Annotated in this window: 88 protein-coding genes, 1 tRNA gene, 1 other RNA gene, 5 pseudogenes and 1 riboswitch (1 of these 96 only partly in view); of the genes and pseudogenes, 44 read left to right on the top strand and 51 right to left on the bottom strand. The window is 72.3% G+C overall.

Annotated features, from left to right (window positions below):
* The 4 genes in view from ACZ6JY_RS03735 to ACZ6JY_RS03720 are tightly spaced (at most 60 nt apart) and all read right to left on the bottom strand, a layout consistent with a single transcriptional unit that may run on beyond the window.
* Positions 1-4,296: the 5' portion of a DEAD/DEAH box helicase gene (locus ACZ6JY_RS03735; RefSeq protein ID WP_469191834.1), read on the bottom strand. 2,367 nt of this gene lie to the left of the window's left edge; only the first 4,296 of its 6,663 coding nucleotides appear in the window; it begins with the start codon at positions 4,294-4,296; the stop codon falls past the left edge of the window.
* A 60-nt stretch (positions 4,297-4,356) separates the two neighbouring features.
* Positions 4,357-5,433, bottom strand: coding sequence for an AAA family ATPase (locus tag ACZ6JY_RS03730; protein WP_469191832.1), 1,077 nt, complete (start codon positions 5,431-5,433; stop codon positions 4,357-4,359).
* Positions 5,430-7,301: a DrmB family protein gene (drmB, locus tag ACZ6JY_RS03725; protein ID WP_469191830.1), complete on the bottom strand. Its 1,872-nt coding sequence runs from the start codon at positions 7,299-7,301 to the stop codon at positions 5,430-5,432. The genes ACZ6JY_RS03730 and drmB overlap by 4 nt, the downstream gene beginning before the upstream one ends.
* Positions 7,298-10,429, bottom strand: a complete 3,132-nt coding sequence (locus ACZ6JY_RS03720; protein WP_469191828.1) for a helicase-related protein — start codon at positions 10,427-10,429, stop codon at positions 7,298-7,300. The genes drmB and ACZ6JY_RS03720 overlap by 4 nt, the downstream gene beginning before the upstream one ends.
* A 182-nt stretch (positions 10,430-10,611) precedes the next feature.
* On the opposite strand from ACZ6JY_RS03720, the gene ACZ6JY_RS03715 reads away from it, so the two are divergent.
* A complete protein-coding gene (locus ACZ6JY_RS03715) occupies positions 10,612-12,177 on the top strand; it encodes a sigma-70 family RNA polymerase sigma factor (protein WP_469191827.1) in 1,566 nt (521 codons plus the stop codon).
* Positions 12,178-12,181: 4 nt separating this feature from the next.
* Here ACZ6JY_RS03715 and ACZ6JY_RS03710 read toward each other — a convergent pair whose 3' ends face one another.
* Genes ACZ6JY_RS03710 through ACZ6JY_RS03690 form a run of 5 tightly spaced genes read right to left on the bottom strand, consistent with a single transcriptional unit; the run spans position 12,182 to position 17,250 of the window.
* Entirely contained in the window at positions 12,182-13,114 is a 933-nt protein-coding gene (locus tag ACZ6JY_RS03710; protein ID WP_469191825.1) for a hypothetical protein, read from the bottom strand.
* Between the two features lie 33 nt (positions 13,115-13,147).
* Positions 13,148-14,257, bottom strand: coding sequence for an AAA family ATPase (locus ACZ6JY_RS03705; protein ID WP_469191823.1), 1,110 nt, complete (start codon positions 14,255-14,257; stop codon positions 13,148-13,150).
* Complete coding sequence (locus ACZ6JY_RS03700; protein ID WP_469191821.1) at positions 14,254-15,549, bottom strand: GmrSD restriction endonuclease domain-containing protein; 1,296 nt, start codon at positions 15,547-15,549, stop codon at positions 14,254-14,256. The genes ACZ6JY_RS03705 and ACZ6JY_RS03700 overlap by 4 nt, the downstream gene beginning before the upstream one ends.
* 27 nt (positions 15,550-15,576) lie before the next feature.
* Positions 15,577-16,773, bottom strand: a complete 1,197-nt coding sequence (locus tag ACZ6JY_RS03695) for a hypothetical protein (RefSeq protein ID WP_469191819.1) — start codon at positions 16,771-16,773, stop codon at positions 15,577-15,579.
* 30 nt (positions 16,774-16,803) lie between these two features.
* A complete protein-coding gene (locus ACZ6JY_RS03690; RefSeq protein WP_469191817.1) occupies positions 16,804-17,250 on the bottom strand; it encodes an ATP-binding protein in 447 nt (148 codons plus the stop codon).
* Positions 17,251-17,449: 199 nt separating this feature from the next.
* Here ACZ6JY_RS03690 and ACZ6JY_RS03685 point away from each other — a divergent pair.
* Together ACZ6JY_RS03685 and ACZ6JY_RS03680 are read left to right on the top strand one after the other, a co-directional pair.
* Positions 17,450-18,278: pseudogene (locus ACZ6JY_RS03685) on the top strand (helix-turn-helix domain-containing protein).
* Complete coding sequence (locus ACZ6JY_RS03680; RefSeq protein ID WP_469191815.1) at positions 18,275-18,481, top strand: DUF397 domain-containing protein; 207 nt, start codon at positions 18,275-18,277, stop codon at positions 18,479-18,481. The pseudogene ACZ6JY_RS03685 and the gene ACZ6JY_RS03680 overlap by 4 nt, the downstream one beginning before the upstream one ends.
* Before the next feature lie 64 nt (positions 18,482-18,545).
* Here the strand turns inward: ACZ6JY_RS03680 and ACZ6JY_RS03675 are convergent, their stop codons facing one another.
* From ACZ6JY_RS03675 to ACZ6JY_RS03635, 9 genes and pseudogenes are all read right to left on the bottom strand, one after another.
* Positions 18,546-23,957 carry a DNA methyltransferase family protein gene (locus ACZ6JY_RS03675; protein WP_469191814.1) on the bottom strand — a complete coding sequence of 1,804 codons (5,412 nt, stop codon included), beginning with the start codon at positions 23,955-23,957 and terminating at the stop codon, positions 18,546-18,548.
* 50 nt (positions 23,958-24,007) lie between these two features.
* The gene (locus tag ACZ6JY_RS03670) at positions 24,008-26,929 is read right to left on the bottom strand and encodes an SNF2-related protein (RefSeq protein ID WP_469191812.1); all 2,922 of its coding nucleotides are present in this window, start codon (positions 26,927-26,929) and stop codon (positions 24,008-24,010) included.
* A 302-nt stretch (positions 26,930-27,231) separates the two neighbouring features.
* Positions 27,232-28,449, bottom strand: a complete 1,218-nt coding sequence (locus ACZ6JY_RS03665; RefSeq protein WP_469191810.1) for a serine/threonine-protein kinase — start codon at positions 28,447-28,449, stop codon at positions 27,232-27,234.
* 132 nt (positions 28,450-28,581) lie between these two features.
* An RNA gene (rnpB, locus tag ACZ6JY_RS03660) (RNase P RNA component class A) lies at positions 28,582-28,987 on the bottom strand.
* 118 nt (positions 28,988-29,105) lie between these two features.
* A pseudogene (locus tag ACZ6JY_RS03655) lies at positions 29,106-29,825 on the bottom strand (DMT family transporter); the annotation flags it as partial.
* Positions 29,800-30,888 carry a helix-turn-helix transcriptional regulator gene (locus ACZ6JY_RS03650; protein ID WP_469191808.1) on the bottom strand — a complete coding sequence of 363 codons (1,089 nt, stop codon included), beginning with the start codon at positions 30,886-30,888 and terminating at the stop codon, positions 29,800-29,802. The gene ACZ6JY_RS03650 and the pseudogene ACZ6JY_RS03655, both read right to left, overlap by 26 nt.
* Before the next feature lie 134 nt (positions 30,889-31,022).
* Positions 31,023-31,331, bottom strand: a pseudogene (locus ACZ6JY_RS03645) (TetR-like C-terminal domain-containing protein); the annotation flags it as partial.
* Between the two features lie 408 nt (positions 31,332-31,739).
* A pseudogene (locus tag ACZ6JY_RS03640) lies at positions 31,740-31,964 on the bottom strand (helix-turn-helix domain-containing protein); the annotation flags it as partial.
* On the bottom strand, positions 31,927-32,403 hold the full coding sequence (locus tag ACZ6JY_RS03635; protein ID WP_469191807.1) for a DUF4260 family protein: 477 nt from the start codon (positions 32,401-32,403) through the stop codon (positions 31,927-31,929). The gene ACZ6JY_RS03635 and the pseudogene ACZ6JY_RS03640, both read right to left, overlap by 38 nt.
* A gap of 221 nt (positions 32,404-32,624) precedes the next feature.
* Between ACZ6JY_RS03635 and ACZ6JY_RS03630 the strand changes: the two genes are divergently transcribed.
* Both ACZ6JY_RS03630 and ACZ6JY_RS03625 read left to right on the top strand, forming a co-directional pair.
* The gene (locus ACZ6JY_RS03630) at positions 32,625-33,479 is read left to right on the top strand and encodes a MerR family transcriptional regulator (protein WP_469191805.1); all 855 of its coding nucleotides are present in this window, start codon (positions 32,625-32,627) and stop codon (positions 33,477-33,479) included.
* Positions 33,476-34,333 (top strand): hypothetical protein, encoded by an 858-nt coding sequence (locus ACZ6JY_RS03625; RefSeq protein ID WP_469191803.1) that lies wholly within the window; start codon positions 33,476-33,478, stop codon positions 34,331-34,333. Before ACZ6JY_RS03630 ends, ACZ6JY_RS03625 begins: the two co-directional genes overlap by 4 nt.
* Here ACZ6JY_RS03625 and ACZ6JY_RS03620 read toward each other — a convergent pair.
* Positions 34,278-35,720 (bottom strand): RNB domain-containing ribonuclease, encoded by a 1,443-nt coding sequence (locus tag ACZ6JY_RS03620; RefSeq protein ID WP_469191801.1) that lies wholly within the window; start codon positions 35,718-35,720, stop codon positions 34,278-34,280. The genes ACZ6JY_RS03625 and ACZ6JY_RS03620 overlap by 56 nt on opposite strands.
* A gap of 751 nt (positions 35,721-36,471) precedes the next feature.
* Here ACZ6JY_RS03620 and yaaA point away from each other — a divergent pair.
* Together yaaA and eda are read left to right on the top strand one after the other, a co-directional pair.
* Positions 36,472-37,272, top strand: coding sequence for a peroxide stress protein YaaA (gene yaaA, locus ACZ6JY_RS03615; RefSeq protein ID WP_469191799.1), 801 nt, complete (start codon positions 36,472-36,474; stop codon positions 37,270-37,272).
* A 94-nt stretch (positions 37,273-37,366) separates the two neighbouring features.
* Positions 37,367-38,005: a bifunctional 4-hydroxy-2-oxoglutarate aldolase/2-dehydro-3-deoxy-phosphogluconate aldolase gene (gene eda, locus ACZ6JY_RS03610; RefSeq protein ID WP_469191797.1), complete on the top strand. Its 639-nt coding sequence runs from the start codon at positions 37,367-37,369 to the stop codon at positions 38,003-38,005.
* On the opposite strand, the gene ACZ6JY_RS03605 is transcribed toward eda, so the two are convergent.
* From ACZ6JY_RS03605 to ACZ6JY_RS03595, 3 genes are all read right to left on the bottom strand, one after another.
* Positions 37,991-39,301 (bottom strand): bifunctional RNase H/acid phosphatase, encoded by a 1,311-nt coding sequence (locus ACZ6JY_RS03605; protein ID WP_469191795.1) that lies wholly within the window; start codon positions 39,299-39,301, stop codon positions 37,991-37,993. The genes eda and ACZ6JY_RS03605 overlap by 15 nt on opposite strands.
* A 90-nt stretch (positions 39,302-39,391) precedes the next feature.
* Positions 39,392-40,135, bottom strand: a complete 744-nt coding sequence (locus ACZ6JY_RS03600; RefSeq protein WP_469191939.1) for a zinc ribbon domain-containing protein — start codon at positions 40,133-40,135, stop codon at positions 39,392-39,394.
* Entirely contained in the window at positions 40,132-41,034 is a 903-nt protein-coding gene (locus tag ACZ6JY_RS03595; protein ID WP_469191793.1) for a Nif3-like dinuclear metal center hexameric protein, read from the bottom strand. Before ACZ6JY_RS03595 ends, ACZ6JY_RS03600 begins: the two co-directional genes overlap by 4 nt.
* A 283-nt stretch (positions 41,035-41,317) precedes the next feature.
* On the opposite strand from ACZ6JY_RS03595, the gene ACZ6JY_RS03590 reads away from it, so the two are divergent.
* The gene (locus ACZ6JY_RS03590) at positions 41,318-42,376 is read left to right on the top strand and encodes a hypothetical protein (protein WP_469191791.1); all 1,059 of its coding nucleotides are present in this window, start codon (positions 41,318-41,320) and stop codon (positions 42,374-42,376) included.
* Positions 42,377-42,675: 299 nt separating this feature from the next.
* On the opposite strand, the gene ACZ6JY_RS03585 is transcribed toward ACZ6JY_RS03590, so the two are convergent.
* The 3 genes from ACZ6JY_RS03585 to ACZ6JY_RS03575 all read right to left on the bottom strand — a co-directional run bounded on the left by ACZ6JY_RS03585 (position 42,676) and on the right by ACZ6JY_RS03575 (position 45,672).
* Positions 42,676-43,617, bottom strand: a complete 942-nt coding sequence (locus ACZ6JY_RS03585) for a 3-oxoacyl-ACP reductase (RefSeq protein WP_469191789.1) — start codon at positions 43,615-43,617, stop codon at positions 42,676-42,678.
* A 60-nt stretch (positions 43,618-43,677) separates the two neighbouring features.
* Entirely contained in the window at positions 43,678-44,754 is a 1,077-nt protein-coding gene (locus tag ACZ6JY_RS03580) for a Zn-dependent alcohol dehydrogenase (protein WP_469191787.1), read from the bottom strand.
* Positions 44,755-44,817: 63 nt separating this feature from the next.
* Positions 44,818-45,672 (bottom strand): MaoC/PaaZ C-terminal domain-containing protein, encoded by an 855-nt coding sequence (locus ACZ6JY_RS03575; RefSeq protein ID WP_469191786.1) that lies wholly within the window; start codon positions 45,670-45,672, stop codon positions 44,818-44,820.
* Between the two features lie 305 nt (positions 45,673-45,977).
* Here ACZ6JY_RS03575 and ACZ6JY_RS03570 point away from each other — a divergent pair, with 305 nt between their 5' ends.
* Positions 45,978-47,189 (top strand): sensor histidine kinase, encoded by a 1,212-nt coding sequence (locus tag ACZ6JY_RS03570; RefSeq protein ID WP_469191785.1) that lies wholly within the window; start codon positions 45,978-45,980, stop codon positions 47,187-47,189.
* Positions 47,186-47,791 (top strand): response regulator, encoded by a 606-nt coding sequence (locus ACZ6JY_RS03565; RefSeq protein WP_469191783.1) that lies wholly within the window; start codon positions 47,186-47,188, stop codon positions 47,789-47,791. The genes ACZ6JY_RS03570 and ACZ6JY_RS03565 overlap by 4 nt, the downstream gene beginning before the upstream one ends.
* A 66-nt stretch (positions 47,792-47,857) precedes the next feature.
* On the opposite strand, the gene ACZ6JY_RS03560 is transcribed toward ACZ6JY_RS03565, so the two are convergent.
* The 3 genes from ACZ6JY_RS03560 to ACZ6JY_RS03550 all read right to left on the bottom strand — a co-directional run bounded on the left by ACZ6JY_RS03560 (position 47,858) and on the right by ACZ6JY_RS03550 (position 52,820).
* Entirely contained in the window at positions 47,858-49,303 is a 1,446-nt protein-coding gene (locus ACZ6JY_RS03560) for an MFS transporter (RefSeq protein WP_469191782.1), read from the bottom strand.
* Positions 49,304-49,430: 127 nt separating this feature from the next.
* Positions 49,431-50,618 (bottom strand): lipid-transfer protein, encoded by a 1,188-nt coding sequence (locus tag ACZ6JY_RS03555; RefSeq protein WP_469191780.1) that lies wholly within the window; start codon positions 50,616-50,618, stop codon positions 49,431-49,433.
* A gap of 15 nt (positions 50,619-50,633) precedes the next feature.
* The gene (locus ACZ6JY_RS03550) at positions 50,634-52,820 is read right to left on the bottom strand and encodes an acyl-CoA dehydrogenase (protein WP_469191778.1); all 2,187 of its coding nucleotides are present in this window, start codon (positions 52,818-52,820) and stop codon (positions 50,634-50,636) included.
* 255 nt (positions 52,821-53,075) lie between these two features.
* Here ACZ6JY_RS03550 and ACZ6JY_RS03545 point away from each other — a divergent pair, with 255 nt between their 5' ends.
* From ACZ6JY_RS03545 to ACZ6JY_RS03525, 5 genes are all read left to right on the top strand, one after another.
* Entirely contained in the window at positions 53,076-54,815 is a 1,740-nt protein-coding gene (locus tag ACZ6JY_RS03545; protein WP_469191776.1) for an MFS transporter, read from the top strand.
* A gap of 101 nt (positions 54,816-54,916) precedes the next feature.
* On the top strand, positions 54,917-55,576 hold the full coding sequence (locus ACZ6JY_RS03540) for a class I SAM-dependent methyltransferase (RefSeq protein ID WP_469191774.1): 660 nt from the start codon (positions 54,917-54,919) through the stop codon (positions 55,574-55,576).
* 22 nt (positions 55,577-55,598) lie between these two features.
* Positions 55,599-56,618 (top strand): N-acetylmuramoyl-L-alanine amidase, encoded by a 1,020-nt coding sequence (locus tag ACZ6JY_RS03535; protein ID WP_469191772.1) that lies wholly within the window; start codon positions 55,599-55,601, stop codon positions 56,616-56,618.
* Between the two features lie 181 nt (positions 56,619-56,799).
* Positions 56,800-57,669 (top strand): hypothetical protein, encoded by an 870-nt coding sequence (locus tag ACZ6JY_RS03530; protein WP_469191770.1) that lies wholly within the window; start codon positions 56,800-56,802, stop codon positions 57,667-57,669.
* Between the two features lie 115 nt (positions 57,670-57,784).
* Positions 57,785-58,795 (top strand): LLM class F420-dependent oxidoreductase, encoded by a 1,011-nt coding sequence (locus ACZ6JY_RS03525; RefSeq protein WP_469191768.1) that lies wholly within the window; start codon positions 57,785-57,787, stop codon positions 58,793-58,795.
* 12 nt (positions 58,796-58,807) lie between these two features.
* Here ACZ6JY_RS03525 and ACZ6JY_RS03520 read toward each other — a convergent pair whose 3' ends face one another.
* Positions 58,808-59,359 carry a hypothetical protein gene (locus ACZ6JY_RS03520; RefSeq protein WP_469191766.1) on the bottom strand — a complete coding sequence of 184 codons (552 nt, stop codon included), beginning with the start codon at positions 59,357-59,359 and terminating at the stop codon, positions 58,808-58,810.
* Between the two features lie 116 nt (positions 59,360-59,475).
* Between ACZ6JY_RS03520 and ACZ6JY_RS03515 the strand changes: the two genes are divergently transcribed.
* Positions 59,476-59,769, top strand: coding sequence for a hypothetical protein (locus ACZ6JY_RS03515; protein WP_469191764.1), 294 nt, complete (start codon positions 59,476-59,478; stop codon positions 59,767-59,769).
* Positions 59,770-59,802: 33 nt separating this feature from the next.
* On the opposite strand, the gene ACZ6JY_RS03510 is transcribed toward ACZ6JY_RS03515, so the two are convergent.
* Genes ACZ6JY_RS03510 through ACZ6JY_RS03500 form a run of 3 tightly spaced genes read right to left on the bottom strand, consistent with a single transcriptional unit; the run spans position 59,803 to position 63,010 of the window.
* Positions 59,803-60,885 carry a prenyltransferase/squalene oxidase repeat-containing protein gene (locus ACZ6JY_RS03510; RefSeq protein WP_469191762.1) on the bottom strand — a complete coding sequence of 361 codons (1,083 nt, stop codon included), beginning with the start codon at positions 60,883-60,885 and terminating at the stop codon, positions 59,803-59,805.
* Positions 60,882-61,646: a class I SAM-dependent methyltransferase gene (locus ACZ6JY_RS03505; RefSeq protein WP_469191760.1), complete on the bottom strand. Its 765-nt coding sequence runs from the start codon at positions 61,644-61,646 to the stop codon at positions 60,882-60,884. The genes ACZ6JY_RS03510 and ACZ6JY_RS03505 overlap by 4 nt, the downstream gene beginning before the upstream one ends.
* Entirely contained in the window at positions 61,646-63,010 is a 1,365-nt protein-coding gene (locus tag ACZ6JY_RS03500; protein WP_469191758.1) for a glycosyltransferase family 4 protein, read from the bottom strand. The genes ACZ6JY_RS03505 and ACZ6JY_RS03500 overlap by 1 nt, the downstream gene beginning before the upstream one ends.
* A gap of 229 nt (positions 63,011-63,239) precedes the next feature.
* On the opposite strand from ACZ6JY_RS03500, the gene ACZ6JY_RS03495 reads away from it, so the two are divergent.
* Complete coding sequence (locus ACZ6JY_RS03495; RefSeq protein ID WP_469191756.1) at positions 63,240-63,860, top strand: TetR family transcriptional regulator; 621 nt, start codon at positions 63,240-63,242, stop codon at positions 63,858-63,860.
* A gap of 150 nt (positions 63,861-64,010) precedes the next feature.
* Positions 64,011-64,619 carry a response regulator transcription factor gene (locus ACZ6JY_RS03490; RefSeq protein ID WP_469191754.1) on the top strand — a complete coding sequence of 203 codons (609 nt, stop codon included), beginning with the start codon at positions 64,011-64,013 and terminating at the stop codon, positions 64,617-64,619.
* A gap of 234 nt (positions 64,620-64,853) precedes the next feature.
* Here ACZ6JY_RS03490 and ACZ6JY_RS03485 read toward each other — a convergent pair.
* The 6 genes and pseudogenes from ACZ6JY_RS03485 to ACZ6JY_RS03460 form a co-directional block, all read right to left on the bottom strand.
* A pseudogene (locus ACZ6JY_RS03485) lies at positions 64,854-65,927 on the bottom strand (ATP-binding cassette domain-containing protein); the annotation flags it as partial.
* A gap of 395 nt (positions 65,928-66,322) precedes the next feature.
* Positions 66,323-68,053: an ABC transporter ATP-binding protein gene (locus ACZ6JY_RS03480; RefSeq protein ID WP_469191937.1), complete on the bottom strand. Its 1,731-nt coding sequence runs from the start codon at positions 68,051-68,053 to the stop codon at positions 66,323-66,325.
* A 185-nt stretch (positions 68,054-68,238) separates the two neighbouring features.
* Positions 68,239-68,361 carry a SapB/AmfS family lanthipeptide gene (locus ACZ6JY_RS03475; RefSeq protein WP_469191752.1) on the bottom strand — a complete coding sequence of 41 codons (123 nt, stop codon included), beginning with the start codon at positions 68,359-68,361 and terminating at the stop codon, positions 68,239-68,241.
* Between the two features lie 44 nt (positions 68,362-68,405).
* Complete coding sequence (gene lanKC / locus ACZ6JY_RS03470; protein WP_469191750.1) at positions 68,406-71,117, bottom strand: class III lanthionine synthetase LanKC; 2,712 nt, start codon at positions 71,115-71,117, stop codon at positions 68,406-68,408.
* 213 nt (positions 71,118-71,330) lie between these two features.
* Complete coding sequence (locus ACZ6JY_RS03465) at positions 71,331-71,564, bottom strand: ferredoxin (RefSeq protein ID WP_469191748.1); 234 nt, start codon at positions 71,562-71,564, stop codon at positions 71,331-71,333.
* Positions 71,564-73,030, bottom strand: coding sequence for an aldehyde dehydrogenase (locus tag ACZ6JY_RS03460; protein WP_469191746.1), 1,467 nt, complete (start codon positions 73,028-73,030; stop codon positions 71,564-71,566). Before ACZ6JY_RS03460 ends, ACZ6JY_RS03465 begins: the two co-directional genes overlap by 1 nt.
* 253 nt (positions 73,031-73,283) lie before the next feature.
* Between ACZ6JY_RS03460 and ACZ6JY_RS03455 the strand changes: the two genes are divergently transcribed.
* From ACZ6JY_RS03455 to ACZ6JY_RS03425, 7 genes are all read left to right on the top strand, one after another.
* A complete protein-coding gene (locus ACZ6JY_RS03455) occupies positions 73,284-74,348 on the top strand; it encodes an MBL fold metallo-hydrolase (RefSeq protein ID WP_469191744.1) in 1,065 nt (354 codons plus the stop codon).
* Between the two features lie 58 nt (positions 74,349-74,406).
* Positions 74,407-74,483: riboswitch (cobalamin riboswitch) on the top strand.
* A gap of 144 nt (positions 74,484-74,627) precedes the next feature.
* Entirely contained in the window at positions 74,628-75,863 is a 1,236-nt protein-coding gene (locus ACZ6JY_RS03450; RefSeq protein WP_469191742.1) for a prenyltransferase/squalene oxidase repeat-containing protein, read from the top strand.
* Positions 75,860-76,558 carry an SCO2322 family protein gene (locus tag ACZ6JY_RS03445; protein ID WP_469191740.1) on the top strand — a complete coding sequence of 233 codons (699 nt, stop codon included), beginning with the start codon at positions 75,860-75,862 and terminating at the stop codon, positions 76,556-76,558. The genes ACZ6JY_RS03450 and ACZ6JY_RS03445 overlap by 4 nt, the downstream gene beginning before the upstream one ends.
* Before the next feature lie 25 nt (positions 76,559-76,583).
* A complete protein-coding gene (locus ACZ6JY_RS03440; protein ID WP_469191738.1) occupies positions 76,584-77,804 on the top strand; it encodes an energy-coupling factor transporter transmembrane component T in 1,221 nt (406 codons plus the stop codon).
* Complete coding sequence (locus ACZ6JY_RS03435; protein ID WP_469191736.1) at positions 77,801-79,486, top strand: ABC transporter ATP-binding protein; 1,686 nt, start codon at positions 77,801-77,803, stop codon at positions 79,484-79,486. The genes ACZ6JY_RS03440 and ACZ6JY_RS03435 overlap by 4 nt, the downstream gene beginning before the upstream one ends.
* On the top strand, positions 79,483-80,322 hold the full coding sequence (locus tag ACZ6JY_RS03430) for an ECF transporter S component (protein ID WP_469191734.1): 840 nt from the start codon (positions 79,483-79,485) through the stop codon (positions 80,320-80,322). The genes ACZ6JY_RS03435 and ACZ6JY_RS03430 overlap by 4 nt, the downstream gene beginning before the upstream one ends.
* A gap of 334 nt (positions 80,323-80,656) precedes the next feature.
* Positions 80,657-81,130, top strand: a complete 474-nt coding sequence (locus tag ACZ6JY_RS03425; protein ID WP_469191732.1) for a lytic transglycosylase domain-containing protein — start codon at positions 80,657-80,659, stop codon at positions 81,128-81,130.
* Positions 81,131-81,341: 211 nt separating this feature from the next.
* Here the strand turns inward: ACZ6JY_RS03425 and ACZ6JY_RS03420 are convergent, their stop codons facing one another.
* Entirely contained in the window at positions 81,342-82,511 is a 1,170-nt protein-coding gene (locus ACZ6JY_RS03420) for a steroid 3-ketoacyl-CoA thiolase (protein ID WP_469191730.1), read from the bottom strand.
* A 272-nt stretch (positions 82,512-82,783) separates the two neighbouring features.
* Here ACZ6JY_RS03420 and ACZ6JY_RS03415 point away from each other — a divergent pair, with 272 nt between their 5' ends.
* The gene (locus ACZ6JY_RS03415) at positions 82,784-84,028 is read left to right on the top strand and encodes a cytochrome P450 (protein WP_469191728.1); all 1,245 of its coding nucleotides are present in this window, start codon (positions 82,784-82,786) and stop codon (positions 84,026-84,028) included.
* A 146-nt stretch (positions 84,029-84,174) separates the two neighbouring features.
* Entirely contained in the window at positions 84,175-85,806 is a 1,632-nt protein-coding gene (locus ACZ6JY_RS03410) for a hypothetical protein (protein ID WP_469191726.1), read from the top strand.
* Here ACZ6JY_RS03410 and ACZ6JY_RS03405 read toward each other — a convergent pair.
* Positions 85,757-87,799 (bottom strand): bifunctional glycosyltransferase 87/phosphatase PAP2 family protein, encoded by a 2,043-nt coding sequence (locus ACZ6JY_RS03405; protein WP_469191724.1) that lies wholly within the window; start codon positions 87,797-87,799, stop codon positions 85,757-85,759. The two genes, ACZ6JY_RS03410 and ACZ6JY_RS03405, sit on opposite strands and share 50 nt — an antisense overlap.
* 450 nt (positions 87,800-88,249) lie before the next feature.
* Here ACZ6JY_RS03405 and proP point away from each other — a divergent pair, with 450 nt between their 5' ends.
* Entirely contained in the window at positions 88,250-89,662 is a 1,413-nt protein-coding gene (proP, locus tag ACZ6JY_RS03400) for a glycine betaine/L-proline transporter ProP (protein WP_469191722.1), read from the top strand.
* Between the two features lie 113 nt (positions 89,663-89,775).
* Positions 89,776-90,444: an O-methyltransferase gene (locus ACZ6JY_RS03395; protein ID WP_469191720.1), complete on the top strand. Its 669-nt coding sequence runs from the start codon at positions 89,776-89,778 to the stop codon at positions 90,442-90,444.
* A 66-nt stretch (positions 90,445-90,510) separates the two neighbouring features.
* Here the strand turns inward: ACZ6JY_RS03395 and ACZ6JY_RS03390 are convergent, their stop codons facing one another.
* On the bottom strand, positions 90,511-90,909 hold the full coding sequence (locus ACZ6JY_RS03390) for an FHA domain-containing protein (protein WP_469191718.1): 399 nt from the start codon (positions 90,907-90,909) through the stop codon (positions 90,511-90,513).
* Positions 90,910-91,086: 177 nt separating this feature from the next.
* On the opposite strand from ACZ6JY_RS03390, the gene ACZ6JY_RS03385 reads away from it, so the two are divergent.
* The 4 genes from ACZ6JY_RS03385 to ACZ6JY_RS03370 all read left to right on the top strand — a co-directional run bounded on the left by ACZ6JY_RS03385 (position 91,087) and on the right by ACZ6JY_RS03370 (position 93,266).
* Positions 91,087-91,803, top strand: a complete 717-nt coding sequence (locus ACZ6JY_RS03385) for a hypothetical protein (protein ID WP_469191716.1) — start codon at positions 91,087-91,089, stop codon at positions 91,801-91,803.
* Positions 91,796-92,278: a hypothetical protein gene (locus ACZ6JY_RS03380; protein WP_469191714.1), complete on the top strand. Its 483-nt coding sequence runs from the start codon at positions 91,796-91,798 to the stop codon at positions 92,276-92,278. Before ACZ6JY_RS03385 ends, ACZ6JY_RS03380 begins: the two co-directional genes overlap by 8 nt.
* A gap of 65 nt (positions 92,279-92,343) precedes the next feature.
* On the top strand, positions 92,344-92,670 hold the full coding sequence (locus ACZ6JY_RS03375) for an antibiotic biosynthesis monooxygenase family protein (RefSeq protein WP_469191712.1): 327 nt from the start codon (positions 92,344-92,346) through the stop codon (positions 92,668-92,670).
* Between the two features lie 77 nt (positions 92,671-92,747).
* The gene (locus tag ACZ6JY_RS03370; protein WP_469191710.1) at positions 92,748-93,266 is read left to right on the top strand and encodes a GNAT family N-acetyltransferase; all 519 of its coding nucleotides are present in this window, start codon (positions 92,748-92,750) and stop codon (positions 93,264-93,266) included.
* Positions 93,267-93,315: 49 nt separating this feature from the next.
* Here the strand turns inward: ACZ6JY_RS03370 and ACZ6JY_RS03365 are convergent, their stop codons facing one another.
* Positions 93,316-95,382 (bottom strand): MFS transporter, encoded by a 2,067-nt coding sequence (locus tag ACZ6JY_RS03365; RefSeq protein WP_469191708.1) that lies wholly within the window; start codon positions 95,380-95,382, stop codon positions 93,316-93,318.
* A 286-nt stretch (positions 95,383-95,668) separates the two neighbouring features.
* On the opposite strand from ACZ6JY_RS03365, the gene ACZ6JY_RS03360 reads away from it, so the two are divergent.
* Positions 95,669-96,550, top strand: a complete 882-nt coding sequence (locus tag ACZ6JY_RS03360; protein ID WP_469191706.1) for a peptidoglycan-binding domain-containing protein — start codon at positions 95,669-95,671, stop codon at positions 96,548-96,550.
* 86 nt (positions 96,551-96,636) lie between these two features.
* Here the strand turns inward: ACZ6JY_RS03360 and ACZ6JY_RS03355 are convergent, their stop codons facing one another.
* Together ACZ6JY_RS03355 and ACZ6JY_RS03350 are read right to left on the bottom strand one after the other, a co-directional pair.
* Positions 96,637-97,329: an HAD family hydrolase gene (locus tag ACZ6JY_RS03355; RefSeq protein WP_469191704.1), complete on the bottom strand. Its 693-nt coding sequence runs from the start codon at positions 97,327-97,329 to the stop codon at positions 96,637-96,639.
* 350 nt (positions 97,330-97,679) lie between these two features.
* Complete coding sequence (locus ACZ6JY_RS03350) at positions 97,680-98,258, bottom strand: TMEM165/GDT1 family protein (RefSeq protein WP_469191702.1); 579 nt, start codon at positions 98,256-98,258, stop codon at positions 97,680-97,682.
* Positions 98,259-98,967: 709 nt separating this feature from the next.
* Here ACZ6JY_RS03350 and ACZ6JY_RS03345 point away from each other — a divergent pair.
* The 4 genes from ACZ6JY_RS03345 (at position 98,968) to ACZ6JY_RS03330 (ending at position 103,301) form a co-directional block, all read left to right on the top strand.
* On the top strand, positions 98,968-99,597 hold the full coding sequence (locus ACZ6JY_RS03345; RefSeq protein WP_469191935.1) for an HNH endonuclease family protein: 630 nt from the start codon (positions 98,968-98,970) through the stop codon (positions 99,595-99,597).
* 98 nt (positions 99,598-99,695) lie between these two features.
* On the top strand, positions 99,696-101,432 hold the full coding sequence (locus ACZ6JY_RS03340; RefSeq protein ID WP_469191700.1) for an alkaline phosphatase D family protein: 1,737 nt from the start codon (positions 99,696-99,698) through the stop codon (positions 101,430-101,432).
* A 562-nt stretch (positions 101,433-101,994) separates the two neighbouring features.
* Positions 101,995-102,447: a DoxX family protein gene (locus tag ACZ6JY_RS03335; protein WP_469191698.1), complete on the top strand. Its 453-nt coding sequence runs from the start codon at positions 101,995-101,997 to the stop codon at positions 102,445-102,447.
* 239 nt (positions 102,448-102,686) lie between these two features.
* Positions 102,687-103,301 carry a DedA family protein gene (locus ACZ6JY_RS03330; protein WP_469191696.1) on the top strand — a complete coding sequence of 205 codons (615 nt, stop codon included), beginning with the start codon at positions 102,687-102,689 and terminating at the stop codon, positions 103,299-103,301.
* 146 nt (positions 103,302-103,447) lie between these two features.
* Here the strand turns inward: ACZ6JY_RS03330 and ACZ6JY_RS03325 are convergent, their stop codons facing one another.
* Positions 103,448-103,669 (bottom strand): DUF2277 domain-containing protein, encoded by a 222-nt coding sequence (locus ACZ6JY_RS03325; RefSeq protein ID WP_127908514.1) that lies wholly within the window; start codon positions 103,667-103,669, stop codon positions 103,448-103,450.
* A 151-nt stretch (positions 103,670-103,820) separates the two neighbouring features.
* On the opposite strand from ACZ6JY_RS03325, the gene ACZ6JY_RS03320 reads away from it, so the two are divergent.
* Together ACZ6JY_RS03320 and ACZ6JY_RS03315 are read left to right on the top strand one after the other, a co-directional pair.
* Positions 103,821-104,180: a hypothetical protein gene (locus ACZ6JY_RS03320; protein ID WP_469191694.1), complete on the top strand. Its 360-nt coding sequence runs from the start codon at positions 103,821-103,823 to the stop codon at positions 104,178-104,180.
* Positions 104,181-104,250: 70 nt separating this feature from the next.
* Positions 104,251-104,541, top strand: coding sequence for a hypothetical protein (locus ACZ6JY_RS03315; protein ID WP_469191692.1), 291 nt, complete (start codon positions 104,251-104,253; stop codon positions 104,539-104,541).
* Positions 104,542-104,637: 96 nt separating this feature from the next.
* On the opposite strand, the gene ACZ6JY_RS03310 is transcribed toward ACZ6JY_RS03315, so the two are convergent.
* Positions 104,638-104,709, bottom strand: a tRNA-Val gene (locus ACZ6JY_RS03310).
* Positions 104,710-104,877: 168 nt separating this feature from the next.
* Here ACZ6JY_RS03310 and ACZ6JY_RS03305 point away from each other — a divergent pair.
* From ACZ6JY_RS03305 to ACZ6JY_RS03295, 3 genes are read left to right on the top strand one after another with little or no spacing between them, the layout of a single operon-like run.
* Entirely contained in the window at positions 104,878-106,347 is a 1,470-nt protein-coding gene (locus tag ACZ6JY_RS03305) for a hypothetical protein (protein WP_469191690.1), read from the top strand.
* 29 nt (positions 106,348-106,376) lie between these two features.
* Positions 106,377-107,027 carry a bifunctional 4-hydroxy-2-oxoglutarate aldolase/2-dehydro-3-deoxy-phosphogluconate aldolase gene (locus ACZ6JY_RS03300; protein WP_469191688.1) on the top strand — a complete coding sequence of 217 codons (651 nt, stop codon included), beginning with the start codon at positions 106,377-106,379 and terminating at the stop codon, positions 107,025-107,027.
* Positions 107,024-107,965, top strand: coding sequence for a sugar kinase (locus ACZ6JY_RS03295; protein ID WP_469191686.1), 942 nt, complete (start codon positions 107,024-107,026; stop codon positions 107,963-107,965). The genes ACZ6JY_RS03300 and ACZ6JY_RS03295 overlap by 4 nt, the downstream gene beginning before the upstream one ends.
* Before the next feature lie 30 nt (positions 107,966-107,995).
* Here the strand turns inward: ACZ6JY_RS03295 and ACZ6JY_RS03290 are convergent, their stop codons facing one another.
* The 4 genes from ACZ6JY_RS03290 to ACZ6JY_RS03275 form a co-directional block, all read right to left on the bottom strand.
* Positions 107,996-108,217: an FmdB family zinc ribbon protein gene (locus ACZ6JY_RS03290; RefSeq protein WP_469191684.1), complete on the bottom strand. Its 222-nt coding sequence runs from the start codon at positions 108,215-108,217 to the stop codon at positions 107,996-107,998.
* Positions 108,218-108,226: 9 nt separating this feature from the next.
* Entirely contained in the window at positions 108,227-108,967 is a 741-nt protein-coding gene (locus tag ACZ6JY_RS03285; RefSeq protein ID WP_469191933.1) for an HAD family hydrolase, read from the bottom strand.
* 65 nt (positions 108,968-109,032) lie between these two features.
* A complete protein-coding gene (locus ACZ6JY_RS03280; protein ID WP_469191682.1) occupies positions 109,033-111,513 on the bottom strand; it encodes a phosphoribosyltransferase in 2,481 nt (826 codons plus the stop codon).
* Positions 111,514-111,554: 41 nt separating this feature from the next.
* Positions 111,555-112,757, bottom strand: a complete 1,203-nt coding sequence (locus tag ACZ6JY_RS03275) for an HpcH/HpaI aldolase/citrate lyase family protein (protein WP_469191680.1) — start codon at positions 112,755-112,757, stop codon at positions 111,555-111,557.
* A 267-nt stretch (positions 112,758-113,024) separates the two neighbouring features.
* Here ACZ6JY_RS03275 and ACZ6JY_RS03270 point away from each other — a divergent pair, with 267 nt between their 5' ends.
* Positions 113,025-113,915: a TerD family protein gene (locus ACZ6JY_RS03270; protein ID WP_469191678.1), complete on the top strand. Its 891-nt coding sequence runs from the start codon at positions 113,025-113,027 to the stop codon at positions 113,913-113,915.
* A 3-nt stretch (positions 113,916-113,918) separates the two neighbouring features.
* Here the strand turns inward: ACZ6JY_RS03270 and ACZ6JY_RS03265 are convergent, their stop codons facing one another.
* Entirely contained in the window at positions 113,919-114,659 is a 741-nt protein-coding gene (locus ACZ6JY_RS03265; protein ID WP_469191676.1) for a TerD family protein, read from the bottom strand.
* Between the last annotated feature and the right edge of the window lie 153 nt (positions 114,660-114,812).

The raw sequence follows: 114,812 nt of genomic DNA, 5'->3' as shown, positions 1-114,812 counted from the left end.
GTCCTCGGCCCGGTGCGTGCGGACGTAGCCGCAGCTGGGGCACACCCGCCACACCAGCCACTTGGGGCGTTCGGCGCTGCCTATGTCCAAGCCGGAGATCCGGTGCTTGTACCCCTTGAAGTAGAAGTAATTTCCGGGCGCGTAGTCCGTGAGCGCCAGCCGGGCCGCCCGCTCATGGCTGACGACCTTGCTGTCGTAGGTGGTGTTCCCGTCCTCGCCCTCCCCGGTCCAGGTGAGGGTCGCCTCCAATTCCGTGCCACCGTCCACCAGGCTGTAGTTGGGCAGCAGGCCGAGATCGACGAGGGTGCCGTGGGCGCTCTCCCGGCCGATCTCGGCGAACCGGCGGGCGACAGCCGCCCGCTCGGCGCGCAGTTCGCGGTCCTGCCGGACGTGGTCGGGGTCGCCGGCGATGAGCTGGGAGCGGGCCTCGTCGATCGCGGTGAGGCGGGCGCGCAGGTCGGCCAGGCGCTCCCCCCAGGTGGTGGCGGCTCGTTCGACAGCCGGGCGCAGTCCTTCGGTGGCAAAGGAGCGCAGGGCCACGGCTGTCTCCTCGTCCACGGCGGCCACGTCGTCCTCGTCCGTGAAAAGGACCAGGAACTCCTCCACGAGGTGTGCCCCCCGGGCCAGGGCCGCGTCGGTGAAGTCGTGGAGCCATCCGGTGTCGCCGAACAGCGTGGAGGCCAGTCGGGGCAGCGGGAGAACCTCGGGAGCGCCATCCTCATCGGGGCCGCGCAGCAAGCCGCGGGCCGCGAGGTCGACGAGGCGGGCCACGTACTGGCGGCGCAGGATCTCGGCGGCCGACAGGTAGCAGCCCGGCGGGTGGATCTCACCCGCGATCATTTGCCGCGGCTCCTGGAGGTAGTAGAGGTCGCGCGGGCCACGGTCGACGAGGGTGAGGAGGTAGGCGTTGCCGCTTGAGCGTCCGGCACGGCCGACTCTCTGCACGTAGTTCGCGGGGCCCTTGGGCAGGGAGGCGAGCACCACGGCCGACAGGGCACCGATGTCGATGCCGAGTTCGAGCGTGGGGGTGCAGGACAACACATTGGGATCGGTGTAGTGGGTGCCGCGCCGGAACTCGGCCTCGACGGCCTCCCGTTCCTTCCGCGTCAGGGCGCCGGTGTGCTCGGCAGTCACCACGGTGTAGGCGCCGGTCTCCCGGTACAGGCGCCGGTAGTAGTCCTTGGTGTAGTCGCGCAGCCGGGCCACCGACTCGCTGCCGAGCTCGGCGGCGCCCGCGAGCAGTTCTCCCGGGCACTGGTAGCGCGGGCAGGGCTGACGGTGCCAGTCGTCCAACCGGTCGGGGTGGACCGTCTGCTGCCAGGAGCATACGGGGCAGCGCGCGTAGGCGTCGCCCACGATCTCGTCGGCGAGTTTACGGGCCCGGATGTGGCCGGGCTGGAGGCCGTAGACCCGGGTCGCGCCGTCCTTGGCGATGTGGGCGCAGAGGATGCCTGCCTCGACCAGGCGGGGCAGCAGGGTGCGGATGAACTCGGCGGCCGCGTCGCGGGGCAGACCCAGACAGCGCGTGGTCCAGTCCTGGTACCAGTTCTGCGCCGAGCCGAGGGTGTCGAACTGTGTCCTGTCCTTGGCCCGGTCGAGGAGGAAGGCGGGTGCCGAGATGCCGGGTGGGAAGGCGGGCATGCCCGACGGCCGTCCGCCCCATACCAGCCACCGTCGTACTCCGGCCTCGTCGAGCCAGGGATCGAGCCAGCGGTGGCGTACGGCGCCTCGGATGCGCAGCCGTTCCAGGATGCCGCGGATGTAGCCGCGGAAGCGTTCCTCGTCCGGGACGGTGCCGTCCGGCAGGGCCACCAGAGCCGGAGTCCGCTGGAGCAGGTCCCGGACGATGTCGGTGGCCTGCCCGGGATCGGGGAGGTCGACCTCGGCCGCGGCTGTGCGCGTCAGTTCCAGGGTGCGGCCCTGGCGGGAGCGCAGGCCGAATTCGAGGACGGCGGCGAACGACAGTCGCTCACCGACCAGCTCCCAGGTGGCGCGGCTGCCCTTGCTGCGGCCCGATAGCAAGAGGTCCACGCCGTGGATGTCGTGCAGGGCCGGGGGTGCTACGGCGGCGAGGACGTCACGGTCGACGACCTCGGCCAGGCAGTCCGCCACGATGTCGTTGAGCGGCCGCGCGGTCTCCTCGTCCAGCTGGGCCGCCAGCAGGGCGCGCAGGGAGAAGTCATAGGCCCGGTTGGCGACGAAGCCCGCGCGGTGGGCGGCGTCCTGCACGGAGTCGTTGAACAGCAGTGTGCGCCGCTCAAGGCCGGGCGCCAGCTCACCGCCGGTGAACAGCTGGGTGATGGAGGCGGCGGCGAGGGGGGCGAGTCCGCGGCCGAGGAAGCGGATGGCGTTGCCGGTGGCGCAGTTGGGGCAGCGGTCGTCGGCGGCGGCCTGGTCGTTCATCAGGTCGACACGGACGAACGCGGCGTCCCGGAGCCCCTTGGCGGCATGAACGCCGTAGGCGTCGGGGCGTTCGAAGTCCTTGTCGGGGTCGATGGGCCGGATGCGTCCCTGTTCTCCGTCGAGGACGAAGACCGAGCCGCGCCGTCCCGTGTCCTCGGCGGAGGCGAAGGCGGACCGGTGGGCCTCGGTGACCGTTGCGGCGATCAGCGTGCGCACCAGCCGCTTGTCCCTGCTGAGGGACGCCTGCCGGATCTTTGCCGGGCTCATCTCCAGTTCGGCGCGGTCGTGTTCACGGGATAGGGCGGCCCAGCCCGACCGTCCGCACTGGCGGCAGTGGACGGCGGGCAGGAAGACGTTCGCCGGCGGGACGGCGGAGTCGAGGGCCGCCGCTGCCTCGGGCTCATCGGCGACGGGGCCCTCGCCCGTGCCGGTGGAAGCCGCCTGTTCCTCCTGGGGCCGGTCTTCGTCCCAGCGGAACTCCGGCCTGGGCCCGATGCCGCGCAGCACGCGCGAGACCGACCGCACCCACTGGTGGACCTCCACTGTCAACAGCGGTCGCGGCCGTGCCGCCGTGCTGTCCGGGCCCTGCGCGACGGACAGGAGGGCGATGAAGCGGGACAGGGCCTGCGCGGCTTCCTCGGGCTGCTGCTGGACGGCCACGCCCCAGTGGTAGGCGTAGCGCGGCAGCGCGTCCATGATCTCAGTGCGGGTCTTGGGCCGTCCGTCGAGGATTTCGAGGACGGCCGCGGTGAGCCTGTGCGTACGCAGGATTCCGCCCAGTTCGACGGGGGTCGGCGGGCGGTCGCGGTGCTCGTCGGGCCGCCGGGTGAAGGCGTCCACGAGGCGGTCCATGGCGTCGGGGTCGCGCAGGGGGTCTCCGAGGGTGATGACGTCCTGCGGGCCCGGGAAGGGCAGGGTGAAGTCCGACTTCCCGGCGAACTGCTGGACGGTCATTCGGTCCTCGCCGACCACCGAGTCCGGGCCGAACGGCGTGCCGAAGACCTGGGCCGCCACGTCGAGGATGGTCCCGCCGCCTTCCGCCGCCGGCAGGTGCGGGGCCCCCGTCACGGCGGGAGCGCTTTCGCCGAGAGTCGCCGAGGTGGCGACGGGGCACACGTCGCCGAGCGGGCGGCCGGGCCGCGCCTTGCCGGTGGCGGCGCCGAGCCGTCGCATCAGCATGGCGACGTCCGTGCCCTGGGCACCGTCGTAGGTGTGGAATTCGTCGACCACGACGTAGGCGAGGGCCTCGCCCTGCCACAGCGGGACGTCCTCGGCGCGCTGAAGCAGCAGGTCCAGCATCTTGTAGTTGGTGATGAGGATGTCGGGCCGCCCGCCACGGATGCGCGCCCGGTCCGTCTGCACGCGCGCGTAGCCGGTGGCCGGCTCGTCGCCGATGTAAAGGGCGGCTGACACCTGGGCCAGACGCGGGTCCTTGAGCTGTTCGTTGAGACGTTGCGCCTGGTCGGTGGCGAGCGCGTTCATCGGGTACAGAAGGATCGCCTTCACACCGTCGCGACCGGCCGCGCGCTCGCGGCGGCAGTGGTCGAGCACGGGCACCAGGAAGGACTCAGTCTTGCCCGATCCCGTGCCGGTGGTGATCAGGGTCGGTAGAGCGGACCTGCGAAGAGTGGACAGGCGCTGCCAGGCCTGCGCCTGGTGCCGATAGGGCTCGAAGCCTTCGGGCACCCAGTCGAGGGCCGACTTCCAGGCGTTTCCAGCCGGTTTGAAAGGCGTGCGGATCCTCAGATACGGGCCGCGGAAGATGCCTTCCTGCTCATGCCGCAGAAAGTCCTCCAGCGCACGCCGTTCACCCTCGTCCGCGAGAGCGAACGTGGTGGTCAGGTACTGCGTGAGGCTGTCCCCGACCTGTTCGGCGGCGAGAGTGGGGCGCACCGGGTGGCTCCTTGTCCTGAATGACGGCTGGTACGAAGTGTCCTATAGGGCTGCGACATCTCATACGGCTCGAACCAGCAGGTCGGCCGGGATGCCGGCGACCGGCGGCGGCTCCCGATCCCCCTCGTACCCGAGGTGGAGCTCTTCCCGCGCGCGGGTGAGGAGTACGTAGTACGTCATCCGCAGCGCGGCCGCTCCCGGGTCGCCGCTGTCGGTGTGGATGTCGGGCACGAAGACGCTGTCGAACTCCAGGCCCTTGGCGCTGGCCCGGCTGATGACGCGGATCCCCGGCCGCTCCAGGTCGAGCGTGCGGTGGCGGCCCTCGGCGGCGGCACCGACGTACACCTGGGAGCGCAGCCGGGGCGCGACGCGCTCCAGGTGTTCGTGCAGGGCGAGTTGCTGTCGTGTCGAGCGCAGGACCACGCCGATGGTGCGCCGCGGGTACCGTTCGGCGTGCGCGACGAGCTGGGACACCAGGGCACGCTGGTCGGCGTACCGCCACAGCCGGGGGACGGGCCCGGTGCGGGACGGCAGGGGCGGCGGGGTGGCTCCGGTGTGGAAGCGGGCGGCGAGGGCCGCGACGGGCCGGGTCGAGCGGTGACCGGCCGTGAGCTGGTGACGGGCGCAGTCCCGCAACGTCGTGCTGATCTCGTCGAGGGTGGACTGGGTGTCGGTGATGCGCTGGCACTCGTCGGCGAAGACGGTGACGGGGACGCCGAGCAGTCGGCACAACCGGTAGAAGGGGCGAGGCAGGTCCTGGCCTTCGTCCACGACGACGGCGAACAGCTCGCCCGGCTCCTCCACCGCGGCGAGGGCGAACAGCTCGGACCAGTCGAACCAGTCCTCGGCCGTCTGCGGGGCTCCTTCGCCGGTACGGGCCCGGTGCCAGGCGTGGATCCACGCGTGCACGGTGGAGATCTCGACGTCCCCGCGGACCGCCAGCGTCTGGCGCAGCAGGTTGGACCGGGTGAGCAGGTGTACCCGCACGCCGGTGAGGGCGAGCAGGCCGGCGCGCTGGGCGGCGAGGACGCTCTTGCCGGAGCCCGGCGGCCCAGTGACCAGGTGGTGCCCTTCGAACGGCAGGTCGCGCAGCAGGTCCTGCTGTTCCTCGCTGAGGTCCAGATAGGTCAGGCTCACCGGTCGCCGTCCTCGATCTCCCGGACGGCGAGCTCCCGGGCCGCCGTGATGACGTCCTCGAAGTAACCGGGGACGCCCGCCCCACCGACGAGAAGCACCCGGTCGAGCAGGGCGTTGCCGGTCTCGCAGCTGGTCTCGGGCAGCAGACAACAGGCGTGGCAGGCCGCACGGTTGAGATTCGCGTAGCCCTGTCCGCTGTGTTCGGCGCACAGCGGGTCGGCCGAACACCAGGCGGCGGCCTCGGTCAGCCGCAGCAGGGTCTCGGCCAGCTGGGGCGGCTCGCCCTGGCGGACCAGGCCACCGAGGGTGCCCTCGGCATCCCCCGCCGCGGTGTAGACGAGGACGCCCGCCTGTGCGTTGCCGCCGGACCGGGCGTACACGCGTTCGCGCAGGGAGGCTGTGGAATACCCGGACTCGAAGGAGAGCTGCCGGACCAGGAGGTGTGCGAGGGTGTGCAACAGGACGAACCGGGGCAGCAGGTCGGGGCCGGTGAGGGCTTCGAGCCGGTCCTTCTGGAACGCCCGATCGAGGTCGTCCCGGAGCCCGCGCACCCGGTCGCGTACATTGCGGTCCCGCTCCCACTCGGCCAGTCGGCGCTCGTCGAGGGCCAGGAAGACTCCCTCGCCGAAGACCTCGACAGCGGGCAGCCAACGGGCCCGTCGGCCGGTGTCCACCGGCACGAACCTGGCGGTCGGGGTGACCCGGCTGAAGCCCTGGATGGCGCGCACCTCACGGAGCCGCTCGGCCACGACCACGCGGGCGATCTTGTCCCGCAGATCGACCCATGGCGCCTCGGTCTCGTCCGCGAGCCCGAGCCCGAGCCCGACGTCCCGGATGACGAAGTCCCGGGTGGGTTCCGGCGCGGGGGCGATGAAAGCGGCCCATTCCTCGCTGCTCAAGTCCGGATACACCACTTGGTGGGGGGGACCCCCCGGGTGTTCCCCCGGCCCGTCGGCCGGAGCGCCCGTCTCCTCCGCGAGCAGGGCGTCGAGAAGGACGTCATCGGCTCCCGTGTCCTCGGTGATCATCGATCGGATGAGCGGGGCGCGCGGGCCGTCGGGCGCCTTGCACAGGGCGAGCCACATGTCGTGGAGGTGTACCCGTTCGGCGAGGTCTCCGTCCGTGGCGGACTCTCCGTTTTCTGGGATGTCGAGGGCCGAGTGGACAACCGGGTAGTACAGGTTGCCGGCGGTGCGCTGGACGATCTGCACAGGCCCCGGGCAGTCCTTGGCCGCTTCGCTCCGCCGCTGCCACGGGTTGCGCCCCGTGCATCGCATTCGCTTGGCCCCGAGGACGTCGAGCAGGTCACGGGACGCGTCACGGCACCCGTCGGCCGTGCATGCCACCGATAGGGCTTCCAGGCCGGTCGCCCGCTCTTCGAACCGGAACCGCAAGTGGTCTCGGTCAGGACAGGTCTCCCGTTGCTCCGGCATGAGTTCGGAGTGCGCCCAGTACCACCAGTCGACGTCACCGAGATGCCCTGACGGGCAGATCTGGACGAACCGCATCGGAGTGAGCTGTCGCTGCGGTGAGCAGCTGCGGCAGCGCGGCGGCTGGCCGGGCCGCTCATCGGCGACCCTCCAGTGCGTCATACGCCGGCACGCCGGGCAGAACAGCCAGGCGGGAAAGCGGATGTACGGCGGTCCGGCGGCGTCCGGGATGTCCCAGGCGTCGTGCGGGGCGGGCGGCGCAGCTCGGAAGCCGCTGACGCCGAGGCGCGCGGCGAGCCGGGGCGAGGAGACCGCCTGGTGGGCGCGGGGCCAGTCGCCGACGCCCGCGGCGACGAAGGACTCGCCCTGGACGTCGAGGACGGCTCCTACTCCGAAGGGCACCACGGTCTGTGTCTGGCGCACCCGGCGGCGGCTCATGCGTCGGCTCCCTTCACCACGACCTGGCATTCCCGGTCGACGTTGCGCATGGAGTGCGGGGTCTCCCACAGACCTCCGCCGCGGTCGAAGTCGCGCAGCAGGTTGTGCTGCCCCTTGCCCTGGGTGCGGTAGTGCAGGCGCTTGCCGTCACTCCGCGCCTGCCGCGCCGCTTCCTGCCAGTCCTGGAACAGCCCGAAGAGGTCGTCGCGGACCCCGGCCGCCGCCGCCGGGTCGCTGCGCCTGACCCATTCCACGAGCCGTTCCGCCTGGGTGCTCACATCGGCGACCCGGTCGAGGACATCACCGGCCGCGTCCTCGGCGCTGAGCCCGAGGCCGTGCCGCACGAGCACCACGAGGGCCGCGTGCAGGGCGCGTCTGCGGGAGGGCACGGACCAGGGCGTCACGGTGGTCGGCTCGACGTGCCGGTAGAGGGCGGCGTGGTACGTGCCGAAGGTCTCGTAGTGCGAACGGTCGCGTGGTTTGGTGGCGTTGAGGAAGGTCACGACAAGTCCGGGCACGCCGTGCCGTCCGACCCGGCTGGTGGCCTGGATGTACTCGGCGGTGGCCTTGGGCTGGCCGAGCATCAGCATCAGGGCCAGGCGCTTCACGTCCACGCCCACGGAGAGCATGTTGGTGCAGGGCAGCAGGGAGATGGTCGCCGGATCGTCCCAGGGCTTCTCCAAACGGTCGAGGACAAGCGGCTGTTCGCTACGGTTCAGGCTGCTGGTGAGCTCCTGCACCTGCCCTTCGGTGAGCACCCGCCGTTCGGTGACCGGCCCGATACCACCGAGCTGGGCGGGGATGTCGTCGGACGCGGCGGTGACAGTGCGGCCGAGTTCGCGCAGGCTGTGGTGGTAGGCGACCAGGGTCCAGTAGTCGTCGCGGTGCTCCTCGGACAGCTGCAACGGCCCCTGGAGAAGAGTGGCAGCGGTGGCGACGGTGGCGCGGCCGGCGGTGTGTCCCTGTGCCATGACCCCGACGTACAGGCGGCCGGGCCGTTCGGTGTCGGGCTCGGCGAAGTAGGAGGAGCGCGCGTCCAGGCCGGCGGGCGGGAAGAGCTGCACGGGTCGCCCGTACAGTCTGCGGACCTGTTCGCCGGAGCGCCGGATGGTCGCCGTGGAGGCGACGATCTTCGGCCCCTGCTGGGCGGGCGAGCACAGTTGCAGGATGGCCGCCTCGTACAGCCCGACGGTGGTGCCGAGAGGGCCGGTGAGCAGGTGCAGCTCGTCCTGGATGACGAGATCGGGCGGCAGGGCGCCACCGCGGCCGAAGAGCCGTCCGGCGTCCCGTTCCCAGGCGAGCCGGGCGAACTTGTCGACCGTGCCGAGGACGAAGGTCGGGGGCTTGTCGTAGAGGTGTGCGTCGACGACGGCCACGGGCAGCTTGCCGTGGAAGGCGCAGTCGTCGCGGGGGCAGAAGAACCGGAAGGACGAGGCACGCGCGTCGATGCCGTAGTCGGAGCGGTCCGGGGACTTGCGTTCGGGCACGATACGGGTGCCGCACCAGGGGCACCGGTCGAGGATGAAGCGGTCGTCCGGGGTGGCGGCGGCACGCACGTCGTCGAAGGCTTCCACGGCCGACTGGTAGGAGTTCGGAGTCGTCGCCTCGCCGACCCACAGTCCGATGGAGAACGGTTCGCGTCCGAGTGCCGCCGGATCGGCCCGCCTGAGGCGTTCCAGGGCGCATACGGTGGTCGCGGCGCGCTGGAACTGTTGTGTGGTCAGCAGCGACAGCGTGTACCGGCTCAGCACGGCGGTCCCGCCGCCCGAGGTGCCGCGCGGCCGGAGTCTGCGCAGGACCATCACGAAGGCGGCGAGCAGCAGATACGCCTCCGTCTTGCCGCCGCCGGTCGGGAACCAGATCAGGTCGACCGTCTCCCGGTCGGGATGGTTCGGGTCGGCCGCGCCTTCCAGCGCCATGAGGAAGAAGGCGAGCTGGAAGGGCCTCCAGGAGGCTGCCGGGTCGGGGGCCGGTTCCAGCTGTACGGCCGCACCTCGGGCATGCCGCTGGCCGGCCTGGTCGGGTTCGCTGTGCCGCATCTGGAGCGCCATGGCGGCGTTCGCGGCACGGAAGGCCCGCCGCAGGTCCTCGTTCTCCTCGGCGCACAGGGCCTGTACGCCGGTTTCCATGCGTTGTACGGCGGTGCTGATCCGCCCCAGGATGCGCCGGGCAGCGGGCCGGGCCGAGGAGGGCACGTCCGTGGCCCACTGGCTGTCGCTCCAGCTGCGATAGCCATCCACGAAATCGGTGAGTTCTCGGCGCAATTGAGTTACGGGGAGCGTGTCGTCGGCGAGCCGCTCCAGCAGCAGCACGGGGGCTTTCGGTCCCGCCGCCCGCACCCGGGGCACCTCGGTCTGCGGCATCACCTCGGCGTGGACACACGTCACCCGGCCGTCGCCCGTACGCTCTTCCCGAGCGCCGCAGCCATGGCCGATCGCGTAAGTCTCGACGTGCCGGTACTGAAGGCGGAGTTCCTGCTCCTCCTCGTCACGGCTGGCGAGCCGGACACCGGGGTACGGAAGAACCTCTCCGTCGACCGGCTCGACGTCGAGCCCCACCTGGAACAGCATGCTGTCCCACTGCCGCTCACGCTCGGCGGCGCTGAGGGACTGACGGGGCGCACGGGCCGTGTTGACGAGGGCCACCGTGACCAGTCGGCCGTGTCCGAACGTCCGCCAGGTCATCCGGATCCCACCACACCCGCCGAAGACGAGGACGCCCGACTCTCCCGGCTTGAAGGAGCGCGACTCGGCGGGCAGCGGAATGCGCTGCCAGCGGCGCCGGCCGTGCTCGTCGCGCTCGGTGAGGTAGCGGGCGCCCTCGGCCGTGACGCGGAGTTCGGTGGCTGTGGTGAACAGGGACAACCCGAGGGAGGAAGGAAGCCAGGAGTTCGCTTCGGGCACGGGGTCGTCCCGTTGGGCGGTGTCCTCCCGCTGGTCCTCCGCGCCCGGCGCGTCGAGCACCTCGGCGGCCAGCGTCAACTGCTGGTGCAGGTCGACATCCTGGGGGTAGAGGGTGCCCATCAGGTACAGCCGGTCGGGCGGGGAGGCCACCGTCTCGCGCTCGCCGTGAGCAGGTCCGACGAGCTGATCGCGTACGAACGCGACGAGTTCTTCTCTGGGTCCCATGACCCCCGCGTCCCCCATGTTGCCCCCTGATGACCGAACGTACCGGTCCGCAAGATCGTATCCGGCATATGCCGGACGGCGCTCACCGGATCGGAAAATCGCTCACATCCAGCCACGGCAAGTGAACGCAGCGTTCCCGCACTCCAGGACCGATTGTCAGTGGCCTGTGCCACAGTCTGCTCATGACGGCAGAGGCACCGAGCACCCGGGGCAACAGGGTGCGTGAACTCCGCGGCGCGATGACGACCTTGCTGGCCGACTTGCACGGCCGCGCGTGCGGTGGTCGGGTGGCGGAGGAGGACTTCCAAGCGGTGACGGCGCCGCTGGGTCTGGATTCCGAGGGTTTGCAACGGCTGGAAGTGGCTCTGGCGCAGCAGGGATTGGTCGTCGAGCGGGCAGCCGTCCCATCCCTGGAGAGTGTGCGTATCGTCCGGGTCCTGGGGCTCGCCCGCAAGTACGTCGCGGCCGGCCTGGTTCCGGCTCCCGCGTTCGCCGGCCTGGTGTCGCTGTGCGGACTGGACGTTGCCGAGAGGGAGTTACTGAAGTCGGCTCTCCAAGGCGAGGGGGTGGCGATCGGCGCGATCCCGGCTCCCCGGCAGGCCGAGGCCGCGCAGCCTCCGGAACGGGCCGAGACCGATGAGGAACCACCGGCGGAGGAGCTCGGCGACGAGAGCCACGGCCTCACGGACCTGGACGCGGCGATGGCCGCCGCGCGGTCCCGCATGCATGAGGACCGTTTCCGGCACACCGCGTGGAAGACGCTGCTGACCGCCGAGCAGGAGGTAGGCCTCAGCGTCCTCCTCAAGGGCGGACCGGAGCACATCGACCACAAGCCGGAGGAGACCGAGCTCGCGGCCCTGCCCGTCACCGACATCCGCCGCCGCGCCTACGAGACCCTGGTCATGCACAACGTCCGCCTCGTGCACAAGCTGGCGCAGCGGTTACAGGGCCAGGGCCTCGACTACGAGGACCTGGTGCAGCACGGCGTGATCGGGGTGATGCACGCGGCCTGTCGATTCGACCCGAGCAAGGGGTTCAAGTTTTCGACGTACGCGACCTGGTGGGCCCGGCAGGCCATGGAGCGGGCGCTGGGCAACGAGGGTCGAGTGATCCGTATCCCCATTCACCTTCACGAGAAGGTACGCAAGGTCGCCGTGACCGAGACACGGCTGGCCTCACAGGGGCAGTCGCTCTCCGCCGGCGCGGTGGCCGTGGCGGCGAACCTCACCGTGGCCGAGGTAGACGCGGTGCGCCGGATCAGCCGGCCGACGGATTCCCTGGATCGCGAGATCGGCGACGGGACACATCTGGGTGAGCTGGTGGCGGCGCTGCATCTGGCCCCCACGCCGGAGGAGGTGCTGCATCCCAAGTACTCCCGGGAGCGTGTGGAGGAGTTGCTGGCCCGCGCCCGCCTGACCGAGCGGGAGGCCGATGTGATGCGGCGGCGCAGTGGGTTGGTGGGCGGCGAGCGGCAGACCCTGGACGACATCGGCCAGGAGTACGGCCTTACGCGGGAGCGCATCCGCCAGGTGGAGACCCTGGCCCGGGACCGGTTGAAGACGGTACTGGCGGGCGGGGTCCCGGAGCCTCGGGGCAAGCGGCGGCGGAAACGCACGCCGCAGGCGCCCGAGGAGACGCCTCCGACTCCTGCTCCCCCGCCGTCACCGGCACCGCTCACGCAGGCCGTTCCGGTTGTGGCCAGGGCCAAGCGGCCGAAGATTTCGGAGGGGCAGGAGACGCTGTTCTGACGGGTCAGAGGTCCGGACGGATCTTGCTGCCGATATGCGCCAGCCGGATGGCCCGCTCCTCCGGGACCAGGCGGAAGTAGATGCGGCCCATGCCCGGGGTGAAGCGGGCGTGCAGCTCGAAGAGGCGCCGCTCGTCGTCGAGGTCGCTGAAGCGGCAGACCTCTCTGCGCGTCTGGCTCTCCGGAGTGACCTTGGTCTGCCATTCCGGCTCGTGCCGCGTCGCCGGGTCCCAGAGGGCCACCGCCGCATCCAGCCGTTCCAGGCAGCCCCGTACGGGCACGACCCAGCGGGGGTCCAGGCCGGTGAGGTGGCCTTCGGTGCGCGGCAGGAACTGGAGGTGCGGATAGAGGTCGGCTCGGCGTTCCCAGATCTGGCGGCCGCTGTCCGCTTTCGCCAGGCGGGATTTCCGTATCCAGTCGAGATGGTCGTCGACGTGGGTCTTCACGGAGATGTGCCGGACGTCGACCGAGTCCTGCGCGAACTCCAGTGATCCGTCGTCGAGTTCGACGAGTGCGCGGCGTTCGAGGGTGACCGAGGACCGGGTCCACTCGGGTGCCACCGCGAGGCTGACGGCGATGCCGTCCATGAAGTGCGCGGCCCCCAGACCCAGGACGTTCTCGCCCTCGTGGCGGTATTCGAGATGGCCGTCGGCGTCCGGCGCCGGGTAGACGCTCTTGACCGGAGATCTGTTCTGTAGGGCCCGCAGGCGCCGCCACCGGTCGCGGTTCTTCGGATCGTCGAGGAACCAGTCGCCTATCGTGTACCCCTTGGCAATCTCCAGCGACTCCCGGGCGACCTCGCTCACCAGAGCCGTCTCGTCCGGGTCCTCCTTGACGACGGCACGAACTGCGTCGACGAAGTCGGCCATTGCTTCGTTGGCACGCGCACGGTCACAGGTCGTCGCCCACGACCGCTCGTTCAGGAACAGCAGCGGCACGCTCTTCCTCCTCCCCCTTCTGTCGATGCCCTGTCAGTCCAGCAGTTGGTCGAGCGAGTTCTCCCACTCGTCGAAGAACCCCTGGGGCCACTGGGCGAGCATGCCGTCCTTGTCGATGCCGGGCGTGATGACTTCGGCGCCGGAGCCGTTGCCGCGGAAGAAGTGGACGACCGTGTCCTCCGGCCGCAGCGCCTCTTGCTTGACCGCGATCCGCACGCCGTTGAGGACGTGGTCGCTGTGTGTCTCGACGATCAGCTGGGCACCGGCGGCGGCTGCGGCCGAGACGAGGGCTGCCATCCTGGTCTGTCCCTTGGGGTGCAGATGAGCCTCGGGATTCTCCAGGAGAACCAGGCTGCCGGGGGCTGCCGTGAGGCAGGCGACCACGATGGGCAGGGCATAGGTCAGGCCGAACCCGACGTTGGTGGGACGACGGCGCCGGGTGGCGTTGATGCCGGCGGTGCCGCCGAAGCCGTAGGAGAGGCGGACCTGGTCGGTGCCCTCGATGGCGTCGGCCTGGAGGTTGACGCCGGGGCAGAGCTCCTGCATCCAGGCGACGGTCTGGTCACGGAGTTGGGGCGAGGTGGCGTCGGGGTGGCGCAGTGGTCCGTCGGGGACCTCCTGCTCCCCGTAGTGGCGAAGGAAGTTGACGGTGTGCTCACCCCGTACGCCGAGGAAACCTCGGTCGATGGCGATCTGACGGGAGCGCGGATAGGTGACGGCCGGGGTGATGCGGTCGGCGTGCAGGTATTGGAACGGAGCGGCGAGGAACGGCCACTGTGCCGGTCCCGTCAGCAGCTCCATCACATCCTCGTCGGGCTCCTCCGGGTCATAGAGGCCGACGAACCGGAACTGATCGCCTGCTTCGGCCACGAACCCGACCGCGGGACCCCGGCCGCCCGTGAGGTCGTCCGTGGGGCCGAAGTCGTCGTGCAGGACGTCCCGCGCACTGCCCAGCTCCACCAGATCGCCGTTGAGCAGCAGTCCCTGTGCGCCGTGGTCGACCGACTGGCGCAACAAGGCCAGGGCTTGAAGAACGCTGCTCTTGCCCGACGAGTTCAGGCCAGTGAGCAGGGTCAGCGGACCCAGCGGGAGTTCCAGGCGGCGGAACGCCTTGAAGTTCACCAGAGTGAGGCGAGTGATCACGGGCGGGCATCTCCGAGTTCGAGGAGGTCTTCGAAGAGTTCCTGTACGGCGTCGAACCGCTTCCGTACCTTCTTGGGGTCACCGGTGGCCGTGGAGATGGATCGTTCGAACTCCGAGTCCTCCATGAGGTCGGCGAACGCCTCCAGCACGTCCAGCTGTACCAGCTTGGCGTGGTCGGAGGCGTCGAGCCAGGCCAGGTTCACCGCGATGGTCTCGAACAGGGCCTTGTTGATCGGCGACTTGCGCTGCTGCCCGCCCCGGTACTTACGGAAGGCGTATTGCCCGAAGATGCGCTCGGCCGCTGTCATCGCGGTGCGGAACTCCACCCGCAGCCGCCCCTCTTCCCCGGCCGGGAACCGGTTGATGCGGTGCATGGCGTCCGCCAGAAAGGCGTCGAAGTCACCGAGCCGGTATTCGTCCGGCGAGGTGAGCCGGAAGGCCAGGAAGCGCAGGACCATCTCACGGTCGGCCATCCGGTCTCCGACCACACTGCCGCCGGTGGCGTAGCGGAACTCGTCGGACTCGGCCAGCTCGGCGAGGAAGCTCCTGGCGCGGCCCGGGATCAGCGCGTGCCGGATCTCCTGCCGGGTCAGGGGCTCGCCGCCGGTGTTGATGCGGGCGAAGACGTTGAACATGACCGGCTCGGGAGTCCCGCGCCGGATGACATGGACGACGACCTCGGTCTCCCTCAGTCGGATCTGGAGCTTGCCGGAGAGGTCGTCGAAGCCTGCCCCCGCGAAGTTGCGGAGATACTCCAGCCCCTTCAGTCGCAACGGCGGAGCATTCACCGTCGGTGCGTCCATGAAGCGCCCGATCGAGGTCAGGCGCTGGATGCCGTCCACGATGGTCCAGCTCCCGTCCTTCTGCTCGGCGGCATAGAAGGAAGGGATGGGGATGCGCAGGAGCAGGGACTCGATCAGGCGGCTCTGCTTCTCGTCCGTCCAGATGCCGGCCCGGCGCTGGAAGTCGGGGGCGAGGTCGATCATGTCGTTACGGAGCCGGGAGAGCAGCAGGTCGACCGTGGTCGTACGGGTCTCGATGTCGATGTGCTCGGGGTCGAAGGGCGACGTGATCTCGTCGACACCCTCGTCGGTGTCCTCCCGCTCGACATCGGTCGGCTGACCGTCGGACGCGGTCTCCCGAGGGAAAACGTCGTCCACACCGATCGCGCTCTGCTCCCCCGTCACGTCCTGGTACCGCTCGTACACCGACCGCCGGTCCCGTGTACGCCCCTGGCTGCTGTCCTCCAGCCCGGCCATGTCGTCCGTCGCCCTCGCCCTCGTGTCGTGCACCGGTCATCGCTCGGTCCTGGTCGACTCTCACCCTACCGGCCGTGATCCCCCGGTGACGGGTGAGTGGTCGACGCAGTGCGGGCAGGGGGCGGGTGGGACGGTCACCGGGCTGCGGCTCTGCTCCTCGTCCGTCACCGGCGGCTCGTTGCCGCCGGCGGACGGGCCGCCGAGGAGGAGCTCCCGAGCGCGGTGCAGGGCTTCCCGAAGGGGCGGGCAGACCAGGGCGACGCTCGCCAGCCCCGCGGCCGCGAGCAGCTCGGAGACCGCTCCTCCCCCGGGGAGGAGAACCGCCCCGGCGAGCAGGCCCGCGGCCACCGCCACCTTGCCCGCGCCCGCCAGCAGGCGGCTCCGCAAGGGCTCGGGCGCCGTGCCCGCCGAGTCCGGTTCCGGTGCGTCCGCGAGGAGCGCGGCGTCGATGACCACCAGGCTGTCGCGCTGCCCGCGCGGGCGGCAGCTGTGCCGGAGGGCGCCGGCGACCAGCAGCGTCACGTCGCGTGCGGCGGTGTCACGGTCGGCTCCCTGACCGAAGAGGTAACGCTGGTCGGCTTCGGCGAGGGCGGCGATCAGCCGTTCCGTGGTCCGTCCGAGCTGTTCGCGGGCGGCGGGCGACAACCTGCGGGCGGTGTGCCGGGCCTGTGCGCGCAGGGCTTGGCAGAGGCGACCGAAGACTCTGGCATGGGTGTCGAGGGCCGAGTCCTGGGCGCGACGGCCGTCAGTTACGAGCAGTAGCTCCAGGAACCGGACGGCCTCCTCCGTCACGGCCCCCGCCGCGTCGGAAACCGTGGTTGCCCGCATGTCCGCAGCCATGAGTGCCATGGATACGGCACTGAATCCGGCGATGGCCGCACACATCCACAGGGGTGTGACCGTGGTCCGGACAGGCGAGGCCGTCCACACGAAGGGGAACACAGCCGTCAGGAGGGGCACCATCTGAAGGAGTACGGATACGCACCGGCCGGCGGCGATACGGTCCCGCCGGTCGACGAGTTCATCCTTGTCCGGCCGGGCCGCCGCCGGTACGCCCCTCCGCTCCAACTCCTCCAGCAGCGCTGCTGCGCGCCTCTCGCACGCACCTCGCCCGACGCGCCGCACACCTGGTACCCGGTACACCCCCGCACCCAGGACGCGCGACCGGGACTGCCACAGCACGGCGATCCACACCGCCTCGAAGAAGGTCCACCAGCCCCAGAAGAAGGCGACGTACCCGAATTCTGTCTGCGTCATGGCGAGCAGCGTCCCAGACGGCACTGACAGTCACAGGAGGGCGACTTCGCACCAGACGGTCTTGGTGTACGGGTCTCCGCAGGTGGTTCCCCAGTGGGTGGAGAGCGCTTCGACAAGGAGGAGGCCCCGGCCGGAGTCCTCGTCCGGGGAAGGCGGAGGGAAAGTGCCGGGGGCGGGAGGACGGCTTTCGGGACGCGGATCCGTGAGTTCGATACGGAGCGTGGCGTCCTCGCGGTGGAGGGTGAGGCGGAGGCGGAAGTCCCGGCCTCTGACCCGGCCGTGCATGGCGGCGTTCGTGGCGAGTTCGGACACGAGGAGGGTGGCGGTGTCGTTGGCCTCGGTGTTGTACGACCAGCCCCAGGTGTGGAGCTGCTCGGCTGCGAGGTGACGGGCGAGGCGGGCGCCTCTCGGGGTGGCGGAGAGGCGGATGGTGAAGTCGGGGTGGGGTGCCGTCGTGGGGGCAATATCGGCGTTCATGTCACTCAGCGTGGTCGGCCGACTCTACGCTGACCAGCGACGACGTCAGTACGCAGCGTTGCTGTCCGGGGGCTGTCCGGCTCTGTCCGGGCGGCGTGGCGTCACGCGGAGCGTCGGCGGGGAGTTGAGAACGGGCGGCACATGGAGGTGTTCGGGCGTGGGTGTGACAGGGCAGGGGTCCCAGCGGAACGGTGACGGGATGGAGCCGTACGGCACGGATGACGATGAGTCGGCGGCGGTACTGAGGACGGTGGGCAAGATCCTCAAGACGTGCCGGGAACGGAAGGGGCTGACGCAGGCCGAGTTGGGTGCGGCCATCGGATACAGCGAGGAGCAGGTGTCCTCGGTGGAGCGGGGGCGGCGGGCGCCAAGTCCGGCATTCCTGGAGGCGGCAGACCGGGTGTTGGAGGCGGGCGGACTGCTCGCTGGACTGAAGAAGGACGTGGAGGAGGCGCGATATCCGAAGAAGGTGCGGGATCTGGCGAAGTTGGAGGGGGGAGGCGGTTGAGATCTGCGCCTACGACAACTCCGTCGTCAACGGGCTCTTGCAGACCGAGGAGTATCTCAAGGCGGTATTCGGGTCCCGGCGGCCGGCGTTCTCGGAGGAGGAGGTGGAGCGGCTTGTTGCCGCGCGGTTGGCACGGCAGGGGATCCTCGATGGAAAGCAGATGATCCCGTCGTTCAGCTTCGTGCATGATGAGGCGACGCTGCGGAGGCGAGTCGGGGGCAGAATGGTCCTGCGCCGACAGCTCGAACGGCTGTTGGAAGTTGGGCAGATGCGGAACGTTGAGATCCAGGTACTTTCCATGGATCGTGAGGACAACGCCGGGCTCGGCGGCCCCTTCCACCTACTGCGGCTCAAGGAGGGCACCACGGTGGGACACAACGAGGTTCAGCGGACCAGCCGTCTAATCTCCGAGCCCAAGGAGGTCCAGATCCTGGAACTCCGCTATGGAGTCCTTCGGGCTCAGGCCTTCCCGCCGCAAGAGTCGCTGGCCTTCATCGAAAAAGTCCTTGGAGAGACATGAGCGTGAAGCCCTCGGCCGGTCACGGCTTCGAGTTGACGTGGTTCAAGAGCAGCTACAGCACCGACGACGGCCCTGCCTGCGTCGAGGTCGCTGTCACGCCCGGCACCTTCCACGTACGGGACTCCAAGCATAGGCAGGGCCCCCAGCTCACCTTCGAGCCAGAGCAGTGGGCTGCCTTCGTCTCCTACGCCGTCGATCAATGACGTACGACATGCTGGCGCCCCGCATCCGGTTCCATACCGGGCGCGGGGCGTCAGCATATGCCGGTCAAGTGGACGGCGGAGTCCACTCGCCCCGGTCGATAGCCTCCTGTAGGCGCGCCGAGAAGTAGGCGTGCGCCTCCCTCATCTCGACCTCGCGGGCCGCCTTGTAGAAGGGGGCCGTGTAGCCGTCCGGCGGGCCCTTGCGGTCGCCGTCGAGGTAGGCACGGAGTTGTGCGAAGTGATCCTTGGTCTGGCCGTGGCCGTAGGTATAGCGGTCTCCGGCGATACGGCGCCCCTCGGCATCGAACCAGGTGACGGCATCGAAGTCCTGCATGATCGGAAAACGGGCCTTGTACATGGCGCCCAACGAATCGGCGTCCACGCCCAGCCATACGGCGACCAAGGCATCCAACTCGACCAGGGCGGCCCGGCGTGCGCGTTCGGTTCGCAGGGCGGTGTTCCGGCTCCACTCGGGGCCCACGTCGTGCAGCGGCTCCAGCTGGGGCCACTCTCTGGCCCAGGACTCGTAGCCTGGCCAGGTCGGGTCGTAGAGCTCGGACCAGATGGCTGCATAGTGCCTGGTGAGGCAGTTCAAACGCAGGGTGCGCAGCAGCAGGGCTGATGCCAGCGGGTGCTTCGCGGTCGGAATGGGAAGGCGTCCAGCCTGCGTCACATCGAGATTACGCACGCGTGTTGTCCGCAGCAGGTAGTCCACTGGAATGGACGCCCAGAACCCAGCGGCGAGGGCAGTCATGCGGTTATCGCCCAGGTACATGCTGCGCATCCCATCGATATGGGCAGGCCCCGGAGGAATGATCGCTTCGTACAAGCTGCGCTCCGTGTCCGGAGCGATCATCTTCCGCCAGGCCACCCGGTAGAACTTGGTGTATGCCCGGGCCGACCGCCCCACAAAGTACCGATCGACATCGTCGGCATCGATCTCGCCCTCCGGCACCCCCCGAGTCTCAGCCAACACCCGTCGGGCCTCAGCCGCCGCCTCCTCCGACGCCCGTAGCCGTCCCAACCCGCCCCTGTCGAGCCACTGGTCCTGCCTCTCCGCGTACTTTTCCGGCGTCGCAACTCGTACATACTCCGACTCCGGTACCGCATCGTCGGCGATCACCAGGTGGTTGAGGCCAAGCACCTCACCGCCACCCTGGCTGGGCTGCTTGAACAGCGGGTTGGCTAGCCCGAGTTGTGGCCCCTTGAGGATGACGTCGTCCCACTTCACGGGCCGGAAGACCGAGCCGTCCTCCTCCGGGAGGTTGTAGTCGATGAGACCGTCCCTCTTGGCCAGCGTCTCGTTGTACCCGGAGGAGATGAGCGGCTTGAGCGAACCCAACCTGAGCGGGTACTCCGCAAGCGCCCTGATGGCCTTCCCCTCCGCCACGCTCACGGGCGACAGCAGCCTCCCCTGCTCAACCGGCTGCTCTTCGTCGCCGGTCAACCTCTGCCACTGCTCCAGAGTCTCCCGGTGCACCCGAATGATCCGCTTGAGGTGCGGCCGCTCATCCCACGTGTCCCCGTATCGCACACCCGGATCGGGCCCGGAACCATCGTGCTGGGCGGACAGCCTCAACGCGTCTACGGAGAACAGCCACGAGAGGTGGTCGAAGCCGATCTCACCCTCGGCCCCATAGATGTGCAGCCCGAAGTGACTGGACCGCCCGACTGGCGGCGGGAAGAACCGGTTGCCCGAGTTCACGAAGTCACCGTGCACGCGCAGGCGCTTGTAGGCAGCAGCCCGTAGTAGCCCGTCCCTGTCGCCGTTGAAGTGTGTGTCCGGGTGGATGAGACCGACTGTCCCGTTGCGCCCGGCATGGGCCCAGGCCTGACACATGAACGCGCGATACAGGTCAGGGCGGGTTCCACCGAGCACGGGATACACGACCGGCGACCCGAGCTGGCTCGACACGCCCATGATGGCGACGAGTTCATTCAAAAAGTAGGCCCGCGCCTCGGCACCGCTGAATAGCTCGGCAATCCGAGCCTTCCTCACCGCTGCGCTCGGTTTCTCCGTAAGCATGAACCACGGATCGCGCTCGGCGAGAACGGAGTCCTCCTTCCACTCCGGCCGCACCCACGGCGGATTCCCCACCTGCACGTCAAACCCACCGGCCTCCCCCGCGAAGACATGCGCGAATTGCAGCTCCCAGTGGAAGAACCCCATCCCCCCGCCCGCCCCGACGTCATCCCGGTCCTCGCTCCCCGCCACGTCCTCCACCGTGTCCAACCACGGAAAGCGCGCCTTCAAGCGGAACGGCGAGTCCATCCCCATGAACCCGTCGAGCTTCACCTCGTACTCCCGCAGCGCCTCCAGATCCCTGAAGTCGGCCATCAACGAGTCCGTCGGCACGTCCTTCGCCCCGAGCGCGCACTCCAGGAAGTCGATCCAGTCGTCCAGCGTCGCGAGGGGAATGACCTCGCGCCGCTCCTTGGGCTTACCCGGCGTCTTCTTCCGTGCCGGCTTCTTGTTCTCCGCGTCCGCCCCGGAAGCGGCCTCCCCCATCTCCAGCTGCTGAGGAAGCCCGTCGTCGAAGAGGCTGTCCTTCACCCAGAGCTGATCTCCAGGCGCGGGACCGGTGGCCGCTTCCACCACCGGCGCCTCCTCCGATCCCGACGCGGACTCTTCACCCCCGGTGTCGCCACCAGCGTCGTAGGGCACGGCCTCCGGACCGACCAGCTCCCCCACCCGGTCCAACGGCCAGAACCACAGCGCACACCACACATCCATGACCGTCTTCAGCCGCCAGTACGGCGTCCCGGGCCGCGTGAGGTCGCCGTACACGACCTCCTTCGGCACCGCGTGCTCGGGATGGTCCAGCCAGTCCGCGCCCCAGACGTCGATCTCACGGGAAATCTCCCGCTCCGACTGGTTCAGCCGCTCGACCACCAGTTTCCACAGGAACTCGGCCCGCCGCGCGACCCCCTGGAGCCGTCGCCGCTGCGTCACCGTCTTCGGTGCGCGCTGGATGCCGGACCGCCACTTCTCCATCCGCTGGACGGCCGCCTTGTCCAGCTCCTCGGCGATCTTCTTGGACTTGGCGTCTCCGACGACCGCGCCCCATCCCAGTGCGGGCAGCAGGAAGTGATGGACCGCTCCCTCCGGCAGCTCACCATCCCTGAACGGGAGTTCCTTGGGAGCAAGCGTGTCCTTCTTCGACAGCCACTTGCCCTTGCCCAGTGCGTCCTTGTCGTAGATCTTCCGTCCCGCTCCGACAAGGGAGTTGCCACGCCGCAGGTGCAGGCCGAACCACGGCGCCTGCATGCCGGGGTGCATGGTGTTGAGCCAGAGCGAGACCTCCGCCAGTTCCACCGCCGTCGCGTTGAGGTCGACGCCGTACGCGTTGTGCAGGGCGACGTAGGCCTTGACCTTCTGCAGCTCGGCCAGTCTCTGGTCGGGATCAATGTCCACGCCGATCTCGTCCTGGCGTCGCTTCAGGTACTCGGCGGCGACCTGGTCGATCGCCTCGTTGAGGAACGCGCCCGAGCCGAGGGCGGGCTCGCAGATCTTCCACCCGAGCAGGTCGCGCGCGGACGTCACCTCGCCGTTCTGGTCGAGGCGGTGCTTGAGGGCCAGTTCGACCGTGACCTGGGTGAGGGACTCCGGGGTGTAGTACGAGGCCGTGTTCTCGCGGTCGCGCCCCGCCAGCCGGTAGACGAACGAACCCGGCGGGTACTCGGCCCGCTCCGTCAGGCCGGTGTCGTCGTTCTCCCGCTGGACGAACACCTCGTCGGGGTAGTCGCCGGCCCGGGACTCCGGGATCACCCAGCTGCCCTTCGACGCGTCGCCGCCCTTGGCGACCTCGAAGAGGGTCTCGCCCGCGATGAAGCCGGTGTAGGACATCAGGCCCTCGTACACGGCACCGAGCTGGTTGATGCCGAGCTGGGCGTAGGAGATGAAGCCGCCCCGCTCGCCCTTGCGGCCCTTGGTGAGCATCAGCCGGCGCAGCACCTTGTGGAGGGTGGCGTTGCGCAGCCGGGTGTCGAAGAACTCCGGTCCGGCGGACGGGTCGTCCTCGTCGTACAGGGGGTTGGAGACCCTCGGACCGATGAGGCGGATCGCGCCCGGCTCGAACAGGTCCGAGCGCAGGGGTTCGAAGCGCAGGCCTACGTCCTCACTGCGCCGGGCCCGCCGCTCCCGATCGAATCGGCGAGCTCTCAGGGCCAGTTGGGTTTCAGTCAGATCTGCTCCCACGGCCGCGAGTCCGGCCGCCTCCGCAGCCTCCGCCTCGCGGTCAGCCGCCTCCGCCGCCCGGTCCTCCTCCTCGGTGCCGTACGGCCGGTGGCCCTTGTTGACCATGCGGGTGAGCAGGTCGATCGACTGGTACAGGTGGAAGCCGTCGCGGGCCGTGGGGCCGACGAGGTCGCGGACGGCCAGGTCGCCGAGGCGCTGGAGGCCATAACCCGCCCCGTACTCGGGGTAGTCCGAGGGAAGGATGCCCAGCTCCGGACGGGCCTCGGCGTACAGCAGGAACAGAATCCGGTAGAGGTAGCGCAGGGACTCGCGTGTCAGGCGGCGGGCGAGGCGTTGCGGGTCGTCGAGGTCTGCCGCCGTCACACCCTGTCCGGGCTCGGCCAGGCGGTCCAGTACGGCCTGGGCGATGAGTTCGACCGAGTCCTTGAGCCCCTCGCGGAGTTCCGTGGAGACGCCGACGGCATGCTTGCCCGACTTGGAGACGAGGTCGTCGAGGGGGTTGGTGCCGCCGGTCTCCGGGACGCGCAGCGAGTCCGCGCCGAACAGGGCGGCGATGGTGTCGAGTTCGCCGCCGGGGCGGTCGTCCCGGCGTTCCAGTGCGGAGTCCAGACTGACGGCGAGGTAGCGGCCCTCGCTCCAAGCGGTGCGGTCGGCGAGGACGACGACACCGCCGACCAGGATCAGGACGTAGCGGGGCGGTTCGTCGGCGGCGAAGAGGAAGCGGACCAGGGAGTCGGCATCGGTCAGCGGCTCACCCTGCGGGATGTCGACCGGGTGCAGAAGCCGGCCGGGGCCCGCCGGGTCGCGGGCGGCGTCCGGTTCGGCGGCCCAGCCGCAGGCGACCGCGACGAGGCCGGATTCGGCGTGGGCGACCTCGATGTCGTAGGCGCGGCCCGCTCGTCCGACGGTGAGGGTCGCCGGGGCGGGGGTGTAGCCGAGAGCCCGCAGAACGCGGTCGTGGAGTTCGGCGACCGTCTTGAGCCAGCGCGGGTCGTCGTGGGTACGCCAGCCCGACTCGTCCTCGGGGGCGTCGATCTCTGTCTGCGCCCGCTCGGCGAGGAAGGCCCGGTCGGCGAAGTACGGGGCGCGCAGGGCTCGCAGGCCCTGGCGGGGGGTGAGGGTGCGCGGCTCGTCCGCCGGCTTCTTGTTCTCCTCGGCCTCGTGCTCGGCCCAGCGGGCGAGCAACCCGTCCTTCGCCTTGAGGTCCTTGGGGAGGACCTCGGCGAGGTAGTGGGCGGAGAAGTAGTCGCCGTGGTTGACCAGCGAGTCGTACGTCACGTCGAGGACCGTTTCTGCGGGTGGCTTCGAGAGGAGAGGGCTGGCGCCGGTCAGGCGTCGCGGTCGAGGACGGCCAGGACGCGCAGCAGCGGGCGGCCGGTGGCGGAGAGCTTGTCGGCCAGCTCCGTCTGGTGGCGGATGGTGTCCTCGACGATCCGGCCGGGCAGGAGGGACTCCTGCTCCCAGCGGCCGAGGCGGGCGCGGTAGTCGTCGAGCTGGGCGCTGATCTGCTGGGTCCAGGCGTCCTTGCTCTCCTCCAGGTGCTCCCGGGCCGCGGCCACCGCGGCCGGGACGAGGGCCTGGAGAGCGGGGAGGTCGCGGGGCGGGGCGGGGTTGGCCATGTCGGGGCCCACGCCCGCCTCCACCAGGGCGTCCGGCATCGGCACCACTGCGGGGGTGCCGGGCAGGCCGCGGACGGCCATCCACTCCACGACCGTGGGGCGGCCCAGCTTGTTGGAGTAGATGCCCTGGACGAGGAAGGTCGGGCCGGGTGCGCCGGGCGTGAGGAGGACCGGTGCCTGCTGACGGCCGAGCTGGACGAGGACCTTGTCCACCAGCCACTCCACCAGGGGGTGGATGTCGGTGAGGTAGCCGATGGCGGGCCAGCTGGAGCCGGACTTGCCGCGGGCCTCGTCCAGGCTGTGCTGTCCGAGGCCGCGGTCGAAGGTGACCAGGAGGCGTTCCTTCAGCTTCTGCTCCCGCAGGTAGTCGGGGGGCAGGATGTCGAGACGGTGCAGGAGGTCGGGGGCCTTCGCGGTGGCGAGGCTGAGGTAGGGGGCCGGTTCGCCGTGCGGACCGGTGTGGCGGTGCTCTGAGAGGTCGAGCGCGTCGTGCGGGTGTTCGTCGTAGACCTCGTCGAGGGCCGCCCGTACGAACGCTTCCGTGTCGCCGCCGAACAGCGACGGGACCTGCGCCTTGGGCACGGGACGGTGCTCGGGCAGGACGGAGGGCTGGGAGAAGAGCGCGGTCAGCGGGTCGCCGGGGGTGGGTGAGGCCGCGAGGGACTCCTCCACCGTGCGGCCCGCAAGGAGGTCCTTGACCAGGCGGCGTTCCTCCTCCTCGGCGCGGTAGAGGCCGGTGACCGCCTCCGCCGTGCCGTCGAGGCGGTAGGCCTCCTCCTCCCGTTCGAGGAGCTTCTCGGCGACCGTACGGTCGTCCTTGGCGCCCTCGGTCGCGGAGCGCAGGATCAGCGCGCGGAAACGGGGGTTGTGCTTCTGGCCGTAGCGGTCGATACGGCCGTTGCGCTGCTCGATACGGATCAGCGACCAGGGAATGTCGTAGTGCACGAGGTCGTGGCACTGGCGGTGCAGGTTGACGCCCTCGGAGGCCACGTCGCCGGTGAACAGGATGCGGACGGGGTCGTGGGCGAGGCCGAAGGCCTCCACCACGGCCATCTGCTCCTTGTCCGACAGGCCGCCGTGCATGACCTTCACGGCCTGCTTCGCCTGCTCCTCGGTGAAGCCGAGCCGGGCGGGGACGACCTTGGCGAGCCACTTCAGCGTCTCGACGCGTTCGGAGAAGACGACGACCCGGGTGCCGGAGCCGGGCCGTACGCCGATGTCGGCGAGCTGCTCCACGAGCGCGTCCAGCTTGGCGGAGTCACCCGGCGCCCCGGACTCGCCGATGGCGGACGTCAGCGTGAACAGGCTTTCCAGGGCTTCGAGTTCGGTGGCGATACGGGCAGCCGCCGGGGTGCCGGGGGCCGTCTTCGCCGCCTTGTCGTTCAGGGTGTTCCTGCGGGTGGTGACCGTCTTGGCGAGCGCGCGGTGGGAGGAGAGGAAGGCCTTGAGGAGCGTGTACGGGAAGAGGCGGTCCTCGGTGAGCGGCGTACGGCCGGACGCCGCGGTACCGAACTCGGTGGAGGTGTCCGGGGCGGGAATCCAGTGCTCGGTGAGCTCCGCGAAGATCCGCTCCTCGGCGTCGGTGGCGGTGCAGGGAACGGAGACGGTGGGGTCTCGGTCGGCCCACTCCTTGCCGATCTGGTCGCGCACCTCGGGGTGGACTTTGGTGCGGCGGATGAAGAGGTGGCCGAGGTCGTTCTCAGCGTCGTAGTCGTTCGGGTCGGCGATCGCCGCCGGGTCGAGGAGGCTGATCAACTCGGCGAAGGACTTCCCGTCACCGTTGTGCGGGGTGGCACTGGCCAGCAGCAGGGCATCGGTGTGGGGAGCGAGGACGCGTGCGAGGGCGTTGCGCTGGCTGCCGCGGTTGATGAGGTTGTGGGACTCGTCGATGACGACCGCGTCCCAGTGGATCTTCTCCAGGTGGTGGCGGTACTGGCCGATGTTCTTGAGGGTGTCGACGGAGACGATGACCCGCTTGTAGTGGGTGAAGGGGTTGCGGCCGGCCGGGATCTCCCGCTGGATGCGCTGGATGCCGACCGAGTCGAGGCGGATCAGCGGGATGGAGAACCGGGTCCACAGCTCGTGCTGGAACTGCTCCAGGACGTGTTGCGGGGTGACGACCAGGATGCGCTCGCCCCTGCCGCGGCGAATCAGTTCGGCCAGGGTGAGGCCGATCTCCAGGGTCTTGCCGAGGCCTACGACGTCGGCGATGAGCAGGCGGGGTCGCAGGTTGGCCAGGGAGAGGGCCAGCTCGGCGGGGCGCTGCTGGTAGCTGAGCGGGTCGACGAGAAAGCGGTCGGCGAGCGCCAGGCCGCGTTCGGTCTGCGGGAGCGGGGTCTTGCGCAGCAGGGCTTCGAGGAAGAGACGGCTGCGGCGGAAATGGTCGGTGGGGTCCTCGACCAGCTCGGTGTCCTCCGGGTCGAGGAGCTTGACCCCGTCGCCGGCCAGGCGCTCGATCTCGGTGAAGAAGACGGCCGTCTCGTCCCGGACGAACTCCGAGACGCCGACCGCCTCGATCTTGGCGCCGTCGCGGCTCGGGGTGACGTTCTTCACCAGCCACTCCTCGTCCCGTACGAGGATCTGGGCCCCCGGCGGGAACCTGGACTCCGAGACGTCCGGCTGGTGGGTCACGCTGCTGCCTCCGCGTCCTGTGCACTGTTGTGAGGGAAGTGGTCGAATACCGTGCAAGTCTTCCACGGCGGATGCTGTCCGTGCAGGTCGCTGCGGGAATCGAGCACTCGGCCGACTGCTTGCACTCAGCTGCACCGCGGGGTCGTGATGTGCCGTTGATCGCCGGCAGCACCGTCGCTTCCGGTCATGTCCGCGTGGCGCAACCACATACCGACACACCGCCCCCTCTCCCCTTCACGGGTGCCGCCGAACCGCGGCGGCTCCGTCCGGCCTGGTCAGACCGGCCTCGCGAGCCCGGTCGGTCAGCGGCCTCCGACGCGGGCCGGAACGAAGGCGGCCTCCTTGGCGTAGGCGGAGCGCAGAGCCTCGGCGACATCATGGGCCGTGGCGGCGTCCGGGGTGCGGCCGCGGGGTGTCCGGGGCCGCGACACGACAGGGCTCGGGGCCGACGGTGGCGGGGCGGGGACCTCTGCCTTCACCGGAACGTCTACGTCCTCGGTGTCCGGCTGTTGCTCCGCGGGCGGCGCGACCACATCGACGACCGTGGGCACATACTCGGCGATCGGTCCCGGAGGCGGCACCAGTCGGCCGTCGGCATGCGGTGCCGTCCGCGCGATCAGCCGTTGCCGGGCCTGCCGGGCCGAGACGCCCGAGCCGTTGAGCACCGCCACCAGCGCGCCGGTGACATCCGGGAGGGAGGGGCGGTCGGCCGGGTCGAAGGCGAGCATCGAGGACACGACGGGCGTCAGTTCCGTGGGCAGCCCTGTCAGGTCCGGGGCCTGGTGCGGGTCGCCGATCCGGGCCGCGACCGCGAGCCAGTTGTCACCGTCGTACGGGTAGTGGCCGGTGGCGGCGAAGAGCAGCACCACGCCGAGCGCGTACACGTCCGCCGCCGGGGTCAGTTGGTGGGTGCCCTCCGCCTGCTCGGGCGGCATGCACAGAACGCTGCCGACCACGACCCCCGTCGCGGTCAGTGTCGTACGGCGCTCCGCGAACACCGCGAGGCCGAAATCGATCACCTTGGGGCCGTCGGGGCCGAGCAGGATGTTCTGCGGCTTGAGGTCCCGGTGCAGGAGCTGAGCCTGGTGGACGGAGGTGAGTCCCTCGGCGAGCAGCGCGCCGAGGCTCGCGGTCTCGACGAGCGGGAGCGTGTCGTGGTCGCGGACGTGGCGCAGGAGGTCGGGGCCAGGGACGTAGTCGACGGCGAGCCAGGGCTGGTCGGCGAGCGGGTCGGCACCTGCGAAGGCAGCGACCCGGGGACCGAAGACCTTCCTGAGGTTCTCCACTTCGAGGACGAACCTGCTGCGGGTCTCGGTGTCCAGAACGGACGCCTTGATGACCTTGACGGCGACCTGTTGTCCGGCGGGTGACTCGCCGAGGTATACCCGGCCCATACCGCCGGAGCCGATATGGCCGCGCAGCGTGAAGCCCCCGATGTGGGTGGGGTCGCCACTTCTCAGCGCTTCCACGGCGTCCTCGCTCCCCCTCGGCATCCGGCGCTCGGCCCGCGCATTGTCCACGCGGTGCAGATTACCAACGATCCATATGAGGCGAGGTCCTGTCCGAGGACGCCCCAGAACCTGGAGAAACATCGGCGCGGCCAAAGACGTCACGCGCCGCTCGCTCCGCCGTAGAAGCCCTGAATCAGACGACAGACGAGTCGGGCTGTACGCCGGGTTCTGTGCCGCGGGTCCTTGCGGACGTCGCGGTGACGGCCATCCATCTAGGGCCGGCATTGCTGCCGGCCTCGTGCGGTCTACCCGCGGACTCGGGCGGGCAGCCCTCGTACGTCCGCGCAGAGCGTGTTTTACCGCGCTCCTTTTGACCTTGCTCCAGGTGGGGTTTACCTAGCCGCCTGAGTCACCTCAGGCGCTGGTGGTCTCTTACACCACCGTTTCACCCTTACCGGGGGCCGGAGCCCTCGGCGGTCTGTTTTCTGTGGCACTGTCCCGCGGGTCACCCCGGGTGGCCGTTAGCCACCACCTTGCCCTGTGGAGCCCGGACGTTCCTCGGGAAGCGCCCCCGAAGGGGTCTTCACGCGGCCGCCCGCCCGGCTCGTCTGCCGTGCCGACCATGTTACCCGCCGGGTGCCCGGGCTCGGTGCCGTGGCCGCCGTCGCCAGGAACGAGCCGGCCAGGATCAGGGCGAAGGCCGCCGCCACTGCTACGGACAGGGGCTCGTCCAGGAACGTGACGCCCGCCGCCACCGCCACCGCCGGATTGACGTACGTGAAGACGACCGCCCTGGTCGGTCCCGCCTCCCGGATCAGTTCGAGGAAGACGACGAACGCCAGCGCCGTGCAGATGACTCCCAGGCCCGCCAGGGAGAGGAGCGTGGGGGTGTCCGGCAGCGTCGCGGGCCAGGACATCGCCGCCGCGGGGGCGTAGACCAGCGCCGCCAGCGTCAGGCACGGCGCGATCAGTTGCAGCGTGGGGACCCCGCGGAGGTGACGGGCCACGATCAGCGGGGCGATGGCGTAGCCCAGCGCGGTGAGCATGACCTCCGTCAGGGACCAGGCGTCGCCACCCGTGAGGTGGGGGACCGTGAGGACCGCGACGCCTCCCAGGCCGAGGCCGAGGCCCGTCAGGCGGCGGGCGCCCAGGCGTTCCGTGTCGCCGAAGAAGCGGGCCAGTAGCGCGCCGATGATCGGTACCGCGGCGATCAGGAGCCCGGCCGTCGAGCTGGAGATGTGGCGCTCCGCGTCGGTCAGGGTCCACCACGGGCCGAGGATCTCGATGCACGCGAAGGCCAGCATGGGGCGCCAGTGCAGACGCAGTACGCGGGGCAGTCCGCCCTGTCGTACGGCGAAGGGGAGCAGGATCGCCGCGCCCAGCGCGCAGCGTGTGAACACCACCATCGACGGTGACAGGTCACTGTCGACCGCCACCTTGATCATGAAATACGGGATGCCCCACAGGACCCCCATGAGCGAGAAGAGGAACCAGCCGCGTGCCGTCATGCCGGGATTCTCCGCCGCGGCGGCGTCCCGTGTCTTGAACGCTGTTGCGGTACGCCGCCGGGGTCACCCCGAGCACCCTGCGGAACCAGCGCGTGAGGTGCGCCTGGTCGGCGAAGCCCACCAGGGACGCCGCCTCGGCGGGGCGCAGGCCGGCCTCCAGGTGGGCGCGGGCGCGCGTCACGCGGTACTGGGCGAGCCAGGCGTAGGGCGGCAGGCCCGTCGACGTACGGAAGGCGCGCAGGAGCTGGTAGCGGGAGAGGCCGAGGGGGGCGGCGAGTTCGGCGAGGGAGGGCGGGGCGAGGAACTCGTCGGCGAGGCGTTCGCGGACGGTGCGGGCGATGTGGTCGGCGCCAGGGACGCGGTCGGCGACGGGGCGGGCGGTGCCGTGTCTGCGGGCGAGGGCGGTGAGCAGCCAGGGCAGGCGGGACTCGACCTCCAGGGGGTCCACGTGGCCGTGGCCCCCGGCCCCGCTCAGCTCGGTGTGCGCCGCGCGCAGGGCCGCGGCCAGTTCGGGGTCGTCGACCACCGCTTCGCGGAAGTGCGGCGGGGCGGTGGTGCCCTCGGCGAGGAGGGACGGCGGGGGGTACATGGCGCGGTAGGCGTAGCCGCCCATGGCCGCCGCCGGTCTGCCCGTGTGCACCTCGCCGGCGGCGAGGATGATGATGGAGCCGGGGCCCGCGTCCACGCGTCCGCCCCGGTAGTCGATGACCTCGGAGCCGCCGACGCCGACGCCGACGGTGAACTCCTCGTGGTAGTGCGGCGCGTAGCGGTGCCGGTCGAAGCGGGCGGTCAGGAGGTCGAGGCTGTCACCGCGGGGGCCGAGCGGGGCTCTGGCCCAGAGGGCGTGCTCACGGGGCGTGGGGGGCTTACTGGGCTCACGGGGCTGCCTGGGCTCACGGGGGAGCTTGGCCGCGGTGGTCAGAGGCGAAGCTGTGGGGGGTGGTGGGGGGTGCGGGGGCTCGCCGTACGCCTCCGCTTCGTTCGACCCTGCGTCGTTCACGTGGTGCCCGCTCCCCCAGTGCCGCCGTCTGTGTCGTGAGGCCGGGCCTGTGCTGCCGTGCGGCCGACCCCTTGCCTGGACAGCTCAGCCCGTGCCGTCCGCCCCAGGCCGTGCCGCGAGGCCCGGGGCCGTTCTCATCCGATCAACGCCCGCGTGCCCTTTTTCCATGCCGCGCCGAGGTCGGCTCCCTCGGGAAAGCGTCCGTGGATCTCCAGGATCACCATGCCGTGCGCGAACGCCCAGGCCGCGCGGGCCAGTTCCCCGTCCCCGGCGCAGGCGCGGACCAGCGGGGCGGCGGCCCTTTCCTCCAGGCCCTCGGGCAGGGCGTGGCGGGGCAGCGGGCGTTCGGTGGCCAGGCGGTAGAGGTGGGGGTGGCGCAGGGCGTACGCGCGGTAGGCGTCGGTGAGGGCTTCGAGGGGGCTGGGGGCCGCCGCCTCGGCCGCTGAGCCAGGAGCTTCCGCCTCGGCCCGTGAATGCGGAGCCCTCGGCTCAGCCAGTGAGCCAGGAGCCCCCGCCTCGGCCAATGCACCCAGCGTCGCCCCATCGACCGCCGAGTCAGGAGCTTCCGCCTCCGCCGGTGAATCCGGCGCCGACGCCCCGGCCGAAGAGCCCGGAGCCGACACCCTGCCCGGCGAACCCGGAGCCGCCACCTCAGCCAACGCGCCCTGCGCCGCCGCCTCGGCCGCTGAGCCAGGAGCCCTCGCCTCGGCCGGTGAACCCGACGCCGAGGCCCCGGCCGAAGAGCCCGGTACCGCCGTCCCGCCCCGCAATCCAGGCGCCGCCGCCTCACACACCGTGGCGAGCTCGTCCAGCATCTGCGCGATCAGCTCCACCTCCACCGCCGACTTGTCGGGGAAGTGCTTGTACAGCGAGGGTGCCTTGATGCCGAGCCGGTCGGCCAGTGATCGCATGGTGAGCTTCTCGGCACCGGACTCCTCCAGGAGCTCGCGGGCCGCGCGGACGATCTCCCTGGCCCGGGGGGTGAGGTGTTCGCCCCAGGTGGGGAGCGCCTCCGCCGCGCCGGGCGCCTGCCGCTGGTCAGCCACGCTGAAAGCCTTCCTTCGTACGCAGTCCATAGCCGAAGGCGCGATCGTACGAGATGTGGGCGAGCCAGCCGCACAGGGCCGCGAAGGCCGGGGCCCAGACGACCGGCGCGGCGACGTAGAGGGCGATGAGCGCGAGCGGGACCGCCGCGCGGTGGGCGGCGTTGTAGTACGGCACCGCACGCGGCGGGAGCTGACCGCGCGCCATGCGGGGCGCATCGCGCACGGCCACCAGGAACGTCAGATCCGGGGCGACGAAGAAGACCCCGGCCAGCAGTCCCGCGAGCCACCCGTGGTTGATCCCTTCGAGCACGGCGAACGCCGACCAGAAGAGCGCGCCGGCCAGCCAGGCGACACGGACGGCAACCGCGAAGGGGCGTCGCCCGGCGGTCGCCGAAGCCGTACCGGACGACGCGGTACCGGCACGGCTTGCCGGAGCCGTGCCGAGCGGTGCCGGAGTCAGAGTGCTCATCGGTTCCTCCTCGAAGACGGAAGACGGAAGACGGAAGACGGAAGACGGGGGCGGCACGACCGCCGCCGGGGGCGGACCTGTCCGGCTAACGTCGTTAGCAAGCTCGACGGTACGGCTAACGGCGTTAGCCGTCAAGGCTGCCCCGCCCAGCGGCCCCCGGCCATGCGGCCCCCGGCCAGACCCCTTGACCTTGACGCAACGTCAACCTCTCTACTGAACCCATGCGGATCGGAGAACTCGCCGGCATCGTCGGCGTGACCACACGCGCCATCAGGCACTACCACCACCTGGGCCTCCTGCCCGAACCCGAGCGGCGGCCCAACGGCTACCGCGAGTACGGGCTGCGGCACGCCGTCGCGCTGGCCCGCGTCCGGCGCCTCACCGAGCTGGGGCTGGGCCTCCCCGAGGTGCGGGACGTCCTCGCCGACGACGCCGGGCGTGAGCTCGCCGAGGTCCTCGCCGAGCTGGACGCCGACCTCGCCCGTCAGGAGGCCGACATCAAGGAACGCAGGTCCCGGCTGCGAACCCTCCTCGCCGACGCCGAGCGGGGGCGGCTGCCCGCCGAAGGCCCCGTCTCGCCCGAGCTGGCCGGCTTCTTCGGCGAGATGAGCCGTAGCGCGGCGGACAGCGACAGGCCCGCCTCCCCGATGGCCGAGAAGGACCGCGAGATGCTCGCCCTCATCGACACCACGGCCTCGCCCGAGGACCGGCAGCGCTTCATCGCCGCGATGGGCCCCGCGCTCGCGCCGGACGCGGTCGAGCGGGCCCACGACGTGTACGCCCGGCTCGACGCGCTGGCCGAGTTCACCGACCTCGGCGACCTCACCGACCCGGACGTGGAACGGGCGGTGGACGGAGCGGCGCGCGCGCTCGCCGACGCGATGCCGGACTCGTTGCTCGACGAGCTGGGGGCCGAAGGGGCGGAGGCTCTGGCCGCCGGCCGCGGCCCGGGCGCCTCCGCCGAGGCCGCCACCTTCCTGGGCGCCTTCTTCGACGACTTCCCGCCGGCCCAGGCGGAGGCGGTCCGCCGCGCGATGCGGCTGCTCGCCCGACGGAACCGAGGGGGGACGGAATGACGACGCGGACTCCGCAGCGTGCCCTGCGTGCCCTGCGCGTCATCGCGTACACCGCCCTGCCCGCCGAGGCCGTGATCGTCTGCTGTGTGATGGCGGGCGTCCCCCTGCCCGCACCCGTGCTGACCGCCGCCGAGGTCACGATCGCGGCGCTCCTGCTGTGCGAGGCCGTGGGGCTCGCCGTTCTGTACCGGCGGGGCGGAACCGCCGCCCTCAAAGACGCCGTCCCCGAGCCCGTACGGCGGATCCTCGGGCATGAGTTCCGCGTTCTGGCGAGCCTCGTGCTGTGGCCCGCGCGGCGCAGGGTCGGGGTGCGGGACGGTATGGATCAAGAGGCGTTCGGGCACGCCAAGGGCAATGCGGCGACCTTGTTCGGTCTCGCCTTCGTCTGCGTCGTCGAGACGTACGGGATGTCGGTGCTGCTCCGCCCTTGGCCGACCGTGCACGCCGTGGTGCTGATCGTCGACGTCTACACCGTGCTGCTGTTCATCGGTATCCACGCGGCGTCCGTGACCCGGCCGCACGTGCTCTCCCCCGATGAGCTGCGGGTGCGCCACGGCGCCCACCGTGACCTGCGGATACCGCTCGCGCGGATCGCCGCCGTACGGGCCGAACGGCGCTACACGCACCAACCCGCCGACGGCGTACTGGACATCCCCGTCGCCTCGCAGACCTCGCTCACCCTGGAGCTGACGGAGCCCGTGGCCGCCGTCGGTCTTCTCGGCGCGCGCCGCGAGGTGACGACGGTCAGGCTGCACGCCGATGAGCCTGCGCAGCTTCTCGCGGCGCTGACCCGGCGGCTCACACCGGTTCGAACCGCACCTTCGTCGTGCCCGGGTCCGCCTCGGCCAGTCTGACGCGGAGGCGCTCCCCCAGCGGCAGCTTCGCCGTGCCGCCCTCGACGCGGGCCACGATGGCCGGGTCGGTCAACTGGACGGTACCCACGACCGGCGCGTTCTCCTTCACGTCCACCACCACCGCGTCGAACATCTCGCCGACCCGGTCCTTGAGCAGCGCGGCCTCGACGATGTCCACGCACTCGCGCTCCACGGTGTTGCCGCGCCGGGTGCCCTCCGCCATCTCCCCGGGCAGCTCCTCCAGCGCGGCGAGCACCCACTGCGGGACCCCCGCGCCCGCGGCCGCGGCGAGGCAGAGCTCGGAGGCGTAGCGGTCGACGAGGCGGCGCAGCGGGGCCGTGCAGTGGGTGTAGGGGGCGGCGACGGCGGCGTGCACGGCCGGGTCGGGCAGGTGGCCGCCGCTGAACGCCGTGTAGCCCGCGCCCCGCAGCAGCGTCGTGCACTCCTGGAGGAATGCGGCCTGGTGCGGCTGCCCGGGGTCGAGGGACCGCACGAGCCGGGCGTACGGGACGTGGTGCGGCCAGTCGATCCGCAGCGCCTCGGCGGTGCGGCGCAGGCGGCCGACCGCGCCGTCCGGGGCGGTGGGCAGCGTCCGCAGGATGCCCGTACCCGCGCTCAGCATCAGCTCGGCGGCGGCCATCCCCGTGAGGAGCGAGATCTGGGCGTTCCAGCCGTCGGCGGGCAGGGGCGCGCGGTAGGCGAGCTCGTACCGTCCGTCGCGCTCGATGATCTCCTGCTCGGGCACGTCGAGCGAGATGCCGCCGCGGGCCACCTCCAGTGCCTCGCGCAGCCTGCCGATGTCCCGCAGGAGCGCGACGGGCTCCTCGGCCGTGCCGTCGTCGATGGCCTGCTGCACGCCCGCGTAGTCCAGCTTCGCCCGGCTGCGTACGAGGGCTCGGTGCACGTCGGTGCGTTCGGTGCGGCCGTCCGCGTCGAGGTCCAAGGTCCACAGGACGGCGGGGCAGGTCTGTCCCGGCAGCAGGCTGGCGGCGCCCTCGCTCAGGGCCGCCGGGTGCAGCGGAACCCTCTCGTCGGGGAAGTAGAGGGTGGTGACGCGCCGGTGGGCCTCGGCGTCGAGCGGGCCGTCGGGCGTGACGTAGGCGGCTACGTCGGCGATCGCGTACGTCACGCGGTAGCCGCCGCCCTCGCGCCGGGCGAGGTGCATGGCCTGGTCCAGGTCGACGGAGTCGGGCGGGTCGACGGTGAACAGGGGGATGTCCGTGGCGTCGCGCTCCGGCAGCCGCGGGGCCTTCGCGGCGCGCTCCGCCTCCGCGAGGACCTCGGCGGGGAAGTCCAGGGGCACGTCCAGCTCCGTGCGCAACTCACGCAGCGCGGCCCGCAAAGGAGCCTCCGCTGCGCCGGTCACGTGAAGATTCCGGCGAGGCATGGACCGAGCGTATGGCGGCCGACATGCCTCGGCACCCTGTGCCCGGATTTCGGCTTCCGGCTCCCCTGGCCCGGGGTTCGGGCCTCCGGGCTCGGGCTCGGGGCTGGGGCTCCGGGCTGGGGGCTCGGGACTCGGAGCTTGGGCCCCGGCTTCAAGCTCGGGCCCCGACTCCCGGCTCCTGGCTCCTGGCTCCCGCGGCCCAGGGTCATCCGGCCGGAGGCGTCCCCATCCCCGGGCCACGGAGGCTTCCGACTTCCGACCCCAGCTCCCCGGGCCCAGGAGCTCGGGCCTCCGGGCTCCGGCTCCCAGCTCGGGCTCGGGCCTCCGAGCTCGGGGCTGGGGGCTCCGAGCTCGGGGCTGGGGGCTCCGAGCTCGGGGCTCCGGGCTCGGGGCTCCGGGCTCGGGGCTCCGGGCTCCGGGGTGGGGGCTGGGGGCTGGGGGCTGGGGACTCCGGGCTCGGGATTCGGAGCTCGGGCCCCGGCTCCAGGCTCCCGGCTCCCAGGGTCCCACCCCAAGGCGCGAGGCTCGGGCCTCCGGGCTCCGGGCTCCGGGCCGGGGGCTCCGGCCTCGGGACTCCAGGCTCGGGACTCGGAGCTTCGGCCCCGCCTCCCGCCTGCCGCCTCCGGCCTCCCGCGGCCCAGACTCCTCCGCCCGGCGGCGCCCCCTCCCAGGACCCGCCCGGCGGAGTCCCACCCCGTACCCTTTCGCAGGGGCCGCGCCCCTCCCCCCGTACCGCTCAAGGAGTCCGATCGTGCTCGTCCTGTTGCCGCCGTCCGAAGGCAAGGCCTCGTCGGGGCGGGGTGCCCCGCTCAAGCCGGAGTCGCTGTCGCTGCCGGGGCTCGCCGAGGCGCGGCGGGCGGTGTTCGACGAGCTGGTCGAGCTGTGCGCCGCCGACGAGGAGAAGGCGCGGGCCGTGCTGGGGCTGAGCGAGGGCCTGCGGGGCGAGGTGACGAAGAACGCCGGACTGCGCACGGCGAGCGCGCGCCCGGCCGGGGAGATCTACACGGGGGTCCTGTACGACGCCCTGGACCTGGCCTCGCTCGACGCCGCCGCCAAGCGCCGCGCGGGGCGTTCGCTGCTGGTCTTCTCCGGGCTCTGGGGTGCCGTCGGGGTGGGCGACAAGATCCCCTCCTACCGCTGCTCGATGGGCGTGAAGCTGCCGGGCCTCGGGGCGCTCGGCGCGTACTGGCGGGCGCCGATGGCCTCCGTCATGCCGGAGACGGCGGGCGACGGGCTCGTGCTCGACCTGCGGTCGTCGGCGTACGCGGCCGCGTGGAAGCCCAAGGGCGAGGTGGCCGACCGGACGGCGACCGTGCGGGTGCTGCACGCGCACCTGGTCGACGGGGTCGAGAAACGTTCCGTGGTCTCCCACTTCAACAAGGCGACCAAGGGCCGCATCGTCCGCTCCCTGCTGACCACCGGGACGCGGCCGAAGGACCCAGCCGAGCTGGTCGAGGCGCTGCGGGACCTCGGGCACGTGGTGGAAGCCGAGCCTCCGACGAAGCCGGGCAGGCCGTGGGCACTGGACGTGGTGGTACGCGAGATCCACTAGCCACCACGTCGTGCCATGTGGACGTTGAGCCACCTGGTTGCAGTCTGCGCAACGCCCTTTGCGCAGGCTGCGCGCCCCGGGGCAGGATGCCCTCATGACCTCCTCCGCATCCGTGCCCTCCGTGCTCGATCTCGCCCCCGTCGTCCCCGTAGTCATCGTGGAGGAACTCGGTGACGCCGTGCCGATGGCCCGCGCGCTGGTGGCCGGTGGGCTGCCCGCCATCGAGGTGACCCTGCGGACGCCCGTCGCGCTCGACGCCATCCGGGCCATCGCGGCCGAGGTACCGGACGCGGTGGTCGGCGCGGGGACCGTGATCTCGGCGCGCAACGTCGCCGACTCCGTGGACGCGGGGGCCCGCTTCCTCGTCAGCCCCGGCTGGACGGACGCGCTCCTCGCGGCGATGCAGGGATCCGGCGTGCCGTTCCTGCCGGGGGTCTCGACGACCTCCGAGGTGGTGGCGCTGCTGGAACGCGGCGTGACCGAGATGAAGTTCTTCCCCGCGGAGGCCGCCGGCGGCACCGCGTACCTGAAGTCGCTCGGCGCACCGCTGCCGCAGGCCCGCTTCTGCCCGACGGGCGGGATCACCGCCGGTACGGCGCCGACGTACCTCGCGCTGAAGAACGTCGGCTGCGTGGGCGGCAGCTGGATGCTCCCCGCCGACGCCGTGGCGGCCAAGGACTGGGCCCGCGTCGAGTCCCTGGCCCGCGAGGCCGCCGCGCTAGCGCAGGTGTGACGTGTCGTTCAGGAGGCGCAGCGAGGCGTTGCCGTCGGCGTAGTACGCCACCGCGGAGACCGAGGCCGCCGAGAGTTCCATGCGGAACATGGACTCCGGCGGGGCGCCGAGCGCGAGGCGCACCAGCGTCTTGATGGGCGTGACGTGGGTGACGAGCAGGACCGTGCGGCGCGCGTACGCGGCGGTCAGCCGATCGCGTGCCGCCTCGATCCGGCGCGCGACCACGGTGAAGGATTCGCCGCCGGGCGGTGCCACGTCCGCCGAGGCGAGCCAGGCGTCCAGCTCCTCGGGGTGACGGGCGCGCGCCTCGGCGAAGGTGAGCCCCTCGAAGACCCCGAAGTCGGCCTCGCGCAGGTCGTCTTCGAGGTGGACGTCGAGGCCCAGGCGGGCGGCGACGGTGTGCGCGGTCTCCTGGCAGCGCTTGAGCGGCGAGGAGACGACCGCCTGGATCGTGCCGCGCGCGGCGAACGCGGCGGCGGCCCGCTCGGCCTGCTCGCGCCCCACCTCTGAGAGGGACGGGTCGGAACCGCCGCTGCCGGAGAACCGCTTCTCGGGCGTCAGCAGGGTCTCGCCGTGTCGCAGCAGCACGAAGGTCGCGGGGGCTCCCAGGTCCGGCGCGGCCCAGCCGACCGGCGGGGCGGACAGGTTGCGCGCGGCGTGCGCGTCGGGGCCCGCCACCACCAGGGGCGCCGCCGCCTCCACGGGGGACGCCTCCACCGGGAGCGCCACAGCAGGGGCCTCGTCACGCGAGGCGGTGAGGGCCGCCCGTGCCCTGGCCACACCCGCCACCGCGTCCCCCGGCGGACCCGAGGGCGCCGGGGCGGCTGCCGCTCGCGCGGCCCTCGCGTCCAGGTCGGCGGTCGACGCCGAGGCCGACCACCGCTCGCCGCGCTTGCCCGCGTCCATCGCCTCGTTCGCCAGGCGGTCCGCGTGCTTGTTCTGCGCGCGCGGAATCCACTCGTACGTGACCTGCGCCGCGGGGAAGACGCGCGCGGCCTCCGCCGCGAGCGGCTTCATGTCGGGGTGCTTGATCTTCCAGCGGCCCGACATCTGCTCGACGACGAGCTTGGAGTCCATGCGCACGTGCACAGAGGCGCCCGGGTCCAGCTCGCGCGCCGCCTTCAGGCCCGCGACCAGGCCCTTGTACTCCGCGACGTTGTTCGTCGCGACGCCGATGTACTCCGCGGCCTCCCTCAGCGTCTCCCCCGAGACCGCGTCGATGACCACGGAGCCGTAGCCCGCGGGCCCCGGGTTGCCCCGGGAGCCGCCGTCGACCTCGACGATGAACTCACGCACGGACTCTCCCACGGACGACGCACCCACGGACTGACGCGACGGGACTCACGCGACGGACTGACGCGATGGACTGACGCACGGACGGAGGTCCTACAGGCCGGACTCGGACGTACGGACCAGGATGCGGCGGCAGTTCTCGCACCGCAGGACCGTGTCCGCCGAAGCCGCCTTCACTTCGTTGACCTCGGTGATGTTGAGCTCCAGGCGGCAGCCCTCGCAACGCCGCTGGTAGAGCTTGGCCGCGCCGACGCCGCCCTGCTGCGCGCGGAGCTTGTCGTAGAGCTTGAGCAGGTCGGCGGGGACGGAACCGGCGACGACCTCGCGCTCCTTGGTGGCCGTGGCGGTCTCGCCGTCCAGCTCCCGGAAGGCGGCGTCACGGCGGCCCGTGGCGTCGTCGATCTTCGCCTGGACCGAGGAGACCCGCTCGGTGAGCTCGCCGACCCGCTCCTGCGCGGACTCGCGGCGCTCCATGACCTCGAGGACGACGTCCTCCAGGTCACCCTGGCGCTTGGCGAGCGAGGTGATCTCGCGCTGGAGGTTCTCCAGGTCCTTGGGGGAGGTCACGGCGCCGGAGTCCAGGCGCTGCTGGTCACGGTTGGAGCGCTGGCGGACCTGGTCGACGTCCTGCTCCGCCTTGGTCTGCTCGCGGGCGCAGTCGCTCTCCTCGGTCGTCGCGGCGACGAGCAGGTCGCGCAGCTGCGCGAGGTCCTTGTTCAGGGACTCGATCTCGGCGTGCTCGGGCAGCGAGTTCTTCTTGTGCGCGAGCTGCTGCAGACGTACGTCCAGGGCCTGGACGTCGAGCAGTCGGATCTGGTCGGCGGGCGCGGCGTTCAGTTGGGGGCTCCTGGGAAAGATGAGGCGCGCGAAGCGCTCGCTGGAAGGGTGGTGGCGTGCGACGGGCGGGCGGGGGTCGAGGCCGCGTGGGCGGTCCAGGGGTCGGTGACCGTCTTGGAGACGTGCACGCGAAGACCCCATCCGTTCCGGTCGGAGATCTCGTCGAGCTGGGCTGCGGCCAGCTCGCACCAGGGCCACTCGGTGGCCCAGTGGGCGGCGTCGAGCAGCGCGAGCGGCGTGCGCTCGCGGGCCTCGGACGCCGGGTGGTGGCGCAGGTCGGCGGTGAGGAAGGCGTCCACACCGGCGGCGCGCACGTCGTCGAAGAGGCTGTCGCCGGAGCCGCCGCTCACCGCGACGGTCCTGATCAGCGCTTCGGGGTCACCCGCGACCCGGATGCCCTGCGCGGTGGCGGGCAGCCGTTCCGCCGCGCGCGCGGCGAGCTCGGCGAGGGTCAGCGGGTGGTCGAGTTCGCAGATCCGGCCGAGGCCGCGGCGGCCCCGCTGGTCGGCGGGGTCGGGCACGAGGGGACGTACGACCCGGAGGTCGAGCGCGCCCGCGAGCGCGTCGGAGACGCCCGGGTCGGCCCGGTCGGCGTTGGTGTGCGCGACGTGCAGCGCGACGTCGTGCCGGATCAGGTCGTGCACGACGCGGCCCTTGAAGGTGGACGCCGCGACGGTCGTCGTACCGCGCAGGTAGAGCGGGTGGTGGGTGACCAGGAGCTGGGCTCCGAGCCGCACCGCCTCGTCGGCGATCTCCTGGACCGGGTCGACGGCGAACAGGACGCGGGAGACCTCCGCGTCGGGGTCTCCGCAGACCGTGCCGACCGCGTCCCAGCTCTCGGCCAGACCGGCGGGCCACAGGGCGTCGAGGGCGGCGATGACTTCAGACAGACGGGGCACGGGGAAAGGCTACCTTCCCGGCACACCCCGCAGGTCGTGCGTTACGCACCGCTGTCGGACGGCTACTTGGCGGCAGGCGCGCCGGCGGCCCCCCGGCGACCGGACGGCAGCGAAAACGATCGAGCGGCAGCGATCGGACGGCGGAGCCCCCCCCCGCAGCACAACCACACCCACCCCCTCAGGAGAACCGTTGCTTCACCATCCTTCCGTGTGAAGCGAACGGCCACTCACGCCACGTCAGCGCGTACGAAAACTAGCTTCGGGCCCGGAGGTGGCGCCGACGATGACAGCGGCAACGATCACGGTGGACGGCGGCTACGCGGCCAGGCTGGCGCGCAGGGGCGAGTCCTGGTTCCCCGAGCGCTGGACGCTCGACTCCCCCGAGCCCTACGCGGTGCCGCTCGCCGGCCGCCAGCCCGAGGAGCCGGGCACCGAGGTGCTGCCGATGAGCGACGGCCGCGTCCTCATCCACCGCCTGGTGGACGGGCGGCACACGTTCGCGCTGCTCTACCCGACGGGCCCGGCGACCGGCGAGATCCCGCTGGGTGCCGTGGAGTGCGCGGGCGACCTCGGCCTGCTGCCGCCCGCGCCGGACGGCGAGCGCGCCTACGCCATCGCCGTCGGCACCCACACCACCGACGTCTGGCTGGTGGCGGGCGGCTCCTTCGGCCCTGAGCACGTCGCCGAGGTGCCGGGACGCTGCTCGGGCGGCGCCTGGCTCGACCACACGGGGCGGATGCTGGCCCTCGACAGGGAGGCGGGCGGCTGCGTCAAGACGGTCGCGGTCGACCTGGCGCGGGGCGGCGAGGTCTCGCCGCTCCTCCAGATCGCCGAGGAGAGCGACGACCGGCTGCTGCTCGCCGACGCGGACAGCGGCCTGCTGCTCATCCGCTCCAACGCCCCGGGCCACGACCGCCTCGGCTGGGGCGTGCTCGGCTCCGCCCTGCCCGTCCGCTTCCCCGAGTCGCTGCGGCTCGCCGACTGCGCCGTCACGCCGTTCGCGATCCAGCCGGGGCAGACGCTGCTCCCCGAGGCCTGCGGGGTGGCGCTGCGGATCGACGGCGCGGCGGGCACCTGGCTCGGCCTGTGGCGGGCGGCGGAGCGCGGCATGCGGCAGATGCCCGCGCCCCAGGGCTGGTTGGCCGGTTCGGGCCGCTGGACGAGCGAGGGCGTACTGCTCCTTCCGTACGCGACGAACGCCGTGCCCTGCGGTGTCGCGCGCATCCCCGCGCCCGCCCGTGAGCCGTCACGGCCGCCGCGCGCCGAGGCGTCGGCGCCGGACCCCGCACGGCCCGTTCCGCTTCAGCAGGCACCCCTGACCGGTCGGGTGGCGGCCGGTTAGACTCGCCCGGCTGTACGAACGATCTTCTTACGGGGTGATGGGCAAAAGATGTCGACCGAGACCGGTACGGAGACCCGCTGGGAAACCGAGCCGCATCAGGCGGCGACCACGACCGCGCAGGGCGCCACCGCTGATGCCGCCTCGGGCGCAGGCAGACACAGGGGCCCGCAGGCCCAACAGGACGAACCCAAGCCCCCCCAGGGCCGCCACCGCAGACAGTCCTAAGGATTGCGGAAAAGTCCCGCCCATATGCCGTCAAAAGCGGCGCATGGGCGGGACTTTTCCGCAACGCCCTCCCTTCAGCCGCGCTTCAGCGTGAGTACCTCTGCCGCCGCGAAGGTTTCGCTCCGCGGGCGGTCCGCGTAGTACGGGGTGAGCAGGGCGTCCAGTTCGGGGAAGGTGAACGTCTCCTTGGCCGCGTCGAACTGCGCCGCCACCTTCGGCCGCTCGACGATCGCGACCATGCCGCCGTGCACGACGAGGAGCTGCCCGTTGACCTCGGCGGCCGCGGGCGAGGCGAGGTAGCCGACCAGGGGTGCGACGTGCTCGGGGGCCAGCGGGTCGAGCTGTCCCTCGCCCGGCTCCTGGAAGCCCTGGAAGACGTCCTCGGTCATCCGGGTCCGCGCGCGGGGGCAGATGGCGTTGGCCGTCACGCCGTACTTGGCCAGCGCCAGCGCGGTCGACGTCGTCAGGCCGACGATGCCGCCCTTGGCCGCCGCGTAGTTGGGCTGGCCCGCCGAGCCCGCGAGGTAGGCCTCCGACGAGGTGTTGACGATCCGCCCGTACACCGGGCCGCCCGCCGCCTTGGAGCGCTCGCGCCAGTGGGCGGACGCGAAGTGGGTGGTGTTGAAGTGGCCCTTGAGGTGGACGTGGATGACCGCGTCCCATTCGGACTCCGTCATCGAGAAGATCATCCGGTCGCGCAGGATGCCCGCGTTGTTGACGAGGATGTCCAGCTTGCCGTAGGTGCCGACGGCCGTCGCGACGAGTTCGCGGGCCTGCTCGTGGTCCGCGACGTCCCCGGTGTGCGCGACGGCCCTGCCGCCCGCATCGCGGATCTCGGCGGCGACCTCCTCGGCGGGCGCCGCCGACGCCTCGCCGGAGCCGTCGCGCCCCGGCTGCCCGAAGTCGTTGACGACGACGCTCGCGCCGAGTCCGGCCAGTTCCAGGGCCTCGGCGCGGCCGAGCCCGCGGCCCGCGCCGGTGACGATCGCGCAGAGGCCCTCAAGTGGCAGTGACATCAATGTCCCTCCGGGTCAGATCTCTATGCAGCAGGTCTCTACGCATCAGATCTCTATGCATCAGATCTCTATGCAGGTGCGTAGGGCTACGCCGGTTCGCATCTGTTCGAGTGCCTCGTTGATCTCGGTGAGCCGCACGCGGTGGGTGATCATGCTCTTCAGGTCGATCCGGCCCGCCCGCCAGAGCGCGATGGCCCGCTCGTACGACTGGAGGACGTCGCCGCCGCCGTACAGGGAGGGCAGGATGCGCTTCTCGTCGAAGAACAGCTCGAACATGTTCAGCTGGAGGTGGTCGTCCATGGCTCCGGCGCCGACGACGACGAGCGTGCCGCCGCGGCGGGTCGTCTCGTACGCCGTGCGGGCGGTGGCCGACTTGCCGACGACCTCGAAGACGTAGTCGAAGCCCTCGCCCGCGGTGATCCGCTGCTTGGCGTCGACAAGCTCTTCGGGGGCGACCGCCTCCGTGGCGCCGAACCGCAGCGCCGCCTCCCTGCGTGAGGCCACCGGGTCGACCGCGACGATCTGCGCCGCCCCCTTGAGGCGTGCGCCCTGGATCGCCGAGATGCCGACGCCGCCGCAGCCGATGACGGCGACCGACGAACCGGCCCGCACGTCGGCGGTGTTGATGGCCGCGCCGAGCCCCGTCGTCACACCGCAGCCGATGAGCGCCGCGATGTCGAGGGGCACGTCGTCCGGGACCGGCACCGCGCACCCGGCGTCGACGACGACCTCCTCGGCGAAGGTGCCGGTGCCCGCGAAGCCGAAGACGTCACCGCTGGGCCGCTTGAAGTTGGGGGTGCCCGCGTTCATGAAACCGGCGAGACAGAGCTGGGTCTGGCCGCGCTTGCAGGCGGGGCAGGTACGGCAGGCCGGGAGCCAGCAGAGCAGGACCCGGTCGCCCGGGGCCAGGCCGCTCACGCCGTCGCCGACGTCGGTGATCTCGCCCGCGCCCTCGTGGCCCGGGACGAAGGGGGCGGGCTGCGGCAGCACCCCGTTCATCGCCGAGACGTCGGAGTGGCACAGGCCGGTGGCCCTGACCCGGACTTTCACCTTCCCCGGGCCGAAGCCCACCGCCTCGACGTCGTCGAGGACCTCCAGCTTGGTCTGGCCTGTCTCGTGCAGTACGGCTGCGCGCATGGTGCGGCTCCTCTCGTACGAAGATCCGGACGGGCCCCGGTTCGGCGGGCGCCCCCGGCGGGTTCAGGCGTGCTCGACCACGGTGTCGGCCAGTACCGGCGCGTCGTCCCGCTCGACCGCCGTGACCGCGGCCCTGACCCGGCCCTCGCCGCGCCACATGCGGACGCGCAGCGTCTCGCCGGGGAAGACGACGCCGGTGAAGCGGGTGCTGTAGCCGCGGACCCGGGACACGTCGCCGCCGAGCCGGGTGTCCACGACGGCCTTGAGGGTCATCCCGTAGGTGCACAGGCCGTGCAGGATCGGCCGGTCGAAGCCGGCGAGCGCGGCGAACTCGGGGTCGGCGTGCAGCGGGTTCCAGTCGCCGGAGAGGCGGTAGAGGAGCGCCTGGTCCTCGCGGACGGGGCGCAGGACGGTCAGGTCGGGCTCGCCCTCGGACTCGGGGAGCCGGGTGGAGGGGCCGCGGTCGCCGCCGAAGCCGCCTTCGCCGCGTACGAAGATCTGGGCGTCGCTCGTCCACAGCGGGCCCGTGTCGTCGGCGGCCTCGGAGCGCAGGACGAGGACCGCGGCCTTGCCCTTGTCGTACACAGCGGCCACTCTCGACGTGGTCACGGCCCTGCCGCTGACCGGGATCGGGCGGTGAACAGTGATGCTCTGGCCGCCGTGCAGCACCGCGGCGAGGTCCACCTCGATGCCGGGGGCCGAGAGCCCGCCGACGACGCCCATGCCGGCTCCGGCGACGGTGGCGAAGCTGGGCAGGACGTGCAGTCCGGACTCCAGGGTGTAGCGCAGCTCTTCGGGGGCGGTTGCGGGCACTCCCGCGCCGATGCCGAGGTGGTAGAGCTGGACGTCCTTGTGGTCCCAGGCGATCTCGGCGGACCGGGGCTCGGCGGCGACGGCCTTCGCGGCGTCAATGGGCATGTGGTGAGAGCTCCTTGGACGGCAGGAGACCTCGGTGCGGACGTCCGCACCGTCGACCGCACCGAGGTCGCAACTGGGCCGGACGGCCGGTCCGCGGACCGGCCGGTTCTAGAACGCGTTCCACTCCGGCGATCCATGTATAGCCGAGGCCCGGGGAGTTGTGAAGGCTCCTGACGTCACGTCAGATGCCTGCCCGCCGCGTCACTTCGGATGCCCGCTCGCCGGGGCTCCCGTGACATTTGTACCGGGCCGGTCCGTACAGGTGCCTCTGCCGCGATTCCCCCGGGCTCCGTAGCGTCGTGGGCATGACGCAGACATCGCGGAGGACGACACGGAAGCGCGAGCGGCAGGGATGCGAGGGCGGGGAGAACGTCGAGCGTCTCGGCCCTCCCCCCTCCGGCTTCGCGCTCCTGCCCTGGCTCCTGATGGGCCTGGGCGCCCTCTCCCACCTCCTCCAGGGCGAGACCCCCAACCCCTGGATCGGCGGCATCGGGCTGCTCCTCTTCAACTCCCTCTACGTCTACATCGCCTTCCGCGCGTTCCACGCGTACTCGCGCGAGGCCCGCTCCACGCGGGTCGCCGTGGTCCTGCTCGGGCTGCTGACCGTCGGCCTCGCGGCCGGGTACGGCGGCAACTGGCTCCTCTTCTTCCCTCTCCTCGGCCTCGCCACGGGCGCCGTCGTGCGCGGGCGCGGCCTGGGCCCCACCGGGCTCGGCCTGAGCGCGCTCGCCGGTGTCATCGGCGGGTTCCGGGACGGCTGGGGGGCGATCGACATCGCGTACGGCACGTTCCTCTCCACGATGGTGACCGCCGCGATCCTCTCCCTCGCCGAGGCCGTCCGCGAACTCCGCGAGACCCGCGAGGAGCTGGCCCGCGCCGCCGTCGAGAAGGAACGCCTCCGCTTCTCCCGCGACCTGCACGACCTGCTCGGCCACACCCTCTCCGTCATCGTCGTCAAGGCGGAGGCCACGCGCCGCCTCGCCCCCCGCGACCTGGACGCGGCACTCGGCCAGGTCTCCGACATCGAGTCCGTCGGCCGGCAGGCGCTCACGGAGATCCGCGAGGCCGTCACCGGCTACCGCGAGGGCAGCCTCGCCACCGAACTCGACCGCGCCCGCGATCTGCTGGCCGCCGCCGGTATCGACGCCGTCGTCCGTCAGGCGGGCCCGCCGCTCGCCCCGCAGACCGCCGCCCTGCTCGGCTGGGTGGTCCGCGAGTCCGCCACCAACGTCGTACGTCACTCCGGGGCGACCCGCTGCGAGATCGAGGTCACCGGCACCGCCGAACAGACCCGTCTGGTGATCACGGACGACGGGCTCGGCGTAGGCTCACAAACGCCCGGCAGCGGGCTGAAGGGCCTCGCCGAACGCCTGGCGGCGGCGGGCGGCTCCCTCACCCCGGGTCCGGCGCCCCGCTCCGGATTCCGCGTCACCGCCGTGCTGCCGGTCACCGAGATCCACCCGGCCGCCGTGACCGCCCCCGCCACGGCGGGCGTCCAGGAGGAGCACACCGGATGATCAGAGTTCTGCTCGCCGAGGACCAGGGCATGATGCGGGGCGCGCTCGCCCTGCTGCTCGGCATGGAGCACGACATCGAGGTCGCCGCGCAGGTCGGCGCGGGTGACGAGATCGTGGACGCGGCGCTGGCCTCCCGGCCCGACGTGGCCCTGCTCGACATCGAGCTCCCCGGCCGCAGCGGTCTGGACGCCGCCGCCGACCTGCGCGAGGAGTGTCCCGACTGCCGGGTCCTCATCCTCACCACCTTCGGGCGGCCCGGCTATCTGCGCCGCGCCATGGATGCGGGCGCCGCCGGTTTCCTCGTCAAGGACGGGCCCGTCGAGGAACTGGCCGAGGCGATCCGCCGGGCACTGCGGGGCGAGACGGTCATCGACCCGGTCCTCGCCGCCGCCGCTCTCAGCGCGGGGCCCAGTCCGCTGACCGGCCGCGAGGCGGATGTCCTCAAGGCCTCGGTGGACGGGGCGACGGTCGCCGACATCGCGGGCAGGCTCCATCTGTCGGAGTCGACCGTACGGAACTACCTCTCCGCGGCCATCGGCAAGACGGGGACGCGGAACCGCATGGAAGCGGTGCGGGAGGCGCGGCGGCGAGGCTGGCTTTGACTGGCCCCTGGGCCTTGGGCCCTTTTGCCTTGGGGGCCGTCATCACCGGCTTCGCCGGGTTCGTCCTCAATCGCCGGACGGGCTCTTTGCCCTCGTTCCCGGCATCCATAGCAGGAGGACCACCACGCCTGCCAGGAGGATGCAGCCGCTGGTGCGGAATGCCATCGCGTAGCCGTCGGTCAGGGCCTGGGGGGACACCGATCCGTTCATCCGCGCCGCGGCCACGGTGGAGAGCACCGCGAGGCCGAGCGCGCCGCCCATCGTGCGGGACGTGTTGATCAGGCCGGAGACGAGGCCCGCGTCGCCCGGCGCCGCGCCCGACGTGGCGAGCGAGGCGAGCGGCGTCGTGGCGAGGCCCGCGCCGAACATCATCACGATGCCGGGCAGCATGATGGAGGTGACGTACGCGCCGTCGACCGTCATCGTCGACTGCCAGCCGAAGCCCGCTGCGGCCACGAGTATGCCGAGCACGGAGACGTTCTTCGGGCCGAGCACCGGCATCACGCGCGGCGCCAGCATCGAGCCCAGGACGATGGTCAGGGACGACGGGATGAGGGCGAGGCCCGCCTTCATCGGGGAGTAGCCGAGGACGTTCTGGGCGTACAGCGTCATGAACATCCACATGGCGAACATGCCGCCGCCGCAGACGAACATCGCGGCGTTCGCGGCCGACACCGACCGCACCTTGAACAGCTTCAGCGGCATCAGCGGCATCCGGGTGCGCGCCTCCACCACGAGGAACCCGCCGAGCAGTGCGAGCCCGACCGCCAGCGGCACCAGGGTCGCCGCCGCCGTCCAGCCCTTCTCCTCGGTCTGCACGATCCCGTACGCGAGGGTGGCGAGCCCGGCGGTGACGAGGACCGCGCCGGGCACGTCCAGGCGCCGGGCCTGTCCGGCCTTGCTCTCGGTGAGCCAGGCCATGCCCGCGACGATCACCAGGGCGCCGATCGGCACGTTGATGAGGAGCACCCAGCGCCAGGAGAGCAGGTCGGTGAGGACACCGCCGACCAGGCCGCCCGCCGCGCCGCCGCCCGCGCCCACGGCCGACCAGACGCCGATGGCCCGTATTCGCGCGGGGCCCTCGGGCACCGCGGAGGTGAGGATCGTCAGGGTCGAGGGCGCCAGGATCGCGGCACCGAGCCCCTGCACGGCCCGCGCCAGCAGGAGCTGCCACTCGGCCTGGGCGAGGCCGCCGCCGAGCGAGGCGACGGTGAAGAGGCCGAGCCCGAGGAGGAACATCCGCTTGCGCCCGAAGAGGTCGCCGGCCCGGCCGCCGAGCAGCATGAAGCCCGCGAAGGCGATGGAGTAGGCGTTGACCACCCATTGCAGGCCGATGGCGCTCATGCCGAGGTCGGACCGCATCGACGGCAGCGCGGTGTTGACCACGGAGACGTCGAGGACGACCAGGAACTGGCCCGCGCAGGCGGCGAGCAGCACCGCCCAGACCGGGACGGACTTCTTCGGCGGGGCGGCGGAATCGGTGCTGTAAGTGGTGGAGGGCGTCTGGACCATGACAGCCATCCTCTCAACCGCCCGACGGTCCGTGCATCGGGAATTCGCTCCACGGTCCTGGGTCGCTGGTCCTAGGTCTCACGGGCCCTTCGCCACAGCGACAGGGGGAGCGGCGCCACGGCCACCGTCACCGCCGCAGCATCGTCACCACCGCCGCCCCGCCGAGCCCGATGTTGTGCGCGAGGCCGGTCCGGGCGCCCGCCACCTGCCGGGCCCCCGCCCGGCCGCGGAGCTGCCCGACCAGTTCGGTGATCTGCGCCAGGCCGGTGGCGCCGAGCGGATGGCCCTTGGAGATGAGGCCGCCGGAGGGGTTCACGACCCAGCGCCCGCCGTACGTCGTGGCGCCGCTCTCGACGAGCTTGCCGGACTCCCCAGCCGCGCACATGCCGAGCGCCTCGTACGTCAGGAGCTCGTTGACGGAGAAGCAGTCGTGCAGCTCGACGACGTCCACGTCCTCGATGCCGAGGCCCGACCTCTCGTACACCTGGCGGGCCGCCTCCCGTGACATCGGCTGTCCGACGACGTCGATGCACGATCCCGAGGCGAAGGAGTCGCCGGTGTCGGTGGTCATGGCCTGGGCGACGATCTCCACGGCCCGGTCCGCCAGCCCGTGCCGCCGCACGAACCGTTCGGAGACGACGACGGCCGCGGCCGAGCCGTCCGACGTCGGCGAGCACTGGAGCTTGGTGAGCGGCCGGTGGACGGTCCTTGCGGCGAGGATCTCGTCGACGGTGTACGCGTCCTGGAACTGCGCGTACGGGTTGGCCACCGAGTGCCGGTGGTTCTTGGCGCCGACGGCCGCGAGCTGCGCCTCGGTCGTGCCGTACCTCTCCATGTGCTCGCGGGCCGCGTTCCCGAAGATCTGCGCGGTCGGCGGGGTCGCCTCGAAGCCGTGGCGGGCGGCCATGACGCCGTAGTGGCGGGCGACGGGTGACGTCGCGAAAGCGCCTCCGTCGCTGCCGCCGCCCAGGGCGCCGCGCGTCATCTTCTCGAAGCCGAGCGCGAGCACGCAGTCGCTGAGACCGCCCTCGACGAACTGCCGCGCCATCATCAGGGCGGTCGCACCCGTCGCGCAGTTGTTGTTGACGTTGTAGACGGGCACACCGGTCAGACCCAGCTCGTAGGCGGCGCGCTGCCCGGCGGTCGATGGCTGGAAGCAGTAGCCCACGGGGACCTGCTCGACCTGGTCGTACGAGACCCCGGCGTCCTCCAGGGCCTTGGTCCCGGCCTCCTTCGCCATGTCCCAGTACTGCCAGTCACGCGTCTCGGGCTTCTCGAACCTGGTCATGCCGACACCGACGACGTAGCTCTTCATCAGGCACGTACTCCTTCAGTCACGGGGCAGGCCGAGAATCCGCTCGGCGACGACGTTGAGCTGGACCTGGGTGGTGCCGCCCGCGATGGTCAGGCAGCGGGACATCAGGAAGCCGTGCAGCGCCCGCTCCCCCGCCCCTTCGCGCACCGCGCCCGCCTCGCCGAGCAGTTCGAGGGCAAGCTCGGCGACCTTCTGCTGGTGCGGGGTCTGGATGAGTTTGCGTACGGAGGCGCCCGCGCCCGGCTCGGCGCCCGCGACCTGCTGGAGGGTGGTGCGCAGCGTGACGCAGGCGAGGGCGTGCGCCTCCGCCGCGAGGGCGCCGATACGGGCGCGGCGCGCGTCGTCGAGGCCGGCGGCGCGCGCGATGAGCGCTTCGAGGCCGGTGTCGAAGGTGAGCTGGTCGGCCATGTGGACGCGTTCGTTGCCGAGCGTGTCGCGGGCCACGCGCCAGCCGTCGTCGACCTGCCCGACGACCGCGTCCTCGGGCAGGAGGACGTCGTCGAAGTACACCTCGTTGAAGAGGGAGTCCCCGGTGATCTCCTTGAGGGGCCTGATGTCGATGCCGCCCCCGCCGTCCCGCGCCGCGCCCGCCTTCATGTCGACGACGAAGTACGTGAGCCCCTTGTGCTTCGGGGCCGCCGGGTCCGTCCGGGCCAGGAGGATGCCGTAGTCGGCCCACTGGGCGGCGCTCGTCCACACCTTCTGGCCGTTGACGCGCCACCCCGCCTCGGTCCGCTCGGCCCGGGTGCGCAGCGACGCCAGGTCGGAGCCCGCCTCCGGCTCGCTGAAGAGCTGGCACCAGAGCAGCTCGCCCCGGAGCGTGGGCCCGAGGAAGCGCTCCCGCTGCCGCTCCGTCCCGTACGCGATGAGCGAGGGCACCACCCATGTGGCGATGCCCAGCTCGCTGAGCGTGATCCCGGCGGCCCGCAGCTCCTCCTGCACGGCGAGCTGCTGGACGGGGCCCGCGCCGAGGCCGTACGGGACCGGCAGGTGCGGGGCCGCGTACCCGGTGGGGGCCAGGGCCTTGCGCGCCGCGGCGGGGTCGAGGCCGCGGGCCCGGTCGATCACCTCGCGGGCCTGCTCCCGGTACGCCGCCGCCTCCTCGGGCAGCTCAAGGCGCAGCTCCCTGCGGGCGCCGGCCTCGGCGAGCCGCACGGCCCGCAGCCGGTGCGCGTCGCCCGCGCCGATGAGCTGCCGGGCCACGACGGCCCTGCGCAGGTGGAGGTGGGCGTCGTGCTCCCAGGTGAAGCCGGTGCCGCCGAGGATCTGTACGCAGTCCTTGGCGCAGGAGTACGCGGCGTCCAGGGCCGTGGCCGCGGCGAGCGCCGCCGTCAGGCCGCGGGCGTCGTCCGGCAGGCCCCGCTCACCGGCGGCGCGGGCCGCGTCCCAGGTCAGGGCGGTGGCCTGCTCGACGCGGAGCAGCATGTCGGCGCAGAGGTGCTTGACGCCCTGGAACTGCCCGATGGGCCGCCCGAACTGCTCGCGCACCTTGGCGTGTCCGGCGGCGATGCGCAGCGTCCGGGCGGCCGTGCCGCAGGCGTCGGCGGCGAGCACGACGGCCGCGAGGTCGCGCACGGCCGCGGAGCCGACGGCGAGCACCCGGCCCGCGGGGACGTGCACCGCCCGCGCGGTCACTTCGGCGGTGGGCCGCGTCGGATCGGCGCTGTCGTGGACGCGTACGGTCAGCGCCGCCGCGTCGACGGCGAGCCACAGCGGGCCCGACGCGGAGGCGGCGGTCAGGATCAGCAGGTCGGCCTCGCCGCCGGAGAGCACGGGCGGGGCCGTGCCGTCCAGGAGGTGGCCGTCGGCCGCGGGGACGGCGGTGAGCGTGCCCGCGCCGAGGGCGACGGCCCCGACGCGGGTGCCGTCCGCCAGCTCGGCGGCGAGCTCCCGGGCGCCCGCCCTGCGCAGCACCTCGGCGGCGAGACAGCTCGCCAGGAAGGGGCCGGGGAACGCGGCCGTCGCCGCCTCTTCGAGGACGACGGCGAGGTCGACGAGGTCCCCGCCCGAGCCGCCGCACTCCTCGGGCAGGTGGACGCCGAGCAGCCCCTGCCGCGCCAGGCCGTCCCAGTGGGCGGGCCTGCCGCCGCCGGAGGGGGCGTCGAGCAGCTCGCGTATCTCCTCGGGGGGCACGGACCGCGCGATCCAGCCGCGCACCGCTGTCGCCAACTCCCGCTGTTCCCGTGTGATTCCGATCCCCATGCGCATCTCCGCCGGTAGCAGCTGCCGGGACGGCGACAGAGTAGAACACGTTCCAATCTGACGGAAGGTCAGACGCGGGGCGCCTTCCAGCGGGGGGCCGGCATGTTGATGTCCCGGTTAACAACGGGTCAAGAGTTCCCCTCGTACGACATCCGTCGGAATAGTCGCCCCGGGTGACAGGTTCGAGCTACACGTAACCAGCCGAGCCACATCTCTGTGCCGAGCTCCCCACGCGCCCTTCGGAGGCCCCACGCAATGTCGATGACGACCCAACCACGCGGCATACGCGGAGTCGTCCCCGTACTCGCCTTCTCCGGCATCGTCGTCGCGGTGATGCAGACCCTGCTCGTGCCGGTGATCAAGGACCTGCCGGCCCTGCTCGACACCGCGCCCTCGAACGCCACCTGGGTCATGACCTCGACCCTGCTCGCGGGCGCCGTCTCCACCCCGATCATGGGCCGTCTCGGAGATCTCTTCGGCAAGCGGAAGATGCTGCTCTCCAGCCTCGCCGTGATGGTCGTCGGCTCGCTGGTCTGCGGTTTCACCGATGACTTGCTGATCATGATCGTGGGCCGCGCGCTCCAGGGCTTCGCCATGGGCGCCATTCCGCTCGGCATCGGCCTGATGCGGGACGAGCTGCCCCGCGAGAAGCTCGGCTCGGCGATGGCCCTGATGAGCTCCTCCATCGGTGTCGGCGGCGGTCTCGCGCTGCCGCTCGCCGCGCTCACCGCACAGCACGCCGACTGGCACGCGCTGTTCTTCGGCGCCGCGGGCCTCGGCGTCCTCGCGATGCTGCTGACCCTGGCCTTCGTGCCGGAGAGCCCCATGCGCGCCCAGGGCACCTTCGACGTGCTCGGCGCGCTCGGCCTCTCCGCGGGGCTCGTGCTGTTCCTGCTGCCGATCACCAAGGGCAGTGACTGGGGCTGGTCGTCGGGCACCACGCTCGGCCTCTTCGCCGCCGCCGCCGTCGTGCTCGTCCTGTGGGGCGTGATGGAGCTGCGCATGAAGGCGCCGCTGGTGGACCTGCGCACCACGGCCCGCCGCTCGGTGCTCTTCACCAACCTGGCCTCGATCATGGTCGGCGTCGCCTTCTACGCCGTCTCGCTCGTCCTGCCCCAGCTGCTCCAGCTGCCGTCCTCGACCGGCTACGGCCTCGGCCAGTCGATGGTCGTCGCGGGGCTGTGCGTGATGCCGCTCGGCCTGACGATGATGTTCACGGCCCCCGTCTACGCCCGCCTGTCGGCGAAGTACGGCCCCAAGACCACCCTCATCCTCGGCATGCTGATCATCGCGATCGGCTACGGCGCCGGCCTCGGCCTGATGAGCGCCGCCTGGCAGACGATCATCATCGCGGTGGTCCTCGGCGCGGGCATCGGCCTCGCCTACTCCTCGCTGCCCGCGCTCATCATCGGCTCGGTCGACGCCTCGGAGACGGGCGCGGCCAACGGCCTGAACACCCTGATGCGCTCGATCGGCACCTCCGTCTCCAGCGCCGTGATCGGCATGGTCCTCGCCAACACCGCGAACCACGTCGGCGGCGTCGCCGTGCCCACCATGCACGGCTTCCGGGTCTCGTTCCTGATCGCCACGGGCGCGGTCGTCATCGGCCTGGTCTTCGCCCTGCTGCTGCCCTCCGCGCGCCGCCCCGCCACGACGCAGCTGCGCGCGAGCAGCGAGGAGGACGCCAACCTGGAGCGCGCGACCAAGGCCCTGGCCGGCTTCCACGGCCGGGTGCACGGCCCGGACGGCGCGCCGCTGGCCCGCGCCAAGGTGACGCTGATCGACCGCCGCGGCAGGCAGGCGGGCGCCGCCCTCACCGACACCGAGGGTCGCTACGCCCTGGACGTGCCCGGCGACGGCTCCTACGTCCTCGCCGCCACCGCGTCGGGACACGCGCCGCGCGCCTCGGCCGCCGCGCACCGGGGCGACGAGCGTCCCGTACGGGTCGACCTGGCTCTGGCGGGCCCGTCCGACGACAGCGACGTACCGGCCTGACCTCCGCTCTTCCCACGGCACCCCGGCACCCCCGTCACCCGCGTGACGGGGGTCCCGGGCATCATGGGGCGCCCACACCCCCGTACGACATGGAGGAGCCCATGGCCGAGACGGCCGCCGTGCCCGAGCCGGAGATCCTCGCCGCCTTCGAGGCCGCCAAGGGCTTCATGCCGCGTGAGGAGGGGCTCGCGCTGTACGCGGCCGCGACGGAGGCCGCCGCGCTCGGCCTGCCGCTCCTGGAGGTCGGCACCTACTGCGGGCGCTCCACGATCCTGCTCGCCGACGCCGCCCGCCGGGCCGGGGTGAGCGCGGTCACCGTGGACCACCACCGCGGCAGCGAGGAGCAGCAGCCCGGCTGGGAGTACCACGACCCGGGGACGGTGGACCCGGAGGTCGGCCTGATGGACACGCTGCCCGCCTTCCGCCGCACCCTGCACAAGGCGGGCCTTGAGGAGCACGTGATCGCCGTGGTGGGCCGTTCCCCGCAGGTGGCCAAGGTCTGGGGCGGCGCGCTCGGCCTGGTCTTCATCGACGGCGGCCACACGGACGAGCACGCCACGGCCGACTACGAGGGCTGGGCCCCGCACGTGGCCGACGGCGGGCTGCTCGTCATCCACGACGTCTTCCCCGACCCTGTCGACATCATGACCGGGCAGGCTCCCTACCGCGTGTATCTCAGGGCCCTGGAGTCCGGGGCGTTCACCGAGGTCGCGGGGGTCGACTCGTTGCGCGTGCTGCGGCGAACGGGAGCGGGGACCTGACCTCGCCGATAGGCTCGCCCTCGTGTCGTACGTAGGTCCGGAATTCGATCCCTCCCCGCCCCCCAAGCGCGGCATCGGCCGCCCGCTGACGGTGGCGGTGGCCGCACTTGTGCCCACCTGCCTGGCCGGGTGGCTCGTCCACCAGGCGACGAGCGGCCCCGACGGCGGTGGTCCCGCGCGGTCGCTGCCGGCCTCGCCGAGCGCCACCGCCGGGCAGAACACCCCCTTCGAGCCCGCCTCTCCCACGCCTTCGAAGTCCGACAAGGACGACAAAGGCGACAAGAAGGACGGGGACGGCAAGGGCGACGGCAAGGGTGACGGCAACGATTCGAGTACGAAGCCGCCCGCGGGCCGTCCCGCCGCGAACGGCCCCCTCAAGGGGAAGACGGTCGTCATCGACCCCGGCCACAACGCGGGCAACTTCCGTCACCCGACGGAGATCAACCGCAAGGTGGACATCGGGACGAACAGCAAGGAGTGCGACACCACCGGTACGTCGACCAACGACGGTTACACGGAGGCCGAGTTCACCCTGGACCTCTCCCACCGGCTGCGCACCCTGCTCCAGAAGCAGGGCGCCACGGTGAAGTTGACCCAGGACGGTGACCGGCCCTGGGGCCCCTGCGTCGACGAGCGTGCCCGGATCGGCAACAAGGCCGGGGCCGACGCGGTGGTCTCCGTCCACGCCGACGGCTCCGGGGCGGGCAACCGCGGCTACCACGTGATCATGCCCGGCAAGGTGAAGTCGGGCTCCGCCGACACCTCCGCGATCGTGGCCCCCTCCAAGGAGTTGGGCGAGCGCATCGCCGGAAAGTTCGTCGAGGTCACCGGCAGCGCCCCCTCCAACTACATCGGCGGCGGCACCGGACTCGACACCCGCACGGACCTCGGCGGCCTCAATCTCTCCACCGTCCCCAAGGTGTTCGTCGAGTGCGGCAACATGCGGGACGCGAAGGACTCGGCGCTCCTGAAGAGCGGCGCGTGGCGGCAGAAGGCGGCGCAGGGGATCTCGGAGGGGATCGAGGGGTTCCTGCGGGGGTGAGGCGTGAACGTCTTCCTTCCGTAATGTGGACGTCTTTATCCCGAGCAGACACCCCGCACGTCCGGACGATATTGTCCTCCTACGATGAGGGGCCACCCCCGCGCTTCACGCCCCGCGACACGACCGCGACCATGGCGACAGCGACGCCTCCACTGACGAGACGACTGACGAAGGACCTGAAGTGAATTTCCGCTCCCTCACTCGAGGCGACGGCGTGGTGATCGGAGCAGCGGTGTTGCTCTTCATCGCGTCGTTCCTCGACACCCTTGACGCCGACGGCGGCGACAACGACAAGCTGCCGAACGCCTGGGAAAACGGCAACCTCCTGCTCAGCGTGTACCTGCTCGGCATCATCGCCGCCGTGCTCATCGTCGTGGGCCGTGCGCTGCCGCAGCAGCGCAAGGTGGCGGGCCTGGACCTCGGTCAGGTCGGTGTCGCCTTCGCCATCGCCTCCGCCTGGAGCTCGCTCGGCGCGATCTTCGACGTCGACCAGTCCTACGGCTTCCTCTTCGTGGCCTTCGGCGGCGGCCGCAGCGAGACGCCCGACGCCGGTATCGGCCTCATCCTCGGTCTGATCGGCGCGCTGGTGCTGGCCGCCGGCGCGATCGCCGGTCTGGTCGTCCCCGCCCTCAAGGCCCCGCTCATGGGCGCCCCCCGTCCGGCCGCCCCGGGCCCCTACGGCGGTCAGCCGCAGGGTGGCTACGGCTACCCGGGCGCCGGCGCGGGCCAGCCGCAGCCGGGCTCGCCCTACGGCGCCCAGCCGGGTCAGCCGCAGGGCGGTCCGTCCTTCGGCGGCCAGCCGCAGCCGCAGGCCGGGCAGACCCCGCCGCCCGCGCAGGCGCAGCCCGCGGGGGACTTCTCGCCGTTCTGGTTCGCCGTGCCGGTGCCGCGTCCGCTGTACGCGGAGGACGGCTCGCCCACGCCGATCGCCGAACTGGCGCCCGGCACCTGGTACTTGGCCGTCGAGCAGCGCGGCCCCGGCCTGGTGGCCCAGACGCAGGACGGCCGTCGCGGCGTCCTTCAGGACACCACGGGGATTCAGCGCGGCTGATCCGCCCCCGGCATCTCGCGGCCCCTCGCCCTTCCGGGCGGGGGGCCGTTGTCGTACAGTCGGCCCGATCGCCATCTGACATGCCGTCAGCTCAGTTCGCCGACCGGGAGGGCGTATGCGGCTCGGGCTCGCACTCGGCTACTGGGGGCGCGGACCCGACCCCGGCCACCTCGCCCTCGCCCAGGAGGCCGAGCGGCTCGGCTACGACTCGGTGTGGACCGCCGAGGCCTGGGGCTCGGACGCCTTCACGCCGCTGACCTGGATCGCCGCGCACACCTCACGGATCGGGCTCGGCACGGCCGTCGCGCAGATGGCGGCCCGCTCCCCCACCGCCACCGCCATGCACGCGCTCACCCTGGACCACCTCTCCGGCGGCCGGATGCGGCTCGGCCTCGGCCTGTCGGGGCCGCAGGTGGTCGAGGGCTGGTACGGGCGGCCCTTCCCGAAGTCGCCGCTCACCGCGACCCGGGAGTACGTCGAGGTGATCCGCCAGGTGCTGCGCCGCGAGGGCCCGGTGGAGCTGCGGGGCCGCTTCCACTCCCACCCCTACGCGGGCGACGACGGCACCGGCCTCGGCAAGGCGCTCAAGCCGATCACCCATCCGCTCCGGGACGACCTGCCGGTCCTGCTGGGCGCGGAGGGGCCGAGGAACATCGAGCAGACCACACGGATCGCGGACGGCTGGCTGCCGCTGTACTGGTCGCCGCTGCGCACGGACGTGTACGAGGCCTCCCTCGCCGGAGTGCGGGACGGCTTCACGATCGCCCCGATGGCCCGCGCGAAGGTGTGCGACGACGTCGCCGAAGGCCTGCTTCCCGTCAAGGCGATGCTGGGCTTCTACATCGGCGGCATGGGGCACGCCGCCCGCAACTTCCACGCCGGTCTCATGGCCCGCATGGGGTACGAGGAAGAGGCCAGGCGCATCCAGGAGCTGTTCCTCGCGGGCCGCAAGGAGGAGGCCGTCCTCGCCGTGCCGGACGCCTTCGCCGACGAGATCTCCCTGGTCGGGCCGCGCGCACGCATCGCCGAACGCCTCGAAGCGTGGCGCGGGGGCCCGGTCACCGACCTCCTGGTCCTCGCCCCCGACCCGCACACCCTGCGGGTCCTGGCCGAGCTGAACTCGTAGCGGGTCCGGCGGTCAGCCGTTGCCGAGTTCACCGGCCGACGGCACCTTGTCCTTGACCTCGGCGCCCGCCTCCTTGCCCGCGCCCTTCACGGAGTTGATCACGCCGTCGAAGTCCTTCACGATCGAGTCCGTCGAGTCGCCCTTGCGGAGCTTGGACGGCAGGTCCTTCAGCTTCTCGATGCTCTCGGACAGCGGCGCCACGGCCTTGGAGAGCGTCGGGTCGCCCTTCGCGTTCTTCGTCGCGGCCTTCAGCCTGTTGTACGTGAAGGCGCCCGCGAGGCCCGCCTTGACCAGGGCGAACTTGCGGCCGTCCGCGCCCTTCTTGAACTTGCCCGCGCGCCACGGCTTCACGATCCACTGGTACGTGGCTCCCGCGGCGAGCCCCGCGTTGGCGACGAAGCGGGTCTTGGCGAACTTCTGCTTCTCGGCGCTGCTGCTGGTGGACGGCGCCGACGCCTCGGTTTCCTTGTCGTCGTTGTTGCCACAGGCCGTCGCTCCCACGAGCAGAGTGCAGCACAGAGTGAGTGAGACCCCGGCACGACGGACGGGTACGGAGCTGAGCACGGCAGCGGCCTCCAGAGGTGAGCGGTCCTCCGGGCAGCCTCACCCCGGCCGCCGGGCGCCGCCACTCGGCGGGCCCGTACGGGTTTCGACGGGTCCTCCGCAGGTACTCGGTTGTCATGTCCCCAGTGCGACGCTCACGTGGCAGCACCGCAGCGAACATCATCATGGTCATCGCGGACGTCATGGCCCTCATCCTCGGGCTGTGGATCCTGATGTACCTCCTGGACGCCAACCGCGCGAACGAGCTCGTCCAGTTCATCCATGACGCGGCCCGTTTCCTCGCCGGCTGGTCCCATGACCTGTTCACCTTCGACGAGACCTGGGCCAGGGTCGTCGCGGGCTACGGCCTCGCGGCGGTCGTGTACCTGCTCATCGGACACGCGCTCGCGGGCCGCCTGCGCCGCTACTGAACCACCGGCGCTGCCGCTACTGAACCCCCGGTGCTACGGAGTGCTCCCGCAGCACTCCGGGGCCAGGCCGCTCGGCAGCCGCTCCCCCGAGAAGACCGCGCAGGTCGGCTCGTCGCCGCCGAGCGCCGCCACCGCGAGGAGCAGGGAGCCCGCCGTCCAGGTGGTCAGTTCCTCGGGCCAGCGGGCCCGGTCGTCGAAGACGTAGCCCGTCCAGTACAGGCCGCTCTCCGGGTCGCGCAGATGCTGGATGGACTGGAGGATCTCCAGGGCCCGGTCGGACTCGCCGAGGACCCACAGGGCGAGGGCGAGTTCGGCGCTCTCGCCGCCGGTCACCCAGGGGTTCGGCACCACGCAGCGCACGCCGAGCCCGGGCACCACGAAGCGGTCCCAGCCCTCCTCGATCCGCGCCTTGGCCGCCGCGCCGGTAAGCGCGCCGCCCAGGACCGGGTAGTACCAGTCCATGGAGTAGCGGTCCTTGTCGAGGAAGCGCTCGGGGTGGCTGCGGATCGCGTGGGCGAGCGCGCCGGCCGCGAGCTCCCAGTCGGGCTGCGGCTCCTCGCGCTGCTCGGCGATGGCGAGGGCGCAGCGCAGCGCCTGGTGGATCGAGGACGAGCCGGTGAGCAGGGCGTCCGTGACGGGTGTGCCGTCCGCCTCCCGCTTCCAGCCGATCTGCCCGCCGGGCTGCTGGAGCGCGAGGACGAACTCGACGGCGGCGACCACCGCGGGCCACATGCGGTCGATGAACGCCTCGTCGCCGGTGGCGAGGTAGTGGTGCCAGACGCCGACGGCGAGGTAGGCGCAGAAGTTGGTCTCCCGGCCGCGGTCGGTGACGTCGTGCGGGTCGCCGTCGGCGTACGCCGCGTACCAGGAGCCGTCGGGGTTCTGGTGCCTGGCGAGCCAGTCGTAGGCGCGCTCGGCAGCCGCGTGTTCGCCCGCCGCGTCGAGCGCCATGGCGGCCTCGGTGTGGTCCCACGGGTCGAGGTGGTGTCCGCGGAACCAGGGGATGGCCCCGTCCTCGCGCTGGACGCCGAGGATGCCGCGTACCGTCGCCATCGCCTGATCGGCCGTCAGGACGCCGGGCAGGATGAGGTGTTCGGTCCGCTCCGGGCTCGTCACTTGGTGTCCGCCGCGGCGTCGGCGGAGGTGCCGGCGGAGACCTTCGGGAGGTGCGGCTTGGTCGCGTACGCCACGAAGCTCTTGCCGACGACGGGGTTGAGGAGCTGCTCGGCGACGCGGGTGGCCAGCGGCTTCTTCATGATGTCCCAGACGAGCAGCTTGTGGTAGGCGCGCACGGGCAGCGCCTTGTCGTTGTCGACGCCGAACGCGCACTTCAGCCACCAGTACGGCGAGTGCAGCGCGTGGGCGTGGTGGGTGCCGTACGGCTTGAGGCCCGCCTCGCGCATCCTGTCGAGGAGTTCGTCGGCCTTGTAGATGCGGATGTGGCCGCCCTCGACCTCGTGGTAGGCGTCGCTGAGCGTCCAGCAGACCTTCTCGGGGCCGTAGCGCGGGACGGTGACGGCGATGCGGCCGCCGGGCTTGAGCACCCGCACCATCTCGGCGAGCACACCCTTGTCGTCGGGGATGTGCTCCATGACCTCGGAGATGATCACGACATCGAACGAGGCGTCGGGGAAGGGCAGGTTGAGCGCGTCGCCCTCCATCGCGGTGGCCGTGGCCCCCGCGGGCGCCTCGCCCTCCTCCTTCATCGCGGCGAACCACTTGGCGACCTCGCGGATCTCCTCGCCGTTCTGGTCGAGGGCCACCACCCGCGCCCCGCGCCGGTAGCACTCGAAGGCGTGCCGGCCCGCGCCGCAGCCCAGGTCGAGCACGCGGTCGCCCGCGGCGAGCGGGAAGCGGGTGAAGTCGACGGTCAGCATCAGCGATGGCTCCCGGAGTACGTCGCGGTGGCCGCGGGGCGGCCGGGGTTCGTGGCGGCGGAGCGCCGCATGGCCTCGCGGTAGCGCTCCGCCGTTCCCTTGGCGGCCTGCGCCCAGGTGAATTTCCGCAGCACCCGCTCGCGGCCCGCCCGGCCGAGGCGGGCCCGCAGCTCGGGGTCGCCCAGCAGCCGGTTCAGGCCGACGGCGAGGGCGTCCGCGTCGCCGGGCGGCACCGCGAGGCAGGTCTCGCCGTCGGGGCCCGCGACCTCGGGGATCGCGCCGCCGGTGGTCGCGAGCAGCGGTGTGCCGGTCGCCATGGCCTCCGCCGCGGGGAGGGAGAACCCCTCGTACAGCGAGGGCACGCAGGCGATCTGTGCCGAGCGGACGAGGTCGACGAGTTCGGCGTCGGTGATGCCCTTGACGAACTCGACGCGGCCTTCGAGGCCGTGGCGCTCGATGGCCTGGGCGACGGGGCCGTCCTCGGCGCGCCTGCCGACGACGACGAGGTGGGCGCCGGGGTGTTCGGTGCGCGTCTTGGCGAGCGCTTCGACGAGGTGGACCAGGCCCTTGAGCGGGACGTCGGCGCTGGAGGTCGTCACGATGCGGCCCGGCACCTCGGGCACGGCGGGGTCGGGCGAGAAGAGGCTGGTGTCGGCGCCGATGTGGACGACGTCGATGCGGTCCTCGCGGACGCCGAGGTGGTCGATGATCTCCCGGCGCGAGGTGCCGGAGACGGTCACGACGGAGGGCAGGCGCCGCGCCACGCGCTTCTGCATGCGGGTGAAGGCGTACCAGCGGCGGACGGAGAGGCGGCGCTTGAAGTCGGGCGCGGCGTCCAGTTCGAGCTGCCGGTCGACGGTGATGGGGTGGTGGATCGTGGTGACGAGCGGCGCGCCCAGGTCGCCCAGGAGGCCGTAGCCGAGGGTCTGGTTGTCGTGCACGACGTCGAAGTCGCCGCGCCGGGCGCGCAGGTGGCGCCGGGCCCGCAGGCTGAAGGTGGCGGGCTCGGGGAAGCCGCCGGTCCACATGGTCGCCACTTCGAGGGCGTCGACCCAGTCGCGGTACTCGTCGCGCTTGGGGGTGCGGAAGGGGTCGGGCGAGCGGTAGAGGTCGAGGCTCGGCAGTTCGGTGAGGCTCAGGTTCTCCAGGCCCGGGCCCTCGTCGAGGACCGCGTAGGGCTGGGCGCCGATCACTTCGACGCTGTGGCCGAGCCGCGCCAGCTCGCGTGAGAGGTGGCGTACGTAGACGCCCTGTCCCCCGCAGAACGGGTTCCCCTTGTACGTGAGGAGAGCGATGCGCAGCGGTCGGTCGCCGTCGGCGTCGGAGCCCTTGCGGGGGCCCGCTTCCATGGCCTCAGCGGTCACTCTCGGCCCCCTTCTCCGTGCAGTTGTCCGCGAGATTACGCCGGGACGGTAATCTAGAACAAGTTACAGACTTGTTCGTTGGATGATCGTTGAATGATCGCTGACCGAGCTCTGAATCTACCGGCAGGTAGGCAAGGGTGTAGGGCCCGGATCAGGTGATTCGCGCCACGACCTGCTCCCTGCCATGCTGTGCGATCTCGCGAGGCGTTTTCCGGAGGGGGGCACCCACATGACAGCGGAAGCCAGAGCGGCGGACCCCGCGGCGCCGCCCCTGACAGAGCGCCAGGAGGCGCGCCGCCGCCGCATCCTGCACGCCAGCGCCCAGCTGGCCGGCCGGGGCGGCTTCGACGCGGTGCAGATGCGCGAGGTCGCCGAGGCCGCGGGCGTCGCCCTTGGCACGCTGTACCGCTACTTCCCCTCCAAGGTCCATCTGCTGGTCGCCACCATGCAGGACCAGCTCCAGCACATGCACGGCACGCTCAGGAAGCGGCCGCCGGCCGGGGAGACGCCCGCCGAGCGCGTCGCCGAGACCCTGATGCGGGCCTTCCGGGCGCTCCAGCGCGAGCCGCACCTTGCGGACGCGATGGTGCGGGCCCTGACTTTCGCCGACCGGTCCGTCAGCCCGGAGGTCGACACGGTCTCCCGGCTCACCACGGCGATCATCCTGGACGCGATGGGCCTGCCGGAGCCGCCGAGCGCGCGGCAGCTCTCGGCCGTGCGGGTGATCGAGCACACCTGGCACTCCGCGCTGATCACCTGGCTCTCGGGGCGGGCCTCGATCGCCCAGGTGAAGATCGACATCGAGACGGTCTGCCGGCTCATCGACCTGACGGCCGAACCTCAGGCGTAACCGGCTCAGGGGGCGCACTGCCGTACCGCAAATGCGCCCCTTCTCCTCCCCTTGGCCAGTTCTCTGCGTCACGGCGGGGGTACTCACCGCTATGAATGGTCTGCGTCATTGAACCGCGCAACCGTAGCGAGGAGCTGGAGGAGCAAGAGCGTGATCCGGGTCCTTCTCGTGCACGACGCCTGTCTACTGCGATTGGCTCTGGCGGAGCAGCTCGCCCGTGAGCCGGATCTGGAGGTGTTCCATGCGCCGTGGTCCCAAGCCCGCGGCCGATTACGCACCGTACGACCCGACCTGTGCATCGTGGATCTCGACGACGAACCGACGCACGCGCCGATCTCGCTGGACGAACTCACCGGGCCATCGGCGCACGGCAGGGGCTGTCGGGTCCTGGTGCTCACCACGGCCGACCGGCCCGGGCAACTGCGGAGGGCGGTGGAGGCGGAGGCACTGGGTTATGTGAACAAGGCGAGCGTTTTCGAGCGGCTGCTCACCGGGATAAGGGACGTGGCGGTGGGCCGGCGGTTCGTGGACGACACCCTCGGCTTCGGCTTCCTCAAGGCCGCGCAGATGCCGCTCACCCGGCGGGAGCTGAGCGTCCTATCCCTCGCCGCCAGGGGTGCCTCGGTCGCCGAGATCGCCCGCAACCTCCACCTGTCCAACGGCACGGTGCGTAACTACATGGCCGCCATAACCCGCAAGACCGGGGCGCGGAACAGGATCGACGCGATACGGATATCGCAGGGGGAAGGGTGGGTCTGAGGTCTCACCAGGGGTAGCGGCGCCGTTGAGGTCCCGGTAGAGGGGGGAGAGGCCGAGGAGCTCCTCGTGCCGCCCGCACAGGGCGTGCGCGCCGTCCATCACCAGGACGCGCCCGGCCCTGCGGGCCGAGCTGACGCGGTGGGCGATCACCACGAGAGTGCCGCCCGGGCGGGCCGCGAAGGCCCGCTCGGCGCGGGCCTCCGCCACCGGGTCGAGATGGCAGGTGGCCTCGTCGAGGATCACCAGCGGGGCGTACGAGAGGAAGGCGCGGGTCAGCGCGATCAACTGCCGCTCCCCCGCCGAGAGTTCACCGGGGGCGACCGCGGCGCCGGGGCCGCCGAGCCGTTCGACCAGGGCGGCCGAGCCGATGGCGTCGGCGGCGGCGAGCAGCTCCGGGTCGGGCACCGGGTCCGGCCGGAGCTGGCTGAGGTTGTCGCGGAGCGTCCCGGAGAACACGTACGCCTCCTGCGGGATCAGGACGCGCCGCCGCACCGCCTCCTTGCCGGACACCGGAAGCCCCTCGACGCGTACCTCCCCCGAGTCGGGGCGGAGCAGTCCGGCGATGATTCCGGCCAGCGTGGATTTGCCGATTCCGCTGGGTCCGACGACGGCGAGGTGCTCGCCGCGGGCGACTCCGAGGGACAGGTCGCGCAGGACGGGCTCGGCGTGGGGCCCGTAGGCGAAGGTGACGGAGGAGAGCCGGACGGCCGGCGCTTCCTTGTCCTCGGGGGCCGCCGGGGCCACGGGTCCGGCCTCCTCTTCGGGCGGTGGGTCCCACGTCAGGCGGCGCAGCACGATCGCCAGGCGCGCCCCGCTCGCGCCCAGGCCGTGGACCAGGTTGTGCAGGGCGGGCAGCAGGGCCTGGGTGACGTAGGCGAGGGCTCCGACCAGGGCGCCCGGGGACACCCCGCGGTCCAGGAGCCAGGGGGCGGTGGCGAGGAGCAGCACCAGCGGGAGCTGGCCGCCGGTCGCGAGGGCGGCCGTGCGCAGGACGCCCCAGCGGGCGAGGTCGCGGGCCGCCGCGTACTCCGTGGCGACGGCGCGCCCCAGGCTCTCGGCGACGTCCCGCTCGGCGCCCGCGGCGGCGACGTCCCGCAGCCCCGGGCACACCACCCCCAGTTCGGCGGCGATGGCCTCGTCGGCGATGAGGAACCGCTCCTGGCGGCGGGCGAGCGGGCGCAGCGAGGCCACGAACAGGCCGATGCCCGCGAGGAGCGGCGGCGCGACCACGAGGAGCAGGAGCGGGTCCAGGGAGAAGAGTCCGGCCAGGGCCCCTGCCGCGGTGAAGACGAAGGAGCGGGAGACCATGACCAGGCCGGCGAAGGTGTCCCTGGCGATCTCCACCTGCTGGGTGAGCCGGGAGACCGCGGCCCCGTCCGCGTCCCGCAGCCCCCGGCCGACGACCTGCCGCACCAGCGAGTCCCGCAGCGGCTCCACGAGCCCGGCGATGGCGCGGAACACCCGGCCCGTCCCGTAAGCGGCCACGGCCACGCCGAGCGCCGCCGCGCCGAGCCAGCCGAGGCCGGTCGCCCCGTCCCCCGCGAGGAACCCGTCGTCCAGGGCGCGGGCGAGGGCGTATCCGGTGAGGAAGGTCTGCCCGGTCTCAAGCACCGACCAGGCCATGAGCCGCAGGACCACCGGCCACCTGCGCCACAGGAAGCGGACTCCCCTGCGGTAGGGGCCGCGCGGCGCCTGGGGCGGCCTCACGCGCCGAACACCTCCCGGTACTCCGGCAGTTCCCACAGCTCGGCATGGGTGCCCACCGCCCGTATCCGGCCGCCGTCCAGCCAGGCCACGCGGTCCGCGCGGGCCGCCGTCGCCGCGCGGTGGGCGATGATCAGGCGGCTGCGGCGCGGGGTGGGGCTGAGCAGGGCCTCGGCGATGTGGTGTTCGGTGACCGTGTCGAGGCTGGACATCGCGTCGTCCAGGATCAGCAGCCGCCCGCCGCGCGCGAACGCCCGTGCCAGGCCCAGGCGTTGCCTCTCGCCGCCGGAGAGCGGCGCCTCCGCACAGGGCGTGGCGTAGCCGTCGGGCAGGCGGGTGATGAACGTGTCGGCGCGGGCGGCGCGGGCGGCCTCGCGGACGCGGGGCGGGGCCGGGCGCGGGGCGCCGAAGCCGATGGTGTCCTCCAGGGTCACGCCGAGCAGCGCGGGCCGCTCGAAGGCGTGGCCCACCTCGCGGCGCAGCTCCTGCCTGGTGAGCGAGCGCAGCGGTACGCCGTCCAGGAGCACGTCCCCGGCGTCGGGGTCGGCGAGGCGTCCCGCGACCGCGGCGAGCAGGGACTTGCCGGCGCCGGAGCGGCCGACCACGGCGAGCGTGGTGCCCGCGGGGACCGTCAGGTCGACGCCGTCGAGCACGTCGCGTCCGCCGCGGGCCGCGTGGACGCCGCGCAGCTCCAGATGGCCGCCGCCGGGCGGGAGTTCGGCGGTTCCGTACTCGGTGGGGGGCCGCGCCAGTACCTCGCAGAGGCGCCGGGCCGCCGCTCGGGCGCGCACGAGGCCGCCGAGCTGTCCGACGAGCATGCCGATGCCGGTGGCGAGCGCCGCGTACCGGGACGCGGCGAGGAGGTCGCCCACCGTGATGCGCTCGGCGAGCAGCAGCCGTCCGGCCACCGCGACGACCGCGATCTGGAGCAGCGGCGCGACCGCGACGGCCTGCGCCTGGGAGCGGCCCTGGACGTGCCACATGCGGTGGCCGTGGCGGGAGAGTTCGGGCAGCGACGCGAGGACGCGTGCCGCCTCCTTGTCCTCGGTGTGCGCCGCCGCGATGGTGCGCGCGCCGCCGATCGCCTCGCCGAGGCGGCCCGCGATGTCGCCCTGGACCTGCTGGTAGCGGGCCACGCAGTCGGAGGAGACGCGGACGAACGACCGCAGGAGCAGGACCAGTACGGGCGCCCCGACGAGGAACACCACGGCGAGCCAGCCGTCGATCAGGGCCAGCGCCACGACGGCGCCGACGGGGGTGACGAGGGCGGCGAGGACGGCGGCGGCCGTGGCGGGCGCGATGCCCGCGTGCGCGGCGTTGTCGATGAGGCGCGCCACCAGGTCGCCGTGGGCGAAGCGGGCGGTGGCGCGGGGGCCGACGGCGAGCACATGGCGTACGACACGGCCGCGCAGCCAGGCCGTGGTGCGGGCGTCGGTGGTTCCGGTGAGGACGCCGTCGAGGGCGTCGAGGAGGGCGATCGCGCCGATCAGCGCCGCGCACACGAGGACCCAGCGGGTGGCGTCGGCGGAACCGTGGCCGGTGGCGTGGCCGGTGAGGACGGCGTCCAGGGCGCGGCCGATCGCGAGCGGCAGGAGCAGCCCGGCGCCCGCGCCCGCCACGGCGCACAGCGCGAGGACGGCGCAGCGGGCGGCGCTGTACCGGGTCGCCGCGCGCAACAGGGCGGTGTCGGCGGGGGGTTGTCGGTGCGGACGGGGGATGGTCGTCGCCATGCGGTCCGGGTCCTCGTCGTCCTGGTCGTCCTCGTCGTCCCGTCCGGCCTCGTGTCGCTCGGCGTCCGGGGCGTTCTCGGCGTTCGTACGGCCTGCGCCCCTGTGGCCGCGGGTGGGCCCGGGCGGGTCCCTCGCGGGTGCCGCCCGGGCCTTCATTGCCGTGCCGCGTCAGGCGCGGGCAGGCGTCACAGACAGAGAGCGACGCTCGCGGTGCTCCAGCACAGGAGGAGGCTCAGCGCGCTGCCGCCGCCACCGCCGCCGCCGGTCATCTCGTCGGACTCCATGCTCTGAAGGTCGAGAAGTGCCATTGTTCTTCCCTTTCACTGGGGACGTGGTGCTCTGAAGGGTTGTGTCACGACCCCGCGCGATGGCGGGACCGGCTCTGGGGCCGCGGTCGCGGCAGGAAGGGGACGTGCGCCCGGCCGTCGCCGAGCGCGGAGGCGAGCGCGAGGAGACAGCCCGCCGTCCCGGTGTTCAGGTCCATGGAGAGCCGCAGCATCTGGTTGCCGGGGAAGGCAAGCCGGCCCGCGTACGACATGGCGAACCAGCCGAGCGCCGAGACCTGCGCGGCGATCTCCTCGGGGGTGATGCCGGGCGTGGTGCTGCGCCGGAGGTGCAGGAGGAGTCCCGCGCGCCCCTGGTAGAGGCCCGGCTGTACGCAGAACCGTGAGCGCGCGGCGGCCAGGATGGCAGGACGTGCCGCCTCGAAGGCGGCGTTGTCACGGTGGGCGAGGTAGTCGTCGACGACCATGCCGATGCCCACGCTGCCGTCACCGAGGTAGGGCATGGTGCGCCAGCCCTCGTTGACGGCGAGGCTGCCGTCCTGCTGGGTCACGCACTGGGCGAGGTCCGCGCTCAGCGCCCGCTCGGCCAGGTCGAGGAGGCCGGGGTCGCCGTGCCGCTCGTACAGCCGCAGGAAGAGCAGCGCGGGCCCGGTGGAGCCGCGCAACAGCCCGGCCCTGCGCCGTCCCTTCGCCGGGGCGTCGGCGGTGAGCCGCTCGCCGAGCAGCTCGGCGGCGCGCAGGGCGTGGCGGGCCAGATCGCTCTCTCCGGTGGTCTCCGCGAGGGAGTCGAGGGCGAGGCCGAGGCCGGCGAGGCCGCCGTACAGGTCGGAGGGGAGCCGCTGCCAGTTCTCCTGGAGGACGAGTTCGGTGAGGTCGAGGGCGCGCGTGCGGTGGCCGAGCCGGTCGAGTACGTGGGCGATGCCCGCGAGCCCGTCGTGGAGGCCGAGGGGCGTGCCGGACGGGGCCGGTGCGGTGTGGTCGAGCAGCCAGCGCTCGCCCTCCTCGTACCGTTCGGCGCCGCTCTCGGCGAGAGCGAACAGCACCCCGGCCGCACCGTGCGCCAGCCCGAGCCCGCCGCCCTCACCGAACTGCGCGATGTCCCCGGGAAAGAGCCGGTCGTCACGCTCGGGCGTGGCCGAGGCAAGAATGGCCCCGACCATGGAGTCCCGGCTGTACGGCCAGTCGGCGGGGTCGACGAACGACGACACGGCAGGCGTCGCGGCGGCCGCGGGCATCGTGGCGCCGGCCCTGCCCCCCCTGTGGGTGCCCCCCTCTCGGGCTCCCTGGGCTCCCGTTTTCAGGGCCGACGCCCGCTCTTGGGCGCTGTTCGCCGCCGGTTCGCTCCGCTCGATCTCCGTCACCGCGTCGGCGAGGAACTCGGCGGGGACGTCGGGGAACTCGGCCGCGATGACCTTCGCGAGGTGCGCGGCCTTGCCCCGGTCGACGGCGAGCAGCGAAGTGATCGGCAGGAAGAGCGCGAGCCGCAGGCAGGCGAGGGCGTAGCGGTCGACGCCGGTGCCGGTGCGGTCCCGCGGCGCGACGAAGCCGGGGTGGGCGACGACCTGGCGGCCCGCCTCGCCCACGGTGGTCGCCGCCTCGAAGTCGAGGAGGGAGACGGACTTCTCGTCGGGCGCGACCATGATGTTGAACAGATGCAGGTCGTTGAAGACGACGCCCCTGCCGTGCACGGCGTCGACGGCCTCCTCCACGGCGCGGTACATCCGCAGCGCCCACTCCGTGTACTCGGCGACGGCGGCGGCGTCCGGTGCGCTGGTGCACAGCGGGTGCCGGTGCGCGAAGAAGGAGTTGAGGGTGGTGCCCTCAAGGAAGTCCATGACGAGGAACCGGTGGTCGCCGACGAGGAACCAGTCGCGGACCTCGGGGGCGACGCCGAGCCCGGAGAGCTTCTCCAGGGCGTCCCGCTCGCGTTCGAGGCGGGCCACGGCGTCGGCGCCGTCGGCGGCGAGACCCGCGTGCGGACGGCCCTCCTTGAGGACGACCTTGCGGCCGTCACGGGTGTCGGTGCCCGCGTAGACCCCGCCGCCGTTGGAGAAGTGCAGTGCCTTCTCGATGCGGTACGGGAGGTCGGTGACGGTCGTCGTGTTGCGCGCGTCGAGCTGCGGCTTGAGGAAGCCGGGCAGCGTCACCCACTCGGGGACCTTGAAGGCCGGGTCCCGCGAGTCGGGGACGAGCTGCCCCCGGTCGTCCTCGACGGCGGGCACGAGCGTGCCCGTGCCGTTGTCGCACAAGCGCCGCGTGAAGGCGCCGTATCTGACGTACAGCGGCCCTTGTTCCCAGCGCAGGTCGGTGAGGATGTACGGCCCCTCGAACCCTTCGAGCAGCTTGCCCAGGCCGTGCAGGAGCTCCTGGAGCTGCCGCTCGTCGGCCGGGTAGACCGTGGCGAACTTGCCGCTGCCGTCCCGGGCCGCGTACTTGCTGTTGCGCAGGTGCAGCAGCGTGGGGGCGGGCACGAACTTGAAGGGCACGCCCTGTTCCAGGCAGTGGTCCCGGACGATGGCGGCGACGTCGTCGGCGTTGGCGAGGGTCGCCGATACGTGGATCTTCCAGCCCTGCGCGGGCATGGGCCGCGGCGTCCCTTCGGCATCGAGCGGGGTCAGCGAGAGCCAGTCGCCGACGCGTCCGGCGCGCCAGCCGTCGGGGACGGGGCGTCGCGCGGCCTCGAACAGGGTGGCGGCGGTGCCGCCCTCGGACGGCAACCGGTCCGGGGTCTCGTAGAAGTGCCTGTCGGCCAGACAGTAGACCTCGTACCGCTTGTCCATTCCATCCCCTCCCTGCGCGTGTGGCAGAGAGATTTCCAGGGGACCGCTGGACGGAACAGTCACGACTGTCATCACATAGCCGTGCGGAACGCATGGGTTAAGTCACGTTCGCCCGCGTTCGAGTACTCAAGGTAACGGCTGGTCAGTCGCGTGGCGATACCCGTGACGGCCCACGGTGGGCCGTCACGGACGCGTGTTTCGCCGGTGTCGCCGTCAGTCCTCCGGCGGGAACACGACCTCGCCGCCGTCGGCGAGGGTGATCGTGATCGCCTCGACCGGGCAGCCCTCCGCCGCCTCCAGGACCTTCTCGTCGGCGTCGCTCTCGGGCTCCGTGGCGTGCGACTGCCGGGCGGCGTCCAGGGCGAAACCGCCGGGCGCCGTGAGCACGCACATGCCCGAGCCGATGCAGAGGGAGCGGTCGACCTCGACGCGCCAGCGGTCGCCCATCAGGCACCCGCCCCCTCGTACCCGGCCGGCAGGTGGATCATCTTGTGCTCGAAGTACTCGCCGTACCCCTCGGGCCCGAACTCCCGCCCCAGACCGGAGTTCTTGTAGCCGCCGAACGGTCCGAGCATGTCGAGGCTGAAGGTGTTCACGGAGTACGTGCCGGTGCGCACCCGGCGGGCGACGTCGATGCCGCGCTCGACGTCCGCCGTCCAGACGCTGCCGCTGAGCCCGTAGTCGGAGTCGTCGGCGATCTTCACCGCCTCGGCCTCGTCGCCGTACGGCAGCAGGCAGATGACGGGCCCGAAGATCTCCTCGCGGGCGATGCGCATCGAGTTGTCGACGCCGCCGAAGAGGGTCGGCTCGACGTACCAGCCCTGGTCGAGCCCGGGGGGACGGCCGCCGCCCGCGAGGATCTTCGCGCCCTCCTCCTGGCCGATGCGGATGTAGTCGAGGGAGCGCCGCTGCTGGCGCTCGGCGACCAGCGGGCCGAGTTCGGTCGCGGGGTCCATGGGGTCGCCGACCTTGAGCGCGGACGCGGCGGCGGAGAAGGCATCGGCGAACTCGTCGTAGCGCGTGCGGGGCACCAGGATGCGGGTCTGGGCCACGCACGCCTGGCCGTTGATCATCCAGGCGAAGGGGACGATGCCCGCGACGGCGCTCGCCGCGTCGGCGTCGGGCAGCACGATCGCGGCGGACTTGCCGCCGAGCTCCAGGGTGACGCGGGTGAGGTTGCGGGCCGCGACCTCCATGACGCGCTTGCCCGCGGCGACGGAGCCGGTGAAGGACACCTTGTCGACGCCGGGGTGCCCGACGAGGTACTCGCTGACCTCGCGGTCGGCGGAGATGACCGACAGCACGCCCGCGGGCAGGCCCGCGTCCGCGGCGATCTCCGCGAGGATGTACGCGTCCAGGGGCGCTTCCGGCGACGTCTTGAGGATCACCGGGCAGCCGGCGAGCAGCGCGGGCGCGAGCTTGGCGGCGGCGGTGAACTGCGGGACGTTCCACGGCACGACGGCCGCCACGACACCCATGGGCTCGCGGCGGACGAGGAGCTTGCCGAGCACTCCGTCGCGCGGCTCCTCGTAGGGGAAGTCGCGGGCGACGGTGAGCGCCGCGTCCCACACCATCATCGCGGCGAGGGCCTGCACCATCACGCTGGAGGTGTACGGGGTGCCGTTCTCGGAGCTGATGACGCGGGCGATCTCCTCGTGCCGCGCCGCGAAGCCGTCCTTGATCCTGGTGACGACCCCGATCCGCTCGTCCACGGTCATGCGCGGCCAGGGTCCCTCGTCGAACGCCTTGCGCGCGGTGGCGACGGCGCGGTCCACATCGGCGGGGGCCGCGTGCGGGACGCGGGCGAAGACCCGGCCGGTGTGCGGCGACACGACGTCGATGACGCCCTTGCCGAGCGGGTCCACCAACTCCCCGCCGATGAACAGCTGTCCGTGTTCCACGAGCTCCGTCATGGCTGACTGCCTCCTGCGGGGCGACTGCGGGGCTGTTACGTGGCGGCCAGGAGGGCGTTTCCTGACTGCGTATCAGAACTGATACCAGTTCTACTTGCAGGAGTCCACGGCGTGCGCGGGGTCACCAACAGGCGGGCCAACGGCCGGGCCGGGCGGTCGACTTGGGCGACCATTGGAACTAGTTCTAGTTATAGTGGCGGGGGCCGCATCGCGGACCGCGAGCGGCACGGAGCGAGCAGAGACGAGGGCGCCCATGACGCAGGTGAGCGCACGGCCGGGCGGCCCGCCGGTGATCGAGCACGGCGGAGGCGTCTGGAGCATCAAGGTCCCGATCCCCGACAACCCCCTCGGCTTCACCCTCGTGCACCTCCTGGACACCGACCGCGGCCCCGTCCTGATCGACACCGGCTGGGACGACCCCACGTCCTGGTCCGCCCTCGCCGCCGGGCTCCGCGCGTGCGGCGCCGCCGTCGAGGACGTGACCGGGGTCCTCATCACCCACCACCACCCCGACCACCACGGCCTCTCGGCCAAGGTCCGCGAGGCCTCCGGGGCCTGGATCGCCATGCACGAGGCCGACGCGGACGTGGTGCGCCGCACCCGCTCCCACGCCCCCGAGCGCTGGTACGGCTACATGGCCGCGAAGCTCACCGCGGCCGGCGCCCCCGCCGAGCACGTCGCCCCGCTGCTCCGCGCCGCCGCCGAGGGCCGCCCCCGCAAGCTGCCCGGCCTCGACCCCGCCCTGCCCGACCGGTCCATCACCCCGGGCGAGCTCCTCGACCTGCCGGGCCGCAGGCTGCGCGCGGTCTGGACGCCCGGCCACACCCCCGGCCACGTCTGCCTGCACCTGGAGGAGGACCACCCGGCGGGGCTGCCGGGCAACGGCCGTCTCTTCTCCGGCGACCACCTGCTGCCCGGCATCACCCCGCACATCGGCCTCTACGAGGACCCGGACGACGACACGGTCACCGATCCCCTCGGCGACTACCTGGACTCGCTGGAGCGCGTCGGCCGCCTCGGCCCCGCCGAAGTGCTCCCGGCCCACCAGCGCGCCTTCACCGACGCCCCGGCCCGCGTCCGCGAGCTCCTCGCCCACCACGAGGAGCGCCTGACGGGGCTGCTCGCCCTCCTCGCCGAGCCCCTCACCCCCTGGCGGCTCGCCGAACGCATGGAGTGGAACCGCCCCTGGGCCGAGATCCCCTACGGCTCCCGCGGCATCGCCGTCTCGGAGGCGGAGGCCCACGTGCGGCGCCTGGTCGGGCTGGGGCGCGCGGAGGCGGTGGCGGGGAGCGACCCGGTGACGTACGTGGCGGTGTGACCACCAGCGCCTCGGCCCCGGCCGGTAGAGTGGGCGGGTCGTCCTCACGTCCGCGCAGGGGGAAGCCGGTGGGAGCCCGGCGCTGACCCGCAGCCGTATACCACTGCCCATGGCCCGTGGTGAGCCGGAATGCCCTGCGCGGCGCGTGACCGGCTCGCTTCACCGGGACCCCCGGTGAGCGGCACCGTCGAGGTATACGGAGCCGGAGCCGCCCGGAAGCCGTGCTCGCACGGGCCCGTGCCGCCCCGCTCCCCGCAGGGAGAGGCAACCCGCCGCATCATGAACGTTCGCCGCAGCGCAGCGGTCCTGGCCGCAGTGGCCGTGTTCGGCTCGGCCGCCGCACCGGCGGCCTTCGCGGACGGCCCGTCGCCGTCGCCCGCGCTCCCCTCGGGGCTCTACGGAAAGACCGACCCGAAGTTCGACGGCGTCTTCCGCCAGTCGTACGCCCTGCTCGCCCAGCACACCGCGGGCGTCGAGCCCGCGCCGAAGGCCGTCGACTGGCTCACCGGGCAGCAGTGCGCGAGCGGCGGCTTCGCGGCGTACCGCCCGGACGCGGACAAGCCGTGCGACGCGAAGACGGCCGTCGACAGCAACTCCACCGCCGCCGCCGTGCAGGCCCTCGCCGCGCTCGGACAGAAGGACAAGAACCTGGCGGCGACGGTCGACAAGAGCGTCGGCTGGCTGAAGTCGGTGCAGAACAAGGACGGCGGCTGGGGCTACAGCCCCGGGCTGCCCTCCGACGCCAACTCCACCGGCATCGCCGTCGGCGCGCTCGCCGCCGCGGGCCAGAACCCGGCGAGCGTCAAGAAGGCCGGCAAGTCCGCCTATGACGCGCTGCCGAAGCTCGCCATGGACTGCGGCAAGGACGGCGGCGCCTTCGGGCTCGCCGACGCCAAGTCCGGCAAGCTCTCGCCGAACGCCGACGCCACCGCGGCCGGCGTGCTCGGCAGCCTCGGCAAGGGCCTGGTCGTGGAGCCCGCCGAGAAGGCCGCGTCCGGGACCCCGGAGTGCGCGAAGCCGGACTCCGCGTCGCAGGCCGCGAGCAACGGCACCGCCTACCTCCTCAAGACCCTCGGCGACACCGACGACCACCTGATGTCCTCGATGCCGGGCGCCAAGGACCAGCCCGACCAGGGCAACACCGCCGACTCCGTGCTGGCGCTCGCCGCCGCCGGGCAGAAGGAGCAGGCCGAGAAGTCCGCCGAGTGGCTCGCCGGGAACTCCGCGGACTGGGCGAAGCAGTCGGGCCCCGCCGCCTACGCCCAGCTGATCCTCGCCGCGCACGCCGCGGGCATGGACCCGCGGGACTTCGGCGGCGCCGACCTGGTCAAGCAGCTCAACGCCCAGGGCCCGGCCCCCGAGACCGCCTCCAAGTCGCCGTCCGCGGCCGACACGGACGAGAAGAAGGACGACGACGGCGGCGTCAGCATCTGGTGGATCATCGGCGTCGGCATGGTCGCCGGCATCGGCATCGGCTTCCTGTACAGCGGCAACCGCAAGAAGCAGCAGCCGTGACGCGGGGCCGTGCGTGGCGCGGGCGCCTGGTGGCGGGGGCGTTCGCCGCCGCCCTCCTGAGCGTCCTCGCCGCCGCGCCCTCATCGGCGGCCGGCTACCGCTACTGGTCGTTCTGGGACAGGGACGGCGACGCGTGGACGTACGCGAACCAGGGTCCTGGCACCGCCCGGCCCGACGACGGTGACGTGCAGGGGTTCCGCTTCGCGGTCTCCGCGGACTCCGACAACGCCACCAGGCCGCGCGGCGCCGCCGACTTCGACGACATCTGCGCGGGCACACCTGCCGAGGACGGCCGCAAGCGCGTCGCCCTGGTCATCGACTACGGCCGGGCAGCGGACGCCCCCGGCGGCGAGAAGCCGCCCGAGCGGCGGACCGCCTGCGCCCGGGTCGCCGATGACGCCACCAGCGCCGAGGCCCTGGCCTCGGTCGCGAAGCCGCTGCGCTACGACAGCAAGGCCCTGCTCTGCGCCATCGACGGCTATCCCGAGGCGGGCTGCGGCGAGCAGGTCTCCGGCGACGGCGAGCCGTCCGCGGCGGCGGACTCCGGCCAGGACGCGGCGGACTCCGGCCGGAACAAGGACGACGAGGACGGCGAGGACGACGGCGGGCCCTCCGTCGGCCTGATCGCCGGGGTCGCCGCCGTGGCGCTGCTCGGCGGCGCCGCGCTCTGGCAGACCCGTCGCCGCCGCGGCTGACGCGGCACCGGACACGGACGGCACCATGACGCACCACGGCAGCACCGCGCCCGGCCGCCTCGGGCGCCGCCTCGCCCCCGAGGCGCACCGGAGCAACGCGCTGCACCCGGGCGCCTGGTGGCTGTGGGCCCTCGGCCTCGGCACCGCCGCGTCCCGTACGACCAATCCGCTCCTCATCGGCCTGCTGATCGGCGTCGCGGGTTACGTCGTGGCGGCGCGCAGGACGTCCGCGCCCTGGGCGAAGTCGTACGGCGCCTTCGTGAAGCTGGGCCTGGTCGTGATCGGCATCCGCCTGGTCTTCGCGGTCGTGCTCGGCTCGCCGATCCCGGGCACACACACCGTCGTGACGCTCCCCGAGGTCCCGCTGCCCGACTGGGCCAGGGGCGTGCGGATCGGCGGCCGGGTGACGGCGGAGGGCCTCCTCTTCGCGCTCTACGACGGGATCAGACTGGCGGGCCTGCTGATCTGCGTGGGCGCCGCCAACGCCCTCGCGGGACCGGCCCGGCTCCTCAAGTCACTGCCGGGCGCGCTCTACGAGGTGGGGGTCGCCGTCGTCGTGGCGATGACCTTCGCGCCGAACCTCATCACCGACGTGCGGCGGCTCCGGGCCGCGCGCCGCCTGCGCGGACGCCCCGACCGGGGGGTGCGCGGGCTGCTCCAGGTCGGACTTCCGGTGCTCGAAGGCGCCCTGGAGCGGTCGGTCGCGCTGGCCGCCGCGATGGACGCGCGGGGGTTCGGGCGCAGCGCCGCGGTCTCGCGCCGGGTGCGCGTGGCGACGGCCGTGCTGACCCTCGGCGGCCTGATGGGCGTGTGCGTGGGTACGTACGGGCTGCTCACCGCGCAGGGTGCCTCCTACGGGCTGCCCGTCCTGACCTGCGGTCTGCTCGCGGCCCTCGCGGGGCTGCGGCTCGGCGGCCGCCGCTCGGTGCGCACCCGCTACCGGCCCGACCGCTGGGGTGTGCGCGCCTGGCTGGTCGCCGGGTCCGGGGTCACCGTCGCGGGCCTGACGATCTGGGCGGCCGCCTTCGACACGGCGGCCCTGCACCCCGGCGTCGTGCCCCTGACCGCCCCGACGCTGCCGCTGTGGCCCGCCGCCGCCGCCCTGGTCGGCCTCCTGCCGGGTTTCGTGGCGCCGGTCCCCACGGGCGAACAGGCCCCCGCGCCGCCCCGCGGGAAGCCACCGGTCCAGCTCCGCAAGCCCGCGCCCGCCGGGCCGTCCCCCACCCCTTCCGAGGAGACCTCATGATCCGCTTCGAGGACGTCTCCGTGACGTATGAGGGAGCAGCGGGACCCACGGTCCAGGGGGTCGACCTCGCCGTGCCCGAGGGCGAGCTCGTGCTGCTCGTCGGCCCGTCCGGGGTCGGCAAGTCGACGCTGCTCGGCACGGTGAGCGGCCTGGTGCCGCACTTCACCGGCGGCACCCTGCGCGGCCGGGTGACCGTGGCGGGCCGCGACACCCGTACCCACAAGCCCCGTGAACTCGCCGACGTCGTCGGCACCGTCGGCCAGGACCCCCTCGCGCACTTCGTGACGGACACGGTCGAGGACGAGCTGGCGTACGGCATGGAGTCGCTCGGCCTCGCCCCCGACGTGATGCGCAGGCGGGTCGAGGAGACCCTTGACCTCCTCGGTCTCGCCGATCTGCGCGACCGGCCCATCGCCACGCTCTCCGGCGGCCAGCGGCAACGGGTCGCGATCGGCTCGGTCCTCACCCCGCACCCCCAGGTTCTCGTCCTCGACGAGCCGACCTCCGCGCTCGACCCGGCCGCCGCCGAGGAGGTCCTCGCCGTGCTCCAGCGGCTCGTGCACGACCTCGGCACGACCGTGCTGATGGCCGAGCACCGCCTTGAGCGGGTCGTGCAGTACGCGGACCAGGTCCTGCTCCTCGCGGCGCCCGGCGAGCCGCCGGTGCTCGGCGACCCGGCCGAGCTGATGGCCCGCTCGCCCGTCCAGCCCCCGGTGGTCGCGCTCGGCCGCCTCGCCGGCTGGTCGCCGCTGCCGCTGACCGTGCGGGACGCGCGGCGCAGGGCGGGCGTGCTGCGGGACCGGCTCGCGGACGTGGCACCGCGCCAGGAGGCGACGGCCGCCCAGCGGCCCGAACGCGGGAGCCGCAGGCCCCTCTCACGACGGGGGCGCGCCCCCGAGTCCACGCTCGCACCGGCGGCCTCGGTGGCGGGCCTCGCCGTCCGGCGCGGCCGGGTCGAGGCGCTGCGCCGCGTCGACCTGACCGTCACGCCCGGCGAGACCGTCGCCCTCATGGGCCGCAACGGCGCCGGAAAGTCGACCCTGCTCTCCACCCTGGTCGGCCTGCTCGAACCCACGTCGGGTTCGGCGCGCGTCGGCGGGGCGGTCCCCCACCGCACCGCCCCGCGCCACCTGATCAAGCACGTCGGCCTCGTCCCCCAGGAACCTCGCGACCTCCTCTACGCGGACACCGTGGCCGCCGAGTGCGTCGCCGCCGACCGGGACGCGGACGCGGCGCCCGGGTCCTGCCGGGCCCTGGTGACCGAGCTGCTGCCCGGCATCGCGGACGACACGCACCCCCGTGACCTCTCCGAGGGCCAGCGCCTCGCGCTCGCCCTGGCGATCGTCCTGACCGCGCGCCCGCCCCTGCTCCTCCTCGACGAGCCGACCCGCGGCCTCGACTACGCGGCCAAGGCCCGCCTGGTCGCGATCCTGCGCGGGCTCGCGGCCGAGGGCCACGCGATCGTCCTCGCCACGCACGACGTGGAACTGGCCGCGGAGATCGCCCACCGGGTGGTGATCCTCGCGGACGGCGAGGTCGTCGCCGACGGGCCGACCCCGCAGATCGTGGTCTCCTCGCCCTCCTTCGCACCGCAGGTGACCAAGATCCTCGCGCCGAGGGAGTGGCTGACGGTGGCGCAGGTGCGCGAGGCGCTGAACGCGGCGGAGGGGACGACGCCATGAGCGGAGCCCCCGTGCAGACCCGGTCCCGACCCGTCCCCGTCCGCCTGGGCCGCCGCTCGATCGCCGCGCTGGTGCTGGTCAGCGCGGTCGGTGTGGCCGCCTTCGGCTGGCCGCTCCTCGCGGACGGCGAGTCGGGCCTCGCCGACCACGCGCAGGACGCGCCGTGGCTGTTCGCGGCGCTGCTGCCGCTGCTGCTCGCCGTGGTCGTGGCGACCATCGCGGACGTCGGCCTGGACGCCAAGGCCATCGCCATGCTGGGCGTACTGGCCGCCGCGGGTGCCGCGCTGCGGCCGCTGGGCGCGGGCACGGCGGGCATCGAGCCCATGTTCTTCCTGATGGTGCTGAGCGGGCGGGTGCTCGGGCCTGGCTTCGGGTTCGTGCTGGGGGCGGTGTCGATGTCCGCTTCGGCGCTGCTCACCGGCGGGGTGGGGCCGTGGATGCCGTTCCAGATGCTGTCGATGGGCTGGGTCTGCATGGGCGCGGGCCTGCTGCCGGGCCCCGACAGCCTGCGGGGCCGCCGCGAGCTGTGGCTGCTGACGGCGTACGGGGCGGTGTCCTCGATCGCCTACGGCACGGTGATGAACCTCCAGGGCTGGCCCTACCTCGGCGGCCTCGCCACCGGCGTCTCCTTCGTCCCCGGCGACCCCCTCGCGGACAACCTCGGCCGCTTCGTCGCGTACTGCCTGGCGACGTCCATGGGCTGGGACCTGCCCCGGGCCGTCGTCACTGCCGTGCTGAGCCTGACGCTCGGCCCCGCGGTACTCAAGGCCCTGCGGCGGGCCACGCGGCGGGCGGCCTTCGAGGCGCCGGTCACCTTCGAGGCTCCCGAGCGGTAGGCGCGTCTGCGCGGACCGTCACCTCGGAGCGGCGCGTCCGTGAGGCGGCCCACAGGTCCTTGGTCCTCTACGAGGCGGGGCCGTAGCCGCAGATCCTGACGCGACCGCCTCAGGACCCGTCCCGACCTGCCGGTGGAGAGCCGGCTCACCCACGGAAGAACGTCCCTACTTCCGGCATCAACTAGTAAAAGGGGGCATTGCGGCAGGTCCGCGCCCCTGTTTCGCTGGATGAGTCGCAAGGCGCCGACGACCCCTCGGGATCTCGGCGCCTCCGCATGTCCCCCGCGTTCCACGGCGTGCGCCGCGACCCCCGTCCCCCACCGGAAGGTCCTCAGTGTCCGCCTCGCTCATCCGCCGCGTCGCTTCCCCGAAGAAGGCCATCACCGGCGGCCTCGTCGCCGCCGCCGCGTCCGGCCTGGTCTTCGCCGCGGCCCCCGCTCAGGCAGCCACCCCGACCAGCGCGAAGGCCACCGCCCCGGCCGCCGCTCCCGCCGCTCCCGGCTCTCCCGCCGCCGCTCCGACGTCCGCCAAGGCGATCGCGAAGCAGAAGATCAAGGACCCCGCGCAGTTCGCCGCGTTCGACAAGATCGTGTCGCACGAGAGCGGCTGGAACCCCAGCGCGACGAACTCCTCCTCGGGCGCGTACGGCCTGGTCCAGGCCCTCCCCGGCTCCAAGATGGCCTCGGCGGGCAAGGACTGGAAGACCAACCCCGAGACCCAGATCGAATGGGGCCTCAAGTACATGAACGACCGCTACGGCAGCCCGACCGGCGCATGGGCCCACTGGCAGGCGAACGGCTGGTACTGACCTCCCCGCCGAGCACGCCCCGAAGCCGCCCCAAGCCCGTCCGGCGCCCCGAAGCCCCTCCAAGCCCGTCCGGCGTTTGAGGACGAACTCGGCGGAGCCGGTGATCACGGCGCCCGAAGCCCCTTCAAGCCCGTCCGGCGCTTGAGGACGAACTCGGCGGAGCCGGTGATGGCGGGGCGCGAAGCCAGGCGCGGCGGGAGCCCCCCGGCCACTACAGCCGCTGCAAGATCGTCCCAGTGGCCACCGCACCCCCCGCACACATCGTGACCAGCGCGAATTCCTTGTCCCGCCGCTCAAGCTCATGTAATGCCGTCGTGATGAGCCGCGCCCCGGTCGCCCCCACGGGGTGACCGAGGGCGATCGCGCCGCCGTTGACGTTCACCTTCTCCAGGTCCTGCCCGAAGACCTGCGCCCAGCTCAGCACCACCGAGGCGAACGCCTCGTTGACCTCCACGATGTCGATGTCCTTCAGGGACATCCCCGCCTTGCCGAGCACCGCCCGCGTCGCGTCGACCGGCCCGTCGAGATGGAAGTGCGGATCGGCGCCGACCAGCGCCTGGGCGACGATCCGGGCCCGCGGCTTCAGCTTGAGCGCCCGGGCCATCCGCTTGGACGCCCACATGATGGCCGCCGCCCCGTCGGAGATCTGCGAGGAGTTGCCCGCCGTGTGCACGGCGGTCGGCATGACCGGCTTCAGACCGCCGAGCCCCTCCATCGTCGTGTCGCGCAGCCCCTCGTCCCGGTCGACGAGCCGCCACATGCCCTGCCCGGCGGCCTGCTCCTCCTCGGTGGTGGGCACCTGGACGGCGAACGTCTCGCGTTTGAAGCGTCCCTCCGACCACGCCGTGGCCGCCCGCTCCTGCGAGATGAGCCCGAGGGAGTCCACGTTCTCCCGGGTGAGCCCCCGCTTGCGGGCGATGCGCTCGGCGGCCTCGAACTGATTCGGCAAGTCCACGTTCCACTCGTCGGGGAACGGCTTCCCGGGGCCATGCTTGGACCCGGACCCCAGCGGCACCCGCGACATCGCCTCCACGCCGCAGCTGATCCCGACGTCGATGACCCCGGCCGCGACCATGTTGGCGACCATGTGGCTGGCCTGCTGCGACGAGCCGCACTGGCAGTCCACCGTCGTCGCCGCCGTCTCGTACGGAAGCCCCATGGTGAGCCAGGCCGTGCGCGCCGGGTTCATGGACTGCTCGCCGGCGTGCGTCACCGTGCCGCCGACGATCTGCTCGACGCAGTCCGCGTGGATGCCGGTGCGGCCGAGGACTTCGCGGTAGGTCTCCCCGAGCAGATAGGCGGGGTGGAGGTTGGCGAGCGCGCCCGCGCGCTTGCCGATGGGGGTGCGTACGGCTTCGACGATGACAGGTTCCGCGGCCATGGGGCTGGTCCTCTCCGTCCACGTCCCGCGAGCCGTCCCGGCGGCTCGCGAGTGTAACCAGTAGTAACTAGTACGCGTTCTAGTTCTGCACAGCAGTCTGCTGAGCCCGACCCCGGCGCCGCAAGGGTCTTGCACGCCCCGAGACCGCCCGAGCCACCCCGCGCGGCCCCCCATCGCCCGGCAAGGACCCCGTCGCGGCCCTTGCGACTTGTAGAACCCGTTATTACCTTGCGAGCACATCTCCTGATGACCCGTCAGACCTGGAGTTGCCGATGCCCTGTCCAGCGCTGCCCGACGGGTTCGACTTCACCGACCCCGACCTGCTCCAAGACCGCGTACCGCTCCCGGAGTTCGCGACCCTGCGCCAGACCGAACCGGTGCGCTGGATCGTCCAGCCGCCCCGCATATCCGGCTTCGACGACGCGGGGTACTGGGCCGTCACCCGGCACGAGGACGTCAAGTACGTCTCCACGCACCCGGAGCTGTTCTCCTCCTACCTCAACACCGCGATCATCCGCTTCAACGAGTCGATCAGCCGCGACGCGATCGACGCCCAGCGGCTGATCATGCTCAACATGGACCCGCCCGAGCACACCCGCGTACGGCAGATCGTGCAGCGCGGCTTCACGCCCCGCGCCATCCGCTCGCTGGAGGACGCGCTGCGCGCCCGCGCGGGCTCGGTCGTCGCGGCGGCGCTCGAGAACGCGGGCCCCGACGGCGGTTTCGACTTCGTCACCGATGTCGCCGTCGAACTGCCGCTCCAGGCCATCGCCGAGCTGATCGGCGTACCCCAGGGCGACCGCTCCAAGATCTTCGACTGGTCGAACAAGATGGCGGCCTACGACGACCCGGAATACGCCATCACGGCGGAGGTCGGGGCCGAGGCCGCGATGGAGATCGTCTCCTACGCCATGAACCTCGCCGTCGCCCGCAAGGAGTGCCCCGCCAAGGACATCGTCAGCCAGTTGGTGGCGGCGGAGGACGAGGGCAACCTCTCCTCCGACGAGTTCGGCTTCTTCGTGATCCTGCTCGCGGTCGCCGGCAACGAGACCACCCGCAACGCCATCACCCACGGCATGCACGCCCTCCTTACCCACCCGGACCAGTGGGAGCTCTTCAAACGCGAGCGCCCCGCGACCACCGCGGAGGAGATCGTGCGCTGGGCGACCCCCGTGGTCTCCTTCCAGCGCACGGCGACACAGGACACGGAGCTCGGCGGCGCGAGGATCAAGGCGGGCGACCGGGTCGGCATCTTCTACTCCTCCGCCAACAACGACCCCGAGGTCTTCGACGACCCCGGCACCTTCGACATCACCCGCGACCCCAACCCCCACCTGGGCTTCGGCGGCGGCGGCCCGCACTTCTGCCTCGGCAAGTCCCTGGCCGTCCTGGAGATCAACCTCATCTTCAACGCGGTCGCCGACGCCATGCCGGGGCTCCACCTGACGGGCGAGCCGCGCAGACTCCGCTCGGCCTGGCTGAACGGCGTGAAGGAGCTGCGGGTCAGCACCGGCTGACCGCCGTTTCCGGCCGTCCCCTTTACGGAACCAACGTTTCCGTTGCGTGCCGCGTCCTGGGAGGTGAACCTTGCCTTTCAGGACGCCGACACGTCAGGACGCCGAGGACTCCGGGACGTCAGGCGTCAGGATGCCGAACGGAAACGGTGGCCGTGGTCTCTGCCGACTTCTCGATCGCCCCGTCCGGCAGCGCGCCCAGCGAGCGGAATTCCTCGCTCCGCGGGCTCTGCCGCAGACACCGCGTACCCCTGCTCGCCACCGTCCCCACCCTGCCCCTGTACGCGGTGTGGGCGGCGTTCCTCGCCACCGGCGGCGGTGACCTGGCGGCGCAGGAGGCATGGGCGCGGTTCGCCTCGGAGCACGGGGCAGCCGCGTACAACCTCTTCTGGTACGGCGGCATGCACACCGCCAACTACAGCCTCATCTCGCCCTATCTGATGGCCGCGGCGGGCGTGAAGACCGTGACGGTGCTCTCCGGGGTCGCGGGCGCCTGGCTGGTCGCCGCGCTCATCGGGCGCACCGGCGTCCACCGGCCCCTGTGGCCCGCGGTGCTCGCCTCGCTCGGCATCTGGTGCAACGTCGCATCGGGCCGCACGACGTTCGCGCTCGGCCTGGCCTTCGGCCTCGCGGCCTGCCTGGCGCTCGTACGGGAACGGCGCGCGGCCGTGGCCGCCGGGTGCGCGGCGCTCGCCGCCATGGGCTCCCCCGTGGCGGGGCTCTTCCTGGTGGTGGCGGGCGCGGGCTACTTCTTCGTACGCGACTGGGTGCGCGCGGCGGTCCTGATCGCGCCGCCCTTCCTGGTCGTGGCGACCACCACGCTGCTCTTCCCGTTCAACGGCGAACAGCTGATGCCCTCCGACCGGATCTACCCGCCGGTCCTCTTCGGCCTGGCCCTGGTGGTGGCGGCGCCGCGCGAGTGGCGGGTGCTGCGCTGGGCCGCGGGGGTCTACGCGGCCGGGACCGTCCTCACGTACCTCACCCCGTCACCCATCGGCACGAACGTCGAGCGCCTCGCGGAGCTGGTCGGCCCCGCGGCGCTGCTCGCCGCCCTGCTCGCGCCCGGACTCGTCCGGTCGCGGCGGATCATCCTCGCGGTGGCCCTGGTCCTCTCCTCGGCCTGGGTGGTCCAGAAGACCTGCGACGACCTGGCCGTCTCCACGAAGGTGCCCGCCTGGGCGGCCGACACCCGGGGGGTGGTGCGCGAGCTGGAGCGGCTCGGCGCCGACCGGGTCCGCGTCGAGGTGGTCCCGGCCCGCAACCACCGCGAGGCCACCGCGCTCGCCCCCTACGTGAACATGGCGCGCGGCTGGAACCGCCAGCTCGACATCGAACGCGGGCGCCTCTTCTACGACGGCACGTTCTCCGCGGCCACCTACCGCGCCTGGCTGGACAAGTGGGCCGTCGGGTACGTCGTGCTGCCATCGGGCAAGCCGGACGGGCCCGCCGAGGACGAGGCGGCGCTGGTGGCGAGCGGCCCGAAGTGGCTGGACCCGGTGTGGCAGGACGCGCACTGGCAGATCCTGCGGGTGAAGGACCCGGTGCCGCTGGTCTCGCGCCCCGCGTCCGTCGTCCGCACCACGGGCTCCGACATGGTGGTGCGCGTCCCCGAGCGGGGCTCGGTGACGGTCCGCCTCGTGTACTCGCCGTGGCTGCGGGCGCAGGGTGCCTGCCTCCGGCGCCAGGGCGAGTTCACCCGCCTCTCGGTGCCGGAGCCGGGCACCTACCGGATCAGCTCGGGGTACGGTCCTTCGCCGAGTCGTCCCGCGACCTGCCGCTGACGGGCCGGCCGCGGCTCACCCGGGGCCCCGATACGAGGTAGGTCAGGCCGAAGCCCGCGCCGACCACGGCCGCGCCGCCCACCGCGTCGAGCACCCAGTGGTTGCCGGTCGCCACGATCGCGGAGGCCGTGAGGAGCGGATGCAGCGTGCCGAGGGCCTTCATCCACCACTTCGGCGCGAGGACCGCGATGACCAGGCCGCACCACAGGGACCAGCCGAAGTGCAGCGAGGGCATCGCCGCGTACTGGTTGGTGAGATCGGTCAGCGTGCCGTAGTTCGGCTTGGTGAAGTCCTGCACGCCATGCACCGTGTCGATGAAGCCGAGGCCGGGCATCAGGCGCGGCGGGGCGAGCGGATAGGCCCAGAAGCCGACGAGGGCGAGGACCGTGGCGCAGCCGAGCGCGGAGCGCGCCCAGCGGTAGTCGGCGGGACGCCGCACGTACAGGACGGCGAGGACGCTCAGCGGCACCACGAAGTGGAACGACGTGTAGTAGAAGTTGAAGAACGCCTCCAGGCGGCCACCCGTGGCCACCGCGTGGTTGACCCAGTGCTCGATGTCGATGCGCAGGAACCGCTCGGCCGCGTGGATCTGCTCGCCGTGGTGCTCGGCCCTCGCCCGGCCGCCGGAGATGGTGCCGCCGGTCGCCGCGAGCCTGACCTGCTGGTACGCGGCGTAGCCGACGCGGATCAGCAGCAGTTCGAGGAGCAGGTTCGGGCGGGTCAGGACGCGCCGGAAGAACGGCACGAGCGGCACCCGGGACCAGCGGGCGGGCACGGTCTCGGCGTAGTCGGCCGGGAGAGGGCTGCGGTACTGGGGGTGGGCGCGGGAAAGGAACGGCACGACCGTGGCGGCGGCGAGCGCCGCGATCAGCACGATGTTGTCGCGGACCGGCTCGGTGACCGGCATGTTCGGCAGCATCATCTTGGCGGGCAGCGTCGACACGAGGACGACGGCCACCGGCCACATGTACCGGTCGGAGCGGCGCTTGCCGACCCGGCCGACCACCGCGAAGAGCACCCACAGGAGCTGGTGCTGCCAGGTCGTGGGCGACACCGCGACGACGACGCAGCCGGTGATCGCGACGGCGAGGAGGAGCTGCCCGTCCTCGGCGAAGCGCACCGCGCGGCGCAGCCCGAGGAGGGCGACGGCCGCGCCCAGGGCCAGGAACAGCGCGATCTCCACCGGGCCCGTGAGGCCGAGGCGGAGCAGCATGCCGTGCAGCGACTGGTTGGCGTTGGCGTCCGGGCTCGCGCCGAGGCCCGCTCCTGCGAGGTGGTGGACCCAGTACGTCCATGAGTCGCGCGGCATGGCGGCCCAGGCGAGCGCCGTGCAGGCGGCGAAGCCGGCACCGGCGGACACGGCGGCCTTCCTGCGCCCCGTGCACCAGAGCAGGGCGGCGAAGAGCAGCATGGTCGGCTGGAGCGCCGCGCCGACGCCGATCAGTACGCCGCTGGCCCGCTCGCCGCGCACGGCGAAGAGACCGAGGAGCACGAGCAGCACCGGGAGGATGCTGGTCTGGCCGAGGTGGAGGGCGTTGCGGACCGGCAGCGACAGGATGAGCAGGCTGATCGCCACGGGGGCGGCGAGCAGCGAGGTGCGCCGGGAGACCGGCCGCGGCAGGGCACGGGCGGCGACCAGGCCGAGCGAGATCACCAGGCCGAGCGTGCCGAAGGTCCACATCCAGCCGAGCGCCTGCTCCCCGGAGCGGGCGAGCGGCTTGAGGACGAGGCCGGCGAAGGGGGTCCCGGTGAATCTGTCCGCGTCGTAGAAGGAGCCCTTCACGCGGAGGACGCCCTCCGGCCCGATCCAGGTCTCCAGATCGGTGAGCCGTTCCCCGCTGGGGGTGCTCAGGACGGCGGCCACCTGCCGGACCGCCAGGACCGTCGCGATCAGCCAGAGGGCGGCACGGGCCGCTCCGATCCGCGCCCCGGGTCCGTCGGCCCGCCCGGCTCCCAGAGCATTGCCCGGTCCCCTGTGCTCAACGTCCGCCACGCCGCGTCGGCCCTCCCACCCGGATTCGTCCTGGCTTCGGTGCTGTCTTCGGTGCTGTCTTCGGTCCTGTCCTCTGAGACGCGCGCAACCACCGGTTCGCCTGGCGGCCGCCCCCCGCTTTCTATCTGCTTTTGGGGCACATTGCCCGACCAAAACACGAAGGACCATCGCTTACGCGACAGCTGGGGCTGTTGATCACAAAGGGAATATCCGGGCCGGTCGGGAGCGGTTCCCGGCCGGGCTCGCGACATAGATCACAAAGGGAGCTTGTCCGCACTGCTGAAAGAAAGGCCGTTTGACCTGCATAGGAGCGGTTTTGCCGCCCTGTGCGGCCAGGCTGTGACCGTACGTGATGATGGCTTATGCACCTATGGTCGATTTCGGGCCGCCCCGGTTTCCGCGGGCGGCCCCGCCCTTGTCGTCGACCGAAAGCAGGCGAGCGAACCCTTGGTGAACGCCACCTCCGTCGCCCTCCGGAAGCCCGAGCCCGCACCGGGGACCGTCCCCCGGCCCGCGGACCCCGCAGCCCCGGACGCCGCAGCAGGCGTCACCGTCACCGACCCCGCGATGGTCAAGCGCGCGGTGAAGGCGGCCGCCCTCGGCAACGCGATGGAGTGGTTCGACTTCGGCGTCTACAGCTACATCGCCGTGACCCTGGGCAAGGTGTTCTTCCCCTCGGGCGACCCGACGGCCCAGCTCCTGTCCACCTTCGGCGCCTTCGCCGCGGCCTTCCTGATCCGGCCGCTGGGCGGCATGGTCTTCGGCCCGCTCGGCGACCGCGTGGGCCGCCAGAAGGTGCTGGCGGTGACCATGATCATGATGGCCGCGGGCACGTTCGCGATCGGCCTGATCCCGTCGTACGCGTCGATCGGCGTGGGCGCCCCGGTGCTGCTGCTCCTGGCCCGCCTGGTGCAGGGCTTCTCCACGGGCGGCGAGTACGCGGGCGCGGCGACCTTCATCGCGGAGTACGCCCCCGACAAGAAGCGGGGCTTCCTCGGCAGCTGGCTGGAGTTCGGCACGCTGGCGGGCTACATCGGCGGCGCCGGTCTCGTCACCCTGATGACCGCGCTCCTCTCCACCGACGACCTGCTCTCCTGGGGCTGGCGCATCCCGTTCCTGATCGCGGGCCCGATGGGCCTGATCGGCCTGTACCTGCGGATGCGCCTTGAGGAGACCCCGGCGTTCGCCGCGGAACTGGAGAAGGCCCACAAGGACGAGCAGAGCCGCTCGAAGGCCCGGCTGCGCGACATGGTCACGGGTCAGTGGAAGGCGCTGCTCCTGTGCATGGGCCTGGTCCTGGTCTTCAACGTCACGGACTACATGCTGCTCTCGTACATGCCCAGCTATCTCACCAGCGAGCTGAAGTACGACGAGACGCACGGCCTCCTCGTCATCCTCGCCGTCATGGCCCTGATGATGTGCGTCCAGCCGTTCGCGGGCGCGCTCACGGACCGTGTGGGCCGCCGCCCGGTGATCGCCGCGGGCTGCGTGGGCTTCCTCGCCCTGTCGATCCCCGCCCTCCTGCTGATCCGCAACGGCTCCCTCTGGGCGATCGGTCTCGGCCTCGGGTCCCTCGGCCTGCTCCTGGTCTGCTTCACGGCCTCGATGCCGTCCACGCTCCCCGCCCTCTTCCCGACGAAGGTCCGCTACGGCTCGCTCTCGATCGGCTTCAACATCTCCGTCTCGATCTTCGGCGGCACGACTCCGCTGGTGGTGACGGCACTGATCGGCGCTACGGGCGACAAGATGATGCCCGCGTACTACATGATGGCGGCGGCGGTCGTGGGCGGCATCGCGGTCTGGTACATGACGGAATCGGCACGGAAGCCGCTGCCGGGTTCGCTCCCGGCCGTGGAGGGGTGAGCCCACCTGACAGGGCAGTCCTTCTGACCCGGCAGTCCTTCTGACACGGGCCCCCGGCTCGGCTAGTCTCGTTAGCGAACCTAACTAGACAGTCGAAGGGAACGAACACCCACATGAGCCAGCAGCAGTGGAACGCCGTCGACGACTACTTCACGGACCTGCTCGCCCCCGCCGACGAGGCGCTCGCCGCAGCCCTCCGTGACAGCGACGCGGCCAGCTTGCCGCACATCAACGTGGCACCGAACCAGGGCAAGCTGCTCCAGCTCCTCGCCCAGGTCCAGGGCGCCCACCGCATCCTGGAGATCGGCACCCTCGGCGGCTACAGCACGATCTGGCTGGCCCGCGCCCTGCCCGCGGACGGCCGCCTCGTCACCCTGGAGTATCAGGCGAAGCACGCGGACGTGGCCCGCGCCAACATCGCCCGCGCCGGACTCGACAAGGTCGTCGACATCCGCGTGGGCCCGGCCCTGGACTCGCTCGCCGGGCTCGGCGCCGAGGACACGGCCCCGTTCGACTTCGTCTTCATCGACGCCGACAAGGTCAACAACCCGCACTACGTGGAGTGGGCCCTGAAGCTCACCCGCCCCGGCAGCCTCATCGTCCTCGACAACGTCGTACGCGGCGGCGCTGTCACCGACCCCACGAGCACCGACCCGAGCGTGCGCGGCACCCGCGACGCGCTCGAACTCATGGCGCGGCACCCGAGGCTGAGCGCCACCGCCGTGCAGACGGTGGGCATCAAGGGGTACGACGGCTTCGCGGTGGCCCGCGTACTGGCCTGACGCCGGCCCGGGGCCCCTCGGACCCCGAGAGACACCCTTCTCCGCGGATCGATCCCTCTCCGAGGCTCAACCCTCGTGGTAGAAGCCGACGTTCACGCTCCGCGGCCCCGACCTGTCCCGGATGACCACCTCGCCCGAGCCGCCCCGGCCGAGCGGCGCCGCCTCTCCGTACGCGAGGGACCACGCCGCTCCCCCGGAGACGACCCGGACCTCCGACGCGGGGTCGGGGTTCGAACCGCGCACCCAGATCACCGACCAGGCCCCGTCGGGACCGCAGCGGAACTCCAGATGCGTACGGGACACGAACAGCCAGTCGTCGGGCGTCACCAGGCGGCAGACGCTCCGGTCACGCCCCACGCGCAGCACCGCACCCGGATCGCTCGGCGCGTCGGCCATGAGCATGCCCGCGGTCGCGCCCGCGTCCGCGTCCACCCCGGACACCGAGGCCATCGTCAGCTCCAGCACGTGCGTACGCTCCTTCGACTCGGTGCGGCGAGAGCACGATTGTCGCTCACGCGCTGCTTCCCGGGGGCCCGTTTGACGGGCGGCTTCCGGGCAACTCGTCTGGGGGACAGTCGTCGAGGCGGCACGCCGAGATCGCCCCGGCGCCTCAAGGCCCACCCCCCGGGAAGGCACCCATCCATGTCCACAGTCATGATCATCGTTCTGATCGCGGTCGTCGTCGTCATCGCCGCCGCCGTGTTCGCCGTACTGATCCGCGGGCGGCTGCGTGCGGGCGGCGGGCAGAGCCTCAAGCGCCGGTTCGGCCCCGAGTACGACCACGCGGTGGCCCGCCACGACGGCGACACCAAAGCGGCCGAGCGTGACCTCGCGGAGCGCGTGAAGCGCCACGGCGACTTGCGCGTACGGCCGTTGGAGCCCGCGGCCCGCGAGCAGTTCTCCGCCCGCTGGAACCTCGCCCAGGAGCGCTTCGTCGACTCCCCGCGCCAGGCCGTCGCCGAGGCGGACCACCTCATCGACGAGCTGGCCGGCGCCCGCGGCTTCCCCACCGGCGGCCACTACGAGGACCAGGTCGACGCGCTGTCCGTGCACCACGCCCACCACGTCCACGGCTACCGCAGGGTGCACCGCGCGGCGCTCGGCACGACGGGCGCCGAGCGGAACACGGCGGGCACGGCGGGCACGTCGGGCACGGCGGGCTCCAACGACGGCGTGGCAGGCGGCGGGGAGAGCGCGGCGAGCACCGAGGAGATGCGCGCCGCCATGATCGAGGCGCGGGCGCTCTTCGAGGCCCTGATGACGGAGGGCCACGACCGCCACTCCACCGCACGCTCCGGCAAGCATCTGACCGGCAAGCGCTCGACCGGCATCACCCGAAGGGGAGTACAGCATGGCTGACACCGCTCTGTTCCCGCCCGATGAGCGCGACAAGCTGACCCTGCGTCTGCAGAACGCCGTCAACGGCTTCGTGGACGCCCCGCGCGGGGCCGTCGAGGAGGTCGACAGTGTCCTGGAGGACACGATCGCCCGCCTCACGGACACCCTGGCGAAGCGCCGCCGCGCCCTGCGCACGTCCTGGCAGTCCACCCCGGCCCGCGGCGAGGAGACCCGCGGCACCGGGTCTCCGGCGCCGGCCGCCGCACCGGGCGAGGCGTCCGGCACGGGCGTCGCACCGGGCGGCTCCCCGTCCGTCGGACTCACCCCCGGCGAGGCCGCGGCCCCCGCGCACGCCCGGGCCGCGGGCGTGGCCCCGGGCGGCGCGCTGCCCACCGAGGGCGGCGCGCACGCCGAGGCGGCGACCACGGACACCGAGCAGCTCCGCCTGGCCCTGCGCGACTACCGCGAGACGGCCGAGCGTCTGCTGCGGCTCTGACGGACGCCGAGGGGCGGCGGGGACCGGAGCACCCCGCCGCCCCTCTTTACGGCAGGATGGACCGCATGAGCATCGTGAAGATCAACGCCCTCACCGTCCCAGAGGAACAGCGCGAAGTCCTGGAGAAGCGCTTCGCGTCCCGCGCGGGCACGGTGGAGAACTCCGACGGCTTCGAGTGGTTCGAGCTGCTCCGCCCGGTCGAAGGCACGGACCAGTACCTCGTCTACACCCGCTGGCGCGACGAGGCGTCGTTCCAGGCGTGGATGGAGGGGCCCATGAAGGCCGCGCACCAGGGCGGCGGCGAAGGCGGCGGCGACCGCCCGAAGCCGGCCTCGACCGGCTCCTCGGTGTGGTCCTTCGAGGTCGTGCAGCAGGCAGCGCCCAAGGGCTGAGCTTCCGGCGGGCAACGGCGGCGTCGCGCGGGCAAACCGCTTGCGCGGCGCCGCCGTCGTGGTCTGAGATCGTCGCCATGACCACAGCCTCCGCCCGCGCCACCATCTCCTGGACCGTCGCCCCCGAGCCGTACGACTCCGACGTCGTCGCCGCGCTCTGGCGCGCGTACTACACGGAAGTCAGCGACCGCTGGTACCTGCTGCACGACGGGCGGCCCACCGACCCCGCCGAGCTGGAGCGTGAGGTCGCAGCGGAGACCGGAGCCGATCTCGCCCCGCCGGACGGGGTGCTGCTCGTCGCGCGGTACGGGGACGAGCCCGGCGGAACGGCGGGGGTACGGCTGCTGGAGCCCGGGCTCGCCGAACTCAAGCGGGTCTTCGTGCGCGAGGATCTGCGCGGGCTCGGCGGTGCGCCCGTACTGCTCGCCGCCGCGGAGGACGCGGCCCGCGCGCTGGGTGCCGAGCGGATCATCCTCGACACCCGCGGCGACCTCGTGGAGGCCCGCGCGCTGTACTCCCGGCACGGATACGAGGAGACCGAGCCGTACAGCGACCGCATGTACGCGGAGCACTGGTACGCCAAGAACCTCGGCTGAGGCCGGCGTCGGCCCACGCCGGGCATTGCGCCGCTTACGGCCCGCCCCCTCACGCCGCGCGGACCACCGTCGCGCCGTTGTACGGCCGCTCCGATTCCGAGCCGCACAGTTCCGCGCTCAGCAGCTCGACCAGGCGGGCCAGGTCGGTCGGGCGTTCCGGGCCCCACCAGTCGCCGAGCAGCTCGGCCAGGGACTCCTGCCGGGCACTCGCCAGCTTGCCCGCGGCTTCGCGGCCGCTGTCGGTCAGGTACATGTCCAGGCCACGCCGTTCGGCGAGGCGCCGCTCCTCGACCTGGCGGGCCGCCGCCGTGATCACGGACAGCGGGACCGAGGTCCGTTCGGCGAGTACGCCCGGTTCGACCGAGCCGTGCCGGGCGATGCGCAGGAGCAGCCAGCTCGCCGCGGGCAGCAGGTCGTAGCCCGCGCGCTCGGTGATGCGCTCGTAGATCTTCCTGCGGCCCTCCCGCGTGCCGAGCACCGACAGCGCCCGCGCCACCTCGTCGTACGACGAACGCTCGACGGGGTTGCTGGCCAGCGTCTGCGTGGGGTCGGGCGCCGTGACCGAACCCCTCAGCTTGTCCTCGCGCAGGAACCAGGCGAGGACGAAGGCGAGCAGCGCGACCGGCACCGCGTACAGGAAGACGTCCGTGATGGACGAGGCGTAGGCGTGCAGGGCGTCGGCGCGCAGCGCCGCGGGGAGCCCGGCGATGCCGCGCGGGTCGGCCTCCAGGCCGGACACGCTCACGCCGGGCGGCAGTTGCCGGCCCGCGAGGGCGTCGGTCAGCTTGTCGCCGAGGCGGTTGGTGAAGATCGTGCCGAAGATGGCGACGCCGAAGGAGGCGCCGATCGAGCGGAAGAAGGTCGCGCCGGAGGTCGCCACGCCCAGGTCCTGGTAGTCCACGGCGTTCTGCACGATGAGCACGAGCACCTGCATGACCAGGCCGAGGCCAAGGCCGAAGACGAAGAAGAAGGCGCTCATCACGCCCGTGCCGCTGTGCTCGTCCAACTGGTGGAGGAGGAAGAGGCCCAGCGCCGTGATCGCCGTGCCCGCGACCGGGAAGACCTTCCAGCGGCCGGTGCGGCTGACGATCTGCCCGGAGATCGTCGTCGACAGGAGCATGCCGATCACCATCGGCAGCATGTGCACGCCCGACATGGTCGGCGAGACTCCCTGCACGACCTGGAGGAACGTCGGCAGGTAGGTCATCGCCCCGAACATCGCGAAGCCCACGATGAAGCTGATGACCGCGGAGAGGGTGAAGGTGCGGACTCGGAACAGTTTCAGCGGCAGCACCGGTTCCGCCGCCTTGCGCTCCACGGCGACGAAGAACGCGGCGAGCAGCACGCCCAGTACCGCGAGGCCGATGATCTGCGGGGACGCCCACGCCCACGTGGTGCCGCCGAGCGAGGCGACGAGGACCAGGCAGGTCGCGACGGACGCGATCAGGAAGGTGCCCAGGTAGTCGATGGTGTGCTTGGTGTCGCGGACCGGGATGTGCAGCGTGGTGGCGATGACGAGCAGGGCGATCGCGCCGATGGGCAGGTTGATGTAGAAGACCCAGCGCCAGCTCAGGTGCTCGGTGAAGAGGCCGCCGAGCAGTGGTCCGAGCACGCTGGTCGCGCCGAAGACCGCGCCGAAGAGCCCCTGGTACTTGCCGCGCTCACGCGGCGAGACCAGGTCGCCGACGATCGCCATGGAGAGCACCATGAGCCCGCCGCCGCCGAGGCCTTGCAGGGCGCGGAAACCGATGAGCTGCGGCATGTTCTGCGCCATGCCGCACAGCGCCGAGCCGACCAGGAAAATCACGATGGCGGTCTGAAACAGCTTCTTCCGGCCGTACTGGTCGCCGAGCTTGCCCCAGAGCGGCGTCGCGGCCGTCGCAGCCAGCATGTACGCGGTGACCACCCAGGACAGGTGGTCCATGCCGCCGAGTTCACTGACGATCGTGGGCAGGGCCGTGGAGACGATGGTCTGGTCGAGGGCCGCGAGCAGCATGCCGAGAAGCAGCGCGCCGATGGAGACCAGTACGCCACCGGGAGGGTGCCCGTTGCTCCCCCGACCGGGCACGGCGCCGGGCGGCGGCCCTGCGGGCCGGGCGCTGACGTCCTCCGTCATGGACACCTCCTGGGGCTCCTGGGCCGCGGTGGGGCCTCACTGTCCATCGTGGTCTGTGTGACCGGTTATGGCCTGTTGAACCCTGGTTCCGCATAATCTCCTGGATTCTCGGGGCCGGGGCGGGCCGGGGCGGGGGCCGGGACAGGACAGGACAGGACAGGCACGGTGGGGAGGGGAACGGCCGATGACGGATCGGGACGAAGCGGAGCGGCGGGGCGACCAGCGACGGATCGATCAGCGGCGAAGCGACCAGCGGTACGGCGATCAGCGGTGCCCCGAATGTGGGGTGACACGCCCGCCGAACGCGGCTCCGACCTGCGGCTGCGCCCGCCGAGCGACGGAAGAGGCACGTCGCACACGCTCCGCCGAGGCGGCAGCCGCCGAGGACTTCGACCCGATACGGATACGTCCGTACGTGTCGCTGACGGGCCCGGCGACGAAGGACCTCGCGCCGGGCGGCGATGCGGACGGGGCGGGGGGACTGGCGCAGGGCCCGGCCGCACCGCAGGGTGACCCCATCGACGTACGAGAAGAGCCGCCGACCACGGCCATGGCCACAGCCACAGCCACAGACGTCGGCCCGCGGAAGCGGAACCGCCCCTACGTCCTGGTCGCCGGGGCCGGCGTCCTCGCCGCGGTCGTGGCTGCCGGTGTGCTGGCGACCGGGCTGCTCTCCTCCGCCGCCGAACAGCCCGGCCGGGGCCATGCGCTGCCCCTCGCGCCGACCCCGGCGCCCGCCGACCCGACGAAGCCCGTCCCGCCCTCGGCCAAGTCGCCCTCGCGGACCTCGGCGGCGGCCTCCACGAAGCCGCGCGTCGCCGCGCCCCCGCCGTCGCCCACGCGCTCCTCGCAGCCGCCGTCGTCGTCCTCGCCACCGCCGCCGACCGCACGCGCCACCGGCTCGGTACGCACCACACCGCCCCCGCGGCGCGAACCCACCGTCCACCCGCTCCTGTCCGAGGGCGACAAGGGCCCCCAGGTCGCGGAGTTGCAGGCCCGCCTGGCCCAGCTCTATCTGTACGCGGGTGAGCCGGACGGCGTGTACACCCGGCAGGTCAGTGAAGCGGTGGCCCGCTACCAGTGGGCCCGCGGCCTCACCGACGACCCCCCGGGCGAGTACGGCCGCGAGACACGGCGCAGCCTCGAAGGGGAGACGAAGGACCCCTGAGCCGGAAGCCGAGGCACGCACCGCGGGCACCCCTGGGAGCCTTCCAGGGACCCCTGGGAACCTCCCAGGTGAGGTGAGGGGGTCGCTCAGCCGATCGTCAGCCGAATGCGCCCGTCCCCCGCATCGGAGACCCGTACCTGCGTCAGATCGTCGACATGCACGGTCGGACCGAGGGACGCGGCCCTCGCGCCGACGCCCACCACCCGCATACCGGCTGCCCGGCCCGCGCGGATGCCCGCCTCGGAGTCCTCGAAGACCACGCAGTCGGCGGGGTCGAAGCCGAGCGCCGCGGCGCCCTTGAGGAACCCCTCGGGGTCCGGCTTGCTCGCGCCCACGCTCTCCGCGGTGACCCGTACCTCCGGCAGACCGAGCCCAGCGGCAGCCATCCGCCCCGTGGACAGCGGTACGTCCGCGGAGGTCACGAGCGCGTGCGGCAGCCGGAGCCCGGCGAGCGCGGCCATGAACGCGGGGGCGCCCGGCACGGGCACGACGCCCTCCATGTCGGCGGTCTCGGCGGCGAGCATCTCGCGGTTCTCCGCGTGGTTCTCCGCCATGGGCCGCTCGGGGAGCAGCACCGCCATGGACGCGTAGCCCTGCCGTCCGTGGACGACCTTGATGACCTCGTCGAAGTCGAGGCCGTGCCGCACGGCCCAGCGCCGCCAGCAGCGCTCGACGACGGCGTCGGAGTTGACGAGGGTGCCGTCCATGTCGAGAAGGACCGCCCCGGCGGTCAGTTCGAGGCCGGCGGGGGCGGCTGAGTCGGGGGACGTGGCCGTCATCGTGAACTCCAGAGCGCAGAGGGGGACGTCCGCGCGCTCCGGCGGGAGGCCCCGGACGCACGGAGCGAGAATCAAGGCGGCCCCGCCCGCCGGTCAGGGAATACGGGCGGAGCCACTTTGTTCTCGCACGGTACAAAAGATATGCACCAAAAGCCAACGTCGCAGGTCAAACCCCCTGCGTGCCTCTACCCACCCACTACACGGGCGCGCCCAGCATCGCGCGACACACCCATGGCCGCAGGCAGGCCACCCGCAGCCGCCCCTTGCGGTGAGCCGGGTCGGGTGGCTGCGCCCTCGCGGTGCGGCGCGTATCTGTTCTCCGGCGGCTGCGGTGGCCTGCCGCACCCGGCTCAGGCGATGGCCTCGTACAGGCTCCACACGCCGAGCCCCAGCATCAGCAGCGCCGCGATCTTCGTGATCAGCGCCAGCGGCACCCGCTTCATCAGGGCCCTTCCGCCGACGATGCCGAGGCCCGCGACCGCCCAGAGCGCGAGGACGGCGCCGAGGCCGACGGAGAGCGGGTCGTCGTAGCGGGCGGCCAGGTTCGCGGTCATGATCTGCGTCAGGTCACCGAACTCGGCGACCAGGATGAGCATGAAGCCCGCCCCCGAGACCTTCCAGAAGCTCTGGTCCTCGGGCTGCTTGACCTCCTCCTCGTCGCCGCCGCCCTTCAGGAGCAGCATCGCCGCGCCGGCCAGGAACAGGACGCCGGTCAGGGCGTGGACCAACTGCTGCGGAAGCAGGGTCAGGACGCTGCCCGCCGCGACCGCGAGCACCACGTGCACGGTAAAGGCGGCCGCCACTCCGGCGAAGACGTACGAGGCGCGGTAGCGCGTGCCGAGGACGAGACCGGCGAGCGCCGTCTTGTCCGGCAGTTCGGCCAGGAAGACGACGCCGAAGACGAGCGCCGTCACGCTGATGCTGATCAAGGTTCCTCAATCGGTCGGGGGCCGCCCCACCGAGAGTGTTCCACCGCTTCGCGTACGACACCTCGGCACGGCAGCACACAGGAACGCACGCGGACGCGCACGTCATGGCACTGCTTGCCGAAGGTCTCGCTGGCCTGCCCCTAGGGGGCCTGCCTCCGGGCGCCGGCTCAGACGAGCTGAGCAGTATGTCGACGGTCCGGCGAAGAGCTACTCCCCTTCTGCGCCATCCATCGTACGCGACACGCGACCACACCCCCGAAGGCCCGGACCCCCGACCCCGGCCCGGCCCCACCTCAACCCCCACCCCGCTCCCAGGGGCGTGACGTAGGTCACCCACACGAGGGCGCACCGTTGGGCCATTCGGGCGACTTGCCGCAAAAGGGTCAGGTGAGGGCAGGCGACCCCGCCACGCCCCCTCCCCAGGGCCGCAAAAGCGGCCCCACGAGGGCAAACAGCCACTCGCGACGGCGGAGCCGACGCCAACTCGCCCCCCGCCGCCCGCATATGACACGCCGCCAGACCCTTGAACTCAGCACCCGATTGACGCGACCCTGTCACCAGTTGCACACCCGCGGGTAACCCCAGCACGCAAGCATGACCGCCCCACCGGTCAAGTTCCCCCCACACAAAGGGAGTTCGCATGTCCGTTGTCTACGCGCGTCGACGCACGGAATCCAAGAGCCCGACGGCCCCGACGGCCCCCACTGCCATGCGCCGCGTCGCCGCGCTCGGCGGCGCCGCGCTTCTGGCCTCCGCGGCCACCCTCCTCACCGGCACCCCCGCCCAGGCCGCTCCCCCGGCCCCGGTCAGCGCCGCCACCGCCCGCGCCTACCTCGGCGAGCTCACGGTCAAGGCGGAAGGTTCCTCCGACGGCTACAGCCGCGACAAGTTCCCGCACTGGAGCACCCAGTCCGGCGCGTGCAACACCCGCGAGGTCGTCCTCAAGCGCGACGGCACCGACGTCCAGCAGGACTCGAGCTGCGCCGCCGTCTCCGGCACCTGGAAGTCCCCCTACGACGGCGGCACGTGGACCGCCGCGTCCGACGTCGACATCGACCACGTCGTGCCGCTCTCCGAGGCCTGGAAGTCCGGCGCGAACAGCTGGACCAACACCCAGCGGGAAGGTTTCGCCAACGACCTGACCCGGCCCCAGCTCATCGCCGTCACCGACAACGTCAACCAGTCCAAGGGCGACCAGGACCCCGCGGAGTGGATGCCGCCGACCACGTCGTACCACTGCTACTACGCCCGCATGTGGGTGGACGTGAAGCACCACTACAAGCTCAACGTGAACTCCGAGGAGAAGACCGCCCTGGCGTCGGTGCTCAACGGCTGCTGAGCCGTCGCCGCACGCCACCTCGGCGGGAATGGATGGAACCACCCCGCTGTCTTCCGTCGTTCCGTACCGTACGGGGCGACGGAGGAGAGTGATCATCTGTGGCACGGCTGCGCCTGGGTCCACTGCTGAGGTATGTCGACGGTTCCACGGCGACCGTCTGGGTCGAGACCGACCGGCCCTGCGTCGCCGAAGTGCGCTGCGCGGACGGCGCGCGCGGCTCGGCGCGCACCTTCCAGGTCGCCGGACACCACTACGCACTGATCCCGGTCACCGGCCTCACCCCGGGAACCGAGACGGCGTACGAGGTGCTGCTGGGCAGCGGCACGGGTGCGGGCGGGGACGAGGGCGAGGACCGGGACCAGGACCAGGACCGGGACCAGGACCGGGACCGGGCGGAGCCACGGGAGCGCGCGGCGCTCGTCTGGCCGCCGCCCGGTTCGCCGTTCCCCGCGAGCACCATCCGCACGCCCGCCGGGGGCGGCGACGCGGACTTCCGTGTGACGTTCGGCTCCTGCCGCTGGGCCGCGCCGCCCTCCGGCGAGGACGACCCCGTGGGGCCCGACGCGCTGGACACGCTCGCCGCCCGCATCGCCGCCGACCCGGCCGCCGAGCGCCCGGACGTCCTGCTGCTCCTGGGCGATCAGGTGTACGCGGACCAGACCTCCAAGGCCACCCGCCGCTGGCTGGCGGCCCGCAGGGACACGACGGAGCCGCCGTGGCACCAGGTCGCGGACTACGAGGAGTACACCCACCTCTACTACGAATCGTGGCTCGACCCCGAGGTCCGCTGGCTGCTGTCCACCGTGCCGAGCTGCATGATCTTCGACGATCACGACGTGATAGATGACTGGAACACCAGCGCGGCCTGGCTCGCCGAGATGCGGGCGACGCCCTGGTGGCGTGAGCGCGTCCTGAGCGGCCTCATGTCGTACTGGGTCCACCAGCACATCGGCAATCTCCGCCCCGACGAGCTGGAGAGCGACGCGGTCTACGCCTCGGTGCGCGCGGCGCCCGACGGCACGGACGCGTTGCGCGCCTTCGCGGCCGCCTCCGACGCGGACGCCACGTCGGTGCGCTGGAGCTACCGGCGGGACTTCGGCCGCGTACGCCTCCTGATGGTCGACACCCGGGCCGGCCGCGTCCTCACCGAGGGCGAGCGCGCCATGGTCGACCCCAAGGAGGCGCGCTGGCTGCGGGAGCAGGCCCTCGAAAACCCGGGCGGCTACGACCACCTCCTCATCGGCAGCTCCCTGCCCTGGCTGCTCCCCCATCTGATCCATGACGCCGAGGGGTGGAACGCCGCGCTGTGCCGGGGCGAGCGCGGCGACCGCTGGGCCCGGTTCGGCGAGAACCTGCGCAGGCGCTCGGACCTGGAGCACTGGTCGGCCTTCCCCGCGTCCTTCGAGGCGCTCACCGCCCTGATCGAGGAGGCGGGTACGGGTCCCGACGCCCCCGCCACGGTGTGCGTACTCTCCGGCGACGTCCACCACGCCTACATCGCCGAGCCGAGCTGGCCCGCGGGCGGCGGGCCCGACGCCCGGGTACTCCAGCTCACCTGCTCACCCGTCCACAACTCGATACCTTCCGTGCTCAAGCTCGGTTTCCGCTTCGGCTGGAGCCGCGTGGGACGGGCCCTCGGACGCCGCTTCGCACGGCACGGCTCGGTGACACAGGCGGGCATCGACTGGCGCAGGACGGGCGGCCCGTGGTTCGGCAACCAGCTCATGACACTGACCCTGCGCGGCCGTTCGGCCCGGCTCCGCCTGGACCAGGCGCGGGTCGCGCGGGGTGAGGGGCCCCGGCTGGAGATGGCGGAGGAGACGCGGCTTTCCTGAGACGCGGCTTTCCCGGGGCGTACTCACCCCGAAGTCCGGCCGATCGGCGGGCAGCCCTGGCGCCCCGGTCGGCCGGGGCGAATATGCGCCACACCGAAGCCGAGCCGCTCACACGACTGATCGTGACGGCCCGCCGCCGACCCCTCGTGGCCGACGGCGCCGAGAGGAGCGGAGTGGACGCCCTCGGCTCGCCCCCACCACCTGATAGATCGTCAACGTTGTTTCCATAAGCGCGTAAGCGTTGGTTCATGTCCGCTGATCCCGGAAGAGGCGCGTCGGTGACCGTCGGCGGAGCCGGAAGCGGCGGCGAATCGGGCACGCGGTCGGACGTGGACGTGGTGCGCGGGCCGCGTCGTACCCGGTGGCCTCGGCTTCCGAGGCGCCGCTCCGTTGTCCGCCCGCTGCCGGGCCGTGGCCGGGTCGCTACCAGGCTCCTGTCCGGCCCGCTCCGGAAGCGGAAGCCCCGAACGACCGAATGTTGAACTTGCAAGCACTAATTAGGTTCGCCTAATCTTGGGCCTCCGCTCGGTTCCGTCCCCCTCGACCGAAGGAGTCCCCCACCATGACTGGACGTCTCAACAGCGCCCAGCCCTACGCCATCGGCCTGTTCCGCATAGTGATCGGCCTGCTCTTCGCCTGTCACGGCGCAGCGTCACTGTTCGGAGTCCTCGGCGGTGCGTCCGGCAGCGGCGGCACCATCGACGCCGGCACGTGGCCCGGCTGGTACGCGGCCGTCATCCAGCTCGTCGGCGGCGCCCTGGTGCTCCTCGGCCTCGGAACCCGCGCCGCGGCGTTCATCGCGTCCGGTTCGATGGCCTACGCCTACTTCAAGGTCCACCAGCCGGAGGCCCTGTGGCCCATGGAGAACGGCGGCGAGGCCTCGGCGATCTTCTGCTGGGCGATGCTGCTGTTCGTCTTCACCGGGTCCGGCGCGTTCGGCCTCGACCGGCTCTTCGCGGGGCGCGGCGTGAGCGAGGACGACAAGGCCTCGGAGCGCACGCCGGTCGCGGTCTGACCGACTCGGCGGCGCCCCCTTCCTCCGTACGCCGGGGGGAGGGGGCGCTGCTGTCCGCTGCCCCTCATGCCTGCCCGGCGGGTGGCATACGCATGAACGTGGGACGGCGGGCATCCGGCCCCCGGTGGATCTCCGGCGGCGTGCGCGGCGTACGCTGTACAGCTGTCATCAGGCCGCCCCTGCCGTTCCCCGGGACACAGCGGCAACCGCCGGCGTCCGGGGAGTCACGGGGAGTTGTGGTGCTTGAGACTGTGGGGGCGCTGACCGGCAGTCCATGGATCTACGCGGTCGTGGCTCTGTCCGTCCTTTTCGACGTGTTCGTTCCCGTACTGCCGAGTGGCGTCCTCGTCATCATGTCGGCGACGGCGGCGGCAGCGGCCGGCACGGGTGGGGTGCCGCACAACGTCCCCGACATCCTGCTGCTGACGCTGAGCGCGGCCACGGCGTCGGTACTCGGCGACATGGCGGCGTTCCGTCTGGCGTGGCGCGGCGGCGAGCGGCTGGAGCGCGCCATCGCCCGCTCGCGGCGGCTGACCTCGGCGCAGGCGAAGCTGGGGACGGCGTTGTCCCGGGGCGGCGGCATCCTGTTCGTCATCGCCCGCTTCGCCCCCGCGGGCCGCTCGATCGTCTCCCTCGGCGCGGGCGCGGCCCACCGCAGACTCCGCGAATTCCTCCCGTGGTCCGCACTGGCGGGCCTGGCCTGGGCGGGCTACAGCGTGGCCCTCGGCTACTTCGGCGGCCAGTGGCTCGGCGCGACGTGGCTGGCCACGGGGGTATCGATGCTCGCACTGGTCGCGGCGGGGGCGGGTGCGGCCTTCTTGGTCCGCCGCCCCACGACAACGGCCGAAAGCTGAGCCGCCGGCCACCGCCGGGGCTGGACCTGCGGTGGCCGCCGAGAGCCGACGCGGCGGCGATGCTGGGAGCTGAGCCGCCCCCAACCGCTGAGAGTTGAGCCCGCGACGATCGCTGAGGGCCGGCCCGGCGGCGGCGGGCGTACCCGCTATGAGGCCCGCGCTCCGCGCACTTCGAGGCCGGCGAGCAGTTCCGCGGTCGCCTCGGCCACGGCGTCGACGGCCCGGTCGAAGACTTCGCGGTTGTGCGCGGCGGGGGCGCGGAACCCGGAGACCTTGCGCACGTACTGCAGCGCCGCGGCCCGGATCTCCTCCTCGGTGGCGTCATCGGGGATGGCGGGCGGGCGGAGCGTCTTGATGCTTCGGCACATGCCTCCAGCTTGCCACCGCGACCAGCCCAGCACCCGCCGCTTTCACACCACCGCCGGCCGTCTCGCCACACAGCCGACCACCCGCCCCCTCTCCAAAAGCCGACCCCCGTATCACTCGCACACGTAATTCGAACAGGAGTACCATTACGTCGTGCCTCCATCGCCATCCCATGACTTCCCCGGCGACCTCCTCGCCGCCCAGGAGGAACTGCACCAGGTCCGCTCCGAACTCCTGGCGCTGCTCAAACGTCTCCCCTGGTCGGTGGAGCCTCTCGACGGCTTCAGCGACACCGGGGGGTGGCGCAGCGTTGAGCGGCCCGCGTCGCCCGGCTGGACCGCGGACCAGCAGGCCGAGGTCGAGAAACTGCGCGCGCGGGAGCTGGAGTTGGCGGTCTCCGTGACCTGCCACCGCTACTGGGAACAGGTCACGGGACCGGACGTGGTCGCCGCCAGGGCCCGCCTCAAGCACGCCCACGAGACGCCGGACGGCTCCACGCCGCCAAGCCATTGACAGCCGGGAACGGCGGGCGTTGACTCCCCCCTGTCCGGCCGCGTGCGCCGTCGGCCACGGAGGTGCAGCCGTGAACGTCCTGATCCTCGTCGCGATCCTGGCCCTCGTCGGCCTGGGCTTCGACCAGCCCATCCTGTGGCTCGGCGCGGCAGCGCTCGCCTTCTACCTCCTGAGGTTCTACGAGGGCGGCAGCTCGGCCGGAAAGACCTCCAAGACCAGACCCACCGGCTCCGGCACCCCCGGCGGCGGAGGCGGTGGCGGAGGCCTCCCCAAGACCTACCGCGACTACCGCCTCCGCAAGGAACGCCAGGAACGCTGGGACCGCAGATACCGCAGAACACACCCCAACAGCGGCCGCTGACACCAACGCCCCGGCCCCCCGAGCACGAAAAAATCCCCCCAGCCGATGACGGCTGGGGGGACAGCAACAGGCTCTCACCTGCTGCTCACTACCCGGTGGGCGCGGACGGTTTCGAACCGCCGACATCCTCCTTGTAAGGGAGGCGCTCTACCCCTGAGCTACGCGCCCGGGATGAGTGGACAGCCTACCTTGCCGCAGGCGGTGCCTCGCAAACTGCCCGTCCGTACCCGTCCGAATTACCGTGCGCACCGTGAACTGACCGGCCCGTGTGTTCGTCTCTGACCGGTGGGAGAATGTAACTCCGGGCAGGGCCGATGACAGCACGGGAGATGGATAGTGACGGCGACACCTTGGCAGCCGTACACACCAGACCAAGCGGAGACCGAGAGCGGGGCGACAGGGCGAGCGACTTCGGCCGGGACCGGATCAGAGGGGGACCACATCGGCCGACGACAGCGGGAGCTGAGGCGTGGGCGCCCCGCGGGGGTCCTGCGGGACGTCCTCACCCTCGTACTGCTTCCCCTGCCCCTGCTCGCCGTCGCCGCCCCGGCCGCGTTCGCCGGCGGCGGCACCCGGCGGTGGTTCGGCGGGCGCGGTGAGAGCGTGCGCGCGGAGGCGCAGGCCGCCAAGGACGCCGCGGCCGCCGCCTTCTACGAGTTGGACACCGCCCAGCGCGATCTGCGGATCTCCATAGAGACGATCGCCGCCGTGGACTCCTCGCCCGCGGCCGGACGCGCCCTCTCCGACTTCGAGGCGCTCGGGCGGCGCATCGACGAGGTCAGCCACCAGTACATCGGCGCCGTGGACGCCCACGACCTCGACCGCGACGACCTCGACTCGTCCGTCGCGGCCCACGCGAGGACCGAGCTGACCCGGGCCAAGGACGAGCTCACCAAGGTCAAGGAGGAGCTGGAGCGCTTCCGGCAGGGGCTCGGCCCGCTGCTCGACAAGGCGGAGACCCAGCTCGCCCGGCTCGCCCCCGCCGTGGAGCGGGCCCGTCAGACCCTGCTCGCCGCGAGCAACGCCCTGGACGCGGTACGCGCGGCGGGCCTGCGCGCCGACGACCTGGCGGCCCGGCTCGCCGCCCTCGCCCCCGAGCTGACCAAGCTCAACCAGGGCGCGGGACAGCACGGCGTACCGGAGACGCTCCAGCGCGCCGACCGCGTACTGCGCGACGCCGAGGCCGTGCGCGCCGAGGCCGAGCGGCTGCCCGAGCGCGCCTCCGAGATCGACCGGCGGCTGGTGTCGCTGCGCACCCGCGCGCAGGCCCTGACCACCCGCAGCGGCCAGGTGGAACCGATCCTCAGCGAGCTGCGCCGCCGGTTCACCCTCGCGTGCTGGGAGGACTTGCAGCGCGTGCCCGACCATGCCGCGGAGAACGTGCGCCAGGCGGAGACGAAGCTGAAGGAGGCCCAGCAGGCCCGCGACGAGCAGCGCTGGCCGGACGCCACGGCGCTGCTCTCCACGGTTCGCGCCCTGCTGAACAACACGGACGAGGCGGTCTCGGCCGCCGGCGACCGGTTGCGGCGGCTCAACGCCGTTTCCAAGGACCCCCATCAGGAGATAGAGCGCACCCGCTTCGCGATCCGGGACGCGCAGCGCCTGGCGATGGCGGGCCGCCAGACCCCCGAGCCGCGGCACGCCCGCCCCCTCGACGAGTCGGTGGCCCGCCTGGACCGCGCGGTTGCCTCCCTGGAGGGCCGCCACCCCGACTACTGGCACTTCCTCACCGAGACCGAGGCGGTCCGCTCGACGGTGGCACGCGTGGTGGCACAGATCCGGGAGGAGCGGGGGCAGGGGGCCTGAGGCGGAGCCCTCTGTGCGAGCCTGGGGCAATGTTCGACGCGCTTGATTTTCCCGCCGCTCTCCGGGCGGAACGCCTCGTCGCCATCGTGCGCGGCAGCGACCCGGACGCCTCCTTCCGTACGGTCATGACGCTCGCCGAAGCCGGTGTCCCGCTCGTCGAGGTGTCGCTCAGCGGCGCCGACGCGCTGGGCGTGCTGCGCCGGGCCCGCGCCGAGCTGGGCCCCGACGCGTGGCTCGGCGCGGGCACCGTGCTCACCGCGGAGGACGCCCGCGGTGCCGCTGAGGCGGGCGCCAACCTCATCGTGACGCCCGGCCTCGGCGCGGGCTCCGAGGAGGCGGCGCGGCTCGGCCTGCCCGTGCTCGGCGGCGTCCTCACGCCCACCGACGTGATCGCGGCGGAGGCCGCGGGCGTCACCGCGCTGAAGATCTTCCCCGCGTCCGCGATGGGCGGCCCCGCCTATCTCAAGGCGCTGCGCGGCCCCTTCCCCCGTACGCCGTTCGTGCCGGTCGGCGGCGTGGACGCGGCGGCGGCCGAGGCGTACCTGGAGCTCGGGGCGGTCGCGGTGGGCGTGGGTTCCCCGCTGATCGGCGACGCGGCGGACGGCGGCGACCTGGCGGGGCTGCGCAGGCGCGCCGCGGAGTTCGTGAAGGTCACGGGCGCGGCGGGGGCCGGCCGATGAGCACAGCACCCGAGGTCCTCACCTTCGGCGAGACGATGATGGCCCTGCGCGGCGGCGGCCCCCTCAAGCTCGGCGGCTCGATGGACGTGTCCGTCGCGGGCGCCGAGTCCAACGTGGCGATCGGCCTGGCCCGCCTCGGCCACACCGTCCGCTGGGCGGGCGCGGTCGGCGCCGACGAGGCCGGCGAGCTGGTCCTGCGGACGCTGCGCGCCGAGGGCGTCGACGTCACCGCGGCCACACGGGACGACCGGGCGCCGACGGGACTGATCCTCTTCGAGCCGCGGCTGCCGGAGGTGACCCGCGTGCACTACTACCGCGCGGGTTCCGCGGGGTCACGGCTCGGCCCCGCGTCGGTCGAGGCCGCGTTCGCCGCGGGCGCGCCGCGCGTGCTGCACCTGACGGGCATCACCCCGGCGCTGGGCCCCTCGGCGGCCGATGCCTGCCGCACCGCGCTGCGGCTGGCCCGCGAGCACGGCACCGAGGTCTGCCTCGACGTCAACCACCGCTCGCGCCTGTGGACGCCGGAAGAGGCCACCGCCGAGCTACGGGACTGGCTCCCGTACGTCGACGTGCTCATCGCCTCGGACGACGAACTCCCCCTGTGCCTGCCGGAGGCCACGCCACGGCGTCTCCTGGCCGAGGGGGTGCGCGAAGTCGTGGTCAAACTGGGCGCGTCCGGGGCGACGCTGCACACCGCGGAGGGCGAACTGCACTGCCCCGCGCGCGAGGTGCAGCCCGTGGACGCGGTGGGCGCGGGCGACGCGTTCGTGGCGGGTTACCTGTCCGCGCTGCTCGACGGGGCGGACATGCCGGCCCGCCTGGACCGGGCGGTCACCACGGGCGCCTTCGCGGTGGCGTCCCACGGCGACTGGGAGGGCGCACCGACGCGAGCGGAACTGCCCTTGCTGGGCACGCCCCCCGGCACGGTGGTCCGCTGACCACAGCCGCCCCGTACGGGACACGCCCCCTCATCCACAGCAGCCCCCGCCACAACACCCGCCGCCCCCGCCACCGCCCTGCGGGCCCGCGGAGGCCGACGACGACTGGCCCCCCACCGCCACGGTGGACAGCAACCGCACCGTGTCCCCATGCCCGGCAGGGCACTCCGCGGGATCGGCGGACCGCGCCATGGGTCGGCTGACTTCGAACGTGTCCCCACAGGACCGGCAACGGAATTCATAACGAGGCATGGGCACAGGCTAGCCCGGCAGCCCCGCCCCCAGGAACGCCCGGAGAATGGTCTCCCCCGCGGCGACCCCCCGCTCCGGGAGCACCGTGAGCCCGGGAGCGGCGAAGCCCGTGTCGGCCAGTTCCCCGTGGCCGGGCCGCCAGGAACGGTCCCCGGCCAGGAGCAGGTCCGCGTCCAGCAGGGAGTCCCCCGCGGTGAGGACCTCCGAGGCGTCGACCCGCCGCGCGACCTCCCGCACGGCGGCGCTCTTGGTGAGCGGCGCCGGCACGACGTACAGCTTGCGGCCCTGCAAGGACACCGTCCAGCCGCGCTCCCCCGCCCACTCCCCGAGCTCCTTGACCCACTCGTCCGGCAGCAGCGCGCGCTCGACGACGAGATAGGCGAAGAGGTCCTCGGCCACCCGCTCCTTGAGCAGCCAGGCCGGGTCGGCGCTCCGTACGAGATGCGCGCGCACCTCGTCGAGGGAGGCGCACTCGTCGGCGAGGCGGCGCGCGACCCGCGTCTGCCAGTCCCGGTCGGAGACGCCGTCGACGAGGATGTGCCCGCCGTTGGCGCAGATGGCGAACCGCGGGGCGGGCCCGGGCAGGTGCACCCGCCGGTACTGCTCGCGCGTCCGCGTGGTGGTCGGCACGAAGACCGAGGCCGCGCCCAGCTCCGCGAGGAGCCCGGCGGCGGTCTCGGTGACGTACGACAGGGGCTTGCCCTCGTACACCTCGACGCAGAGCAGCCGCGGCGCCTCGGCGTCGGGCATGGTCAGGCCGAGCGCGGCGGCGGAGTAGATGAGCGTGCGGTCGAGGTCGCTGGCGACGAGCTTCGTCACGGGGAGACCACCGCCTTGCCGTCCGCGCCCGTCGCGCCGCGCGTGTACTGGGGGTGGATCAACCCGACGCAGCTGTAGGGGAGTTCGTCGATCTCCTCGACCGGCACGCCGCGCTGCTCGGCGAGCAGCCGTACGTGGTCGAGGTCGGCCCCCGCGCCCGCGCGGGCCAGGATCTTCCAGGGGACGCGGCGGAGCAGCACCCGGGTCGTCTCGCCGACGCCCGGCTTGACGAGGTTCACGTCGTGGATGCCGTACTCCTCGCTGATCCGCTCGACGGCGGCCCAGCCCTCCCAGGTCGGCGCGCGGTCGGCGGTGAGGAGCTCCTTGACCCGTACGTCGACGGCGTCGGCGACCTCGTCGAAGCGGGCGGCGACGGCGTCGACGAAGTCGCCGGACATGTCGGCGTCGGCGAGCTCGCGGTAGAACTTCGCGCCGTGGAAGTCGTCGGGTCCGACCAGGTCGGCGCGGAGCACGGTGCGCGATATCAGCCCGGAGACCGTGGAGTTGAGGCAGGCGGAGGGGATGAGGAAGTCCTCGCGGGTGCCGTAGGTGCGTACGCACGAGCCGGGGTCGGCGAGCACGGCGATCTCGGGGCTGAAGCCCGCGGCGCCGCCGGACGCCTCGTACGCCCGTATCGCGTCGGCCAGTTCGCGGGTGATCGCGCCCTTGCCCGTCCAGCCGTCGACGAAGACGACGTCGGCGGGGTCGTGGTGGGCGGCGAGCCAGCGCAGCGCGTTGGCGTCGATGCCGCGGCCGCGCACGATCGAGACGGCGTAGTGCGGCAGGTCGAGCCCGTGCCGGTGCGCGGCCCAGCGGCGCATCAGGACCCCGACGGGCGTGCCCGCGCGGGCGAGGGAGACCAGGACCGGTCGGGAGGCCCCCTCGGCGAGCACCGTCTCCGTGACCGTCCCGACGGCCTGGGCGATGCGCGCGGCGGAGGTGCCGAGCGCGGCGCGGAACAGCTCCTGGTAGCGCTCGCTCGGCTGGTACTCGACCGGCAGCGACTCGGCGTAGTGCGCGCCGCCGCTCTGGATCGCCTCCTCACGCTCCTCGGTGGGCGCTTCGAGCGTCACGTCCGAGAGGTCCTGGAGCAGCCAGCCGACGTCGTCGGGCGCGTACGAGGAGAAGGCGGGGCCGCGGAGGGGTTCGGGCAGCAAAGGGGACCTTTCGGATGGTGAAGGCGCGGGGGCGTACGGCGCCGGGGCGTGCGGCTCGGGCACGTACGAGGGGATGACGGCCAGCAGGACCCGCGGGACGTGCGCGGAGAGCTGCGCGAGGAGGCCGTCGGGCGCGTGCAGCCGCTCGGTGTCGGCCACGGAGTCCACGACCGCGACGACCGCGTCGAAGCCGCCGCCCGCGACGTTGTAGGCGAACCGCGGTCCAGGGCCGTCGGCGGGCTCGTCGTGCGCGGGGAAGACCAGGCGGGTGCGGATCGCGTACCCGGGGTCGTCGACCGCGAGCACGGGCGACCGGGTCGTGGTGGAGAACCGCACGTCGGCGCCGGTGAGCCGCTCCAGCTCCACGCCGAGCGCGAGCGGTGCGTACATCAGCTCCTCGAAGCCGAGGACGAGGACGCGGCGCGCGTCGGCCGGCAGCTCCCGGGCGATCCGCCCGGCCATGCCGGGCAGGGCCCGCTGGAGCCCGGCCCGGTGGGCGGGGGTGAAGCCGTGCCGCCCGCCGTCGGGGACCCCCGCGGGCCAGCCGAGCTCGACGCGGCCGACCTGGCCGTGCTCCCCGCGGGGGCCGGGAACGGCGGCCGTCTCGTGCTCCGCGACCAGTGCCTGCCCCTTCTCCAGGACCCCGTCGGGCAGCCGTACCGTCCCCGCGGCCTGCGCGATCAGGTCGACGCGGGCGCCGATCTCGCGGGCGAAGCCGGCGAGGCGCCCCCGGTCCTCGGGCGAGCGCATGTCGACCAGGGCCACGATCACGTACCGCTCGCGCGGGAAGCGCTCGTGCAGGGCGCGGACGGTGTTCAGGACCGTGTTGCCGGTGGAGAACTCGTCGTCGACGAGGACCAGCGGTCCCTTCCCTGCGAGGAGCCGGGGGTCCTCCGGGAGCAGCAGGTGCGACGTGGCGTGCGAGTGGGACTCCTCGAAGCCGCCCGCGCGCTCGACGCCCTCGACGGGCCGCCGGGTGGAGTGCAGGTAGGGCGCGAGGCCCACGCCGTCGGCGACCGCGTGGCCGAGGCCCGTCGCGGTCTCCGCGTAGCCGAGGACGACGGCGGTGCCCGCCTCGTCGTCGCCGAGCAGCTCCCGCACCCGGACGCCGAGGCCGTGCCCGGCCGCGTACACCACCGAGGGGCGCTGCGGCACGTGCTTGCCGAGCACGTTCGACACCAGGAGGTGGGCCCGCTTGGGGTTGCGCCGCAGGGCGAGGCCGAGCAGTCCGGGCAGCGCCTCGTCGCCGTCGAGCCCGACCCCCAGCCGCTCGGCGACCCAGCTGCCCGACCACACCGCGTCTTCAGTCACGTACGTCATGTTCCTTAGGTTCGGCCGGCCGCGAGGGCCGGTGATCAGGGTCAGGAGGCCGGAATACCGGCCGTGAGCAGCTCCACGAAGCCGATGTCCTCCTTGGCGACGCCGAAGACCTCGGCCCGCCGCAGGGTCCGCTCGGCCCACGCGCGGTGCGGCTTCACCTCGTTCATCTTGTTCGTGTACGAGGAGCGCAGGACCCCGCCGCCGCCGCGCTCGGGGCGCAGGATGTCCTGTGCGTCGCTGAACTCCTCGTGGCTGACGACGGAGAGGGCGTGCACGGGCAGGACGTGGGAGGGGTGGATGCAGGTCTTGCCGAGCAGGCCGTTGGCGCGGTCGAGCTCGATCTCGCGGAGCAGGCCGTCCATGTCGTGCTCGATGAGGGCCTGCCGCAGTTCGTCGGCGCGGCTCTCCAGGAAGGGGCTGCGGCGCAGCTGCGGCTTGAACATGCGCTCCTGGACCCGGAAGTACTCCCAGACGGGCCCGGTCACGATGTGGCCCGTGCCGTCGGCCCTGCCGAGCACGTTCACCACGTCGGCGATGACCGAGGCGACGATCTGCACGTCGTACGCGGTCATGTCCGGGGGCCTGCGCAGTCCGTACGCCGAGCAGAAGTCGGTGACGCCCAGGCGCAGCGCGAGCACCCGGTCGCGGTACTTGTCGACGGTGCGGGCTATCCCCGCGAGCGTCTCGGCGCGGGTCTCCAGGTGCAGCAGCTCGGGCGACTCCAGGACGGGCATGGCGAAGAGCCGCCGGCCGGTGCCCGGCCCGGGGGCGGTCTCCGCCTCAGCGGCCGTCAGCGCCTCAGCGGCCGTCAGCGCCTCGAGGAAGGGGACGCCCCGCTCCTCGGTGAATTTGGGCAGCACGAATCCGGACAGCAGCCGGACGTCCGGCCCGAGCCTGCGGACCAGGTCGGGTATCTGCTCGGCGGCGCGGACCCGGACGAACAGCAGCGGGGGCTCCACACCCCGCTCCGCCAGCTCGGCGAACTGCCTGACCAGGTTCTCCTCGGCGTCAACGACCTCGGCGTCGTCGATGGAGTCCTCCAGGCAGAGCACCATGGAGGTCACGCCGCGTCCGCCCTGCTTGAGGACGTCGTCGGCGAGGCGGGGGCGGGTGGCCGGGCTGTAGAGCGTGGCGCCGAGGGCGGACGCGAGCAGGTGGGGCGGGGAGTCCGCGGTGAAGGCACACGGCTCCCGGTGGAAGAGGCGCTCTCGCACCTCTGGGGCGATGTGCCCGAAATGACGCATGGGATTCCCCTGTTATCGCCTGTTCCGTCGAACGTTGTCGTCTGTTCCGTCGACATGGACCGTTGTGATGTGGCCGGTAATAGTACGTAGGAACGGGTGCCGGGGGTTCCCATCGGGCATGAACTTCAGGTAACCCGGCCATGTCACACACGCACATCACACAACCGTCGCACGCTCGGACCGCTCGCAGGTCAGGCGCCTGCCGCCCGCGGCCGGGCCCGCGGCCCCGCGTTGTACCGTCCGTGCGGAAGAAGGCAGGATGACCGCATGACGCACGCGATGTTGAAGGGGTCGAACGTCCCTCTGGAGGCCTCGGCGGTCCGCGCGGTGCTGCGCTGGGCCCCCGGGCAAGGCGTCCCCGACGTCGACGCGTCGGCGCTGCTCCTCGGCGGTGACGGCCGGGTCCGCTCGGACGAGGACTTCGTCTTCTACAACCAGCCGCGCCACCCCGGCGGCAAGGTCTGGCGGCTCGGCAAGAAGCGGGTCGCCGAGGGGCTGACCGACACGATTCAGACAGATCTCGCCGGCATGGACCCGGCGGTGAGCCGTGTGCTCCTGGCCGCGTCCGCGGAGGGCGTCGCCTTCGAGAACGTACCGGCGCTGCGCATCCTGATCTACGACGCCATGGTCGCCGACGGCGAGCCGCTCGCCTATTTCGACATCACCCCGCAGACCGGCGAGGAGACGGCGCTGATCTGCGGCGAGCTGTACCGCCGCGGCGAGACCTGGAAGTTCCGCGCGCTCGGCGAGGGCTACTCCAACGGCCTTGAGGGGCTCGCCTCCGACTTCGGGATCTCCGTGGACGACACGGAGTCCGCCCCGCCGGAGCCCATGCCTCCCGTGCCGGGGCCCTCGACGTCCTTCCCGCTGCCGCCCGCGCAGCCCATGCCGCAGCCGTCCCTGGCCCAGCCGCAGCCGTCCGCGGCGCAGCCCGCCCCGCAGTCGCCGCCCTCGTACGGCTATCCGCCCGAGCCGCCCCGGCACCCGGCACCCCAGCCCGCGTACGGCTACCCTCCCGCCGCTCCCACGCAGCCCGCGCCGATCGTCCGCCCCGCCCCGGTCGCGCAGCCCTCGTACGGCTATCCGCAGCCGGTGGCCGCGATGCCGGACCCGAACTTCACGCTGCCGCCGCAGGGCCCGCAGTTCCTGCCCCGCTGAGGCTCAGCCGACCTTGGTCTTGTACCCGCGGCCCCACTGGAGGCCCCAGCCGTAGAGCCGGTCGAGTTCGGCCTGGAAGCCGTAGACGAACTTCACCTCGCGGCGGACCATCAGCTCGTTCTTGACGTTCTCGATGGACACCACCGCGCAGGATCGGGCCTGCGGCTGCCGCTCGTCCAGGTCGATCTCGATCCGCGGTCCGTTGCTGGGATAGAGCGTCACCTTGGCGTGCGTGCGGTCGAAGGCGGGCGTCTGGTCGTAGATGTACGCGAAGACGAGGAGCCGCTTGATGGACTCGCGGTGGTCGAGGTTGACGTAGATCGTCTCGCCGGACGGTGAGCCGAACCGGTCGTCGCCGCTGAGCTTCACGTACGGCGGCCCGTTGAGGTCCCCGAAGAAGCTGCCGAGCGGCTGCACGACCCCCTTGGCCCCGTCCATCAGCTCGTACAGACAGCCGATGTCGAGGTCCACGTTGACCACGCCCTGGGTGTGGGCCTGCACCACGTCGGGCTGGAACATCTTCAACGGATGCCGCAGCAGGCTGCCGCCGGACCGCTGCTTGCCCATGAAGTCCGATGGCCGCATCTGCCAGGACAGGTTGACGCGCAGATTGCCGGTGGCGGCGCCCTGCTTGCTGAGCGAGACGGTCGGGTGCCGTTTGGTCAGTTCGATGGAGTTGGTCGCGGAGCTGCCCGATTCATAATCCATCGAACGCCCACGCCACAGTCCGTCCCAGAAGGACATGCCGCCCCCAATTGCCCTCGTGCCTCATACGGATACGGGGCGGGGGGGGGGGGGGGGGGGGGGGGGGGGGCGGGGGGGGGGGGGTGGCCCTTATCTCTCACTTTTCCTCCCTCCCGCTCCAAAGAGCGAAAACAGCCGGGGGGGGCGTATCTT

This window comes from Streptomyces sp. NPDC046335 (assembly GCF_055587985.1).
The sequence above is the reverse complement of the archived record's forward strand: the minus strand, read 5'-3'. Positions and strand labels throughout refer to the sequence as shown.

Coding starts and splice junctions, on each gene's coding strand:
- ACZ6JY_RS03475 (WP_469191752.1), bottom strand. CDS start 68,361: ATGGCACTTCTCGACCTTCAGAGCATGGAGTCCGACGAGATGACCGGC.
- ACZ6JY_RS03630 (WP_469191805.1), top strand. CDS start 32,625: ATGCGGATCGGAGAACTCGCCGGCATCGTCGGCGTGACCACACGCGCC.
- ACZ6JY_RS03270 (WP_469191678.1), top strand. CDS start 113,025: ATGACGCACGCGATGTTGAAGGGGTCGAACGTCCCTCTGGAGGCCTCG.
- ACZ6JY_RS03335 (WP_469191698.1), top strand. CDS start 101,995: ATGACTGGACGTCTCAACAGCGCCCAGCCCTACGCCATCGGCCTGTTC.
- ACZ6JY_RS03345 (WP_469191935.1), top strand. CDS start 98,968: ATGCGCCGCGTCGCCGCGCTCGGCGGCGCCGCGCTTCTGGCCTCCGCG.
- ACZ6JY_RS03290 (WP_469191684.1), bottom strand. CDS start 108,217: ATGCCTCGTTATGAATTCCGTTGCCGGTCCTGTGGGGACACGTTCGAA.
- ACZ6JY_RS03635 (WP_469191807.1), bottom strand. CDS start 32,403: ATGAGCACTCTGACTCCGGCACCGCTCGGCACGGCTCCGGCAAGCCGT.
- ACZ6JY_RS03450 (WP_469191742.1), top strand. CDS start 74,628: ATGAACGTTCGCCGCAGCGCAGCGGTCCTGGCCGCAGTGGCCGTGTTC.
- ACZ6JY_RS03565 (WP_469191783.1), top strand. CDS start 47,186: ATGATCAGAGTTCTGCTCGCCGAGGACCAGGGCATGATGCGGGGCGCG.
- ACZ6JY_RS03590 (WP_469191791.1), top strand. CDS start 41,318: ATGACAGCGGCAACGATCACGGTGGACGGCGGCTACGCGGCCAGGCTG.
- ACZ6JY_RS03385 (WP_469191716.1), top strand. CDS start 91,087: ATGTCCACAGTCATGATCATCGTTCTGATCGCGGTCGTCGTCGTCATC.
- lanKC (WP_469191750.1), bottom strand. CDS start 71,117: ATGGACAAGCGGTACGAGGTCTACTGTCTGGCCGACAGGCACTTCTAC.
- ACZ6JY_RS03720 (WP_469191828.1), bottom strand. CDS start 10,429: ATGGGACCCAGAGAAGAACTCGTCGCGTTCGTACGCGATCAGCTCGTC.
- ACZ6JY_RS03275 (WP_469191680.1), bottom strand. CDS start 112,757: ATGCGTCATTTCGGGCACATCGCCCCAGAGGTGCGAGAGCGCCTCTTC.
- ACZ6JY_RS03540 (WP_469191774.1), top strand. CDS start 54,917: ATGGCCGAGACGGCCGCCGTGCCCGAGCCGGAGATCCTCGCCGCCTTC.
- ACZ6JY_RS03585 (WP_469191789.1), bottom strand. CDS start 43,617: ATGTCACTGCCACTTGAGGGCCTCTGCGCGATCGTCACCGGCGCGGGC.
- ACZ6JY_RS03620 (WP_469191801.1), bottom strand. CDS start 35,720: ATGCCTCGCCGGAATCTTCACGTGACCGGCGCAGCGGAGGCTCCTTTG.
- ACZ6JY_RS03555 (WP_469191780.1), bottom strand. CDS start 50,618: ATGAAGAGCTACGTCGTCGGTGTCGGCATGACCAGGTTCGAGAAGCCC.
- ACZ6JY_RS03480 (WP_469191937.1), bottom strand. CDS start 68,053: ATGGCGACGACCATCCCCCGTCCGCACCGACAACCCCCCGCCGACACC.
- ACZ6JY_RS03515 (WP_469191764.1), top strand. CDS start 59,476: ATGTCCCCAGTGCGACGCTCACGTGGCAGCACCGCAGCGAACATCATC.
- ACZ6JY_RS03465 (WP_469191748.1), bottom strand. CDS start 71,564: ATGGGCGACCGCTGGCGCGTCGAGGTCGACCGCTCCCTCTGCATCGGC.
- ACZ6JY_RS03550 (WP_469191778.1), bottom strand. CDS start 52,820: ATGGGGATCGGAATCACACGGGAACAGCGGGAGTTGGCGACAGCGGTG.
- ACZ6JY_RS03570 (WP_469191785.1), top strand. CDS start 45,978: ATGACGCAGACATCGCGGAGGACGACACGGAAGCGCGAGCGGCAGGGA.
- ACZ6JY_RS03690 (WP_469191817.1), bottom strand. CDS start 17,250: ATGAACGCCGATATTGCCCCCACGACGGCACCCCACCCCGACTTCACC.
- ACZ6JY_RS03505 (WP_469191760.1), bottom strand. CDS start 61,646: ATGCTGACCGTCGACTTCACCCGCTTCCCGCTCGCCGCGGGCGACCGC.
- ACZ6JY_RS03715 (WP_469191827.1), top strand. CDS start 10,612: ATGACGGCAGAGGCACCGAGCACCCGGGGCAACAGGGTGCGTGAACTC.
- ACZ6JY_RS03300 (WP_469191688.1), top strand. CDS start 106,377: ATGTTCGACGCGCTTGATTTTCCCGCCGCTCTCCGGGCGGAACGCCTC.
- ACZ6JY_RS03460 (WP_469191746.1), bottom strand. CDS start 73,030: ATGACGGAGCTCGTGGAACACGGACAGCTGTTCATCGGCGGGGAGTTG.
- ACZ6JY_RS03380 (WP_469191714.1), top strand. CDS start 91,796: ATGGCTGACACCGCTCTGTTCCCGCCCGATGAGCGCGACAAGCTGACC.
- ACZ6JY_RS03355 (WP_469191704.1), bottom strand. CDS start 97,329: ATGACGGCCACGTCCCCCGACTCAGCCGCCCCCGCCGGCCTCGAACTG.
- ACZ6JY_RS03430 (WP_469191734.1), top strand. CDS start 79,483: ATGAGCGGAGCCCCCGTGCAGACCCGGTCCCGACCCGTCCCCGTCCGC.
- ACZ6JY_RS03370 (WP_469191710.1), top strand. CDS start 92,748: ATGACCACAGCCTCCGCCCGCGCCACCATCTCCTGGACCGTCGCCCCC.
- eda (WP_469191797.1), top strand. CDS start 37,367: ATGACCTCCTCCGCATCCGTGCCCTCCGTGCTCGATCTCGCCCCCGTC.
- ACZ6JY_RS03545 (WP_469191776.1), top strand. CDS start 53,076: ATGTCGATGACGACCCAACCACGCGGCATACGCGGAGTCGTCCCCGTA.
- ACZ6JY_RS03375 (WP_469191712.1), top strand. CDS start 92,344: ATGAGCATCGTGAAGATCAACGCCCTCACCGTCCCAGAGGAACAGCGC.
- ACZ6JY_RS03395 (WP_469191720.1), top strand. CDS start 89,776: ATGAGCCAGCAGCAGTGGAACGCCGTCGACGACTACTTCACGGACCTG.
- ACZ6JY_RS03325 (WP_127908514.1), bottom strand. CDS start 103,669: ATGTGCCGAAGCATCAAGACGCTCCGCCCGCCCGCCATCCCCGATGAC.
- ACZ6JY_RS03575 (WP_469191786.1), bottom strand. CDS start 45,672: ATGCCCATTGACGCCGCGAAGGCCGTCGCCGCCGAGCCCCGGTCCGCC.
- ACZ6JY_RS03280 (WP_469191682.1), bottom strand. CDS start 111,513: ATGACGTACGTGACTGAAGACGCGGTGTGGTCGGGCAGCTGGGTCGCC.
- ACZ6JY_RS03560 (WP_469191782.1), bottom strand. CDS start 49,303: ATGGTCCAGACGCCCTCCACCACTTACAGCACCGATTCCGCCGCCCCG.
- drmB (WP_469191830.1), bottom strand. CDS start 7,301: ATGAGCCGCCGCCGGGTGCGCCAGACACAGACCGTGGTGCCCTTCGGA.
- ACZ6JY_RS03365 (WP_469191708.1), bottom strand. CDS start 95,382: ATGACGGAGGACGTCAGCGCCCGGCCCGCAGGGCCGCCGCCCGGCGCC.
- ACZ6JY_RS03625 (WP_469191803.1), top strand. CDS start 33,476: ATGACGACGCGGACTCCGCAGCGTGCCCTGCGTGCCCTGCGCGTCATC.
- ACZ6JY_RS03295 (WP_469191686.1), top strand. CDS start 107,024: ATGAGCACAGCACCCGAGGTCCTCACCTTCGGCGAGACGATGATGGCC.
- ACZ6JY_RS03525 (WP_469191768.1), top strand. CDS start 57,785: ATGCGGCTCGGGCTCGCACTCGGCTACTGGGGGCGCGGACCCGACCCC.
- ACZ6JY_RS03285 (WP_469191933.1), bottom strand. CDS start 108,967: ATGCCCGACGCCGAGGCGCCGCGGCTGCTCTGCGTCGAGGTGTACGAG.
- ACZ6JY_RS03440 (WP_469191738.1), top strand. CDS start 76,584: ATGACGCACCACGGCAGCACCGCGCCCGGCCGCCTCGGGCGCCGCCTC.
- ACZ6JY_RS03680 (WP_469191815.1), top strand. CDS start 18,275: ATGAGCGTGAAGCCCTCGGCCGGTCACGGCTTCGAGTTGACGTGGTTC.
- ACZ6JY_RS03495 (WP_469191756.1), top strand. CDS start 63,240: ATGACAGCGGAAGCCAGAGCGGCGGACCCCGCGGCGCCGCCCCTGACA.
- ACZ6JY_RS03415 (WP_469191728.1), top strand. CDS start 82,784: ATGCCCTGTCCAGCGCTGCCCGACGGGTTCGACTTCACCGACCCCGAC.
- ACZ6JY_RS03455 (WP_469191744.1), top strand. CDS start 73,284: ATGACGCAGGTGAGCGCACGGCCGGGCGGCCCGCCGGTGATCGAGCAC.
- ACZ6JY_RS03695 (WP_469191819.1), bottom strand. CDS start 16,773: ATGACGCAGACAGAATTCGGGTACGTCGCCTTCTTCTGGGGCTGGTGG.
- ACZ6JY_RS03435 (WP_469191736.1), top strand. CDS start 77,801: ATGATCCGCTTCGAGGACGTCTCCGTGACGTATGAGGGAGCAGCGGGA.
- ACZ6JY_RS03265 (WP_469191676.1), bottom strand. CDS start 114,659: ATGTCCTTCTGGGACGGACTGTGGCGTGGGCGTTCGATGGATTATGAA.
- ACZ6JY_RS03420 (WP_469191730.1), bottom strand. CDS start 82,511: ATGGCCGCGGAACCTGTCATCGTCGAAGCCGTACGCACCCCCATCGGC.
- ACZ6JY_RS03580 (WP_469191787.1), bottom strand. CDS start 44,754: ATGCGCGCAGCCGTACTGCACGAGACAGGCCAGACCAAGCTGGAGGTC.